The following is a 115,343-nucleotide window of genomic DNA, read 5'->3' as shown; positions in this document are numbered from 1 at the left end:
GAAAGGCGCGACTCTGATCGGCAACGGCCCGGACGTGCTTAACCGCGTCTCCATGATCGGCAACGACATGCGCCTCGATTCCGGCGTGGGCATCTGCGGCAAGGAAGGGCAGAGCGTGCCCGTGGGCGTGGGGCAGCCGACCTTGCGCCTCGATGGTATTACGGTTGGCGGGACTGCCTAATTTTTTGGGACACTGTGAGGCCAACGCGATTGCCGGATTACGCCCTCCCGGCTAATCCGACCTACTTTTTTCTGACATGGCGCTCGCGTAGGTCGGGTTAGCGCAAAGCGCGTAACCCGACACCACCATCACGCCAATACTACCGGCCGTGCCAACACGGCTGCTGGATTTCTCAGAACTTGTACTTCACCCCCGCACTGACAAAGCGTCCCGCCGCGCCCGCGTAGTCGAGCGGGTTGTAACCCGTGGCGCCATACGTCAGCGGGTCGAGCGGGGCGATCTTGTCGAACAGGTTTTGTATCGTCGCAAACACTTCCAGCTTGGGCGTGGCCAGCCAGCGGGCCGTCAGGTCCACCGTCGTGAACGAGGCGATGCGGCAGCCGCGTGGCGCGTCCGTGCCATCGGCGAAATGCGTGGCGCAGCCGTCCGGGTCATTCTTGAACAGTATGTTGTCGAGCGGCGCGCGGTAATTGACGTTGGCCGTGACCCGCCAGTTCTGGCGCTCCCAGGTGGCGCCCAGGTTGATGCGGTCGTCGGGTGTCCCCATGCAGTTGGACACGTCGCAATTGCCATGCGTGCCGGCAAAATCGCGCTGTGTGCCATCGCGTTCCGTGCGCAGCCATTTGTACAGATGCGTCCACTTCAGGTCGAAGGTCAGGTTGCCATAGTCGCCGCCCAGGTTGAAGCGCTGGCGGGCGTCGATATCGATGCCGCGCACCGTTGTTTGTGCCGAATTCACATAGTTGGCCAGCACGGCCGTGATGGCGCCCGGATCGCCGGCAATGCCGGTGGCCGTGGACGGATCGCGCGCCACGTTGCCGGCGGCAATGGCCGCATCCGTTTGCTCCTGGTTGATTTCATTCTTGCGGCGGATTTGCCACAGGTCCACGGAAATGCTGCTGCGCGGCAGCGGGTCCCACACGGCGCCCACGGAAAAGCTGCGCGAACGCTCCGGTGACAGGTTCGGATTGGGCGAGGTGATGACGGCGATCGGCGCGGGATCGCACGCCACTTCCACGCCCAGCGCGCAGCGCAGCGGATCGCTGGCGGTGGAGAACGCGGCCAGGCCGCCGACGCCGTTTTCCGCCGCGCTCGGCGCACGGAAGCCCTTGGCGAAGGTGCCGCGCAGGGCCAGTTCGCGCATGGGCGTCCATTTCACGCCCACTTTCGGCGTGTAGGAATTGCCCACGTCGGTGAAATGGTCGGCGCGCAGGGCGCCTGACAGCTCGACGGTTTTCAGCACGGGCGCCAGCACCTCGGCATAGATGGCCGAGGCGTTGCGGCTGCCCTTGTAGGCAGAATAGCCGAGGCCGATGATATTGCCCCGTTCCGTGCCTGTGGTGGGCTTGAGTTCCGTCGATTCGTGGCGGAATTCCGCGCCCACGGCCACGCCCAGGCCGCCGCCTTCCAGCTTGGCCACCTCGCGGCTGGCCTTGAAGTCGATCTGCGCAATATGCGTCTTGGCATCGTTCGAGATGCGCGGCGACAGGGCCGCGTACAGCTCGGGCGAATTGAGGCCCGCGTTTTCCGCGATGCGCCACAGGCTGCCGGCCGGCAGGGCCGCATACGCAGGGTTCAGGCTGGCCGCCGCCACGTTGGCGGCGGTCGGGTTGAGCAGGGCGAAGGCGACGTCGCGCTGCAGGTAGCCGTTCAAGTCGTTCGACACCTTGTTCTGCGAGTACAGCAGGGCGCTGTCGATATCCCAGCCCGCCACCGTGCCCTTGATGCCGGCGACAAAGCGCGTGAAGGTGGAATTGACTTCCGACAGGCGCGGCCCCACGTCGGCCGCCAGGTAGCGCAGCCGCGCCGCCGTGCCGAAATACGGATTGTCCGGGTGGGCCGCGCCGAGCGATACGCCCGCATTGCTGACGGGGCCGCCCGGGTAGCCGACCGAGCCGCTGATGCCCGATGGCGTGGTGGCGGAGTGCGATTCGCTGTGATACACGTTCAATTCGGCATACGTTTGCAACGCTGGCGTCAGTTGCCAGGCGGCGCGGCCAAAGAAATTGATGTTCTTCTGTTTCGGCTGGATCTGGCTGTATTGCTGCGCGGCATCTGTCAGGCAGCCGCCGCCCGGGTCGCCCTGCGGATGCGTGGTGAAGTTGCCGCAGGCGGCGCCGGGGAAGGTGCGCGTAAAACCCACGCCGGCCAGGTTGCCGCGGTTGTAGTAGTCGAGCGTGTCGGGATTGCGCACATTGCCGTTGACGGCGCTGCCGGCCGCGTTGTTGGTGGTGATGGCGCCCGCGCCGCTGAGCGACTCCTGCGCGCTGAAGCCCAGGTCGCGCAAGTCGCCGCGCCCCACGGCGCCCCGTCCGGCCCGGTCGCGGTTCCAGATGGCGGCTTTTTCGCTGTACTCGAGGTTCAGCAGCACGTTGTAGCGGTCGCTGTCGATGTCGCCGAAGCCGTGCGTGATGGCGGCGCGCGCGTCGCGCCCGTCCCACTCCTTCGTCTTGCCGTAATTGCCCTTGATGGCCGTGCCCTGGTAGTCGCGCCGCAGGATCACGTTGACGACGCCGGCGATGGCGTCCGAACCGTAGATGGCCGAGGCGCCATCCTTGAGGATTTCCACCCGTTCCACCGCTTCCAGGGGAATGATGTTCAGGTCGGCAAATACCTTCTGGCCATCGTCGGCCAAGCCATACGGCGCGACGCGGCGCCCGTTCAGCAGCACCAGGGTCGAGGCCGTGCCCAGGCCCCGCAGCGACACGCCGGAAGCGCCGGCGGCAAAGCCGTTGCCGAAGGTGGTGGGCACCGAGCCCTGGTTGTCGACGGCCAGGGTCTGCAGCAGTTCGGCTACGCTGGACTTGCCCGATTTTTCAATGTCGGCCGCGTTCAGGGTTTGTACGGCCGACGCCGTTTCCGCTTGCGCGCGGCGGATGTTCGAACCGGTGATTTCCACGCGGGCAACGGGGGCAGCTTCCTGCGCCAGGACGGGTAGACTCAGCAGCGCACTGGCCAGCGCCAGGCCCAGTCTGGGTGGTGAAAAAGTAGCGGATGGTAAGGATGGTGTAGGGATCATGCGGTTCTCCGGAAAGGTCAGGCAGTCAGGAATCGTCGATGCGTCCTTGAGTTTTGCCCGTGCGGCGATGCCGAGAGTAGATCTAGATCAAGTAGTGTCTTGCTTGTTGTCGATAGAATGGCTGGCGTGGCGTGGTTGCCACGACGGACACAGCGGTAGTGGCCCGCGAGTGGGTATCGGCAGCGCGCAACTTTTTATGCTTTTTGACGTATTTTGCAGTGTAAAACGGCAGCGACATGCGGCTTTGCCAATAAATATGCTTGCCAACCCTTGCAATTTAGGTTTATAGTCGATCATCACTTACGGATGACTCACATGTTCGCTCGCCACTTTTTTACCGCTTATTTTTACTTTAGCAATTCCAACCCAAAGGCGGTGGAGTAGCGGTCGGTTCACGTAGCAGCAAAACGAGATCCCAGCAAATTCTAAAAAACCGCCACCGATGGCGGTTTTTTTTTACCCAGATGTTTTACCCTTCCTTAAATTTTGGAGAAAATGATGCCCCGCACCGATGATTTGCGTATTCGCGAAATGAAGGAATTGACCCCGCCGTCCCACCTGATCCGCGAATTCGCCTGCTCGGAGCAAGCCGAACAGACCGCCGCCAGCGCCCGTATTGCCCTGCACCGTATCCTGCACGGCCAGGACGACCGCCTGATGGTGGTGATCGGGCCTTGCTCCATCCACGACACCAAGGCGGCGATGGAATATGCGCGCCTGCTGGTCAAGGAGCGTGCGCGTTTCGCGGGCGAACTGGAAATCGTCATGCGCGTCTACTTCGAGAAGCCGCGCACCACGGTGGGCTGGAAGGGCCTGATCAACGATCCGTACATGGACAACAGCTTCCGCATCAACGACGGCTTGCGCATGGCGCGCGAACTGTTACGCGATATCAATGAGCTGGGCTTGCCGGCCGGTACCGAGTTCCTCGACGTGATCAGCCCGCAATATGTCGCCGACCTGATCAGCTGGGGCGCCATCGGCGCGCGCACGACGGAGTCGCAGGTGCACCGCGAGCTGGCGTCGGGATTATCCTGTCCCGTCGGCTTCAAGAATGGCACGGACGGCAATGTGAAAATTGCCGTGGAAGCCATTAAGGCCGCCTCGCAGCCGCACCATTTTCTTTCCGTCACGAAGGGGGGCCACTCGGCCATCGTTTCGACCAACGGCAACGAGGATTGCCACATTATCTTGCGCGGCGGTAAGACGCCGAACTATGACGCGGCCAGCGTGGACGACGCTTGCAAGGCCATCGCGGCGCAGGGACTGGCGGCGCGCCTGATGATCGACGCCTCGCATGCGAACAGTTCGAAAAAGCCGGAAAACCAGATCCCCGTGTGCGCCGACATCGCCAGCCAGGTGGCAGGCGGCGATGGCCGCATCGTCGGCGTGATGGTGGAGTCGCACCTGGTGGCGGGGCGCCAGGATTTAATCCCGGGCAAGGAATTGATCTATGGCCAATCCGTCACGGACGGCTGCATCGACTGGAGCGCCAGCGTGGCCGTGCTGGAAAACCTGGCCCAAGCCGTGAAGCAGCGCCGCTTGCAGGGCGACGCGGAATGAAGTGACGTGGCGCGCAGCATGAAAAAAAGCCCGGAAAGCTAAGCTTTCCGGGCTTTTTCAGTTTTCAGCTGATGCAATCAGCTTAGAACTTGTAGGAACCGCTCAGGTAGAACTGGCGGCCCAGTGCGCTCGAGTACGATGGGTTGTAGCCCACTTGATGCGAACCCGTGTTACGCAGGGTGAACGGCGGATTGCGGTCGAACAGGTTCAGGATGCCGCCCGTGATTTCCACGTTCTTCATCGGACGGTAAGCCGTCTGGAAGTCGAAGGTGGTGTAGCTCGGCACTTCCAGCTGGATGCCATAGCATTCGCCAGGGCTGCCAGCCACGATCACGGCGCAATCGTCAACCGTCTGTTCCTTGTCCGTGTAGCCGTTGCGGTAGCTGGCGCTCAGCGTATGCGTAAACTTGGCCGTCTCATACGAAGTGGTGGCGCGGATGATATTGCGGAAGCTGACCTTGTCGTTCGAACCGTAGCGATTCAGGCTGGTTTCCCATTGATCATCGGTGCCTGGCGTCGTGTAGCGCGAACGCAGCAGGTAGGTACCCATCAGGCGGCTCGTCAGGCGGCCGTCCAGCAGCTTCATCTTGTGGGTGAAGTCGTAGTCGATACCGCGGTTTTCCACCTTGCCGATGTTAATCGGCAGCAGCTTGATGGCCAGCACGTCCTTGCCCGTCGAGCTGATGTGCTTGGTGGTGAACAGGTTGGCGTACTTGGCAGGATCGTTGAAGATCAGGCCTTCGGACACGGCCGTCACCTGGTCGCGGATTTCCACGTTCCACAGATCGAACGACATCGACAGGCTGTCGATCGGTTCGAACACGGTACCGATGCTCCATTGCTTCGACGTTTCCGGCTTCAGGTCCGGATTGCCGCCCTGGAAGGCTTCGAACTGCTGGCGTCCCACGCCACTGCAGTAGCTGGCCAGCGGATGACCGCCCATGCCGTTCGCTGCCGTCAATGGGCATTGGTAGTTGCCGCCCGTGACGCCCCAGTCTTCCAGTGGGCCAGCGATTTCCTGCATGCTGGCGGCGCGGAAGCCGGTACCGGCAGCGGCGCGGAACATCAGGCTCTTGGTGGCGGAATACTTGCCGCTGATTTTCCAGGTGGTGGCGTTTTCTTTCTTGCCTACCGTCTTGCCCGTCAGCTTGTCGTCGATGGCGCCGATCTGGTCATAACGCAGCGAGCCGGTCATTTCCAGTTTTTTCGAGATCGGCATCATCAGCTCGGCGTAGGCGCCGGCATTGTCGCGTGCGTATTCGCTGTCGACTTGTGCATTGTCAAACAGGATTTGCGCCTGTTTGGCAACGTTCGCCTGTTGCACCTTGTACGAGGTGTTGCGGAAGTCGGCGCCCACGCCCAGCATGGCCGTGCCGCCTGGCAGCGAGAACACAGGACGCGAAGCGCGGCCGTCGATGCCCTTCATTTCCACCGTTTGCGTGTTGTAGGTGCCGCTGAAGCCCGTGCCCAGCAGTGCCTGGCGCATGGCGTCCGGCATGGAACCCACCGGGTAGGCGAACGGGTCGATATTGCCGGCGGCCACTTGCGCGTCGAATTTGTCGGCCAGCGGGAAACCGCTGACGTATTCCTGCGTCTGCTTGTTTTTCGAGTACGTTACGGCGGAGTTGATGTCCCAGCCGAATGCATTGCCATCGATACCGGCGACGATATGGGTGGCCTTGGTGCCGTAGTCGTAGACGCGGTTACCCATTTCCGACAGGCGGTATTTGGCGACGGCGCCCGTGGCGTTGGCCAACTGCGCTGGCGTCAGGTTTGGCGCCAGATATTTGTTGAACAGCGGCGAGCCGACATCGACGGAGAAATCGGCCGGGTACGGCGCAATGCTGGCGACGACGCGCGCTTCCGTGTAGGCGAGGTCATAGAAACCCTGGAAGCCGGTTTTGCCCAGTTTGACGGTACCCGAGCTGAAGATGGCGTCGCGTTTCGATTCGGGATTGATTTCGATGGTCGATGGTGAATCGAAATAGCAGTTGCCGTCGCCATAGAAATCCATGTTGCTGGCGGCGCATTTGCCGCCATGGGCCAGCGCGTACGGGTTCAGGTTGACGTTGTCGACGAAGGGCTTGTTGGTCTCCGGATTGATGACTACGGCGCCCGTCACCGGATCGGTGCGGTTGTAATCGACAGTGGCGTTGCCAGGGGCCGAGCGCGAGGAACCGTTGATGAATTGCAGTGCCTTGCCGTTCTTCGGATCGTTGAAATTGATGATGCCGCTTTTCGCGAAGCTGCGCTGCGATGCTTTCAGCGATTTTTGTTCGTCATGGCTGGCCGACACGAAGATGCTGTAGCCGTCTTCGTCGATGTCGCCGAAGCCCTTGCTGATCGAAATCGAGTTGCTGGCGCCGCCTTTTTCTTCAGGACGCGAGTATTTGGCATTGATTTCCAGCGGCGATGCGCCTTTTTTCAGGATGAAGTTGACCACGCCGGCGATGGCGTCGGCGCCATACAGTGCCGAGGCGCCGTCCGTCAGCACTTCCACGCGCTCGATGGCCGACAGGGGGATCGAGTTCAGATCGATGGTGGTGCCCGAATTGGATGGGGCAATACGACGGCCGTTCAGCAGCACCAGCGTGTAGGCTGCGCCGATATCGTGGATCGAAGCCGTGGTGACGCCGCCGCCGCCGCCGCCCACCGAATCGGCGGCCACGGAGAAGCCCTGCATCGCAGGAATTTGCTGGATGAAATCGGTCACCGTGGTGACGCCGGTTTTCTTGATGTCTTTCTGGTTGAACGACTGCACCGGCAGCGACGCTTCGGAAGCGATGCGCTTGATGCTCGAACCCGTGACTTCCACGCGTTGCATGGTGCCATCTGTTGTTTCTTGTGCATACGCGGCGTGCATGCTCAGGGCCATGCCGCCTGCAAACATCAGGCGCAGCGACCGCGATATTACATTTTCTATCATCATCTGAAATTCCTTGTTATTGTGATAAAGGCGGCAATTATTTTGAAATAACTTGTTGCTTACTAACAATTTATTTGCCTTTTTACAAATCCACCAATGAAAATTCTGTAAATTTTCAGGGCCCTCATCAAAACATTCACGATTCAGATTGTCAATTTCGTGCGGATTTTTTGGACGAAATGCAACATTTTCCTGTTTTTTTTGTAATCCTTCAGCAATAAAGTATCGCGGACCCTTGTCAGTCCTGCTCAGATGCGTAAAATAAAACGGCGCACATCATCGCTGATGGCGCCGTCTTTGGCATGGCTGGCAAACGCTGACCAGCGTTGTCTGCTCTGTCTCTTTTCCGTCATCCCCCTTAGAACGTATAGCTGCCGCGCAAGTAGTAGGCGCGCCCGATCGGGTCCGTGTAGCGCGGGTCATAGCCTTTCTGGAACAAAGTGCCCTGGTTCGAGAACGGTGGTTCCTTGTCGAACAGGTTTTTCACGCCCGCCGTCAGCAGCAATCCTTTCCACACGTAGCTGCCCGACACGTTGAGCAGGCTGTAGGATGGCACATCGTGGCGGTATTGCGGGTCCACCTGATTCTGGTCCGTGTAGCCGGACTTGAACGATTGCGATACGGTGGCGCCCCAGTTGCCCAGGCGCCAGTTCAGCGCCGCCGTATGTTTCCAGCGGAACACGGGATTGTTGTCCGCGTAGCGGCCCACGTTGGCAATGAATTCGCCGCCGCGCTCGTTCTGGTAGTCATACTTGTGGGTCCAGGTGCCATCGACCGAGACGCTGAAATCGCCATACGCGCCACGGCCCAGGCGCGCATTCAGGCTGACGTCGATGCCGTCGGTTTTCACTTCGCCGAGGTTGTCGTTCAAGTCCAGGATGGCGTAGGGCGAACCATCGGGATTGCGCAGGAACAAGGCCTTGTACTTTTCGTAGTTGCCGAAGATCGATTGCTCGGGCAGGGAGGAAATCTTGTCCTTCAGGTGGATGTTCCAGTAATCGACGGCAAGCGTGACTTCCTTGATCGGTTCGAGCACGAGGCCGACGGCAAAGGTGGTGGATTTTTCCGGTTTCAGTTTTTCATTGCCCCCTTGTAGCTTGAATTGCTGCAAGTCGCAATCGCGCAGGGGATTGGCACCGGGCTGCGGCACGCCGCCCGGGCAGAGGATGGGGTCGTCGTAGGAATCGTTGGTATCGTTCTTCGACGGCGGCGCATTCTTTTCAAACAAGGTGGGAGCGCGGAAACCCGTGCTGGCCGAGCCGCGCAGGACCAGCGCGCTGCTGGCCTGGTAGCGCAGGGCCAGCTTCGGATTGGTGGTGCTGCCCACGTCGCTGTAATGGTCGAAGCGGGCTGCCAATTGCACTTCCAGGTCCTTGATCAGCGGCAAGTTGACTTCGCCGAAGACGGCCTGGATCGTGCGCGAGCCGCTCTTCGACAGCGAACCGGACAGACCGGAACTGCTGGCCTGGCCGGCGATATCGCGGTTGACATTGAAGTCGGCTTTTTCACGTCGCAGCTCACCGCCCAAAGCGATCGCCAGCGGGCCGCCGGCCAGCTGCATCAGTTCGCGGCTGCCCTTGATGTCGAAGCCCGTCGTGGTGACCTTGGCGTTCTGCACCTCGCCACGCAGGGCAGTGCTGTCGAGGTAAGCCTTGCCGGCCGCGTCCTGCACGCCGAACGGGTTCAGGATGCCGTTCAGCACGCCTGCGGCAAAGCCCGCATCCTGCACATAGCCACCCGTGAATTTTTCCGACGACTTGCTGATCGCGTGGCTCAAGCCCGTCTTGTAGTCCCAGCCGGATAGATCGCCTTCGAGCGCCAGCACCAGGCGGTCCGTCTTGCCGTCCGAATCGATCTGCCGCTGGCCCGCTTCCACGGGGCGCCAGTTGACGCTCAGCGGTTGGCCCGACAAGCCCGGCTGTGCCGGCACGCCGCCCGCATTGCCCGGATAGTATTTGCTGCTGATGGGCAGAATCAAGCCCGTTTGCGGCGGCGGCGCCGTGCGCGCCTTCACCTTGTTTTGCGAATGCAGGTATTCCACCGTGGCCAGGTGGCCGCCACCGAGCTTGAAGGCGCCCTTGCCGAAGAAGGCCAGCTGTTCCTGGGCGGGCAGGTTGTCGATCTGGCGCGTGTAATCCTGGCGGCAGGTACCGTTGGCGGCGGCCACCGACAGTGGCGGCAAACAGCCGCTGGCCGCGTAGGGATTGCCTGCCAGGCCGTCGCCGCCGTTGGCCGCCGCATCGAAGTAATTGCCGGGGAAAGTCGTGCCGCTGGTAATGGACAGGCCGCGCGAGGGGATGATGCCGGTCTTGGAAAAGTCACGGTCCTGCGACGTCAGCACTTTTTGCTTGTGGTAGTCGAGCACGCCGAAAATATTGTAGCCATCCGTGTCGAGCTTGCCGAAACCCGTCGACAGATTGATGCGGTGCTCGCCGCCGCCCTTGTGTTCGGGCGCGACGACCTCGGCGGTGATATTCGTGACGTTGACCGAGCGCTTGGTGATGAAGTTGATGACGCCGCCGATGGCGTCCGTGCCGTAGATGGCCGAGGCGCCGTCGCGCAGCACTTCTACACGCTCCAGGGCGGCAATCGGGATGATGTTCAGGTCGACGCTGGCGCCGTCATACGGATGGTTGGCGATGCGCCGGCCGTTGAGCAGCACCAGGGTCTTGTCGCCGCCCAAGCCGCGCAAGTCGGCGCTCGCCTGGCCGCCCGTGGGCAAGCCGCTGGTATTGCCGCCGACGGCATTGCCGCTGCCCATGCTGGAGGAGTTGGAGGGGATCTTGCTGAGTACTTCCTGAGCCGTCGTCAGGCCCTGCTTGGCGAAATCCTCGGCCTTGAAGATGGACAGGGGTGTCGCCGTTTCCGAGACGAGGCGCTTGATGGAGGAGCCGGTGACTTCGACGCGCTGCATGCTGCTCGTGTCGCTGACTTCTTGCGCCAGCACCTGCTGGCTGAGCAGGCCGGCGGCGAGTCCGCTGGCGCAGATCAAACGGATGGAGCGGGACAAGCGTGTTTCTCTGATCATGTTCAAGACTCCTGGAAAAGCGGTTGGCTAGAAGGGCAAGAACGGCCGCGCTGGTTGGCGCACCGAGAACATTGAAAAATATTTATATCTTTTCAAGCGATCCACTGTAATGATCTGCAAAAGTCCTTGTCAACATGGCACACAGGTTTGTGTGCCTAAACAACGTAGTGCACGATAGGCACTGATTTGGAACAAAGAAGGTGCATTTTGTGTCCCATTTCTGACGAGGCTGCCATCGTCCTCGTGCGCAAAATAAAAAACGCCCGCTGCAGTGCAACGGGCGTTGGTGTGGATGGCATGACGATAGTGACGCAGCCTTGCCGAGTGCCCAGGCTGCGCTTGGCAGCCTGGTCGGACGCTTAGAAGAACTTGTAGCTGGCGCCCAGTTTGAAGTAGCGGCCGATGGCGCCGCTGGCATCCATCGGGTTGTAGCTCATGCCGCCGTAGGTCAGCGGGTCGAGCGGCGCGATCTTGTCGGTCACGTTGTTGATCGAGGCAAACAACTGCAACTGTTTGTTGACGTTCCAGCGGCTCGACAGGTCGAGCGTGGTGAACGAGGCGATCTTGCAACCGTTTGGCGCCGGTGTACTGTCGGCCAGCTTGGAAGCGCAGGGCTTGCCTTCAAACAGGATGTTCTTCATGTCCGAACGGTAGTTCAGCACGCCGCTGACGTTCCAGTTGCCCAGGTCCCACGAGCCGGTGAGGTTGATCTTGTCCTTCGGCGTGCCGGCGCAGTTGGAGGTATCGCAATTGCCATGCGTACCGGCGAACTGGTAGCGCACGGTGGACGACTCGGCCCGTACCCACGAAGCGATGTGGGTCCAGGTCAGGCCGAACGTGGCGCGGCCGTAGTCGCCCAGGCGCACGCGCTGCTTGACGTCCAGGTCGATACCCTTGATCTCCGTGAAGCTGGAGTTGCGGTACGGCGCCTTGGTGATCAGCAAGGTGCCCGTGTTCGGCACCACCACGCCATTGATGGTCAGGTTGTTGTCGGCGCGGATGGCCGTCGGCAGGGCGGCCGCTTCGTTGTAGGGCAGCGGGTTGATCTCGTTTTCACGCTTGATCTTCCAGCCATCGAGCGACAGGCTGGTATCGTTGAACGGATCCCACACGAGGCCCAGGGTGTAGCCCTTGGATTTTTCCGGCTTGAGGCTGGGGTCGCCGATCTTGACGGCCGCCACTTGCAGTTCGCAGTCGCTGGCATTGGCGCCCGGCAGACGGGTGCCGCCCGGGCAGCGCACGGGATCGCTCACGGTCGACGTGCCCGTCGATTGCGAATTGGCATTGCTTTCGGCGGGGCCCGGTGCGCGGAAGCCTTCCGAATACGTGCCGCGCACGGCGAAGGTTTTCAGCGGCGTCCACTTGGCGCCCAGTTTCGGCGTGGTCGACGAGAAACGGTCATATTTGTCGTAACGCAAGGCGCCCGATAGTTCCACCGTCTTGATGACGGGCGCGAGCACTTCGAGGAACACGGCCGAGACCTTGCTGTCGCCCTTGGCTGCCACGTAGCTGGAGTTGATGGAACCGTTCTCCGTGCCCGACAGCGATGGATTGTCGAGCTTGTCGCGGCGGTGTTCCGCACCCACGGCCAGGCCCAGGGCGCCGCCAGGCAACTGCATCAGTTCGCGCGATGCCTTGAAGTCGATGATGTCGAGCTTGGTGGTGGAATCGGAGGTGGCGTTCGTCACCATGGCCGCGTACAGCGAGGCGGGATTCTTGCCCGCCTGGGCACCGATGTAGTAGGGGAAATGCTTGCTGGCCGGACTGGAGTCGCCCAGGGCCGCCTTGACGACGGCCATGTTCAGCATATTGCTGTAATCGAGGTGCAGCTTCGATTCCGAATGCGTATAGCCGGCATCGTAGTCCCAGCCCATGGCGTTGCCCTTGATGCCGAGCACGATGCGGTTGAACTCGTTGTTGGCCTGGCGCGTGCTGGCGCCCACGTCGAAGGCTTGGTAGCGCACGCGTACTGGCACGCCATACGGATTTTGCGGGTGATTGGCGGCCAGCACAATGGTGGTGCCGGCGCCGGAACCGTAGTTGACGACGCCAGTCGGGCTGGTGGCGTTGGGCGGGAAGGCGATGGTCGGCGTGATCGATGGCGGTATCAGGGTGAAGGCCGTATCGCGCTTCGAGTAGCCCGCTTCCGCGTACACCTGGGTGTCGGCATTGACTTGCCAGGTGCCGCGCGTATACAGGTTGATCGATTCGATCTTCGGCTGCATCGAGCGGAACTGGTCGTGGTGCCACAAACAGCCGCCCTTCGGATCCTGCGGCGAAGACACGGACAAGGTGGAACAGCCGGGCAGGGAAACATAGTTGTTGGTGACGGGGTCGCGGATCAGGCCCGCTGGCGAGGCATTCGCATCGTTGTTGCCATTGATGTAGCCGCCGGCGAACTGGGTGTTGATCGCATAGCCATACGGGCGCAGGTCGGCCTTGCCTATCCATTTGCGGCCGGCACGGTCATTGTTCATCAGCATGTCCGATTTGCTGTACTCGGCATTGACGACGACATTGAATTTATCCGTATCGAGGTTGCCCTTGCCGAAGGTCAGCGAGGCGCGGTGCTGCTTGGCGTCGCTGTCGCCCGAGATGCCCGTGTCGCCTTTCAGGGTCAGGCCTTCGAAGTCCTTGCGCAAGATGATGTTGACGACGCCGGCGATGGCGTCCGCGCCGTAGGTCGACGATGCGCCGTCTTTCAGGATTTCAATGCGCTCGACGATCTGCATCGGCACGGTGGACAGGTCGGTAAAGCTCTTCTGGCCGTCATCGGCGCGCGCGAACGGCGCGATGCGGCGGCCATTGAGCAAGACCAGGGTCGAGGTGGCGCCCAGGCCTCGCAGCGAGATGGCCGTGGAACCGGCGGCAAAGCCGTTGCCGAAGCCCGTCGGCAGGGAGCCGGCGCCATCGGCGGTCAGGGTTTGCAGGTACTCGGCGACGGTGGCCTTGCCCGATTTCATCAAGTCATCGCGGCTGATGACCTGTACCGGCGATGCGGTCTCGGCCGTGGCCCGTTTGATGCTCGAGCCTGTAATTTCCACACGTTGAACATTGGCGTCTTGCGCCATGGCCGGCGCAGCCATCATGCCCAGGCTGAGCGCTGCTACGCTACCCGAAAAAATCAGGCGTACGGAGCGGGATATCACTGTTTCCATCATCATTCTCAGAACTCCGAAAGTGTGCTCGGCTGGCCCTCGTGCGGCACAGCTTTGCCAGGGTGATAAAGATTGCTGCGTCGGCAATCGCTGTGGATCAAACGGCATATTGTGTGAGTTGCCGCCATTGATAAGACCACTTGCCGAGAAACCTTGTCAACGCGCACACATCTGCTTTCAGCATGGAAACAACAGTGTTTTTTATCATGTTGATGCTTTTCAATAATTGCAATTATTTTAATGTTGCAGTGCGATGCGTATTTTCCGTACTGCCATAAAAACAGCTGTCATTGGCAACCATAAGGGTTGCTGCCAGGCCGTTTTTTCATGGACGCCGCCTGTCTATGCTGCGCTGCGGAAGATTTCTCCCGTGAGGCAGGCGGTCGTGGCTGCGCGGCACGCCAGTGCTGCGGCTTTTCGCCCGGCGAACAGAATATGCGTTATCGTTACGCCTTTTTCCGGCTCGCCTGCATGCGGTGCGGCTGGGCCTGAACAAGGCATAGATCTTGCGAGGATGGACTGGTTTTGGCGGTGGATTCCTGTATCCCAGGGGGAAGCCAGTACAAGCGCACCAATACGGTGCGACAGATAATCGAGATGAAGGGTATTACATGAAGTCACCATGGATGCGGCGCGTGGCGCTGCTCGCCTGCCTGGCCACCCTGCCGCTGGCGGCCATTGCCGCCGCCGATGCTGCCCCTGCTGCCGCAGCCGCGCCGGTGAAAACCTTGCGCTATATCCTGCCGGCCGCCGAGACGGGCTTCGATCCGGCCACCGCGCGCGACCTGTATTCGAACCACATCACGCAGGCCGTCTTCGACACCCTGTACACCTATGATTACCTGGCGCGCCCCGTCAAGGTGGTGCCCGGTGCGGCGGCCGCCATGCCGGAAGTGTCCGCCGACGGCAAGACCTACACCATCCGCCTGAAGAAAGGCATGTATTACACGCCCGACCCCGCATTCGGCGGCAAGCGCCGCGAACTGACGATGGCCGACTACGTGTATTCGTGGAAGCGTTTGTTCGACCCGCGCCTGGCCTCGCCGCACAGCTGGCTGTTCGAAGGCAAGGTGGTGGGACTCGACGACCTGGCCAAGGACGCGGCCAAGTCGAACAAGCTCGACTACAGCAAGAAGGTGGCCGGCCTGGACATCCTCGACCCGTACACCCTGCGCGTGACCCTCACCAAGACCGATTTCAATTTCCCCATGATCCTCGCCTACGTGCCGACGTCCGCCGTGGCGCGCGAAGTGGTAGAAAAGTATGGCGACGTGAAGGGCGAAGTGGGTTCGAATCCCGTCGGCACCGGCTACTACACCTTGGGTGAATGGACGCGCGGCAACCGCATCGTTCTGAACCGCAACCCGCAGCACTTGCCGGAAACGTGGAATTTCCTGGCTGGCGACGACCCGGACGACCAGCGCATCGTGCGCCAGATGCAGGGCAAGCGCATTCCCGCCATCGACCGCATTGAAATTTCCGTGATGATCGAAGACCAGTCGCGCTGGCTGTCGTTCCAGAGTGGCGGAACGGACGTGTTCTGGCTCGATGGCCCGCTGGCGCCGAAAGCGCTGCTCAACGGCAAGCTGCGTCCCGAACTGGCGGAGAAGGGCGTGCAACTGTCGCGCCTGTTGGATCCGGAGATCAGCTATTACTACTGGAATATGGAAGACCCGACGTTAGGCGGCTTCAGCAAGGAAAAGATCGCGCTGCGCCGTGCCATTGCCATGGCGCACAATATTGACGAAGAAATCCGCATCATCTGGAATGGCCAGGCCAAGCGCCTCGACTATCCGATCCCGCCCGGCGTCGTCGGCTACGATCCCCACTACAAGAGCCTGCTGCAATACGATCCCGTGCTGGCGAACAAATTGCTCGATAAATTCGGCTACAAGAAGGGCGCCGACGGCTGGCGCACTTTGCCAGACGGCAAGCCGCTGCTGATCCGCTACGCTTCGCGCAACGAAGCCAATGGCGTGCTGCAGGCGGAAATGTGGCGCAAGACCTACAACTCGCTGGGCATCCGCATGGAAAACGACCGCATGATCTTTTCCGACATTTTAAAAACGGAAAAACAGTGCAAGATGCAGACGCGCACGGCGCCGTGGCTGGCCGACTATCCGGACGGCGACAACTTCATGCAGCTGTTCTATGGCCCGAACACGCATCAGAACAACAATGGCTGCTACCAGGATCCCGAATACGACAAGTGGTACGCGGCCAGCCAGGCCATGCCGGCCAGCCCCGAGCGCGACGAGCTGTTCCACAAGATGGCGCGCCGCCTGGAAGTGAATGCGGGCGCCCTGATCGGCTATGCGCGCTACCGCAACATGCTGGCGCAAAAGTCGGTGCTCGGCTACAAGAAACACCCGATCCTGTTCCAGGAGTGGGCCTACATGGATATCGACAGCACGGGCGCGCCGGTGGCGCCTGCTGCCGCGGCCTCGGCCAATAAATAAGCGCGGCTTATATAAACAAGGAATCATTATGTTCGCTTATATCCTGCGCCGCCTGTGGCAGATGCTGCCCACCATGCTGGGCGTCGTCCTGCTGGTGTTTATCCTGTTTAACTGGGTGGGCGGCGACCCCGCCTATATCCTGGCCGGCAAGATGTCTAGTGCGGAAAGCATCGCCAACATCCGCCGCCAGCTCGGCGTCGACCAGCCATACTATGTACAGCTGTGGATCTTCATCAAGCAGATCGTCACGTTCGACTTCGGCCAGAGCTGGGCCACGGGCGAAACCGTGTCGCACATCATCACGTCGCGCCTGGGCCCGTCGATGATGGTCCTGATTCCGCTGACCGTGCTGGAAACGTTCTTTGGCGTGGCGCTGGCGCTGGCCATCGCTTTCGTGCGCGGCTCGCTGACGGACCGCGCCGTTATGATCGCCTGCACGGTGGGCATGTCGATTTCCATCCTCGTCTACATCATCGTCTTCCAGTACGGTTTTGCCTACAAGCTGGGCCTGTTCCCCGTGCAGGGTTGGGGCGACAGCTTCTGGGAAAACCTGCTGCGCTATTCGACCTTGCCGATTTTGATCGGCCTGGCCGTGTCCATCGCGCCGACCCTGCGCCTGTTCCGCACCTTCGTGCTGGACGAGGCGAACCAGGATTACGTGCGCACGGCGCGCGCCAAGGGCCTCAAGGAAGGCCGCATCATGTGGGTCCACGTGCTGCGCAACGCCGGCATTCCCATCATTACCTATGTGATGTCGAACTTGCCGGCGCTCTTGATCGGCGCTTTCCTGCTCGAGCGCTTCTTCGGCATCCCCGGCATCGGGCGTGAAGTGATCCTGGCCGTCGAGCGCAGCGACTTTCCGGTGATCAAGGCGATCACCGTGTATGTCGCCGCCGCCACCATGCTCTTCAACCTGCTCACCGACCTGCTGTACCAGGCGGTCGATCCTCGCGTACAACTGAAGTAGAAAGAGACGATGTCGAAACCTCATACATCGCCCGGCCTGTGGGCCCTGGCGTGGCGCCGTTTGCGCGGCGACAAGATTGCAATGGTATCGCTGGCCGTGGTCGGCGCCTTTTTCCTGCTGGTGCTGGCGTCCGCCAGCGGCCTGGTCGCCTCGAACTGGGAAGACGAAGTGGCCGTCAGCTATGCGCCGCCCACGTTTGTCGGCGCCGACAAGGACGTGGCCGTCGATGGCGCCATTCCCCTGGCTGATGAGCGCAGCGCGCCCACCCCCGTCAACGTGCTCGATCCGCTGGCCGACGACATCGCCGAACTGCGCGCCCAGATGGGCAGTAACCCTTCCGCCGGCGTGGAGATGTACGGTGTCACCGACCCGCTGGCCGACGACTTGACAGCCTTGCGCGCCGGCATGGGCAAGGCCAAGAAACTCGTCACGCACAAGGCGGCGACACTGCCGTTCGGCGCCGACAAGTGGGGCCATGACATCATCCAGAAAACCATCAAGGGCGGTGAAACGTCGATCGTCGTGGGCCTGGTGGCAGCCTTGCTGGCCGTCGTGCTGGGCACCTTGTTTGGTGCCGTGTCCGGCTACTTCGGTGGCGTTGTCGATGATTTCTTCAACTGGTTCTACAGCATCTTTACGTCGATTCCGTCCATCCTGATGATCTTGACGGTGGCGGCCGTGCTGCAACAGAAGGGCGTGCTGACCATCGTGCTGATCCTCGGGCTGACTGGCTGGACGGGGCCGTACCGTTTGATCCGCGCCGAATACATCAAGCACAAGGCGCGCGAATACGTGATGGCGGCCGACGCGATAGGCGCCTCGCACTGGCGCAAGATGTTTTCCCACATCTTCCCGAACGTGAGCCACGTGGCACTGGTGCAAATGTCGATTCTCGTGGTGGGCTTCATCAAGGCGGAAGTGATTCTGAGCTTCCTCGGCTTTGGTGTGCCGGTGGGCACCGTCTCGTGGGGCAGCATGCTCAACGAGGCACAAAATGAACTGATCCTGGGCAAATGGTGGCAGCTGACAGCCGCCGCCACGGCGATGGCCGTGCTGGTGACGGCGTTCTCGCTGTTTACCGATGCCTTGCGCGATGCGCTCGACCCCAAAGTGAAATAGGAGTTGCTCATGGACCAGAATAACCTGTTGGAAGTGCGCGATCTGCGCGTCACCTTCCGCCTGGACAAGAAGACCACGTTCGAAGCCGTCAAGGGCATCTCGTTCAACGTGCCGCGCAACAGCATCGTCGCGCTGGTGGGCGAATCGGGCAGCGGCAAGTCCGTCAGCTCGCTGGCCGTGATGGGCTTGCTGCCGCCGGATAACACCATCATCGATCCCGCCTCGAGCATCCATTTTGGCGGGCGCAATCTGCTGGACCTGTCGATCGCCGAGCGGCGCACCATGTGCGGCAAGGATATCTCGATGATCTTCCAGGAACCGATGTCGTCGCTGAACCCCGTGTTTACCGTCGGTTTCCAGATCGCCGAAGTATTGCGCCAGCACATGGGCATGAACCGCAAGCAGGCGCGGGCGCGCACCCTGGCGCTGCTCGAGGAAGTGGGCATCCCCGACCCGGCCACCAAGATCGACGCCTACCCGAGCCAGATGTCGGGCGGCCAGCAGCAGCGTGTGATGATCGCCATGGCGATCGCCTGCGAACCGAAACTGCTGATCGCCGACGAACCGACGACGGCGCTGGACGTGACGATCCAGAAACAGATCATGGACTTGATCGCGGCCCTGCAAAAGAAGCACCAAATGTCCGTGCTCTTCATTACTCACGACCTGGGCCTGGTGGGAGAGATCGCCGACCACGTGATCGTCATGCGCCACGGCGAAGTACGCGAGACGGGCGAGGTGCGCCAGGTATTCGAAGCGCCGCAAGACAGTTATACCAAGGCCCTGCTGCATTGCCGCCCCTCGCTCGATGAGCGCCCGTGGCGCCTGCCCGTGATTGCCGATTACATGGAAGGCAAGGCCGGTCCCGGCGTCGAAGTGAAGCAGCGCACGCGCGGCTACACGCCCGGTGACGAGCCCGTGCTGGTGGTGAATAATCTGAGCAAAAGCTTTTATACGCGCGAGGGCCTGTTCGGCAAGCGCGAGTTCCAGGCCGTCAAGGACGTGTCCTTCACTTTGCCGCGCGGCAAGACGCTGGGCGTGGTGGGCGAATCCGGCTCCGGCAAGACGACGGTGGGCTTGACCCTGCTGCGCCTGCACCAGGCGACGGGCGGCACGGCCATGTTCCACGGCAAGGACCTGATTGCCATGCCGAACAAGGAGTATTTGCCGTATAAACGCCGCATCCAGATCATCTTCCAGAATCCGTATGCCTCGCTGAACCCGCGCTTTACGGTGGGACAGATTTTGCTCGAACCGATGCGCATCCACAACATCGGCGCCGATGACAAGGAACGCATCGCCAAGGCCTACTGGCTGCTCGATAAAGTCGGCTTGCCGGAACAGGCCTTCCACCGCTATCCGCACGAGTTCTCGGGCGGCCAGCGCCAGCGCATCGCCATTGCCCGCTGCCTGACCATGCAGCCGGAAATCCTCGTCTGCGACGAATCCGTGTCGGCGCTGGACGTGTCCGTGCAGGCGCAGGTGCTCAATCTGCTGCAGGACTTGCAGGATGAATTCGGACTGTCCTACATCTTCATTTCGCACGATTTGTCGGTGGTGAAATACATCGCCGACCAGGTGATGGTGATGCACAAGGGACAAGTGGTGGAACTGGCCGATTCGGATGAGCTGTACCGCAACCCCGTGCATCCGTACACGCGCACCCTGCTCAGCGCCATACCGAAGGGCGTGCAGTTGTAAGGGACTTTTTACGGTAAGATAGCGGCCATGCCCAACCTCATTTACCTTCTCGAACATTACGGTGTCCTGATAGTCTTTGGCATCGTGCTGGTGGAGCAGCTCGGCCTGCCGATTCCCGCCTTTCCCATCCTCGTGGTGGCGGGGGCGCTGGCCGTCGATGGCGACATGAATGGGGCGCTGGTGCTGGCCGCCGCCCTGGGCGCATGCCTGATCAGCGACTTTACGTGGTTCCGCGCGGGCCGCCATTTCGGCAAGCGCATCCTGCGGCTGCTGTGCCGTATCTCGCTGTCGCCCGATTACTGCGTCAGCCAGACGGAAGACAAATTCAAGCGCTGGGGCCCGAAAGCCCTCGTCGTCTCCAAGTTCGTGCCGGGGTTCAATACCGTGGCCGCACCGATGTCGGGCGCGCTGGGCACGCCGCCGGGCCTGTTCTTCCTGTACGCAGGCCTGGGCGCCTTGCTGTGGAGCGGCACGGGCATCGTCGTCGGCGTGATCTTCCATGCCAGCGTGCAACAAGTGCTCGACTTGCTCAGCACCATGGGCAGCACGGCCTTGCTGATGCTGGCCACCTTGCTGGGCTTGTTCCTGCTGTACAAATTCCTCGAACGCCGGCGTTTCCGCCAGGCCTTGCAGATCGAGCGCATCGGCATCGATGAATTGCTCGAACTCATAGAGCAGGGCGAAGAGCCGCTGATGGTCGACGCGCGCAGCGCCACGGCGCAGGCGCTGGAACCGGCCGTGCCGGGCGCCTTGTTCTTCAATGGCAAGGAGCCCGTGCCCGCCATGATCGCCATGGACAAGGACCGCCACATCATCGTGTATTGCAGCTGCCCCAACGACGTGACGGCCGCGCAAGTGGCCAAACTGCTGCACCAGCACGGCTTTCACCGCGCCAAGCCCCTGCATGGCGGCCTGGACGCGTGGAATGCCGCCTACCGCTCGGACCAGCCGGCACCCGCCAGCCTGCTGGGCGAAGGCTTGCCCACCTGATTTCCGCTCCTTCCTGCTCGCCAGGCTGGCAGTCAAAAACCGGTAGTAATAATACGAAAATCGCTTTGCGGCAGCGCCAGGACAGCGGCGCCACACCCGCGCCACCGCGTACAAAGCGGCTTTGCGCAAACTCCGGCATACTCTGTTTTCAAGGCGGCTCCTGCTGCTGTGCAGCATGCTTTTCGTGTGTTTAATGGGTGCAAGCACTTACTATAAATCATTGTTCCTAAGCAATTTTGGCGTTGCCTGTTGCATTTGGAGTGGAACTACCAATAAAGGCTTGTTTTGATGTACTTAAACTACAAACTTTGCTTGCCTCCGGGCGCATTCATCCTTTAAGCTTGGCGTCCCATGCGTCCCACTTCATCATTTAAAATCATGAGCGCTTCGTCTTCTCCCGTACTGCCGACTTCCGCCTTCGCCGATGGACCGCGCCTGCTGGCCGACGTGGGCGGCACCAATGCCCGCTTCGCCCTGGAAGTGGCCGCTGGCCACATCACCCTGGTGGAAGTGTTGCCCTGTGCCGATTACCCTAGCCTGTCCGCCGCGCTGCAAGCCTATCTGGCCTTGCCGCACATCGCTGCCGCCGGCGGGCAAGCCGTACGCCATGCCGTGATCGCCATCGCCAACCCGGTCGACGGCGATTTCCTCAGCATGACGAACCACCACTGGTCGTTCTCGATCCGCGCCATGCGCGAAGAGTGCGGTTTCACGACTTTGGACGTAGTCAACGATTTCACGGCGCTGGCGCGCTCCCTGCCGCAGCTGTCAAACGAGCAAAAGCACCAGGTGGGCGCGGGCACGGCCCGTCCGAATACGGCCATCGGCCTGATCGGCGCCGGCACGGGCCTGGGCGTGTCGGGCCTGATTCCGTCGCACGGCGGCTGGATCGCCCTGCAAAGCGAAGGCGGCCACGTCAGCTTTGCGCCGTTCAACGAAGTGGAAGTGAGCATCCTGCAATTCGCCTGGCGCGAATACGAACACGTCTCGGCCGAGCGCCTGATTTCCGGCGATGGCCTGGAACTGATCTACCGCGCCCTGGCCGACCGCGCCGGCGTGCCGGCGGAAGACTTGCCGGCAGCGGAAATCACGCGCCGCGCGCTGGCCGGCGAATCCCAGCTGTGCGACGACGTCATCGAAGCGTTCTGCTGCATGCTCGGTACCGTGGCGGGCAACGTCGCCGTCACGCTGGGCGCGCTGGGCGGCATTTATATCGGCGGCGGCATCGTGCCACGCCTGGGCGCACGTTTCGACCGCTCCGGTTTCCGCGCCCGCTTCGAGCGCAAGGGCCGCTTCGCCAATTATGTCTCGCAAGTACCGACCTTCGTCATCACGGCGCAATACCCAGCGTTCCTGGGCGCATCGGCCATTCTCTCGGAGAAACTCGCCTCCCAGTGATGTGCGAGTAGGGGGCGATATGTCGCGCCAGGGCCGGGTAAAACGCGTGTTTTGCCCGGTTTTGCGCTTTTCCGCTTTTTATCAGGTACAATTGGCATCGTTGGATGAAACGACGACTGTCGCTCTCCTGTCTGGCTGGTTCGCCGCCACGGGAAAAGCAGCTGCTCCGGAGTTCGTTTCATTGCTGGTTATTTAAGGCCAGCACCATGGATGGCAGGACTTTCACTGCATCCGCTTTAGTCCCGCTTTGCGCGCATCGGCCAAGGCGTCGGAAAAACAGCCTCAACTAGTAACCCAGCACGGCGTCATCATCGATGTCTGCCATCTGTTACGTTGAAATGAACGTTTTTGATTTCTTTCTCTGCATACGAATTGCAACACACATCCGCACAGAATTGCTATGAATACAATTGAGGCTAAAAAAGTCCTCGAAACCGCGTTGCTGTGCGCTCGTGAATCGCTGACGATCCACAGCTTGAAGAAGCTGTTCGTCGATGCGGACGAGAATGGTCGCGTGCGCGGTGTCGGCGTTGGCGCCGATACGATCAAGCAGTTGCTGGAAGAGTTGCGCGATGAATGGGAAGGGCGCGGCATCGAGATCGTCAGTCTGGCTTCCGGCTGGCGCTTTCAAAGCCGCCCGGAAATGAAGATGTATCTCGACCGTTTGACACCCGAGCGGCCGCCCAAGTATTCGCGGGCGACCCTGGAAACCCTGGCCATCATCGCCTACCGCCAGCCGGTGACGCGCGGCGATATCGAGGAAATTCGCGGCGTTGCCGTCAATTCGCAGACGATCAAGATGCTGGAAGACCGTGGCTGGGTCGATGCCATCGGCTACCGCGACGTGGTGGGGCGGCCGGCCTTGCTGGCCACCACCAAGCAATTTTTGGATGACCTGGGTTTGCAATCGCTGTCCCAGCTGCCGCCTTTGCAGCAAATCAGCGAGATGCAGGGCAATGGGCTCGAAGCCCTGGAAGCGGCCCTGCAGGAAAATTTTGACAAGGCAAGCAATGAGCTTGTCCCCCAGCTTGGTGCAGGTAGCAATACGGCTGTGACAGATGTAGATGTGACAGCAAGCCTTGATGCCGGCCCCGATGCTTCGCCCATGGACGAAGCCTACACTCACGACCCTGCGCCAGAACTAACGGTTGACGCTGCGCCAGGTCAGCACAGCCAAGAAACGAAGAATGAATAATCCGAACACACCCGAGACAGTTACCGCCAGCGACGAAGCCATCGTTGCCAAGCCCAAGCGCCGCACCAAGGCCCAGATTGAAGCTGATACGGCCGCTGCCGTTGCTGCCGGCGACACCGCCGCTGCCAAGCCGAAGCGCCGCACGAAAGCCGACGTGGCCGCCGCCGCGCCCGTCGCCGCTGCCGCTGAAACTGAAGCTGCCCCAGCCGCCAAGAAAACCCGCGCCAAGCCAGCCTTGAAGGCCGTGGCCGATGCCGCCGAAGCGGCTGCCGAAGCAGTCGCCGCCCCTGCGCCGCGTCCGCCGCGCGCCCGCGCTGCTGCCAAGGCCGCTGCCGCCGTCGCTGAAACGGCGCCCGAAGCCGTCGCTGACAAGCCGGCCGAAGCACGCCCGACCCGTGGTCCGCGCCAGATGCGTGGCGTGCAGGCGGAACGCGCACTGCGCCAGCCGCCGCGCGCCGAAGCGCCGCAGGCAGCCGAATCCGTTGCAGCAGCACCTGTCGTCGAGCAAGCCGCCGCGCCTGTCGCCGATGTGTTCGATGCCGAAGGCAACCTCGTGTCCGGTCCGCGCCTGCCGCGCGGTCCGCGCAACGACGTGCCGGGCGCTGGCAAGAATGCCGGCAAGAGCCGTAAAAAGGGCAAGGGCCGCCAGGCTGCGCCAGGCAAGCTCAGCGATGCTGATGCTGTCTTCTCGTTCGTCACCTCCGACGCGTTCGACAGCGAAGAGGGCGGCACGGGCCGTATGCAAAAAGTGGCCGTGCGCCGCGACCTGACGTCCGACGACGACGCGCCGAAGCTGCACAAGGTGCTGGCCGAAGCCGGTCTCGGTTCGCGCCGCGACATGGAAGACCTGATCATTTCGGGCCGCGTGTCCGTCAATGGCGAGCCGGCCCACATCGGCCAGCGTATCCTGCCGACCGATCACGTGCGCATCAACGGCAAGTTGATCCAGCGCCGCGTCAGCAAGAAGCCGCCGCGCGTGTTGGTCTACCACAAGCCGGCCGGCGAAATCGTCAGCCACAACGACCCGGACGGCCGTCCATCCGTGTTCGACCGCCTGCCGACCATGAAGGCGGGCAAGTGGCTGGCCGTTGGCCGCCTCGACTTCAACACGGAAGGCTTGCTGCTGTTTACCACCTCCGGTGACCTGGCCAACCGTTTGATGCACCCGCGCTACGGCATCGACCGCGAGTACGCCGTGCGTACCCTGGGCGAGCTGGAAGAGGGCATGCGCCAGAAACTGCTGGCCGGCGTCGAGCTGGAAGACGGCCTGGCGCAGTTCTCGAAGATCGCCGATGGCGGCGGCGAAGGCATCAACAAGTGGTACCGCGTGGTGATCGGCGAAGGCCGTAACCGCGAAGTGCGCCGCATGTTCGAAGCCATCGGCCTGACCGTGTCGCGCCTGATCCGTACCCGCTACGGCGCCATGACCCTGCCGAGCGGCCTGAAACGCGGCCGCTGGGAAGAGATGGATGAAAACACCGTGCGCGACCTGCTGGCCGCCTACGGCATCGAAAAGAAAATGCCGGCATCGGGCGATCCGCGTGCCGTTGGCGCCGCCAAGGGCCGCGAAGCGCGCAAGGCCAGCCGCGATGACGAGCCGAATGGCAACCGCATCGATGTAAGCAACCGCAACGCCGATCCTTTCCCGGTCGCGCCGCGCCGTGGCCAGCCGCAAGGCCAGTTTGCCCGTCCGCAAGGTCAGGGTCGTCCAGGCGGCGCCGGCCGTCCAGGCGAAGCGCGTGGTCCCGGCCGTGGCCAGCCGCAAGGTCCGTTCCAGGGCGGCCAGCCGCGTTCGTCGGCATCGTTTGAAGGCGCGTCGCAAGGCCAGGGTCGTCCGCCGCGTGCGGCAGGCCAGGGCCGTCCGGCCGGTGGCGGCGAAGGCCGCGCACCGCAGCGCGGTCCGCGCCAGCCCGATCCGCTGCAAACGGCATTCGGCTTCGCCAACACGGGTCCGCGCCGCAATACGGGCGGTGGCGCCGGTGGGCAAGCGCGTTCCGGTGGCCAGCCGCGTGGCGGCATGGATCGTGGCGGCATGGATGGCATGCCGCGCCGCCGCAGCAAAGGTTAATCGGGACGAGTTTCTTCTTGCGCGCCCGCTGATCTGCCGCGGGTGCGCGCTCTTGTAACTGTTGTAAGCCGGGCCGCTCCTCGTGTGCGGCATTGCGGCGAAGTTAATAAGAGGTTATAATCTGCAGCCTAATAAAAGTTCTCCGCAGGGTTGTTTGGTGGGGAGTGCTTTCATCTGGTTGGGGAAATACAAGAAGATGGGCAGATGCCCATTTTTTTTTTGTTGAACCGTTTGTAATGGCGCCAGCAAGGCGCCATATATGACTTGAATGCGTGTTTTTGCATGGTGTCGGCGCTCATTGCGGCGCCGTCATGCCGAAAACGGGCCTTATTTCTGGAGAATTTTTTGCAGCAGTTGGGATTAATTGAAAAGACAGTTACAGGTCTGGGCTATGAGCTCGTTGATGTCGAACGTGCCGAGCGCGGGCTGCTGCGCGTCTTTATTGATTTCAGCGCCGCCGATGCCGCTGAAAAAGGTCCGATCACGGTTGAAGACTGTGCCACGGTGAGTCACCAGTTATCGCATGTGTTGACGGTAGAGAACGTTCCTTACGAGCGTCTCGAGATTTCTTCCCCGGGTCTCGATCGTCCGGTGCGCAAGCTGGAAGACTTCGTCCGTTTCGCAGGCCAGGAAATCATCGTCAAGCTGACTGTGGCGATGCCGGGTACGAACAACCGGAAATCGTTCCAGGGGATTCTGCAAGAACCCGTGGGCGATAAATTGTCGTTGGAATTTGAAGGTAAGGATGGTCCGGCGATGTTGGAGTTTACGCTCGCCGATGTGGATAAGGCACGCTTGGTGCCGCAGGTGGTTTTTAAGGGACGCAAAGCATGAGCCGCGAAGTTTTATTATTGGTTGACGCGCTGGCGCGCGAAAAAAACGTCGATAAAGATGTCGTCTTCGGCGCCCTCGAATTCGCGTTGGCGCAAGCCACGAAGAAACGGTATGAGGGTGAGGTAGACATCCGCGTTTCGATCGACCGCGAAACGGGCGAATTCGAATCGTTCCGCCGCTGGCACGTCGTGCCCGATGAAGCGGGCCTGCAATTGCCGGATCAGGAGATCCTGCATTTCGAGGCAAAAGAACAGATCGCCGATATCGAAGTCGATGACCATATCGAAGAACCGATCGAATCCGTCGAATTCGGCCGCCGTTTCGCCCAGGATACCAAACAGGTTGTCCTGCAGCGCGTACGTGACGCCGAACGCGAACAGATCCTGGTCGACTTCCTGGAACGCGGCGATTCGCTCGTCACCGGCACCATCAAGCGCATGGAACGCGGCGACGCCATCGTCGAATCGGGCAAGATCGAAGCGCGTCTGCCACGCGACCAGATGATCCCGAAAGAGAATCTGCGTATCGGCGACCGTGTGCGTGCCTTCATCTTGCGTATCGACCGCAACATGCGCGGCCCGCAAGTGATTCTGTCGCGCACCGCGCCGGAATTCATCATGAAGCTGTTCGAACTGGAAGTGCCGGAAATCGAGCAAGGCATGCTGGAAATCAAATCCGCAGCCCGCGATGCCGGCGTCCGCGCCAAGATCGCCGTCTACACGGCCGACAAGCGCATCGACCCGATCGGTACTTGCGTCGGCATGCGCGGTTCGCGCGTGCAGGCTGTCACCGGCGAACTCGGCGGCGAACGTGTCGACATCGTGCTGTGGTCGGAAGATCCGGCGCAGTTCGTCATCGGCGCCTTGGCGCCGGCGAACGTGTCATCGATCATGGTCGATGAAGAAAAACACGCGATGGATGTCGTCGTGGACGAAGAAAACCTGGCAATCGCGATCGGCCGTTCCGGCCAGAACGTGCGCCTGGCCTCGGACCTGACCGGCTGGAAGATCAACATCATGACGGCCGAAGAATCGGCTGACAAAGCTGCCCAGGAAACGGCTGCCGTGCGCATCCTGTTCATGGAAAAGCTCGATGTCGACCAGGAAGTGGCCGATATTCTGGTGGAAGAAGGTTTCGCCAGTCTGGAAGAAATCGCTTACGTGCCAATTTCCGAAATGCTGGAAATCGAATCGTTTGACGAAGATACCGTCAATGAACTCCGTACCCGTGCGCGTGATGCGCTGGTTACCGAAGCGATTGCTTCGGAAGAGGGTCTGGAAGGCATGGACGAGGCGTTGGTGGGTCTGGAAGGCATGGACCGCATTACCGCCGGCAAGCTGGGTCTGGCTGGTATCAAGACCGTTGAAGCATTTGCAGCACTGGCATACGACGAATTTGGCGCAATCCTGGCCTTGTCTGCGGACCGTGCGCGTGAACTGATTACAAGTGAATTTAAAGATGTGACCGACGATGAGATGAAGTTGGTTGACTCGAAATACGACGATCGTGCCAAGGCGTTGCAAGCCAAGGCATGGAGTCTGGCCGAATCCGCAAAGGCTTAATTTGAGTATCTTTATCATCTCCGCGACACATAGAAAAGAGGACTGAATGGCGAGTAACAACGTAGCCCAATTTGCCACCGAACTGAAGATGCCTGCAGATTTGCTGCTGACGCAGCTGCGTTCTGCCGGCGTCGAGAAAAGTTCGACGTCAGATCCATTGTCGAAAGATGATAAGGACAAGCTTTTGGATCATCTGCGCCGCACACACGGCGCAGCGGCTGACACAGAAAAGAAAAAAATCACCGTGACCCGCAAGGAAACGACTGAAATCAAGCAAGCTGACGCCACCGGCAAATCGCGCACCATCCAGGTGGAAGTGCGCAAGAAACGCACTTTCGTCCAGCGTGACGAAGCTGCGCCGGTCGCGGCAGAACCGGTCGCGCCTGCCGCACCGGTGATCGATCCCGCCGACGTGGCGCGCCGTGAAGAAGAAGCCCGTAAACAGGCTGAGCTGATCGCCCGCCAGGAAGCCGATCTGCGCGAAAAGCAAGAACGTCTGGCCAAGCTCGACGCGGAAAAAGAAGCCCAGGCGAAAGCCACGCAACAGGCTGAATTGGCTGCGAAGAAAGAAGCTGAAGCGGAAGCGAAGAAAGCGGCCGCCAAGGCTGCTGCCGCGCCTGCCGCCAGCGCCGCTGCGCCTGTCGTTGACGACGCCGCCGCCGAAGCGAAGAAAGCTGCTGCCGCTGAAGAAGCGAAGAAGAAAGCCGCTGCCGCTGCTGTTGCCGCCAAGGAAGCCGCTGACAAAGCGGAAGCCACCGAGCGTGCACGCAAGGCCGTTGCCGACGAAGTTGCCCAGATCAAGGCCATGATGAACGCGCCACGCCGCGCCATCAAGGCACCGGAACCTGTACCGGTTCCCGTCAAGCCGAAAGCGCCGGAAGGCACCCTGCACAAGCCTGCTGACAAGAAACCTGGCGACAAGCCGGGCGACAAGAAGCCTGCTGTTGCAGACAAGAAATCCATCAAGTCGGCCAATGTGTCGTCCACCTGGTCCGATGACGCGAAAAAACGCGGCACCACCGGTGGTCCGAAACCGCGCGGCAATAGCGGTCCAGGCGGCCGTGACAGCTGGCGCGGTGGCGCGAAGGGCCGTCGCCCGACGCACCATGACGACCGTGAATCGAACTTCCAGGCTCCTACGGAAGCCGTCGTCAAAGACGTGCACGTACCGGAAACGATCACCGTGGCCGAACTGGCGCACAAAATGTCCGTCAAGGCATCCGAAGTCATCAAGCATTTGATGAAATTGGGCCAGATGTGCACGATCAACCAGGTGCTGGACCAGGAAACCGCCATGATTCTGGTGGAAGAAATGGGCCACAAGGCGTTCGCCGCCGAACTGGACGATCCGGAAGCGCTGCTGGCCGATGTGGGCGAACACGCGCACTTCGAAACCAAGCCACGCGCACCGGTGGTCACCGTCATGGGTCACGTCGACCATGGCAAGACCTCGCTGCTCGATTACATCCGTCGTGCCAAGGTTGCCTCCGGCGAAGCGGGCGGCATTACGCAGCATATCGGTGCTTACCACGTCGATACGCCACGCGGCATGATCACCTTCCTCGACACCCCGGGCCACGAAGCGTTTACCGCGATGCGTGCCCGTGGCGCCAAGGCAACCGACATCGTCATTCTGGTGGTAGCCGCCGACGATGGCGTGATGCCGCAAACGAAAGAAGCGATTGCCCATGCGAAAGCAGCCGGCGTACCGCTGGTGGTGGCGATCAACAAGGTCGACAAACCAGGCGGCAACGTTGACCGCGTGACGCAGGAACTGGTCGCCGAGCAAGTCGTGCCGGAAGAATACGGTGGCGAATCGCCATTCGTGCCGGTCTCGGCGAAAACGGGTCAAGGTATCGACGACCTGCTGGAACAAGTGCTGTTGCAAGCTGAAGTGCTGGAACTGACGGCACCGGTCGATGCGCCTGCGCGCGGCCTGGTCGTCGAGGCACGTCTGGACAAGGGCCGTGGTCCTGTCGCGACGATCCTGGTGCAGTCCGGTACCCTGAAGCGCGGCGACGTGATTCTGGCTGGCTCTTCGTATGGCCGTGTTCGCGCCATGTTGGACGAGAACGGCAAGTCGATCGCTGAGGCGGGTCCTTCGATTCCGGTCGAAATCCAGGGTCTGACGGAAGTGCCGGTTGCCGGTGAAGAAGTCGTCGTCATGGCTGACGAGCGCAAAGCGCGTGAAATCGGTCTGTTCCGTCAAGGTAAGTTCCGTGACGTGAAACTGGCGAAACAGCAAGCTGCGAAACTGGAAAACATGTTCGACCAGATGGCCGAAGGCGAAGTGAAAAACTTGCCATTGATCATTAAAACCGACGTGCAAGGTTCGCAAGAAGCGCTGGTTGGCTCGTTGCAGAAACTGTCGACCTCCGAAGTGCGCGTACAAGTTGTGCACGCAGCCGTCGGTGGCATCACGGAATCGGACGTCAACCTGGCAGTCGCCTCGAAAGCGGTCATCATCGGCTTTAACGCCCGTGCCGATGCCCAGGCACGCAAGCTGGCCGAGTCGAATGGCGTGGACATTCGCTACTACAACATCATTTACGATGCGATCGACGAGATCAAATCGGCGTTGTCGGGCATGTTGGCACCAGAGAAACGCGAAACCGTCATCGGCCAGGTCGAGATCCGCCAGGTTATCCTGGTCTCGAAAGTGGGCGCGATTGCCGGTTGCCTGGTCACCGATGGCGTGGTCAAGCGTGCTTCTTCCGTCCGCCTGTTGCGCAACAACATCGTGGTGTGGAGCGGCGAGATCGACTCCCTGAAACGCTTCAAGGACGATGCGAAAGAAGTTCGCGCCGGTCTCGAGTGCGGCCTGTCGCTGAAGAACTACAATGACATTCAGGTTGGCGACACGCTGGAAGTGTTCGAAGTCCAGGAAATCGCTCGTACCCTGTAATCACAGAAGTAATGGCGCGGACATAGTGATGTCCGCGCAAACACGTGGGGCGCATTGGTCAACGGGCAACCGTTTGACCCATGCGCCCTGCGGCACTTAGGACAGCATAAAATCATGGCTAAACATAGCAAAACCATGCCAGCGCGCGGCTTGCGCGTGGCTGACCAGATCCAGCGCGATCTGGCTGAAATCGTCGCCTACGAATTGAAGGATCCACGCGTCGGCACGATGATCACCATCACCGAAGTGCAGATCACGCCCGACTACGCACACGCCAAGGTGTTTTTCACGATGTTGAAAGACAGCAAGGAAGCCATCAAGAACACCACCGAAGGCTTGATGGCCGCGTCCGGCTTCATCCGTGGCTTGCTGGGCAAGCGCCTGCACATCCACACCTTGCCGATGCTGCATTTCGTGCACGACAGCTCGACTTCGCGCGGCATGGAAATGTCGCTGCTGATCGACAAGGCCAACGCCACGCGCGCGGCCGACGCCGAGCCGGATGTCAAACCCGAAGCGGACGAGCAATAACAGTGGCGGGTCCGAAGAAACCGCCCGGCATCAAGCGGGTGCGCGACCTGGTCGATGGCGTTTTGCTGTTGGATAAGCCTGTGGGCTGGTCCAGCAATGACGCCCTGATCAAGGCCAAGCGCGTCTTGAACGCAAAGAAGGCGGGCCATACGGGCACCCTGGATCCGTTCGCTACGGGTTTGCTGCCGCTGTGCTTTGGCGAGGCGACCAAGTTCTCGCAGGACTTGCTGGAAGCCGACAAAACCTACGAAACCCTGGTGCACCTGGGGCAGACGACGGATACGGGCGATACGGAAGGCGACGTGCTGGAAACGCGCGACGTCAGCGTCACCGAAGAGCAGATCGAAGCCGTGCTGGCGCAGTTCCGCGGGCCGATTTTGCAGACGCCGCCCATGTACTCGGCCTTGAAAAGGGACGGCAAGCCCTTATATGAGTATGCAAGGGCAGGCATCACCCTGGAGCGCGAAGCGCGCCCGGTGACCATCCACAAGCTCGAGTTCCTCGGCTATGAAGCTCCGTTCCTGAAATTGTCCGTGATGTGCAGCAAGGGCACGTATATCCGCGTACTGGGTGAAGACATCGGCCATGCCCTCGGTTGCGGCGGCCATCTGAACGCCTTGCGGCGCACGCAGGTAGGCAACCTGGCGCTTGACGGCGTCGTCACGCTCGATGAACTGACGGCGCATGCCGCGCCGTTGAGCCTGTTGGCTCCCGTCGATGCCTTGCTGTCGAGTTTCCCTGCCGTCCAGCTGACGGAAGAATTGGCCAAGCGCTTCCTGCATGGCCAGCGCATCGCGCTGGGCAAGGAAGACGTCGCCGTGCCAGCCGAGCCGGGCAGGGTGCGCGTGTATCACGACAGCAAGCTGCTGGGCACGGGCCAGTTGCAGGAATACAGCATCCTGGCGCCGGAGCGTCTCATTGCCATGGCGCACCAATAAGTCACGGCAACGTCACATTACCCAGCGACACTCTTGAACCAGTGTCGCTTTTTTAAACAAATCGTCCCCGACTGCAAGAGCCGCCAGCATTTTTAGATAGCGTTGCAGCGCAACATGCTATACTACGCGGTTCCGGAAATAGATTAGCATTCGGGTATCTCGTACAGCTTGTACGCACTCCGCAGTTTTTCAGTAACTACTACGACCATGTCAAATACAAAACGCGCAATTCGTAATATCGCCATTATCGCCCACGTTGACCACGGCAAAACCACGCTGGTGGATCAGCTGCTGCGCCAGTCCGGCACCTTCCGTGAAAACCAAGCGGTCGACACCCGAGTCATGGACTCGAACGACCTGGAAAAGGAGCGCGGCATTACGATTCTGTCGAAGAACTGCGCCGTTGAGTATGAAGGCACCCACATCAATATCGTCGACACCCCAGGCCACGCCGACTTCGGCGGCGAAGTGGAACGTGTTCTGTCGATGGTGGACTCGGTTCTGCTGCTGATCGATGCACAGGAAGGCCCGATGCCGCAAACCCGTTTCGTCACGCGCAAGGCGCTGGCACTGGGTCTGAAGCCTATCGTTATCGTCAACAAGATCGACCGTCCAGGCGCACGTCCGGACTGGGCCATCAACCAGACGTTCGAACTGTTCGACAAGCTGGGCGCTACCGATGAGCAACTGGATTTCCCTATCGTTTACGCTTCGGGCCTGAACGGCTATGCCGGCCTGACCGAAGACGTGCGCGGCGGCGACATGAAGCCGATGTTCGACGCCATCCTGGAACACGTTCCAGTGCGCGACGACAATCCTGAAGGCCCGCTGCAAATGCAGATCACCTCGCTGGACTACTCGTCGTACGTCGGCAAGATCGGCATTGGCCGCGTCAACCGCGGTACCGTCAAAGTCGGCCAGGACGTGCTGGTCATCAATGGTCCAGGCGCTACGCCTATCAAAGGCCGCATCAACCAGGTGTTGAACTTCAAGGGCCTGGAGCGCGTGCTGGTTGACGAAGCCGTCGCCGGCGACATCTGCCTGATCAACGGTATCGACGAAATCGGCATCGGTTCGACCCTGTGCGCACTGGATACCCCGGAAGCGCTGCCGATGCTGACCGTCGACGAGCCGACCCTGACCATGAACTTCATGGTCAACAACTCGCCGCTGGCTGGCCGCGAAGGCAAGTTCGTTACCTCGCGTCAACTGCGTGACCGTCTGGAAAAAGAATTGAAAGCCAACGTTGCTCTGCGCGTGGCGCCAACCGACGACGACACGATCTTCGAAGTATCGGGCCGCGGCGAGCTGCACCTGACGATTCTGATCGAAAACATGCGTCGCGAAGGCTTCGAGCTGGCCGTATCGCGTCCACGCGTGGTCTTCAAAATGGTCGATGGCGTGCGCCACGAGCCGTTTGAAAACCTGTCCGTCGACGTTGAAGAAGCCAACCAGGGCGGCGTCATGGAAGAACTGGGCCGTCGTCGCGGCGACCTGCAAAACATGGAATCGGATGGCAAGGGCCGCGTGCGTCTCGAGTACCTGATCCCGGCGCGTGGCCTGATCGGCTTCCAGGGCGAATTCATGACCCTGACCCGCGGCACCGGCCTGATGAGCCACGTATTCCACGAATACGCGCCAGTCGACAACACCCGTGGCGAAATGGCCGGCCGTCGTAACGGCGTGCTGATCTCGCAAGATGACGGCGCCGCTGTTGCCTACGCTATCTGGAAACTGCAAGACCGCGGCCGCATGTTCGTGTCGCACAATGACCCAGTCTACGAAGGCATGGTCATCGGTATCCACTCGCGCGACAACGACCTGGTCGTCAACCCGATCAAGGGCAAGCAGTTGACCAACGTGCGTTCGTCGGGTACCGACGAAGCGGTGCGCCTGGTACCGCCAATCCAGATGTCGCTGGAATACGCAGTCGAATTCATCGAGGACGACGAACTGGTGGAAATCACGCCTAAATCGATCCGTCTGCGCAAGCGCTTCCTGAAAGAGCACGAGCGTAAAAAAGCGTCGCGTGATTCGTAATCTGTTGTAGAGCATGGCCTGCGGGCCATGCCGCGCTCAAGCCCGTTGCTCCGCCTTTCCTTCACCGGTGAGGCGCGCAGCGGGTTTGTCATTTGCAGCTCCTGTTTTTTGTAGACACCATGACTTCCTCTTCTTTGCCTTCCCGCCGCCTGTCCGTCGCCCCGATGATGGACTGGACCGACCGCCATTGCCGCAAGTTCCACCGCGAAATTACGCGCCACACCTGGCTCTACACCGAGATGGTGACGACGGGCGCGCTCGTGTACGGCGACGTGGAGCGCCATTTGCGCTTCAACGAGGAAGAGCATCCGGTGGCGCTGCAGCTGGGCGGCAGCGATCCGAAGGACCTGGCCACCAGCGCCAAGCTGGGCCAGCAGTGGGGTTACGACGAAGTCAACCTGAACTGCGGTTGCCCGTCCGAGCGCGTGCAAAAGGGCGCATTTGGCGCCTGCCTGATGGCCGAGCCGCAACTGGTGGCCGACTGCGTGAAAGCCATGCGCGACGTGGTCGATATCGACGTCACGGTGAAACACCGCATCGGCATCGATGACAGCGAGTCGTACGACTTCGTGCGCGACTTCGTCGGCACCGTGGCCGACGCCGGCTGCAAGACGTTTATCGTGCATGCGCGCAACGCCATCCTGAAAGGCCTGAGCCCGAAGGAAAACCGCGAAGTGCCGCCCCTGAAATACGATTACGCGTATCGATTGAAACGCGACTTTCCCCAGTTCGAGTTCATCATCAATGGCGGCATCAAGACGCTCGATGAAATCGACCTGCACTTGCAGCATCTGGACGGCGTGATGCTGGGCCGCGAGGCGTATCACAACCCGTACGTGATGGCGCAGTTCGACCAGCGTTATTACGGCGACGAGTCGCCTGTCAAAACGCGCGAGCAAGTGCTCGAAGCGATGATTCCGTATATCAGCGCGCAGCTGGAAAAAGAAGCGGGAAGATTAAAGCTGAACAGCGTCACGCGCCACATGCTGGGCCTGATGCAAAACCTGCCCGGCGCGCGCGGTTTCCGCCAGACTCTGTCCGATTCCAAGAAGCTGGCTTCGGGCGATCCGCGTTTGCTGCTGGAAGCGGCAGCGCGCTTGTCGCTGCCTGCGTAATGGACGATTTCCACGGTCATGCGCGCCACATCGACGGCTATCTGCAAGCCGTCAGCGCGCTCAAGGATGATGGCAGCGACTTGCTCTGCACGTATCTGGGGCCATTGCCGCCGCAGGCATCGTTCGATGCCCTGTGCCGCGCGCTGGATGTGACGCCCGACGGCTTGCGTCTGCTGCCGCTCGAAACGGTCGTGTGCAGCGGCGCTTTGTGCACGCCGCGCCAGTGGCTGCTCGAGCGCCTGCATCCGACGAGCGAGGCGGACCGCCAGCCGCTCGACGCACGTTTATATGACGGTTTCAAGCGCGAACTGGCCGAACTGCTGGGCGCCGAGCCCCGCTGGTATCAACTGGTATTGTCTAGCCAACGCAGCCTGGCCGGTCAATTGGGCGCCATCTGGAGCGTCTTTGTCTTCGGCACAGAGTGCCACGCCTATGTGATGCATTGCAGCTGGGACAGCTGAGTCAACTTGTCTATACCGGTGCTACTTCGCACTGGTATTGTCCGCACTTCCCCTTCCTCTGAGTCCCTCTCCCAAAACGATGCAATATGGCTACGCCATGTGTTGTTAATGCGCTGTTTCGGCGCATGCCCGCACTGTCGTGGGGCATTTCTAAGAGGCAAGAAACGGCGTTGTTGCCATTTCCCCGAAGAAAGTTAATCAGCCATTTATTCGGGTACATATTGCTTGCTTTGAGGCAAAATTTACACCTATAATTGATTATAGACAAATATTTCTCATATGAATGTTTGATGTTGATCTCACATCAACGGTGTCAAAAATTCAGCGTGCGGAGCAAGTTTGCATTCGCAGTCACTGGCGTTTCCAGGGCTGCTGAAAGACCAGTAAGTACCCCGGGCTGCGTGCGGCCGGATACCGCCAGCATACCAATGGGTAAGGGCGGATGCCGGTGTTGCGCAGCCTTCGTCTTGTCGTGCCGGGCAAAAATCCTTATCAATAGTTTCATTTACGAAGAGCCGAAATGAATTTAGCAAAAATGAAGGTTGGTACCCGCCTGGGCCTGGGTTTCGCCCTGGTACTGGTTCTGCTGGTGGCCGTGACCGTCCTCGGCATCGCGCGCATGGCGCAAATCCAGGAGCGTCTTGATCACGTGATCAATGTCAACAACGTCGTCACCCGCCTGGTGATCGACATGCGTGGCAACGTCAGCGACCGCATCACCTCGCTGCGCATCCTGACCCTGATGACTGACGCGGGCGATATGGAGCCGGAAATGGCGCGTATCAAGACGCAGACGAGCACCTATCAGGAAACGCAGAAGAAGCTCGAAGAGAAATTCGCCGTCGAGTCCACTCCTGAAGAAAAAGCGCTGCTGACCTCGATCAAGGAATACGAAGCGGCCGCCATGCCGGCCATCGCCAAGGCATCCGCACTGTGGATGGCCAACGATGCAGAAGGCGCCACGCGCGTGATGATCAAGGAAATCCGTCCGGTACAGAAAAAATGGATGGAAGCGCTGGAACAGCTGGCCGTGCTGGAAGACAAGCTCAACGAGCAGATGCAATCGGACGCCCGCAAGGCCTTCGACAGCGCGCGCCTGTTCATGATCATTCTCGGCGTACTGGCCGTGGCGATGGGCGTGGCGGCAGCACTGGTGATTACCCGCGGCCTGCTGAAACAGCTGGGCGGCGAACCTGACTACACGGCATCGATCGCCGGCAGCATCGCCAATGGCGACCTGTCGATCGGCATCCACACGCAGCCTTCCGATACGTCCAGCCTGCTGGCGGAAATGAAGGAAATGCGCAACAGCCTGGTGGGCATCGTCGGCCAGGTGCGCGTCGGTACGGAAACTATCGGCACGGCGTCGCGCGAAATTGCCGACGGCAATATCGACTTGTCGTCGCGCACGGAAATGCAGGCCAGCGCGCTGGAAAAAACGGCGTCGGCCATGGAAGAGCTGACCTCGACCGTGAAACAGAATGCGGACAATGCGCGCGAAGCCAACAAGCTGGCCGCCACGGCATCGGATGTCGCCATCAAGGGCGGCTCCGTGGTGTCGCAAGTGGTTGACACCATGAGCTCGATCAATGAGTCGGCGAAGAAGATTGTCGACATCATTGGCGTGATCGATGGCATCGCCTTCCAGACCAACATCCTGGCGCTGAATGCTGCCGTGGAAGCGGCACGTGCCGGCGAGCAAGGCCGCGGCTTTGCCGTAGTGGCGTCGGAAGTGCGCAACCTGGCCCAGCGTTCCGCTGGCGCCGCGAAAGAAATCAAGATCCTCATCGACGATTCGGCCGAGAAGACGGAACGCGGCACGCGTCTGGTCGGCCAGGCCGGCGTGACGATGGGCGAAGTGGTCGACAGCGTACGCCGCGTGACCGACATCATGAGCGAGATCGCCAGTGCCAGCCAGGAACAAAGCGCCGGTATCGAACAGGTCAACCTGTCGATCATCGAGATGGATGGCATGACGCAGCAAAATGCGGCCCTGGTGGAGCAGGCAGCCGCCGCGGCGCAAAGCTTGCAGGACCAGGCGGCCGAACTGGCCCACGTGGTCAGCATCTTCAAACTGGTCGAAGGCGAAGAGAAGCCGGCGGCATATGTGCCGGTCCCCGTGGCCGCCGCACCGGTGGCCGTGCGCAAGCCGGCGCCGGCATTGCGCCCGGTGAAGTCGCTGACGCGCAAGACCGAAGCTGCCGCTCCCGTGGCTGCTGCGGCGCCACGCAAGGCGGCAGGCGCGGGCAGCAATGATGAGTGGGAAGAGTTTTAAGCGCGGCCAACAGCGCACAGGAAATGGTAACTGCCGTATTTGATAATAATCATGGGGAAGCACATGTTTGAGAATAAGCGTTTGATGAGTGTTGCAGCAGCCTTGCTGGTGTCCGTTTCTTCCGCCGCCTTCGCGGCCGAGGTGCCGGCGTCGTTCGATGCCAAGAACTGCAAGGCCGACTATCCGAAAGCCTCGCTGATGAACGAAGAGCAGGGCACCGTGTCGATGTCCTTCCTGGTCAATGCCGATGGTAGCGTTGCCGACTCGAAAGTCGACAAGAGCAGCGGCTTCAAGAACCTGGACAAGGCCGCCATCAAGGCCCTGTCCGCATGCAAGTTCAAGCCGGGCACCAAGGATGGCGCCGCGGCGCAAACCTGGACCAAAGTCGATTACGCCTGGAAGCTGGACTGATCCACGTATCGCCGGGAGCGATGCTCCCGGCATGGCCGTATCCGCTACGGGCGGCGCCTGCAAGGTGCCGCCCGTACTGTTATGTGCGTCAGCCAACGGCACTGTTGCCGCCGATTCTGTTACCCTCGAAACATATCTTCGGGATCTCCCACCACAAGAGGCCTATCATGCAGCGCATCCTGACACTTTCCTCCCTGGCCGCCACCGGTTTGCTGCTTTCCGCCTGCGCCTCGCTGGGCACGCCCGTGGGCTTGCAGGCGGGGCAGACCGTGGCCGTCGTCAATAGCCTGAGCTGGGACAATCCCCTGACGGGCAAGCGCGACGGCGTGCGCACGAGCTGGCCCATCAAGAATGGCAAGATTGCCCCTGAGTATTTCCCGCTGGCGCAACTGAAGCAATGCGAGGCCGGCGGCAAGCCTTGCGCCTGGGGCGTGATGCGGGCGCAGCGCGGCGCGCCCACGCTGAGCTATGCGGACGGCGGCGTGGACCTGACCGTGAATGTATCGATCGACGTGGCGCGGCGCCAGGATGCGCGCCAGGGCGAGACGCAAACGGCGATGGCGATTCCCCAGGATGTTGCCGCGCTGGAAGGGCGGCAACAGGTGCAGCCCAGCTGGAAATTGAAGTATGGCAAGGTCGAGCAGGTCGAGCTCGATTACGGCGTGCGCTACCAGGTGTGCGTGCAGCGCTACGATGCGGCTGGCAAGGCCATCGATACGTGCGCGATTCCATTTATTTGAGGAAACATGCCGCGTGGGCCGCTTGTGGCAACTTTGCCACATATCATGTTGCGGCGTGCGTCGGGGTGTAACAATCGGTAAAAGCGCAGCAAAGGCCCGCGTAATTTCTTATAGTGGTTAATTAAGGTAGTACACATTAGGAGAATTGCGATGAAAACCCTGTTGGCAGTAATTTCGCTGGCCGCCTTGGGTGGCTGCGCCGTGGCACCGCCCGGTCCCGCGTATTACGGTTCGCGCGCGCCGCAGGGGGCTTACAATCCCTACGAATGGCATACGGTCTCGTCCGAGCCGGTGCAGTCTGGCCGTGTGATGAGCGCGCCGCGCGTGGAATATACGAATGAACCCGTGTATGTGCAGCAACAGCCGGTATACGTGCAGCAGCCCGTGTACGTGCCGGCGCCCGTGTACGCGCCGCAACCGTATTATTACAATCCGCCCGTGACGATCGGGTTGGACTTCATGTTTGGCTTTGGGCGCTACGGTGGACACCGCGGCGGCTGGGGCGGGCATGGCCGCTACCACGGCCGCCGCTAATCTACCGCACTTGCATGCAGGACAAAGCCGGACAAGCATTGCTTGCCCGGCTATTTCATTTTATTAGTGGAAATACACGGCCGTCTGGTGCAGCACCACGTCCGCCGAGCACAGGATGTACATCGCCGCCGCTGCCAGACCTATTTGCAAGGCACCAAAGCTGATCGGGATGAGGCGGGACATGTCGTACTCCTGAGTAGAATGAGGTGTTGTCAGGCTTTCATCATAGGATGAGTTGATGCTTTTGGGCATCGGATGAATGTCCGCCACGATGTAGGACAACACCTCGTCCCTGGCGCCCCGCCTCGCTCTCCGGCTGCCTAGCGGTTTTTCCAGCGCACTACCGGCTCTTCCGGCGCCGTGTCCGGCACGTTCGAAATCGTCAGCCAGTGCGTCAGGCGTTCCGGGTGCTTGAGATTGATGCCCATGCCATCGATGATGCCCACCTGTTCCAGCATGCGCGCATCGATTTTCGCCTTCGACACCGTGGGCGCGCCCATGACCATGCGGTCATATGCCTTGCGCGCCTTGTGTTCCCATTTGTGCAGATTGCTTTCGTCGAAGCGGTTCGCTTCGAAATACACGGTCAGGGTGCCGTCGAGGTTGCCGAAGCCGACAATGCCCGCGCCCTTGCGGATGGTGGTGTTGTTGCTGATGTCGAATTCCGCCGTGGGCACGAAAATGCCGGCGCGGCCATCGATGTCGGGACGTCCCACGGGCGTTTCCTTGCCGTAGGAACTCGTTTCGGTAATGGTTTTTTCTGCAGACATGGTGCGTGTGCGGTGGCCGTGCCGGGAGCGCAATCGGGCCCGGTGGTGCCAGCCTTCCTGTTCAAAAAATGCGTGCTGATGATCAGGGCGGGGTAGGGGCCCTGGCGGAGCGATGCTTGGCATTGCTTGATACCCCGCTATTGTAGCGTCAATTTAATTCTTTATGGCAACATTTATTGATGCGGTGCACCTATTTTTTCATGAAAAATGCCGCCCGGCCATACGGCGGGGTGGCATTTGTACGTCCGCTGCGCTCCGACGGGCACAGCTGCGCACGGACATCAGAACGCCAGGCGGCCTTGCAGGTAAACCATGCGCGGTGCACCCACCAGCTTGCCCAGGTTGCCGTCCGAGGTGCGCGTGAAGTAGCGCTTGTCGGCGAGATTGTTGACGCCGGCAACCAGCTCCAGGCCATTCTGGCCCGGCACTTTCCATTTCACTTGCGTGTTCCAGGTACGGAAGCCGGGAATCACGCCCACGCTGCCGGCCGCGTTTTCCGCCACGGTGTTGGCTTCGTCGGCGAACTGGCGGCTCTGGTGGCTGCTCGACAGGTCGAAGCCCCAGGCGCCCAGCTGGTAGTGCGCGCCGATGGTGTCCGTGGCGCGCGAATAGAAGGGCACGTCGTTGCCCGCGTTCGCGCCATCCTGCAAGGTCGCCTTGGTGTAGGTGTAGGTGGCGTAGGCGTTCAAGCCGGCCAGCGGGCCGGACTTGCCGAAGTGGTAGTCGATGGCCGATTCCAGGCCCCGGTGGTGCGTGGCGCCGACGTTGTAGAAGACGACGTTCTCGCCGCTGCCGATGGACTGGATCTGGTTGTCGAACTTGATGTTGAAAAAGGTTGCTTCGGCCGACAGCTGGCCGCTCTTCCAGCGCGCGCCCAGCTCGGCCGTTTTCGCCAGTTCCGGCTGCAGCGGGTTCTTGCTTGACTGCGCATTGAGCTGCGTATTTTGCACGGCGCCAAACGAGCTGTTGTAGTTGCCGAACAGGGTCACGTTGTTGTTGAGCAAGTAGGCCACGTTCAGCGAGGGCAGGGCCTTGTTGTTGAGCAGATCGATCTTCTGGTCGGTCGGCAAGTGATTGAAGCGTTCCGTCTTGATGTGCTCGTAGCGCACGCCCGGCGTGATACGCCACGCGTCGATGGCGATCTTGTCATCGATATACACGGCTTGCGCATCGGTCGAGTTGTCGGCGAAGCGCGTCGGCTTTTGTTGCACGCCGGTGGCGATGACTACATTGTAGATACTTTCATCGGCCCGCTCGGCCAGGTAGCGGTAGCCGACGGTAACGTCTTGCGACACTTTGCCGGTCGTAAAACGCTGCGTGTAGCGCGGCTCGATGGCCGTCGTTTCATAGTTGCGCGGCTGGCGGCCCAGGCCGGTGCGGCTCGCATTGATCAGGGTGCTTTCGCGCGAGCTCTTGTTGTAGTAGGCGCGCACTTCGAATTCCTGCGTGTTCGACATGGCATTCAGGTAGCCGATGTCGAAGGCCTTGCGCTCGCCGCTCCAGAAGTCGGTCGGTCGCGTGTTCTGGAATGGGGCGGCCTTGTATTGCGCGGCGGTCAGGCCGCCCGGCGTGCGCGACGTCACGTCGTAGTAGGACAGCTTGGCGTACACCTCGGCCGTCGGGCTCAGGTCGTAGCGGAATTTCAGGGCGAAGTCGTTGACCTTTTCATCGCTGCCCACGCGCCAGTCGCTGCCGCGGATGCCCGAATACAGCACGGCCAGTCCCAGGCCGCTGTCGAGCTGGGTGCCGGCAAAGACGCTGGCCTGCGTGTTGTGGCCCACTTCGCTGTACGAGTTGTAGCGCACGGTGGCGTCGCCCGTGATGCCTGGCGTGGTGGGTACGCGGCGCGTCTTGAAATTGATGATGCCGCCCACGTTTTGCGGGCCGAAGCGCACGGCGCCGCCGCCGCGCACCACGTCGACCGTCTCGACATTGGCCAGGCTGACGGGCGCGAACGACAGTTGCGGCTGGCCATACGGGGCCACCGACATCGGGATGCCGTCCAGCAAGACCGTGCTGCGTGGCGAATAGCGCCCGGCAAGGCCGCGCACGCCGATATTCAGGGAGATGGCGCTGCCGGCGCTGCCCGAGTTGTCGCTGATCTGCACGCCGGGAATGCGGCGCATCACGTCGCTGAGGCTGGTCGCGCCCGAGTTCTCGATGTCGTCCTTTTGCACCACGGTGCGGGCGCCCGCGAAATTTTTCGTGCTGGCGGCCATGCTGGTGCCCAGCAGGTTGCTGCTGACCTGAATCGATTCCAGGATGGGACCGGCATTATCGGCCGTATTGGCTTGCTGTGCCTGCGCGGCGATGGGCGCGTTCAGGCAGGCGAGGGCGATGGCCAGCGCGCACGGGCGCAGCGAAAAGGGCAGTGTGAAAGGTGTGGCAGCCATGCATGGATCTCCGTAATGACAATGTTTGCGCGGCAATCGGGCGGCGCGACAACATCGTGGCGTGGACATCCGGCGCAAGGGGATAAGAATGATAATGATTCTCATTTTATCCGTCAATTGCGAATGTTGCGTAGTGGCTATGTGCCTGACTGTGTGATGGGGAAGTGTTGCTGGCGCGGTACGGTGGGCGGTTTGGATTGCCGCTTGGCACCATTGCTCGGGTGCGGCGGCATTGCGGGCGCTTCTTGTATACTCCCGCTTTTGCAGCCGTCAGACGTGAACGTACAATGAGCCAGACAACTGAAACGACACCAGGCATTTCCTCCGTGGAACGCCGCCAGGGCGACCAGCCGGCAAGTGCTGCGCGCAAATTGAATCTGCTGGTGGTCGACGACAACCAGGAAGTGGGTGAATCGCTGGCCATGCTGCTTGAAGCGCTGGGCCACCACGCCGTGGTGGTGCGCAACTGGCAGATGGCCGTCGAGCAAGTCAAGCTGTGCGTGCCCGACGCCGTCTACCTCGACATCGAAATGCCCGGCATCAGCGGCATCGAAATCGGCCGCCGCCTGCACCACAATCCCGAGACGGCCAACGCCGTGCTGATCGCCGTCACCGGCCACAGCCTGCCTATGTACATGGACGACGCGCTGGCTGTGGGCTTCCGCCACTTCCTCGTCAAGCCCGTGCGCCTGGAAGACCTTGCGACGACGGTGCAGTCGGTGCTGGCGGGGTAGTCACCTGTCCTACGGCCGGCTCAGCGACCACTGCTGGTTGTTCGCATTGGTCAGATTCCACTGGATGATCTGCGCATTTTCCGCCGTGCTCAGATTTAAGACGTCCAGGGTCAGGTTGCTGTAGCGGTTGCTGATTGTCTGGTAGCCGGCAACGGGGCTGGCGAAGCGCCATTGCTGGCCCAGTCCGCCCCAGTAGCTCCATTGCGCGATATTCGTGCCGGCCGTGGTCGAGTTGTTGTAGTCGTCCAGGCCCAGCAGGCTGTTCGCATTGATCAGGCTATAGTAGCCATCGCCGTGTCCCACCACATACCATTGCTGGTGTTTGGCTCCCGTATACGTTTGCTGCTGCACCAGTGCGCCATTCGCCGTGCCGGCGCCCGCCACGGCCAGCGCCTTGCCGCTCAGGCGCGAGCGCAGCACCGTGGGACCATCCGAGATGCCGCCGCAGCTGGCGACCGTGAAATTGCGCGTCAGGCTGGGCCAGCCGCTGTCATACGTCATTTTTAACATATCGAGCTTGGCCGCGCCATTGTCGTTGACGTCGTAGTAGTGGATCGACGTGTAGTTGCAGCCATCCTGCTTGAGTACGCCGATATGGCCCGGTCCCTTGTATTTGCCATCGAGGTTGGGCAGCAGCGTGCGCGTGCCGCTGTACGGCCCCGTCACGCTGCTGGCGCGCTGCACTTCCACGTAATACGTGCTGGCGGCGCCCTGGCAGCATGTGCCGCGGTTGGCGAACAGATAGTAGTACTCGCCATCGCGCGCGATGTAGGGCGCTTCGATATCCTTGCCGCCGCCACCGAGGATGGTGGTGACGTTGCCGCTCGTCTTGCCCGTGGCCTGGTTGATTTCCGTCACGCCGATGCCGCCGAAAAACGAGCCATACGACATGTAAACCTTGCCGTCATAATCGCGGAACAGGGCCGGGTCGATGGCATTGATTTCCCCGCTACCCCCATACGATTGCACGACGATGCCCAAGTCCGTCCAGCTCGGGTTTTTCAGCGAGGCGGAACGGGCCACGCCGATGGCCGACACGGACGTGCCGAAGGTGGACACCGAGTAATACAAATAGTAATAGCCGTTCATGTGGATCACGTCGGGCGCCCAGTACGAGCCGCTGAAATTGGGGATTTTATTGGCGATCCAGGCAGGCGGCGTGCTGAACACGGGCGCGGGGCCTGCTGACCATTTCAGCAAGTCCGTCGAGGTGGAATACCAGATGCCGTCGCCCGTCGTGAAATTGAAATACATGTCGCCGTCGCGCGTGAGGGTGCCGGGGTCGTGCGCGTTGGGCACGCCCGTCAGGTTGATCGCTTGCGCATGGGCGCAGAACATCAGGCACAGTGCTGCCAGGATTTGCTTCATCGTTGTCTCCGTACTGTTTTTATGGGGCGGTCCAGGCCGCACCCCAGAGTAGGGCGATGGTCAAATTTGCACTAATGAATTTTTTACAGGAAGCGATACCGGGGCGGGTATCGCTGAAGAAATAAAAGCGGCGCTGAAATAGAAAAAGCCCGGTTCGAAAACCGGGCTCTTCTTTATTCTGTGGGGTGGCTGATGGGGCTCGAACCCACGACAACAGGAATCACAATCCTGGACTCTACCAACTGAGCTACAGCCACCACTGTCTTACTTACCTGTTTAGCTGTTTTGCTGAACAGGTGCCGAATTATACAAAGAACTCGGCAAAGTGGCAAATCTAAATGCAGTCTTTTTTAAAGAATCGAAAGATTGCATGAAAACGCCTGTTTTCCTTCATACGGACAGGTGTTCGACAGGCGGGTGCAAGTCCAGCAAACCGGCGAAGGCTTGCGCCAGGGCTTCGACCTTGGCCGTCGTGTAGCCCTGCAGCTGTGGTGTGTCGTTGCTGGTGCGGCGCAGGCTGGCAGCGTCGAGCAAGCGGGTCAGCTGGCGCGCCACGGCTTCGCCGGTGTCGACCAGGGTGACGGGTTCCGACGTATGTGCGCGCACCGTGCGTTCGATGGCGTCCTGCACGAAAGGGTAGTGGGTGCAGCCGAGCACGAGGGTATCGACGCCTTGCGCCAGCAGGGGCGCGATATAGCGGTCGAGCATGGCGCTGGTGGCATCGTGCGGGTCGCTGCCCATGGCGGCCTGTTCGATGCGTTCAACCAGGCCGACGCAGGGCTGCAAGATGAACGTGGCTCCGGTCGCGCTGCTGACTTGTTCGCGCAAGGCCAGCAGTTTGTCGCCGCGCAAGGTGCGCTCGGTGGCCAGCACGCCGATCTTGCCGTTGCGGCTGATGGCGGCTGCCGGTTTCAGGCCCGGTTCGACGCCGACAATGGGCAGGTCCGGGTAGCGCGCGCGCAGCGCCTTGATGGCGGCAATCGTGGCCGTGTTGCAGGCGACGACCAGTGCTTTCGCGCCTTGCTGCAGCAGATAGCCGGCCACTGCCAGTGAACGGTCGATCACCTGCTGTTCCGTCTTGTCGCCATACGGCGCATGGCCGGAATCGGCAAAGTAAATCAGGTCTTCCTGCGGCAGCTGCGCGCGGATATGGCGCAGCACCGACAGGCCGCCCACGCCGGAGTCAAAAATGCCAATAGGCAGCTTGACTGCCGGAACAGCCGGGGTCAGACCCGCCGGGTCTGACCCCGGTTTTGCGCCATCACTTAGGATAAAAGTCATATAGGCCGATAAAATAAAAAACGCCGCGCTGATTGCCGCGCGGCGTTAATGGTAGAGCTTGTTTAAGCAACCGTCACGGGAATCTTGCTCACGCTATTGAGTTGCTCGATCTTCGCCTGCCACTCTTTTGGCCCCGTGTTATGCACCGACGTGCCTTTTGCATCCACGGCCACCGTGACCGGCATGTCGACCACGTCGAATTCGTAGATCGCTTCCATGCCCATGTCGGCAAAGCCCAGCACCTTGGCGTGCTTGATGGCTTTCGACACCAGGTAGGCGGCGCCGCCCACTGCCATCAAATAGGCCGACTGGTGCTTCTGGATCGATTCGATGGCGACTGGTCCCCGTTCGGCCTTGCCGATCATGGCGATCAAGCCCGTTTTTTCCAGCATCATGTCGGTGAACTTGTCCATGCGCGTGGCGGTCGTCGGACCGGCCGGGCCGACGGCTTCGTCGCGCACCGGGTCGACCGGGCCGACGTAGTAGATCACGCGGTTCTTGAAGTCGACCGGCAATTCCTCGCCCTTGGCCAGCATGTCCTGGATGCGCTTGTGCGCGGCGTCGCGGCCCGTCAGCATCTTGCCGTTCAACAGCAAGGTCTGGCCCGGCGTCCACGAAGCGACTTCTTCTTTTGTGAGGGTGTTGAGGTCGACGCGCTTGGATTTTTCCGTGTCCGGCGTCCAGTGCACTTCCGGCCACGACGACAGCGATGGCGGTTCCATATAGGCCGGGCCCGAACCGTCCAGCACAAAGTGGCCGTGGCGCGTGGCGGCGCAGTTCGGGATCATGGCGACAGGCTTCGAGGCGGCATGTGTCGGGTGCATCATGATTTTCACGTCAAGCACGGTCGTCAGGCCGCCCAGGCCCTGCGCGCCGATGCCCAGCGAGTTGATCTTGTCGCACAGCTCGATACGCAGTTCTTCCAGCTTGTTTTGCGGGCCGCGTTGTTTCAGCTCAAACATGTCGATGTCTTCCATCAACACTTCTTTTGCCATCAGCATGGCTTTTTCAGCCGTGCCGCCGATGCCGATGCCCAGCATGCCAGGCGGGCACCAGCCGGCGCCCATGGTCGGCACGGTTTTCATGACCCAGTCCACCAGCGAGTCGGACGGGTTCATCATGATCATCTTCGACTTGTTTTCCGAGCCGCCGCCCTTGGCAGCCACTTTCACGTCGACGGTATTGCCTTCGACCAGTTCCATGTGCACGACGGCTGGCGTGTTGTCCTTGGTGTTCTTGCGGTCGAAGTGCGGGTCGGCCACGATGGAAGCGCGCAGCTTGTTGTCGTCGAAGTTGTACGCGCGGCGCACGCCTTCGTTGACGGCGTCGGTGACGGTGCCGGAGAAGCCTTCGAAGCGCACGCCCATGCCGATTTTCAGGAAGACGTTGACGATACCCGTGTCCTGGCAGATAGGACGCTTGCCTTCCGCGCACATGCGCGAGTTGGTCAGGATTTGCGCGATCGCATCTTTTGCCGCCGGGCTTTGCTCGGCCGCGTAGGCGCGCGCCAGGTGCTCGATGTAATCAGCAGGGTGGTAGTAGCTAATGTACTGCAACGCTGCGGCGACGGATTCGATCAGGTCTTCTTGCTTTATGACAGTCATGGTGTTCTCGCGGTGGATAAGAAGGGTAAGACTTTGATGCTGTTTGCTGTTTGCTAATCGGTATAGAAGCGCCGGAGCTTAGTGAGGCGCTCTGGCTTGGTTCTGCGTCACCGTCATGATGCGGTCGGTGTAGGCAATCGCCATCGCCGACAGGATGAAGACCATGTGGATCACCGTTTGCGCGATGATCACTTCGATCTTGTACGAGTTGGCGTTGATGAAGGTCTTCAGCAGGTGGATGGACGAGATGCCGATGATGGCCATCGCCAATTTCGTCTTCAGCACGGAAGCATTGACGTGCGACAGCCACTCCGGCTGGTCTGGGTGGTCATCGAGGTGCATGCGCGAAACGAAGGTTTCATAGCCGCCGATAATGACCATGATCAGCAGGTTCGAAATCATCACCACATCGATCAGGCCTAATACCACCAGCATGATGGTCGCTTCGTTGAGCTTGGTCGGCAGGGTGCCGCCCGGTACGGCAACGGCCGTCAGGACATGCTGCAGGGCCGCATCATTGCCGAACACGGCGCCGATCAGGTCGGACAATTCCACCCAGAAATGGAAGACATATACGCATTGTGCAAGGATCAGGCCCAGGTACAGCGGCAACTGCAGCCAGCGCGACATGAAGATGAAGGCGGACAGGGGGCGCAGCTTGGTATTTTTGGCAGACGGTGGTAGGTGGTCGATCATGTGGGGGTTCCTGGGGGAGTAAATACCAATTTTTGGCATGCCCGACATTTTACACTTGCTGTTGATTACTGCGCATGGCCTTGCTCCTGATTATTAGGTTTGATGAAACACAAAGTGGTATTGAACCTTCGGTGTGCCATGCATTTTCCCAGCGAAAATACTGTACGGCGTCCCCTTGACTCCTATTGCTGAAGGCGCTTATGGTTAGTCTTGATAGGGGTAAAACGCTGCATAAACGCGACATGTAAGGCGTCCGTAAGACATGGGGCCTATCGTGTTAGCAAACAATTACTACACTGGAGACAAGCATGAGCGCTACAGAGAACCAAGGGCAGGGCACACAGCAGCAGGGGCCAGAAGAGTCACGCGTATTTGACCCGTCGGCAGCATTTGCCGCACAAGCAACGATTTCCGGCATGGACGCCTACCGCGCCATGGTGGCCGAGGCCGAACGCGACTACGAAGGCTTTTGGGCCAAGCTGGCGCGCGAGAACCTGAGCTGGAAAAAGCCGTTCACCCGCACCCTGAACGAAGACAACGCCCCATTCTACAAATGGTTCGAAGACGGCCAGCTGAACGTGTCGTACAACTGCCTGGACCGCAACATCGAAAATGGCCTGGGCGACAAGACGGCCATCATCTTCGAGGCGGACGACGGTACCGTCACCAAGGCAACGTATAAAGAACTGCACGAAAAAGTCTGCAAGTTCGCCAACGGCCTGAAATCCAAGGGCATCGCCAAGGGCGACCGCGTCATTATCTATATGTCGATGTCCGTCGAAGGCGTGGCCGCCATGCAAGCGTGCGCGCGCATCGGCGCCACCCACTCCGTCGTCTTCGGCGGCTTCTCGGCGAAATCGCTGCAGGAACGCATCATCGACGCGGGCGCCGTGGCCGTCATCACGGGTGACGAGCAATTGCGCGGCGGCAAAAAGCTGCCATTGAAATCCATCGTCGATGAAGCACTGGCGTTGGGCGGCTGCGACTCCGTCAAAAACGTCATTGTGTATAAGCGCACCGGCAGCGACCTGCCGATGGTAGCCGGCCGCGACACGTGGCTGCACGACCTGGTCGAAGGCCAGAGCGCGCAATGCGAACCGGAATGGGTCGATGCCGAGCATCCACTGTTTATTCTCTACACGTCCGGCTCGACGGGCACGCCGAAGGGCGTGCAGCACTCGAGCGGCGGCTACCTGTTGTGGGCCGCGCTGACGATGAAGTGGAGTTTCGACATCAAGCCCGACGACGTGTTCTGGTGCACGGCCGACATCGGCTGGGTGACGGGCCACAGCTACATCGCGTATGGCCCGATGGCCGTGGGCGCCACGCAAGTGGTGTTCGAAGGCATCCCGACCTATCCGAACGCGGGCCGTTTCTGGGAAACCATCAAGAAGCACAACGTCAGCATCTTCTACACGGCGCCAACGGCCATCCGTTCGCTGATCAAGGCGGCCGACGTGGATCCGAAAGTCCATCCAAGCAACTACGACCTGACGAGCTTGCGCCTGCTGGGCACGGTCGGCGAGCCGATCAATCCGGAAGCGTGGATGTGGTACTACAAAAACATCGGCGGCGAGAAATGCCCGATCGTCGATACTTTCTGGCAAACGGAAACGGGCGGCCACATGATCACCCCGCTGCCTGGCGCGACGCCGATGGTGCCCGGTTCCTGCACCCTGCCATTGCCGGGCATCATGGCCGCCATCGTCGACGAAGCGGGCCAGGACGTGCCGAACGGCCAGGGCGGCATCCTGGTCGTGAAGCGCCCGTGGCCGTCGATGATCCGCACGATCTGGAACAACCCCGAGCGTTTCAAGTCCAGCTACTTCCCCGAAGAGCTGGGCGGCAAGATGTACCTGGCAGGCGACGGCGCCATCCGCAACAAGGACACCGGCTACTTCACGATCACGGGTCGCATCGATGACGTCTTGAACGTGTCGGGCCACCGCATGGGCACGATGGAAATCGAATCGGCCCTGGTGGCCAACCCGCTGGTGGCAGAGGCCGCCGTGGTGGGCCGTCCGGACGATACGACAGGCGAATCGATCTGCGCCTTCGTGGTGCTCAAGCAAGCGCGTCCGACAGGCGAGGAAGCGAAGAAACTGGCCCTGGAGCTGCGCAACTGGGTCGGCAAGGAAATCGGTCCGATCGCGAAACCGAAGGAAATCCGTTTCGGCGACAACCTGCCCAAAACCCGCTCCGGCAAAATCATGCGCCGCTTGCTGCGCGTGCTGGCCAAGGGCGAGACGATTACGCAGGATGTGTCGACGCTGGAGAATCCCGCGATTCTGGAGCAACTCAAAGAAGCGTCCTGATGTTGCTTGGTAGCCAAAACCCAAACCAACATCCGGGGTCGGACCCGCCGGGCCCGACCCCAGCCTTTACTTGGTTACTGTAGAAGCGCTACTTTTACCCCACGGTAAATAACTTTGGCAGTCCGTAGATTCTTTGCTATAATCTGCGGCTTCGCGACAAGCGAGAAATAGTACGCAATGTAAGTAAGACACATTGCCTGCAGGAGAGGTGGATGAGTGGTTGAAGTCGCACGCCTGGAAAGCGTGTATAGGTTCATAGCCTATCGGGGGTTCGAATCCCCCTCTCTCCGCCACAGACGAAAAAAGAAAAAGCTACCCTCGGGTAGCTTTTTTTTCGTCTGTACGCGGAGAGAAGCACGCCCCTGCGGGGCGTGCGCGGGGGATTCCAAGGGTCGGGCCTACCGGCCCGGCCCTCTCCGAATCGACCAACTGCTGCCGCTGCGCGGCAGCCCCGCGCGCCTCCGGCGCGCGTTCGTGGTTTTAAATCAGGGTTTCGACTGAGCCGGCCTCTACGGCGCCCAATGCATCAGTCCGTGCCCGAATGGCGGACCCCGGCACTGTGAAATTGAAACGGTTAAGTGTGATTGTTAAGCTGGCGACGGCGCAAAAGAGACTCAAGGTTGCGGCTCGTATGGCAAACAATATGAACGATGAAAGTGTCCTGACTTTCCACACGTTCAAAAATAATACGATACTGCTCGTGAAGAATTTGGCGATACTGAGTCAGATTCAAATCTTCCAACTCTTTAATGTAAGTACCTTTTTGATGAGGCCAATTTTTCAGAGTCGCAACAGTAGCACGAATGCCTTTCGTGAGGACGGCGGAATAAGCTTTGGATTCAGCTTGCCAGTGTTCACGAATTTCCAACAGGTCATCAATTGCAACATCGGTCCAAGAAATCTTCATTTGTGATTAGCTTTCGTTATCATCAGCCTCAAGACGATCAAACAAAGCATCATGGTCAGTAACTTTACCTTCTACAATCTGTTGTTGACCGATTGCGAGAATGCGAAGCATAGTGAGTTGATCCTTTGTTTTCTGAAACGAAATCGGGTCTTGAATAACTGCCTGAACTCGGCCGTTGACAGTTATTCCAACCGGTTCAAAGGTTTCTTGAACTCGTTTGACCACATCGCTTGGATTCGTCTTGAGATAGCTGATTGGTTCAATATCAAAGTAGTTCATGCCTTACCTCCTCAGTGTTGATGAGGACATCATAGCATGCTGCCGCCAAATTTGGTACTTAATTAAGCGAGGCCCCGCCCCTCGGTTCGTTTGGTATTGAGGGACAAGGAAGAGCAGCATTCCTCCTAAGATAAGTACCGGTTTTAGCCTTCTCATCACTTCTGTGACTGAGGGCTACATTGGGTATAGGGCAGGAACGGGACCATGATGGTTCTGCAGATGGGGGAAGAAGAGCGACGGCCGGCGCCGCTGGATCATATTAACTATGAAGCCTTTCCTTCTCTCACTCACAACTCACAACATGCCAAACCGCATTTGACCTGGGCCCGCTCTGTCCATGTCCCCGAGCTCGGCCAATGGTTAGCCTGGCTCAGTCGGGCAACTTGTTGATGGCTTCGATGACCTTGTCCTTGGCAAATCGGACCTCTCTTCCAAGCGGCTCATAGGCGCGTTAATAGAATCAAATTCGGCAAATATTAAAATTGTTAATATTGATTAAGTTATAAATTTCGGGGTGTGGGGCGGGGATTCTAAAATGACCTCGCTGCGGGAAGCTATATTTGGCGGGATTCTTAGAACGATGCGAATCCCCCTCTCCGCCATAGACGAAAGAAGAAAAAGCTACCCTCGGTAGCTTTTTTTCGTCTGTATGTGGAGAGAGGCAAATCTCCTGCGGGGCTTGCGCGGGGGATTCGAAGGGCCGGGCCTACCGGCCCTCTCCGAATTCACTGAATGCTGCCGCTACGCGGCAGCCCCGCGCACCCGCGGCGCGCGTTTGTGGTTTTCTAATCAGGTTTTCGACTGAGTCGGCTTCCACGGCCCCTAATGCATCAGTCCGTGTCCAAGTGTCGGACCACTACACACGGCCTACCACCCTGAATACCCCAAGCTCCGCAAACCTTGTCCCTCCTCAGTCCCCTCACAGTTTCCCCCATGTATCGTAAGCCTCTCCCACAAATCCATGGAGAGAGTCTCATGTCCTACACTTACCCGAAAGTCGCCGACCTGGAAAAAACCACCATGGTCGGCGACCATCAATGCGTGGCGCTGGTCCGCCACTACGCGGGCGTTCCTGCCACGTTGGCCTGGAAGCAGGGGGAGGCCGTGCTGGGAAATCGCCTGTTGCGCAAGGGCACTGCCATTGCCACGTTCATCGATGGGAAGTATGCGAATCATCGGCAAAGCAATCACGCAGCTCTGTACATGGGGCAGACCTTGGACGGGATCATTGTCATGGACCAGTGGATGGCCAAGCGCCCAGGTATCGTGACTTCGCGCATCTTGCGCTCCAAAGGCCAGTACAAGAATGGCTTGCATATCGACCCCAGCAACAATGTCGATGCTTTTTTCGTCATCGAATAGCGGAGTATCCATGCAATATAGACGTTTATTGACCGGCGCCGCCTGCTGCATTTTCCCGGTGTTCGCGCAGGGTACGGCGACCGCTTCGCTCGCCTGCCCGGCGAGCGTGCCTGCTACATCGATCAGCTTGAATGCCGTACCGCCTGGCTGGACGTCGTATATCGACAGCCCGCTCTACCTGAGTGCCGCGGCGCCTATCGATGGCGCACCGGAGCGCAGGGGGCAGCTCGTGCCCAGCGGGGAGCGCAAGAAGAAAGGGCACGCGACGCTCAGCTACCGTCTGGAAGGCCGCTATCCGGACGGCAAGTGGTTGCAATGCAGCTACGGCGTGCACGGTGAAGTAACGCTGTCGAGGAGACTGGACGACAGTGTCAGCCTTTGCGAATTCACCTATAGGAAAGGCAGCAAGGCCGGGCAGAATGAGATCGCTATCGATTGCCGGTAAGTCATGTTGACATCGACGGTATTGCATGTTTCGTGCCGCGCCGTCGCATAGCGGTCGATCTTGCTCTGTGTGATTTCCAAGGGCCAGCCCCGCCCCGGCAGTGCCTCGATGTGGCAGGTGATCTCCCTGTGATTGAGCTGAGCGTGTATTTCAGCATGGCGCTGCAATACAAGAGTTCAACATACAAAAAAGATCGCGGAAGCGGGTTTTTGCATTCAACAAGCAATCCCATCAATTCGCGCCTGTGGCCGTGCATGTCGGCTTACGCGTTCCGCTAACCCGACCTGTGAAACGCATTTTGGCGTCGACAGTATTTCCGTTTCGTGCCGCGCCGCGCCACACCCGGCCCACGAAGCTGCCGTCCGCCCGCAGCGCAGACGCAAAAAAGCCCGCCGAAGCGGGCTTTCTCACTCTACAGTCAAACCAAAAGCTCAGAACTGGTTCATCGTATTGTCTTTACCAGCCGCCTTCAGCGCCGCTTCGCCGCTGAAGTAATCCTTGTGATCGTCGCCGATGTCCGAGCCGGACATGTTTTGATGTTTCACGCAGGCGATGCCCTGGCGGATTTCCTTGCGCTGCACGCCGGCCACGTAGCCCAGCATGCCTTGGTCGCCGAAGTATTCCTTGGCCAGGTTGTCTGTCGACAAGGCTGCCGTGTGGTAGGTCGGCAAGGTGATCAGGTGGTGGAAGATGCCGGCTTCGCGGGCCGAGTCGGCCTGGAAGGTGCGGATTTTCTCGTCGGCGGCGATCGCCAGTTCCGTCTGGTCGTATTCCACGCTCATCAGCTGGGCACGGTCGTAGGCGGACACGTCCTTGCCTGCAGCTTTCATGCCGTCGAAGATTTGCTGGCGGAAGTTCAGGGTCCAGTTGAACGACGGGCTGTTGTTGTACACCAGCTTGGCGTTCGGGATGACCTTGCGGATTTCGCTGACCATGCCGCCGATTTGCGCGATATGCGGTTTTTCCGTTTCGATCCACAGCAGGTCGGCGCCGTTTTGCAGCGAGGTGATGCAGTCGAGCACGCAACGCTCTTCGCCGGAACCGGCGCGAAACTGGAACAGGTTGCTTGGCAGGCGCTTAGGACGCAGCAGCTTGCCTTCGCGCTTGATGATGACGTCGCCATTGCCCAGCGCGTCGGCCGACACTTCTTCGCAGTCGAGGAAGGAGTTGTATTGGTCGCCCAGGTCGCCTGGTTCATTGGTGACGGCGATCTGCTTGGTCAGGCCGGCGCCCAGCGAGTCGGTGCGGGCGACGATGATGCCGTCGTCCACGCCCAGTTCCAGGAAGGCGTAGCGGATGGCGCGGATCTTGGCCAGGAAGTCTTCGTGCGGCACCGTGACCTTGCCGTCCTGGTGGCCGCATTGTTTCTCGTCGGACACTTGGTTTTCGATCTGAATGCAGCAGGCGCCCGCTTCGATGAACTGTTTCGCCAGCAAATAGGTGGCTTCTGCATTGCCGAAGCCGGCGTCGATGTCGGCGATGATGGGCACGACGTGGGTGACGTGGCCGTCGATCTTGGCCTGGATGGCTTGCTTCTCAGCACCTTGGGCCGCGTCCAACTGGCGGAACAGGCCGCCCAGTTCGCGGGCATCGGCCTGGCGCAGGAAGGTGTACAGCTCTTTAATCAAGGCCGAGACGGCGGTTTTTTCATGCATCGACTGGTCAGGCAACGGGCCGAACTCGGAGCGCAGGGCGGCCACCATCCAGCCGGACAGGTAGAGGTAGCGGCGGTCGGTGCTGTTGAAGTGCTTCTTGATCGAGATCATCTTCTGTTGACCGATGAAGCCGTGCCAGCAGCCGAGCGACTGGGTGTACTTGGATGGGTCCGCATCGTAGGCGGCCATGTCGTTGCGCATGATCTTCGCCGTGTACTTGGCGATGTCCAGGCCCGTCTTGAACTTGTTCTGGGCGCGCATGCGGGCGGCGGACTCGGGATTGATGGCGTTCCAGGCACTACCTTGTTGGTCTTTCAAACCGGCAACAGCCTTGATGTCGTCTTGATATTGGGACATGTGTATCTCCTAAAGAAAAACTAAGTTTGAGAAAATGCTTCAGTACGTCGCCGAGTGCGCCGCCCCGTTTGTCGACGCGAACTGCATGACTAAATAGTAGGCTGATTGCGGTCAATGTTCAAGTCTTATATAAGACATATAACTTAAATTTATTCCTTGTTTTTCAATGGTTTAATTTGTATTTTTTGCGATGTGAAATGAATTTTCAAAAAGTGAGAGCATTCATTGCTGAGTTTGTCTGCTGCGATTTCGCGATGTGAAACGCTTTTTCAGATTTTGGTGCAGCGCGACAAAACGAGGCAACAAACCATACGAAGGTGGCGCTTTCCAGCGTGAGGCGCGTGTAGTGCGGTGCAGGCTGCCAACGGGGTGGGTGCCAGCATGCAAGGCATCCACTGCGGCCGGGGGAAAAGCAGATTTGTTTTACTATCTGGGTCCGATTATCAAAGGCAAAGTCAGCGATGCAGATTAACGGTTTGGATGTACCCAGCGAGTATGTTGCTTTTGCAGCAAGGTACCGGGATGCGCAAGGATTTTGCAATTTGCGACTGAAGCCAGAGCGCGATTCTTTCGCGAGCGTCTTGCAGACGGAACTGGCGCAAATCTATACGGATGCCCCCGAATTGACGGTCCGAACAGCGAAGCTGGGGGTGTGTTTCGTAGCGGACGGCTGCTATGGGCAGCCTGGAAGTGTCAGTGCCGAGCCGGGAGCCATGGCGGACATCGTTGATTTTACAGAAATCATTTGTTTCGGCATGGCCGGCGACGGGAGCCCATTCTGTTTCGATTACAGGGGAGCGCGGGGAGCGCCCTCTGTCATCTTATGGGACGATGATTACTGGCGAAAGATTTCAAATTCCTTTGAAGACTTCCTGCTGCTATTTTCTTGATATGTTTTGGGGAGTTGCTGCAGCGCGCGGGGCAAGTCCGGGCGCTGCCTGCATCGACGTTAAATATCCTTAGTCTGGCCCTTCACAAACAGGGCCGTCAGCATGCCGATCACGCACACGCCGATCACATAATAGGCGGGGCCCAGCACGTTGTTCTTCAGCATCAGGGTCACGACCACGGGCGTCAGGCCGCCGAAAATCGCATACGACAAGTTGTAGGAGAACGACAGCCCGGAGAAGCGCACCTGCGCCGGAAACGCCTGCACCAGCACATAGGGCACGGCGCCGACGACGCCGACGAACAGGCCCGTCATCGCGTACAGGGGCAGCAGCAGGTCGGGACGGCTACCGACGGTGGTGTAGAAGATATATGTGGAAATGGCCAGCAGCACGGAGCCGACGAAGATCACGCGCTTGCCGCCCAGGCGGTCGGCAAGCATGCCGGCGATGATGCAGCCGAAAGCCAGGCACAGTGTCGCCACGGTATTGGCGACCAGTGTGGTGCGCGGTGCGATGTGGTGGATTTTTTGCAGCAGGGCAGGCGTCATCAGGATCACGACGACGATGCCGGCCGACAGCATCCACGTCAGCAGCATCGAGACGACGACGGCGCCGCGGTGGCTGCGCAGCACGGATTTCAAGGGCATTTCCGTGGCCAGGGCTTTGCGCTGCTGCATTTCCGCGAACACCGGCGTTTCATGCAACCAGCGGCGCAGATACATGGCGCCGAAACCGAAGATGCCACCCAGCAGGAATGGATAGCGCCAGGCGCCATCGGTGATTTCTGCCGGCGTGTAGACGGTGTTCAAGCCCGTCGCGACGAGCGAACCGAGCAGTATGCCGACCGTCAGGCCGGCCGTCAGCACGCCGCAGGCAAAGCCCGTGAAACGGCTCGGTACGTGTTCGGACACAAACACCCAGGCGCCCGGTACTTCGCCACCCACGGCCGCGCCCTGGAAGATGCGCATCAAGAGCAGCAGCAGCGGGGCGGCCAGGCCGATGGTGGCGTACGTTGGCAGCAGGCCGATCAGCAAAGTCGGCACGGCCATCATCAGAATGGACAGCGTGAACATGCGCTTGCGGCCGAGCAAGTCGCCGAAGTGGGCCATGACGATGCCGCCCAGTGGGCGCACGACGTAACCGGCGGCGAAGATGCCGAAGGTTTGCAGCAAGCGCAGCCATTCCGGCATTTCCGGTGGGAAGAACAACTGGCCGATGGCGTTGGCAAAGAAGACGAAGATGATGAAATCGTAGAATTCCAGCGCGCCGCCGAGGGCGGCCAGCGACAGGGTTTTGTAGTCTTGTTGCGTGAGGGGACGGCTTGCGGCGTTGATTGCGGCGGTGTTGGAAGTAGGCATGTGTCTCGTTCTTGTGTGTTATCGGAGATTGCCAGATCTAGCATACGCATTTCCGCCGCGTGAGTAAATGCGGCGCGTAGGGGGAGCAGCCTCAGCTGTGCTTAATACAACGCCGCTATCATCAGCGTTGACTTCATTGGAAAGGATACTGCATGAACATCATGATCGTGGGCGCCAGCCGGGGCCTGGGACGCGCACTGGTCGACGGTTTGCTCGCGGACGGGCATGCCGTCATCGGCGTATCGCGCCAGCAACCCGCCGACTTGCCTGTCGGCCAGGGTACGCAGCTGCAATGGATCGGCGCGGACCTGGCGGCACCCGCCGAGGCCGTCGAATGCATCGCGCGCGAAGCGCCTGCCGCACTGGACGCCGTGATCTACAACCTGGGCGTGTGGGAAGAAAAGGCGTTCAGCGATGACTACGCTTTTCTCGGCGATGCGGACGACGCCATCGTCGATATGGTCAATACCAACATCACGGCGACGATATTGCTGCTCAAGCGCCTGGTGCCCCGCTTGCTGGCCAGCGGCAAGCCGCAGCTGATACTCACGGGCTCCACGTCTGGCCTGCGCCAGAGCGGTCGCCCGGAAGTGACGTTCAGCGCGTCGAAATTCGCCCTGAACGGCATCGCCGACGCCTTGCGCGAAGGTTTCCGCGAACAGGGACTGGCCGTGACGGCGTTGCAGCTGGGCTACCTGAATACCTACGATGGCTTGGCCGTGCCGCTGGCGGACGCTGCCGCGCGGGGAGAGGGCGAACTGATCCCCGTGCATGACGTCGTCGCCGTCGTGCGCATGCTGTTGAGCCTGTCGAATGCCTCGTTCGTGCGCGAACTGGTGATGCCGGCGCTGCGCGACGAGCGCTTCTGACTGTTAAGCGTCTTCGCCGTAGACTTCAGGCAAACATTCTGCGCACGCAGCGCGCGTAGCCGTCAAACTCGCACGCATTCTGATAGCTGACGCCCGTGTCAAAATCCTTGCACCACGCTTCGTTTTCGATGTCACCCGGCTCGCACGACCAGTACCAGTTGGGCCGGAACGCATCTTTCAATGTCGCGTACAGCAAGGTTTGCTCGCGCCGATCCGGCAGGCTGTGGCCGAGGCTGGCGGCCCAGTCCGATGCGGCTTGCCACGTCTGACACTCCAGTTCGAACTCGCCCGGCTGCAGCAGCAAGTGGTAATCGGGCGCGCCATCCGTGTCGAGGATCAGGCCGGCGTAGCGTTCGCCCTGCCGCAGGGGAACGGGCGCGGCAGCCGCTGGCGCCAAGTCGAGCCGTCGCACGGCGCAGGCGCGGCCTGAGTAAGTCTTGCGAAAGTTGTACTGGGTGCCGTTATCGAAATCGTGGCTCCAGGCCATGCGGGACAGGATGGCGTCCCCTTCCGACGACCAGTACCATGCCTCCGGGAAGGCGTGTCCGAGGTTGGCGTGCAGCAAGGCCAGTTCGCTGCGCGTCGGCAGGCAGGCGCTGCGCGCCGCAGCCCAGTCGAGCGCTGCTTGCCAGGGCAGGGCACCGGCTTCGCCGGGCAGCAGGAACAACTGGTAGCTGGCGGCGCCGTCCTGGCCAGGCATGACGCCCGCGTAGCGCTCGCCGGCGATGGCGCCCTCGTGGTTATGCCGGGCGTGCATAGGAAAACATATGCTGTACATACTCGGCCTTGCCAAGCGGCACGCCGTTATGGCGCAGGATGTTGTAGGCCGTCACCAGATGAAAATAGAATTGCGGCGTGGCCCAGTTGACCGCATATTCTTGGCCCGTCATGTCGAAGGTCAAGCCGCCGGCAAGTGTGATCGACACTTGCCGGTCTGCGCCAGCATCGATCGCTGCGCGGTCCGCCGCAGCGAGCAGCGCCAATGTGTCCTCGATCAGTGCCTTGGCTTGCCGCATGCTGGCGGGCGTGGCGAGCTGGGGCAACGCTTGCTGCGTCAGCCGGCACACTGCTTCCTGCGCCTGGGTGCACGTGAATTCCACCTGGCGCGCCAGGGTGTGCATGTCGGGCGCCAGCCGCGCGTCGAGCAGATTTTGCGGATCGAAACCCAGGGCCTGGGCGCGTTCTTCACCTTTATTTAACAGCGTCGTCAGGGAGCGCAGCATCTGCGCAAAGCAGGGGATGGTGATGGCATAGATCGACATGGACTTCCTCAAGTATGGATGTGGATAGGCAGTGGCGCCCACATGTAATAGTTCCGCTTTCCAGAGTGCAAAGGCGGCCGGCATACACAGATAAAGGGGCGAAAGCGATGCCGGCATTATGCCCGCGCCAGCCGTGTTTCAGCGTGCCGGTTGAACATGCTACAGTCCGCCATTGCCGCCAAGCTGGAGCGGCGCCCTCTGGATCATGCCCGATGCCCACCTGGACTTCCCCGTCACAACTCGTCGCCTTGGCCGCCTTTTATGCGCAGGCGCAAGCCCATCCGGAAAGGCTCAGTGATGCTGTCTTCTTGGAAAATGTGAAAAACGCCCACTGGCCCACCAATTGCTGGAATTATGTGGAAGCGTCGTTCGCCATCATCGCGCCCGCCTGCCTGCTGCGTCCGCACCTGACGCCAGTCCTGATCGCATTCCCCATCGACGCCATGATCGCAGGTGGCCTCGAAGATGGGGGGCAAGTCATCTCGATCGGCCTGGCCTGCGCCACGCGCAGCGCGCCGTATGTGGCGGTGAGCGAGGACGGCAAGCGCTGGCTGACGCAGGTGTGGCCGGGCCTGGGCGAGATGGCCGAGGCGGTGTTCCGTTCCAGGCTGCAAGCGGCGCTGGCCGATGAAGATTGATGTAACTATACACTCACAGGAATACACATGATTGCAGGAAATTTCTTCCCTCCCGACTATAAAACTTTTCCTTTCAAGCAAGGAGATCTGCTGCTTTCCCAGGATGAGGACGGCAAGTTTTCTGTTTCCAAGGTGTTGAAGATAGATACAGTTGAGGTCGGCCGCGGCGAGGCGATTTACATGGGCGGCAAGGATATCGTGGCAACGGAGGACGACTATCTGCTGATCATCGGCTGTGCATACGGCGAATACGAGTTCGACACGGCCGAGGAGGCGCAGGCCGCTGCGCTGGACGGCAACTGGACGGTCAGGATAGGCCACGCTCCGAATCGCAGTCCGGGCGCGGCGGAGGGGCAGTCATTGATTGGCCATGAATCTGTCCATGAAAGCGAACTGGAAGGCTACCATCTGTGGAAGGAAGCCTTTGAGGCGGGCGAGGCTGGCGTGTTCTGACACCGACGTGGCCTGTTGCAAGGCGGTCGTTGGCCCCTTGACCTGGAAAGCCGGTTTACGTTAGGGTATACGTAACTACTTACATATATCTGCCGAACATGTCTTCCACCCTGCAAACCTACGGCTCGCTGATGCTGGCCAGCCGACTGCGCCGTCTTTCCGATCAACTGTATGCCGGTGTCGATACCAGTTATGTGGCGGCTGGCGTCGAGCTGACGTCGCGCTGTTTCCCTTTGTTATTGCTGCTGCGCGACAACGGCCCCACAGCGATCACGGCCCTGGCCGCGCAGATCGGGCAGACGCATCCGGTGGTGGTGCAGCTGGGACGCAAGCTGCTCGATGCAGGTATGGTGGTGGAGATGCCGGACGCCAAGGATGAGCGCCGCCGCCTGCTGGCGCTGTCCGACGCCGGGCAAGCCTTGCTGCGTGACATGGCGCCCTTGTGGGACGACGTGCGCGCGGCCGTCGATAGCGTGTTCGAGCAGGGCACGCCCCAGCTGATGGCCAGCCTGGACCGGGCCGAAGCGCGCCTGCAGGCGCGAGGTTTCAGCGAGACGATCGCCGCCTGCCGGCGCCAGCGCGAGCGGGCCGCCGTGGAGATCATCGATTACGCCGCCCACTATGCGCCCGACTTCAAGCGTTTGAATATCGCCTGGCTGGAACGCTATTTCTATGTCGAGGCGCTCGATGACAAGGTGTTGTCCGATCCGCAAAGCTCCATCCTCGACGCTGGCGGGCAGATTTTCCTCGCGCGCCTCGATGGCAAGATTGTCGGTACCTGCGCCCTGATCCGCGCCGATGACGCCAGCATTGAGCTGTCGAAGATGGCCGTCACGCCCGAATGCCAGGGCCTGGGCATCGCGCGCAGGCTGATTGAACGGGCCTTCGACGCCTTCGAGGCCAGCGGTGCGCAACTGCTGTTTTTGGAGTCGAACAGCAAGCTGGCGCCCGCCATCCGCCTGTATGAAAGCAGCGGTTTTGTCCACGTGGCGCGGCCGGCCGGCGACGCCCATTACCAGCGCGCCGACGTCTACATGGAGTGGCAGGGCAGGTAGCACATTTGAACGCACCCATCGGCCGTCTCCCGCGTTACAATACGCGCACCCATAACGGAACCATGGTTCCACTATCGAGAGACGCCGACGCCGCATGCCTTCCTTTCCGATGCCCTTCCCGCAAATGATCGTTCCCCCCGAGCCCACCCAGGCGCGCAGCAAGCAGGCGTTCGAGCGCCTGCTGCAGGTCGGTGAACAGTTGCTGGCGGAAAACCGTTTCGATGAAATTGGCGTGGCCGACCTGGCCAGGCTGGCGGAAACCTCGGTGGGCACGTTTTACCGTTTATTGGGCGACAAGGACACCCTGAGCCGTTTGCTGCTGCAGCGCTTTTTTTCCGATATGGTGGAAAAGGTCGAGACCCTGACGGAGTTGCGCCAGTGGGAAGGGCGCAGCCTGGAAGACTTCATTCGCGCCATGGTGGCCATGTTCGTGGCCGTGAATGGCGGACGCAGCGGCGTGTTGCGAGCCTTGATCACGCGCGCGTCGCAGGATGCGCAATTTCGCGACAGGGTGCACCAGATCAATCATTTGATCTCGCAACGCACTGTCGCCGTGCTGGCCAGCAAGTCATCGAGCATCCGCCACCCGAACCCCACGCAGGCGATGATGGTGGTGCCGCCCGTGCTGCTGGGCATCCTGAACCAGCACACCCTGACGGGCTCGCTGTCCTTTTTGTCGGGCGCGGCGCTCGAGGATGAACTGGTGCGTGTTGCTTTAAATTACCTGACTTGAACTATTTAGCGATTTAACTTGAAATCGGAATTCGGATTCCGTATTATGTTTTCCAACAGCAGGAAAACATATTCCTGCACCTGAACACAAAGCATGTTCAACAGCAAGGAGACAGAATGCGGCGTCACACGACATCCGATGTTCCATTGCATTACCTCGGCACGGGGCAGGGCGAGCCTGCGCAGTCAGAGCCCGTTTTCCTGTTGCATGGCCTCGGTTCCTGCGCCGAAGACTGGCGCCCGCAGATCGACGCCCTCGGCAGCACCTTTCGTTTGATCGTGCCCGACCTGCGCGGCCATGGCGCCAGTCCCGCGCCCAACGGCGACTGGCAGATCGGCGACTTCGCCAACGACCTTTTCAATTTGATGGACCAGCTCGATGTGCCGCGCGCGCACATCGTTGGCTTTTCCCTGGGCGGCATGGTGGGCCTGGAAATGGCCAACCGCGCCCCCGGACGAGTGGCGAGTTTGTGCCTGATCAATTCCCAACCGTTCCAGGGCAGCAAGCCGGCTTCCCTGCTGTTTGCGTACTGGCTGCGCCGCACCGTGATCGCCACGTTCGGCCTGAAAGCCATGGGTAAGATCATCGGCAAGAAACTGTTTCCCGATGCTGCCCAGCACGCCCTCGTCGAGCGCTTCGCCACGCAGATGGCGGGCATGGACAAGCGCGCCTACCTGGCCGCGCTGGACGCCATTTTTCACTGGGATATCGATCCTCACTTCCAGGCCCTGGCGATGCCCGTCTTCATCATGGCGGCCGACCAGGATTACACGCCCGTCGCCAGCAAGCGGGTCTTTGCCGCACAGTTTCAGCATTGCGAGTTCGAGGTCATTGCGAATTCGCGCCACGCCACGCCCCTGGACCAGGCGCAGCGTGTGAATACCTTGTTGCAGTCCTTCCTTACCATAAATTCAAAATAAACAGGCCACTCGCCGCACGGGCCGAGGGCCGGGAAACAGTTATCGCAGGGCAGGTGCTCGCATTGCGCGCGCGGGTACCGTTACGTCTTGCGATTATGGAGTCCGGCCGTCTTCCCTGGTGGCAAGCAAGCCTGACATTGGAGACGCTATGAAACTTGCTTTGAAATTGATGCCCGCCGCCCTCGCCGTTGCCGGCGCTTTTGCCACCCAGGCCCAGGCGCAGGAAACCATCCCGTCCACCGCCGCCAGTGCCCAGGAAGCCAGCGATGCGAAAGAGCGTATGGAAACCGTGACGGTCTCTGCCCGCCGCCGCGAAGAGCGCCTGCAGGACGTGCCGCTGGCCGTCACGGCGTTTTCCGCCAAGGCCCTGGAACGGGCGAATATCCAGAACCTGGCCGACTTGCAGGAGCGCGTGCCGAACCTGACCGTGTACGCGTCGCGCGGCACGAACACCACCCTGACGGCCTTCATTCGCGGCGTGGGCCAGGCCGACCCCGTCTGGGGCGTGGATCCGGGTGTGGGCATTTATTTCGACGATGTCTACATGGCCCGTCCGCAAGGCGCGCTGCTCGACGTGTTCGACGTGCAGCGCATCGAAGTGCTGCGCGGCCCGCAAGGCACCCTGTACGGCAAGAACACCATCGGCGGCGCCATCAAGTACATCTCGCGCCCATTGGCGAAGGAAAATGGCGCTTCGGCGGAAGTGGGCATCGGCAACTACAACCAGCGCAACTTCAAGGCTGCCTTCAACCTGGCCAACGAGAGCGGCACCTGGCGCGCGCGCCTGGCGGCCGCCAAGCTGGACCGTGACGGTTTCGGCCGCAACACCTTCAATGGCGAACAGGTCAGCGACCAGGACAGCACGGCCGCGCGCCTGTCCATCGGTTACTTTCCGCAGGACATCCCTTTGACGGTCGTGCTGAGCCTGGACGCCACGGATGACAAATCCGGCGTGCGCGGCTTTCAGCGCATGGGCGTGAGCGCGTTCGACCCGCTCAAGCGGCCGGCCAGCACGGATGCGTACGATATCCAGAGCGGCATGCCGGGTCATAACTTCACGCACAACCGGGGCGGCTCGCTGGTGGCCAACTACACCTTGTCGAATGACTGGTCCGTCAAAGTGATCGGCGCCAAGCGGCGCAGCACGTCCGAGCAAACCATCGACTTCGACGGCTTGCCGCAGCCCATCGCCGACGTGTTCGGCGACTCGCGCGACGAGCAGAAGAGCCTGGAATTGCAGGCGTCGTACAGCGGCGACTATGGCGCCGGCGTGATCGGCCTGTACCGCTTCGAAGGCACGGCCGGCGGCGGCATCTACAACAATTTCCTGGGACGCCAGTTCACGGCCGCCGTCAGCACGGTCGAGACGGACAGCACGGCGCTGTACACGGACTGGACCTGGCCGCTGGGCAAGGTCTGGAGCATCAATGCGGGCTTGCGCCACACGCGCGAGGAAAAGCGCGCCATCGTGCTCAACCGCGCCTTTGCCGACGTGGGTTTTACGCGGCCCATCCAGACGGCGGCCGACTTCGACAAATCTTTGTCAGTCAGCAATACCTCGCCGAAATTGTCCGTGCGCTACGAAGCGTCGAAGACGACGAATTTCTACAGCAACCTGTCGCGTGGTTTCAAGTCAGGCGGCTATAACGTGCGCGCCAACAATCTGGTGGTGCCCGATTCGGCGCGGCCGTACAAGGATGAAAAACTCGACGCGCTGGAAGTGGGCATGAAATACGCGGCGCCGGACGACACATTCGACGCCAACGTGGCCCTATTCTACAACCGCTACAAGGATATCCAGTTGTCGGTGTTTACCAGCTACGTGCAGCCGGGCGGCGTGCCGGGCTTCTATGGCGACTTCACGAATGCGGGCAAGGCCACCGTGAAAGGCGCCGAGTTCGAATTTTCGTGGCGGCCGAACCGCCAGTGGGAAGTCAACGGTTTCCTCGCCCTGCTCAATGCTAACTATGACGAGTTCATGAGCGGCGGCAAGAACATCGCGGATACGCAAAAATTCAGCAATACGCCAGCCCGGCAAGTGGGCTTGAATCTGACGCGCACGGACCGCGACGTCTTCGGCGGCGCCTTGCGCAGCATGGTCGGCTATGGCTACCGCAGCAAGGTCTACCCGACCACGGACTTGAGCGAAACGCTGGCGCAGGGCGGCTACAGCATCTGGACGGCCGGCGTCGTGTGGGAGGCGCCGAAGAACTGGACCTTCAGCCTGCACGGCAGCAACCTGGGTAACAAACGCTACCGCACGGATGGTTACAACATTCCGGCCGTGTTCATCCTCGACGGTTTCTACGGTCCGCCGCGCCAGATCATCGCCAAGGCCGGCTACAAATTTTAAAGTTCTTCACTGCCGGGGCCGGACCCGTTGGGTCGGGCCTCGCCGGTCAGAAGTGCCGGCTTGACGGGCGTCAAGCCGGTTTGTTGTCGCTGTTTTCGTCCTTAATAATAATCAGGAGACTGGCATGGCACATCTGCATCACCAACTGCGTTACTACTTATCCGCACTCATCGCCGCCTGCGGCTTGCTGACCGCGTTGCCGGCTGCCGCCGGGCAGTGGGATTTCGGCCTGTACGCGAGCCTGTGGGGTTCGCGCGAATACCAGGTCTGGCTACCGAGCAATTACAATCCGAACAGGCCGCTGCCCGTCGTGCTGATGCTGCACGGCTGCGGTTCCGAACCGAACAGCATGGCCGCCGTCAGCCGCTATAACCAGCTGGCCGACAGCGAAAACTTCATCGTTGTCTATCCGCGCCAGAACGTCACGGCCAACCCCATGCGCTGCTGGAATTTCATGTTGCCGCTGAACCAGGAGCGGGGCACGGGCGAGCCCGCCGTGCTGATGGGCATCTTGAACAAGGTCAAGAATAATTACGCGGTGGAGGATAGCCGTGTGTATGTGACGGGTATCTCGGCGGGCGGCGCCATGGCTTCCATCATGGCCGCCTGTTATTCGGATGTGTTCGCCGCAGTGATGGTGCATTCGGGCGGCATGTACAAGGGCGCCACCGGCCTGGTCACGGCCGCCGACTCGCTGTTCAACGGCAGCTCGTTCGATCCGAAAGTACGGGGCAAGGATGCGTGGCGCTGCTCCGGTTCGCCGCGCCGGCTGATGCCGACGATGGTGTTCCACGGCACGTCCGACATCGTCGTCAATCCCGTCAACGGCGAGCAAACCATCGAGCAATTCCTGCAGACCAGCGACTATGGCGACGATGGCCTCGACAATGACAGCGTGCGTTACCGTGCCGACAGCATCGTGCGCCAGACGGTGCCGTACGGCCGCAGCTACTCCATCGACACGTACCTGCGCAACGGCGCCGTCATCGCGCAAAAATACACGGTCGAGGGTATGAATCACGCGTGGAGCGGCGGCCCTCCCGGCTGGCCCTTCAGCGATGAACTGGGCCCGGACGCCACTGTGATCAGCTGGAATTTCTTCAAGAATTACCAGCGCTGATGGCGTGAGGCATGCAGCTTGGAGCATGGGGCGCAGCGATGGCGCCCCATTGTGCTGCTCAAGGCCGGCCCTGCTGGCCAAGCGGAAAAGGTTGATGGAAGTATTGGGCACCTTGACGGATTCTTACTAAATATCAAGTATTTCCCTGTCATCCCATGGCATTGTCGGTTCTCCAGCTTGATTAGAGGCAAGTGCGAACGAGGAGAACGCCATGGACGGTGACGAGTTGATATCGGGTGCCCAGCGTCCCTTGCGCCTGCGCCTGGGCGTTTCGCCCAAGGTGCCCGACGGTGTGCTGATACCGCAGCGTATCGCCGGCAGAGAGTCCATCTGTGGTGGCCTCGAATACCGCGTGCTGTGTGTCTCGACGCATGCCGACTTGCCGCTCAGTAGTTTGATTGCCTTGCCCGCCGCTATCGATATCGTCACCGACCAGGGTCTGCTGCGCAGCATCTGCGGCCTTGTCACGCAAGCGAGTGCCGGCGACAGCGACGGCGCGCTGGCCAGCTACCAGCTGGTGCTGACGGATGCCTTCGCCATCATGGAAAAGCGCTGCAATACGCGCGTCTTCCGGCGTCTGACGGATATCGAGATCGTCAAGACTTTGCTCGACGAATGGATACGCAGCAATACCGTGCTGGCGCATGCGTTTCAGTATGCGTTTGCCGATTTCTTCGAAGCGCAGACATATCCGCAGCGCGAGTTTGTCATGCAGCACAATGAGTCGGATGCAGCCTTTGTGCGGCGCTTGCTCAAACGCAGCGGCGTCGCCTGGTTTTTCCGTGCGGAGGGCAATACGGATGCACATGCCGAGCCGGCGCATACCCTGGTGCTGTTCAACCATGCCGACGGCTTGCGAAAAAACATGGCGGACACCGTGCGCTATCACGCGGACCGGGCAACGGAAGAACGCGACACGCTCACCTCGTGGAGCGAAGTGCGCAAGCTGCAGGCGGGCAAGGTAACGCGCCATAGCTGGAATGAAGAACACCCGCGTGCGCGGCCGTTCATGGCTGCCGATGCCTTGGGACGGGGGCAGCAGGGCATGCATGGCAATGCCATTGCCGCCACGCTTGATGATTACCGGCTGCTGCCACCGCGCGCGGGCGTGGACCATGAGGCGTTGTGTCAGCTGGGCATGCTGGCCATGCAGCAGCACGATTACGAGAGCCATTGCTTTCACGCCGAAGGCAGCGTACGCGACCTGTGTCCGGGTGAATACTTTACTCTGGCCGAGCACCCCGACATCGATGCCTTGCCTGCGGCCGAGCGCGATTTTGTCGTCACGTCGCTGCAGGTGGCGGCGCAAAATAATTTACCCAGGGAGCTAGCCGCCAGGGTGGCACGCCTGTTTGCGCGCAACCGTTGGCTGGACGATGAGGGCGTGCAGAAGCAGCGCGATCTGGCGGCCGAAGTGGACGGCGGCCCCTTGCGCATGCGTATTGAAGTGTCTGTCGTGCGGCGCGGCGTGCCCATCGTTCCGGCCTACGATACACGCATCGACCTGCCGCCAGTTAGCATGCAAAGCGCCGTGGTGGTGGGGCCGGCCAATGAGGAAGTTCATTGCGATGCAATGGGCCGTGTCAAGGTGCGCTTCCCCGCCACGCGCAAGGTGGACCACGAGCATGCCGGCGGCACGGGCGCTTCCGACACCGATGCCGATTCGGCCTGGGTAAGAGTCGCGTCCAGCTGGGCGGGAAGCGGACCCGGCAGCATGCTGCAATGCGGCTATCTGGGTTTGCCCCGCGTGGGCAGCGAAGTCTTGCTGGCCTTTCTCGGTGGCGACCCGGACCGACCCATCATCGTGGGACAGTTGTACAACCACAGCGCGCAGCCGGTTGCCTTGAGCAAGGCAGGCGACCTGCCCGGCAACCGTTATTTGTCCGGCATCAAGAGCCGCGAGATCAAGGGCACGCGTGGCAATCAGCTGCGCTTTGATGATGTCCATGGGCAAATCAATGCCCAGCTTGCCAGCGATCATGGTTCCACCCAGCTCAACCTGGGCTGGCTGACGCAGGACCGGCGCAACGGCCAGGGCACAGCGCGGGGCGAAGGCGCCGAACTGCGCACCGACGAGCAGTTGGCGATGCGGGCGGGCAAGGGCATGCTGATCTCGGCCTGGAAGCGCCTGAACGGCGACGGAGGGCACATGGCGCGCAGCGAATATCTGGGCCTGATGGAAAACTGCCTGGAATTGTTTCACTCGCTGGGCAGCTATGCCGCCACGCATCAGGCACTGGAGCAGGAAGAGCAGGCGCAGCAGGAATTGCAGCACAGCTTGAAAGGCTGGGAAGGCGGCAGCAATACGGAACCCCGTGCCGAACTGGGCGGTGCGCCGGTGATCGCCGTCACGGCGCCTGCCGGCATCAGCTTTGCCAGCTCGAAAGCCATCGTCAGCTATGCCGTCAGCAATATCGATACGGTGGCGCAGCAGCACCTGCAAGCGGTGGCAGGCCAGCGCTACAGCGTGAACGCAGGCAAGGGCATCTCGCTGTTTTCCCACGCGGACGGCATCCGCGCCATCGCGCACCATGGCAAGTTCCTGCTGCAAAGCCAGCATGACGACATGGAACTCAATGCGGGGAAAAACCTGAAGCTGACGGCCGGCGACGGCAAGCTGACGGGTATGGCCGATGAAATCGTGTTGATTTCCAAGCACGGCGCTTTCATCCGCATCGCCGATGGCATTACCTTTGGCAGCAAGTCGCCGCTGAACTTCAATGCGCCCAACTTCGTCTTCAACGACCCGCAAAGCATGGAGGTGCAATTGCCAAGTTTTTCCGAGGGCAAGGCCGATCAGCAGTTCATCTTTCAATATGAGGGCGATGACCATCCCGCCGATGGCGTGCCGCCAGCACCGCAACTGGCGCCGCAGGCGCACTTTGCCGTGAAGCTGGGCGATGGCTCGTCCGCCGATGGACGCAGCGACGGGGGCGGCAAGACGGACGTGCTGGAGCGTGCAGCGATGCACCTGGCCGCCATCGAAGTGTTCAACAACAAGGATTGACGACGCCAGGAGAGTGCGATGGGCAGCTATCCGAAAATACCGTACGTCGTGGGCGAGGACGTGGCGATCCTGCATTGCGAACGCAGCGTGTGCAAGAAGGTCAAGATACGCCGCAATTTGCCGGGCAATATCATCGTCATCCATGGCGTCAATGACGTGGGCGTCAGCTACAAGGCGGTGGAAGATGGCTTGTGCGAAGGATTGACGCAAAGGCTGGGACGCGGCTTTACCCCTGCCACTTACCGCATGCCTGTCGCGGCGGACAAGGACAAGCTGGAAGACGATCCAGATGCCGTTTTCTTCAAGCGTACGATCGCCAAGGACACCAACAGCCCCGTGATTCCGTTTTACTGGGGCTACCGTGAAGTGGCAGTGAAATGCAAAACCATCAACGGCCAGTCCGTCGACCGCTACGGCAATCGCCTCGACAAGGACCTGTCCAAGGAAGGAGGTCCTTTCGGTAACGCCACCAGCAGCTTGCCCGACATGTGGCGTCCGGGTATCTATGCGCCTGGCGATCCCATGGGAGATGCTTTGCGGCCACTGAAGACAGCGCCCGGGCGCATGTACATGGTATTGGCGGCCCAGCGGCTGGCTGCGCTCATTTCCATGATTCGCGATTACGATGCGAATGATACCGTCAGCATCGTTGCGCACAGCCAGGGCTGTCTGCTGTCGCTGCTGGCGCAAGCGATGCTGATGGAAAAGGGGCTGGCACCGGCCGATAATCTGGTACTCACGCATCCGCCGTACAGCCTGGTGGACAGCCTGCCTCTGTTGATGCGAGGGGCTGCCTGGTTCGATGGCGGCGAGGATGCGGCGATGAAGCCCTATTACCATTTGCTCAGTGGTGCGCAGACCATGGGCGCGCGCCTGAATACCTTGGTGAACATTGTGGCCGGGGTGACGAAGGGCAATGGACAGGCTTGCAAGCCACCGTTTGCCGAACTGAAAAAAGATGAACATCGTGGCATGGTCGGCAACCGCTGGCAGAGTGCTGACGACCGCGACAACCGTCGCAAGGTTTATCTATATTTTTGCCCTGAAGACATGACGGTGGCCCTCGATAACATCCAGGGCATAGGCTGGGATGGCGTGCCCGATTATGCATCGGGAAGCGAATTGGTGGAAGAGGAGGAGACTCTCAGTCTTGATGGGGTTAGCGTTTCATCAGGACATACCAGGATGGTGGAGCGCGAGCAGGTACGCAATGCGCTGACGGAACTGGGTGGCAGATTTTATCAACGGATATTCAGCAACAAGACCAGGCTGGATCCGGCCACTGGAAAGACCACGCTGTCGTTGGTAGGCAAGCCGCCGCCATTTGATTTTCCACTGCGCCTCATGACAGAAAGCGAACAGGCACACGTCGATGTTTCATTACGAAAATACCGTGCGCAACATAAAGCAGTGGCCTGGCCTATCAATACCAGGTTGAGCAAGACGGAACAGCGTAATGGCATACGCACCATCAATGGCGAGGCGTTGAAACAGCCGGTGCCGGCCGATTTGCGGGGCACTTCGCAAATCGATCCGCTCAATATTCCAAAAACCTCGATGATGCGAAACCGCAAACCTGAAGATCAGGGACCTGCGGAAGAAGTCGATCCCTGCGATGCATCAGTGGCGCTGACCAGCGGAAGCGGCCTGCACACAACCGCCGAGGACCGTCCGGATCCGGCCGGCTATCGTCGCTTCCCAGAGCGCGACGAAGCCATACGCGGGGCCGAACTGGCCTTGATGACGACAGCCTATAACAAGGAAAAGAAACTCGATGGCAAAGGGCCGCTCGATCAACGCAAGGTCATTGCCGCCACCCGTTATACGGAAGGAAATGTCTTGGCAACCATCCAGGAAAGCCCGAATGAGGCGCGGTTGCGCTGGCAACGTGAAGTCAGCGCCAAGTCCTTCCACAGTTCGATTATCGGGAGCGCCAAAAATCACAGCCAGGTAACTGCATATGACGTGGCGATTGGCAGCGGCAAGGCTAGTTCTGATCCGCAGTTCTATGCGTATTTATGTGCGGTGGCGGATTGGCGGGTGAAGGACCTAAAGAGCAACGAAAAAGGGCGCAATGGAATACGGATAAAAGAAAAATTCGTATTGGAGTTTGCGCCATATTTATCCGTCGAACCCGCCTGGAGAAGTGCCGTGATCAATGGCGCCATTGACTATTACAACACTGGAGTTTTGCCTGCAGGATTGCCCTTGCTCTCAGGGCCATTGTGGAAAATTGTAGTATCGCAGACAAAAAACATAAAAATAGTGAACGAAAAAAAAGCAAAATAAATCGGTTGTTTTAGCCCCGTCGGTAATAACTTGCTTCGGGTTATTGTTTCTCCGAAACTGCAGGCCAAAAGGTGATAACTATGATGACGCTTCGTTGGTTGGGAATATCAATAGTTGTTGTAATTTTATTTTTTGGTTTGTTGTGGCTCAGTGCCCTATCGAAGAGCCATGCGCGTGAAATTGCGTCACAATTGCAGGCACAACAGCCAAAGAAACCTATGGACGCAGGGCAAGAGTATGTGCTGGAAGTGATCGGATTGGGTGTGACGCTGGATAAATACCGTCAGGGAAAATTGTGGGAGGCTTTGCAAAAAGGAAGTGCTTACACCAGCATACGCGAACAAGATCCCAAGAAATACCCATGGACGGGCGATGACAAGGACGGGGAAGGCGGCAGCAGGGCCTATGACGCGCTGGAAAATGGTGTCAATTTTACCCCCTTATACTGGGGGCTGCCGTCGTTCTATGCAGGTACTCCCATCCTTGACCCGGCGGCACAACCGAGCTTGACTGAGCCGATGGCGGGACTCGTGGCTGGCGCTGGCACGTCGGGTATGGCTTGGCACTTGTTTTCGATTGCTTCCTGGAAGCTGGATGAACATCCTGACCAATTGCTTATTGAAGTATTTGACTTTTTCGATAAGCATCCTGACGTACCCTACATCGTTTTGCATTCCGAGGATAGCGTTGGCACGCGGGACGGCAATCGGAAGCCAGGCACTGCAAGGAAATTGGTAAACGGATATTTCATTCCAGATATGCCTGATGCTACGGCAGTCTTTATCCTGGCGCGCCGCGAGCGAATAGAAGCGTTGCGTCCTTTTGTATGGGATGACCCGGAGAATAAGTTCGTCCAGGAAAAATTGCGTGGCATGTATTACGACGTCATGCAGTCGCTGCCCTCGCGCGCGAAACAGCAGCGACCTGAAGCCTTCAGCGAACGTCAACCCACCGTCGCCGAATGGCTTGCCGCTGCCGCCGCCTTCGCCCAGCGCCCCGATATCCGCGGCGTGGGCTTGCACACCTTCGATAAACTCAATCCCTGGGAAAATCGCCCCCCGCGTGACTGGAAGCCGACGCCTTGGTTTCCCATTCCGTGGAACCGGGAACAGATGGAAACTTTCGACCGCTTGCCCTCGTTCGGTTTCGTGCACCGGCCCGTCTTTGTCAAATTTACGGATGAAGAGGGCAAGCCTGTCACGCGGCGTGACCAGCGCCAGAAGATGTTCAATGCGGGCTGGCAGCAGGCACTGCAGACTTTGCCGGAAGCCGAACGCGGCAAGGGACCGGCGCGCATCGTGGCCGGCACAGGCAAGCAGTCCGAGCAGCTGTTGATGCTCGAAGGCATGTTGCATGACTATGCGGCACAGGGTGGCCCGGAAATCGACAGCAGCAAGAGCGCGCAGTTCATCAATACCGACCATCGTCTGGGCAATACCGGCGCAGCCACCTGGTTCATGCAGATGGCTATCGGTGTGATGGGCAGCTATCGCGATGGCGGCGCCAGTGCGGCGATTAATTTGCGCGACGGTAATGAGGCCAGCATCATCTTCATTACGCCGCCATCGGATGCCAAACGCCAGCAGCAGGATGCCAATGGCGATATCTTCCGCAGCCGCGTCACGCCGTCTATCGATCCGGCCAATTATGCGGCGCCATCGGTGGAAGCCATCCTGGAAAGCCAGGCGGGACAATAATTCGGGAGGCAGCATGCGCAAAGCCATCCGTTTGGGAGACGCCACGTCGCACGGCGGCAAGGTGCTCAGTTGTGCCGCCACGCATTTTACGGTCAATGGCATTGCCGTCGCCTGCGTCGGGGACTTGTGCAGCTGCCCCATCAAGGGTCATCAGGGCTGCAAGATTGCCAGCGGCTCGTCCCGGCACAGCATCAACGGTATCGCCATCGCCTTCGAAGGCGACACTACCACTTGCGGCGCCAGGTTGCTCGCTGGCGGCGTCAACTTCCGCACGTCCTGAGGCCGTACGCTCCCGGTATTTCCTGGTAACTATATAATCTGCGCTTGGGCGATACCCGCCCTTGAACGTCGATTGAAGGAATGCCATGCCAGGATACATGCCAGCTTATTTCGCGCGCCCCTTGGCGCTGTGCGTCGTGTCGGCTCTGTGCCTCTCTGCCAGTGCCGCCGAGGCGGTGGCGGTCGATGCGCAGCAGCGCGCGTCTTTGCTGGAATTTTATGCGCAGCAATATCCGGGCGAGCCGGCTGCGCGCACCGTGTTCGAGAGCGTGCCCGTAGTGGGCGGACGCGGCAGCGAAGTGGTGGGCAGCGTGGAAACGTCGCCGTATCGCGGCCATGGCGCGCTGTGCCGGACGCAGCGCACCAAGTTCGTGCTGCACGGCGAGGGCAAGCAGGCGCGCTGGCAGGAGGCGGGGATGGAGTATTACGCCTGGCTCGACCGTGGCACCTGCCGGCCTGTGGCTGAACCCGTGCGCATGCTGCAGCGCGTGCCCGATGGGGAACTGGAAGGCGTGTTGCTGTATCAAAAGTCGCTGCTGGAACGGGCGCGCTTGCTGATGGCTGGCAATACGGCCTGCGCCCCGTTGCGGGCGCTGAAGTTTTCGCTGGCGGCCGTCGACGTGGGCGCCGCCGCACCGCGTGCCGAAGAGCGTTATGCGCTCGTGTTCAAGAGCGACCGCGACAGCTACGCCCGTGTCTGGCTGCGCAAGAGTGGTGCCCAGTATGACGCGTGGAATGTGACTTGCCCGCCGGTGCTGTAAGCTGCACACCCTCGAATTATTTTTTTGACTGTTGCAACCATGAACGAAAATTCCACTTCCGCCCGCAGCTGGGGCACCATCGTCACGCATAGCGACGAGATGGCCATCATCTACCGCTATGTCGATACGTTCCATGACGACTGGGACCTGTCGTCGCAGCCGGACCGCATCATCATCGCCTGGCGTTACGAGGACGAGACGGGCATGCCCGCGCCGAACGAGCGCGAGCACATGGAGGAACTGGAAGCGGCGCTGGCGCCCGTGGTGGAAGAAGACGGCTTCGCCACGCTGGCGCTCGTATCGACGGGCGAAAATTTGCGCGAATGGATTTATTACACGCAGTCGGGTGAAGAGTTTTTCAATCGCCTGAACACGGCGCTGGCGCCGCGTCCAAAGTTCCCGATCGAAATCCGCAGCGCGGCCGACCCCGCCTGGTCCACGTATGCGGGGTTTATGGCGGCGTTACCGAAGTAATTACACCAATGCGGCCGTCACGATGCGCGTGGCGGCCGTGATGATGTCCTGATTCGTGTCCGCTTTTTTCTGTTCGCGCGTGTAGTACACGGCGATCACCAGCGGCGCGCCGCTGGCCGGGTAGGCGACGCCGATGTCGTTGACGCTGCCATACGCGCCCGAGCCCGTTTTATCGGCCACTTGCCAGCCGGCAGGCACGCCGGCGCGGATGCGCTTGTCGCCCGTCGTGTTGCCGCGCATCCAGGTGTCCAGTTGCTGGCGCTGCGGTGCCGGCAAGCTATTTCCCAACAACAATTGCTGCAAGCTGTGCGCCATCGACGCGGGGCTGGCCGTGTCGCGCACTTCGCCGGGGATGGCGCTATTCAATTCCGTTTCCCAGCGTTCCAGCTGGAACACCGTATTGCCGATGCTGCGCGCAAATGCCGTCACGGCTTGCGGCCCGCCCAAGAGTGTCATCAAGAAATTGGCTGCGCTATTGTCGCTGTACTGCAAGGTGGCGGCGCACAGATCGGCCACGCTCATGCCGTCGGCCAGATGCTTTTCCGTGATGGGCGAGTAGGTCACCAGTTCTTTTTTCTCGTAACGCACATGCTGATCCAGCAAGCCCGGCTGGCTGACGCTGCGGGCCAGTACGGCACCCGCCAGCATGGCCTTGAAGGTGCTGGCCAGGGGAAAGCGTTCGTCGGCGCGATAGGCAACGCGCAGCTCGCTGCCCTGGCGCCACGCGGCAACGCCAAGGCGTCCGCCTGCGGCTTGTTCCAGCGCGGCCAGTTGCGTCTGGGCGGTGGCGATGCTGGTGGTGGGCGCGGCAAACAGCAGCGGTGCCGGGCACAGCAGGGTAGCGCCGCCGGCCAGCAGGAGGTTGCGGCGGACGTGGTTCAGGGATTCAGTCATGGTCTGTCAGGGTTTTTGGAGTGGAAAGGGTGGCCAGCAGTTCGCCGATGGCGAGCAGGTTGGCCGGTTTGGTCAGATGGTGGTCGAAGCCGGCCGCGCTCGATTGGCTGCGGTCGTTTTCTGCTCCCCAGCCCGTCAATGCGACGAGCACGACGTTGGCGCCGGCCGGTATCCTGCGCAGCGCGCGCGCCACTTCATAGCCGTTCATGCCGGGCAAGCCGATGTCGAGGAAGATGACGTCCGGTAAAAACTGCGGCGCCACGACCAGGGCCTGTGCGCCATCATGGGCCACTTGCGTGGCATGGCCCATCATGTCGAGCACGGCGGCGAGGGTAACGGCCGCGTCGACATTGTCGTCGACCACCAGCACGCGGAACTGCGGTCCGCTGGTAGTGACGGCGGGCACGGCAGGCGCGGTGGAGGCGGCTGGCTGCGCCGCCAGCAGGGGCAGGCGTACGCTGAAGGTACTGCCCAGGCCGGCGCCGGGACTGGTCACCGCGGCGCTGCCGCCATGCAACTCGGCCAGGCGACGCACGAGCGACAGGCCGATGCCCAGGCCGCCCTGAGCCCTGCCCATGTTTTGCCCCACCTGTGTGAACATGTCAAACACGGTCGTGATCGATTCAGCGGGTATGCCCACGCCGCTGTCCTGGACTTCAATCAATGCCTCGTGGCCATCGCGTAATGCGCGCAAGCTGATGTGGCCGCCGGCCGGCGTGTACTTGGCGGCGTTGTTGAGCAAATTGCCCAGCACTTGCGCCAGGCGCGTGGGATCGGCCTCGAGCGGCAGCGCCTGCTCATCGAGTTCTACATGCAACTGGTGGCGGCCCGCTTCGATCAGCGGCATGCTCGTCTCCACGGCGCAAGCGATGATGGCTTTCAAGTCCGTGCGTTCGAGCTTGAGTTCGATCTGGCCCCGCGTGATGCGGGCCACGTCGAGTAAATCATTGACCAGATGCACCATCTGATTGACTTGCCGCTCCATCACGTCGCGCACTCGCGCCACGGTGGCGGGCTTGTCGGCGGCCAGGCGCATGATCTGCAAGCCGTTGCGGATGGGCGCGAGCGGGTTGCGCAGTTCGTGCGCCAGGGTAGCGAGGAATTCCGTCTTGCGCCTGTCCATTTCGGACAGGTTGTCGGCCAGCTGGCGCAATTGCTGCTCCGAGCGCTTGCGCTCGCTGATGTCGCTGAACAGCACCGTCAGCAGGCGGCTGCCGGGGCCGCCCAGGCGGGCGGCGAAGACTTCGAACCAGCGCTCCATGGCCACGGCTTCGTTTTCATAGCGCACGGGCTCGCCCGTCTTGACAACCTGGTCGTACAGGTCGAACCAGTGCTGGTCGTGGTCGGGCACGAAGCTGCGGATGGTCTTGCCGATGGCATTTTCCAGCCCCGACTGCTTGTCGAAGGTGGGGTTGCCTTCGAGGTAGCGGAAATCGACGGGACGGCCTTGCTCGTCGTACAGCATTTCGATGACGCAAAAGGCCTGGTCCATCAGTTCGATCAGGGTGCGGTAGCGTTCTTCGCTGCGGCGCAGCGCATCTTCCACCTGTTTCTGGCGCGTGATGTCGAGCAGGACGCCGGGCAATTGCAGGGGCGTGCCATCGGGCGCGTATTCCGCGCGGCCCCGCGCGATGACCGAGCGGTACTTGCCATCGCCGGCGCCGACGCGGTAGCTGGCCTCGAACGGCGTGTGCGCGTGCAGCGCCTCGGTAATCTGCGCGCTGACTTGTTCTCGGTCATCGGGATGGATGATGTCCAGGTAGCGCGCCAGTGGCGCCGCAGTGGCCGTATCGGCATTGACGGGGAACAAACGCGCCATATTGCTGTCGGCTGTGACCCGGTCGGCAACGATGTCCCAGTTCCAGGTGGCCACTTCGCCGGCCGCCAGGGTCAGGCGCAGGGTTTCCTCATTCTGCTTGCTGGCCGTCAGGTCGAGCGAGATACCGGACAGGGCGATCACGTTGCCGGCGCCATCGCTGGCGCAGGTGCCACGCATGTGCGCCCAGTGCAGCGAGCCATCGGGCCAGCGCACGCGGATGTCGATTTCGAAATCGCCGGCGCTGGCGATGGCCGCGTGCACTACCGCTTGCCAGTGCTGCAGGTCGCCGTCGAGCATGGTGCCCGTCAGCTGCGCGTAATCGATGTGGCTGTCAGGCGGCAGGCCCAGATTTGCCTTGAACGCATCGGAGCCGGCCATGCTGCCGCTGCCCAGGTCGATTTCCCACGTACCCATGCGGCCACCTTGCATGGCCAGGCGCAGCCGTTGTTCCGTCTGCCGTTGCTGCGTCACGTCGCAATGCGAACCGAGCCATTCAACGATGCTGCCATCGGGCGCCAGCACCGGCAGCATGCGCACGAGCATATTACGGTAGGCGCCGCTGACGTGGCGCAGCCGGTATTCCGCTTCGAACACGCTGGTCAGATGCGACGGCACGACGTAAGGCAATTTGCGGTCATCCGGATGCAGGGCGTTGAGCCAGCCGCGGCCCAGCAGTTCGGCCTCGGTCTGACCCGTGAAGGCGCGCCAGGTGGGCTGGTCGGCATCGAACTGGCCGAAGGTTTTTGTGCTCCAGACGATGTCGCAATGGGCGCTCAGCAGTAAATGCGCCGCCTGGGCGGCGACGGTGGAGGACGGGACGGCATTGCTGGGCAGGCTGGGTTCTGGCATGGCGGCGATCAACGATGGTGCAGGGGGCCGCCGCCGCACTGGAATGGGGCGGCATGGCAGCGCAAGTCTGGCGATATTACAACTATTTTTACCGTCGGGGCTGTCTTGCAGGATGCCAATTCCGCTTTCGTCTGGCCGGGCGAAAAAGGCGTGCCATGCGGCAAGTCATCAGCGGAAATAGCAAGGCGAAGGCGTTATTGTGGCTGAATAACCACTAGTCGGCCCTTTATGTTGATGAATGAATATTTTACATAACAATATTCTTGCAGCGCATAAGGCGCTTGAATTAAATTGGCGCCTTACTCAAAAGTTGGTGTTCATCAGACATCCCGGAGATGCGGCCGCTACCGCTGTCAGCCAGCACGACAGCCAGGGCAGAGCCAGTGACGCCAGGAGCGGAGAGACATCTGCTTGCGCTGCTGCACCGTGATGGTGCACACGATCATCCAGCGCCGTACATAAGCCGGAGACAGGTTTCGCAATTCTTTTTTTAAACTTCTGGGAAACAACATGATCAAGATGTCCAAGATGCACAAGCGGTTGTGCGCCAAAAGCGCCGCCATGCTGGCACTGTCCGCAGCCCTGCCTATCGGTTCGGCGTATGCAGATGAAGTCGCTTCTGATACGGCGCCTGCCGCCAGCCAGCTGGAAACCGTGACCGTGACGGCGCAGCGCCGCAAGGAAAATATCCGCGACGTGCCCGTCTCTGTCTCGCTGCTGCGCGACGAGAAGCTCGACGTGCTGGTCTCCGGCGGTCAGGATATCCGCGTGCTGGCTGGCAAAGTGCCGAGCCTGAACGTGGAATCGTCGAATGGCCGTACCTTCCCCCGCTTCTACATCCGCGGCTACGGCAACACCGATTTCAACATCTTTGCATCGCAACCTGTTTCCCTGATTTACGACGATGTCGTGCAAGAAAATCCGATCCTCAAGGGCTATCCGATTTTCGACGTGGCTGGCGTGGAAGTGCTGCGCGGCCCGCAAGGTACCTTGTTCGGCCGCAATACGCCTGCCGGCGTGGTCAAGTTCGAATCCGTCAAGCCGAACCTGGACAAGATTGAAGGCTATTACAACGTTTCCGCCGCCACGCACAACACGACCAACTTCGACGGCGCCGTCAACGTGCCGTTGAGCAAAGAATGGGCGCTGCGCTTCTCGACCCTGCGCCAGCACCGCGACGATTACGTCGACAACACGTTTACGGGCCAGAAAAACGCGCTGGACGGCTACGATGAACACGCCGAACGCGTGCAACTGCTGTACGCACCGAACACCATGTTCAACGCCCTGTTCAATGTGCACCAGCGCAGCACCACGGGCAGCGCGCGCATCTTCTACGCCAACATGATCAAGCAGGGCACGAACGATATCGTCGACGGTTTCGACCCGAACAAGTCGTTCACGAATGCACCGAATTTCCAGCGCCTGCGCACCAACGGCGCCAGCGCCCGCCTGAGCTGGGACCTGGACGGTATTAAACTGTACTCGATCACCGGCTTTGAACAGGTCGGCAATTACGTGTCGCATGGCGACATCGATGGCGGCACGCCGAACGGACTTGGCCCGACCAGCCCCAATTTCATTCCTTTCCAGGTTGAGACGGCTGGCGGCATCACCAGTGTGAAGCAGTACTCGCAAGAATTCCGCGCCGAATCGAAAAATGCCGGTCCGCTCAACTGGCAGGCTGGCGTCTACTACTTCAATGAAGATGCCAACGGTTTCACCGACAACTTCGATACCAACACGCATGTGCTGACCACGCACCTGGCCAGCCGCCAGAAGAACTCGGCCTGGGCAACGTTTGGTTCCGTCAACTACGCCGTCAACGATGACTTCATGCTGCGTGCCGGTCTGCGCTACACCAAGGACAAGAAGGATTTCAACACGGTGGAAGCGACCAACATCGTGCAGGTCAGCCCGACCAGCGCCGATGTCAGCAAAGCCAAGGTCAACTGGGACTTGAGCGGCACCTATAAATACAACAAGGACGTGAACTTCTACGGCCGTGTCGCCACCGGTTTCCGCGCGCCAAGTATCGCCCCGGCCAGCACCAGCGTGCCTGTCACCGTGGCCGATGCCGAAACGATCACCTCGTTCGAAGCCGGCATCAAGGCCGATTTGTTCGAGCGCCGCGCCCGCGTGGCCTTCAGCCTGTACAATTATCAGGTGAAGAACCAGCAGTTGACGGTTGTTGGCGGCACCTCGAACGTGACGCGTTTGATCAATGCAGCCAAGACGAACGGCCGCGGCGCGGAACTGGAACTGGAAGGTTTTGTCACGCCGAGCCTGAAGATGTCCCTGGGCGGCAGCTACAACTTCACGGAAATCAAGGATCCAAGCCTGTCGATCGCTACCTGCGCCCAAACGCGTTGCACCGTGACCGATTCGCTGACCACTGGCAACCGTGCCATCATCGACGGCAATCCATTACCGCAAGCACCGAAGTGGACGATCACCGCCACGGGCCGTTATTCGATCCCGATGGAAAACGGCGAATTCTTCGTCTTCACGGACTGGGCTTACCGCAGCAAGATCAACTTCTTCCTGTATGAAGCGACCGAGTTCACCGGCAAGGCAATGGTCGAAGGCGGCTTGCGCGTAGGCTACACCTGGGATGCCGGCAAGTATGAAATGGCCGTTTTTGGCCGCAACATCACCGACACCCAGCGCATCACGGGCGCCATCGACTTCAACAACCGCACGGGCTTCATCAATGAGCCACGCCAGTTTGGGGTGCAGTTCAAGGGCAACTTCTAAGAACACATAAGCAAACCTACTGCGCGCCGTGATTTGCGGCTTGCGATGCTCGCTGTGCTAAAGCACAGCTGCGCTTCTCAGCCGCAACTCACTGCCGCTCGCTACGGTTTTCTTCAGTGTTCGGTTCCAGGGCCGGCCCTAGCGGCTGGCGCCTGCATTGCTACCCGCCGACGATTCGCCGCGGCGGGTTTTTTTATGTGCGCTCGGGAAGTTGCGCCAGCCGCTGCGCCCAAGTGGGAATGGCTTGCCGCCAGAAATCTTCCACGTTGTCGGCACGCACGTCGAGGCCGAGGAAGCGGGCGGCCGGCAGCAGCGCCGACGTCAGCAGTTCGGCTTGTGTTCCTGTATCGAAGGCGAGGGCACCCGTCTGCTTGGACAGCTTTTCGCCGCTGTCGTTCGTGACGACAGGCACGTGCAGGAAGCCGGGATACGGCAAGCCCAGCACATCTTGCAGATACAGCTGGCGCGGCGTGGAGTCAAGCAAGTCCGCGCCGCGCACCACCTGCGTGATGCCCTGCGCGCCATCGTCGACCACGACGGCCAGCTGATACGCCCAGTAGCCATCGCCGCGCAGCACGATGAAGTCGCCCACCTCGCTGGCCAGGTCCTGCCGCTGCGGACCCGCCCAGCGGTCGGTAAAAGCGTACACCGCATCGGCCCCCTGCGGCACCCGCAACCGCAAGGCCCGTGCCGCCTTGCCCGGCGCCAAGCCGTGACGGCAGGTGCCCGGATACACGGCAGCCCCATTTTTCGGCGTTCCCGCCTGCAAGTTCGAATCCTGAATCTCCTTGCGCGAACAGCCGCACGCATACACGAGCCCATCGTCCTGCAACTGCTTGAGTGCCGCCTCGTACAGCGGCAACCGCCGGCTCTGCCACGTCGGCTCGCCATCCCAATGCATGCCGCAGCGCTGCAGGCTGGCCAGGATGCCAAGATCGGCACCCTCGACATTGCGGTCATAGTCCAGATCCTCGATACGCAACAGCCACGTGCCCCGATGCACCTTCGCATCAAGATAACTGGCCATGGCGGCAACGAGCGAGCCCATGTGCAGGGGACCGGAGGGGGAGGGGGCGAAGCGGCCGATGTAGGGGGCGGAGGGAGTGGGCATGCGGTGAGTATGGATGGCGGTGACAGGTGCAGACGGTTTATTGCTCAGGGTAGGGAGCTTTGGCGACAGCGGCAAGTATCATGCAGGGCGATGGGCAAGTCAAATCCCGGGCGGTTCTTGATATTTCTTAATTGATAATTAAATGCGTAACGTTATCTTCTATATATGAAATTTCTTCGTTGCAATAATGCGGGTCATTCAGCTCTCTGAAATGTAAATCTTTGTCGAATTCCTTCGTGCTGAACCTGTTACTGAGCAGTGCTACAACGTTCCCCTCGTCTGGCCAGTCTGACGAATTCAATGCTATCAATGAATTTACAAAAGAAATTTCATTGAGGAGACAGATTTTTAATTTTCGAGGTAGCTTCTTCAATAAATTTAGCCATCATATTTCACTTGCTTTTGGAAAAAAATATTGCTACTTCTTATGAATTATATTATTTTTTCTGCACTTCTACAGATTTATCTATATTGATATACGATTCACAATGATCATTCATTTTCAATCTGATGGGTGATTTTCTGGATATTTTGTACTGTAAGATTATGCATGAGGAGGATATTTTTATGTCATGCTGTACGATAACGCTTCCCCACGAAAATTGAAATGCTATTTCTGATAGTCCTTTCATTTGGCCGGGAATGCCAGACTTTCTTTGAATTTGTTTGACTAGCGATGATTCACTTACGCCGTTGCCTACAGAATTATTTTCAAAGTAATGCATTATTATGTAATCAATTTCGGGGAAATTTTCTTTTGCAATAATTAAATCGACAACGTATTCGCCTATCCACCCATTGATATCAAAAATATACATTTCCGTCTCTGTTGTTGTGGGTTTGGTATGAAATGTATTGATAATACTATTTATGAAATCGGTTGCTGGAGTTTTTTTTAGATAATACAACCTTCCCATTGAGAAGCAGTAAGCCATCAATGAAATCAAAAGCATAGCCCGGGATTTTAAATTTTTTCACTCTGTTGTTATGAAAATTTTTTCTTGAATTCGTGCATCATCGTCGATATTTTCCAAGACATTCCGATTGATGTCATAGCTGATTGATTAGATGCTGAAGCCGAGATGTTGCCACATGGGAAATTAAATGCGGAAAACGTTTTTTTTGTTTCATTAGGATATTTGTCCAAGACTTTAGCAAGTAATCTGGTCAGGCTGTTTTTGTCGGCTATTAATTGCTTTTCTGTTGTGCTATATCCATATTTTTTTGTATTTCCTCCATCCCACGATAGCCAAACACCTGTCATGCAATAATTTTCAAAAGTGAAATTTATTCCAAATTCAAATTCATTCAAGCTTCCGCACGTAGATAAATTGTGCACATAAGTGTTTGTTCTATTTTTTTCTATTTCAATGTTATTTTCTTTTGCAATTTTAATAAATTCATATTCATTAAGTGGTGCAATCATGATATTGTCTAGTAGGAGATGGCCATTTTTTGTATCAAAGGATATTTTTTTCATTTTTAATGAAGTTATTTTTTGAGGCGCTGGCCCTGCATGTCGCCCGTTAATGCCATCCATGCCGCTGTCGTATCGGGGAACTGGCTCATCGCGCGTCGCTTTACGGTGGGAATCGTTGGCCGACTGTAAGCAATAGCGAACACAAGCGTGTTGCGCGGCCGCAAGTATTAATCGTTGAATGAGGGCATCAATTGCATTTCGTAATGTTTGTCATCGCGGTGGCGCGGCGTTGCCGCATTACCAAGGAAACTGTTGCAGCCGAGTCCGCTTTGTGGCGCGGCCGCCAATGTTGTCCCCCGCACATCGCCGGCGCGCAGCACCAGCACGATGTCGTAGCGTACGAGCGGCTGGCCGAACAGCATCAGCATGCGCCGCAGCGCTTGGTTGCCAGGGGCGCGCGGCAGGAAGCTGGCGTGCTGCTTGGCAGTGAGCGGCCCCAGGCGCAGGCGCACGGCCAGGTCGGGGCGGCGGCAGCGCTCGCCGACGAGGGCGCGCTGGCCCAGCATGGCATTGTCCGCGCCCAGCGCCGTTTGTTCGCGCGGCGCCAGCGCGTCCATGGCGCCCGTCGCCTCGTCGATGTGGCAGGGCACACTGAAGTGGTCGGCGAGGATGCGCGCAATGACGACGGACGAGATGTTGCGCTGCTGTAGCAAGCCGCTGTACAGGCCGGCGGCCGCCTCATCCTGGCCCGGGCGGCATGCGGCCAGGGCAAGCAGGCGCGACAGGAAGTCCCCGCTGTGGCCGGCCTGTTCGATGCGGTATTTTTGCCAGGCCTGGTAAAACAAGGCCACGGCGCGGCTGGAAAACAGGTCGAGGAAAGCGCGCGGGCCGGTGTCGCGTTCGCTGTGCTGATGCGCGGCGATGCGCTCCGAATAGTGGCTGGGCAAGCTGCCCTGGCAACCCAGCAGGCCCATGAAGGCGGGCGTGAGGTGGATGTGCTGGTCGTGGCCGGACAGCAGCGCTTGCAGCAGGGAATCCGCATCGTCGACGCCGCCGGTCGTGAGCGTCTCGATCTGGCTGGCGGGAAAACGCAGCGAGACGCTATTGTCGAAGCGTATGAGCTTTGCCAGCGCCGTGTGCTCGTCGATGCCGTGTTCGGCCAGCCAGGCCAGCAGCAGGCGCAGGGCCTGGAAGCACTCGAAGCGCTGCGGCGCGTCGAGCAATTGCTGGATCACGCTGGCGTGGCGTCGGCGCTGCGTTCTGGGCATCGGATGAGTTCCTCGCCGCTGCGGTGCGACAGCAGCGTCAGTTGGCTAAAGCAGTTGAGCTGGCTGTTCAGGGCGAAATAGCGCTGCAGCACTTGGGCAAAAATATAGATGCTGTTGCCGACGAAGGCTTGCTCGTCGATGCCCACACGGATGGCGATGCCGGGCATCAGGGTGGGAAACGGCACGGTGGGCATCCACGCGCGCGTGCTGCCGTGTTCGAGCGTGACGATGCCCTGGATCAGGCGTTGCGTGGTGGGCGAGCGGGGTAGGTCGTACAGGCCCAGCATTTTCTGGAATTCGCCCAGGCCCGCTTGTGTCAGGCTGGAATAGTTGAGCGACAGGTGCGCAATCAGGCGCCAGTGCGCGTCATTATCGGCCAGGAAACGCAAGCTGGACGTGGGCTTGCGCAGGAAGCGCGCGGGGATGCCGTCGGGCACGTCTTCGGCCAGCAGGTCGCCGCCAGGCAAGCCGTAGTGCAACTGCGTGGGCAAGTCGCGGTTGCTGCACAGCAGCTGCGTCGAGACGGTGGCGCAGGCCGCGCTGCTTGGTGAAAACTGCGGGTCGATCAGGCTCAACCGCGTTTCATGACCGGGACTGATGGCCGCCACGGCTTCGTCGCGGCGCGCCAGCCAGTACTGTCCATGCTCTTGGCCATGCTCTGCCTGTGCACCTTGCAGCGAGGCATACAGCGGCAAGAAGGTGCTCAGGCACTCGCCGGTCTCGTCCTTGCGCACCACGGTGACGGCCTCGATGCTGTGGATGTCGTAGGCAAACGCATGCGTGGCATCGGCCACCAGGGCGTAGTCGGGCTCGGTATGCGTGAGGCGGATCGGCACGCCGGACTTGGCAAACAGGTTGACGACGGGCGTGCAGCCGGGCAGCAGGTTGTCGCGGCTGACGCCGGACAAGAGCCGCGCTTCGTGGCTGTCGCTGCGCACACCCTTGAGCGGCAGATGCAAGGTGAACTGGCGGCACTGTTTCGACAGCAAGGGGACCAGCAACGACCAGGCGATATCGATGAAATGGAATTTTTCCGGAAACGCGAAATACTCGGTCAGCAAGCGCAGGGCCGGGTGCGAGCGGGCGGAAATGGGGATCAGCGCGTCGTCGTCCGCATAGCCGGCCGGCGCCAGCAAGGCGCCATCGACGGCTTGCCATGGGCCGTGTTCGTCCAGCGCCACGTAAGCGCCCGCGCCGTGCAGGAACAGGGCGTCGAGCAGGGCCGCGCGCACCGATGATTCGCCATCGGCAAACAGGCGCAGGCTGGAAAAGCCGGCCTGGTCCAGGTAGTAGTTGTCGCTGCCGCTGGTGAACTGGATGCTGAGCAAGGCGCTGGCGCCGGCGGGCAGGCCCAGGCCGGGCGGGGTGTCGATGATCGGTGAGAAATGTACGCGAGAAATGGCCAGCGGCGCCAGGGTCACGTCGTATGCACTCGTGAATTTGCAAGCCACGCCCTGCACCGGCTGCGAGCGCAGCACCGTGCCGCGCGCAATATGCACCACCTGGGCCAGCTGGCTGCCGCCCGGTGCTTCGTCGGCGGCGATGCGCACGATGGAGCACGAGGGAACGGGTCGCAGGTAGTGCGGGTACAGGGTTTCAAGCAGGGAATGGGTAAATTGCGGATAGGCGTCGTCGAGGCGCTTGGCGACCCTGGCAGTGAGCAGGGCAACGGACTGGATCAGGCGCTCGACGTGCGGGTCTTCGCACGTCTCGCCGGCGATCAGCAGGCGCCCGGCCGCCTTTGGATAGCGGCTGGAAAACTCGCGCGTGTACTGGCGGAACAGGCCCAGCTCGCGCTCGTAATACGGTAATAGTTGTTCCACGGTCGCGCTCTCCGCCAGCAGGAAAGCTTTATGCTGGCATCAGGCGCGACCGTGAGTGTTGATGCGAAACAATGAATTTTAGAAATGGTACTCCGCGCGTATCATCGGCGTCTTCGCCGTCTGGCCCACGTTGCCCGTGGTGGCGGGCGAGTTGCCGAACTTGTTCTTCCAGTACTGGTATTCCAGGCCCACGCGGAAGGTGTTCTTGGCGCTGCCCAGGGCCGCACCCACGTCGAACATCACTTGCATGTCGATGTTCGTTTCCACCGCCGTATCACGGCCCACTTCATCCTTGCCTTTCGAATCGATGAGGTTGAAGAAGCCTTCGAACGAGAACAGCGGCGACAGGGGGACGGCCCAGGCGCCCGTCAGCATGGCGTGCGTTTTATACGTGTAGCGGCCCGTCACTTGCGAGATGGGCGGGAAGGCGCCGCTGGGGGCGTTGCTTTCGCGCAGTAACAGCAGGCTGGTGTTGAAGAAGCCGGGCACGTCCCACATCAGGGTGGGGCCGGCCACCAGCATACGCTTGCGCGAGTTGTAGCCGACGTCGTTCTTGGTGTTGACGTCGAAGCCCAGGGTGACACCGACGCCGCGCACGGGGCCGAACTTGATGTCGCTGCCGCGCACCTTGCCGATGTCGATGGTATTGCGGTAGACCAGATATGCCTCTTGCGCGCCGGATGTTTTACCCAGCGCGCCGGGATCCTTGCTGTCGGACATGAGGAAATCGAGATTGACGAAATTGCTGCCGTATTTGTAGCCGCTGGCGTGCGTGATGGCGAAGATGTTTTTCTTGATGTCGTCCGGATTGAACGGCTCGCGGTAGTCATTGCCGGCGCGCCAGCTCAGCGCGGTATCGCTCCATTCGGCAGCCTGGGCGGTTGCGCCCACGCCGAGGGTGGTAGTGAAGCAGAGCAACAGACACGGTAGAGTTTTTGGCACTTTCGGCTCCTGATGATGTGAGAAAACGGGAACGGGGATAGCGGGGCGCGTAGTGCGCACGAAGCGCTGCGATGAGGAAAATTGCGCACCGTTCAATCCATGATGCGAGAAGTGCCGCGCTGGGCGATATGTGTTGTCTGCATACTTACTATCAGTTCCTGCATATAATCATCGCACCTTCCCGCCCTTGCGGGGCAAGGCAGCCGCTGCAAAGCTGATAATTTTTTTCAAAATTGTATACAGGTGTTGTTTTTTTGCGGAAATAGAAATGCGCGCCGCCGCGCTCGCCCCCCAAGCGCCGCGGATGCCGATACGATAGAGACAGAGTGTTGATTTTTTCCACCGTTCGACATCCCGCATACCACGCAGCGAGGCACGAAAAAAACAATGACGGCACGCCTGGAACTCCTCGATATCAGCAAGCGCTATCCGGCCGTGGTGGCCAATGACGGCATCCATTTGACCGTCGCGCCCGGACAGATCCATGCCGTGCTCGGCGAAAACGGCGCCGGCAAATCGACCCTGATGAAAATCATCTACGGCGCCGTGCAGCCCGATGGCGGCCGCATCCTGTGGAATGGCCGCGAAGTCGAGATCGCCAACCCGTCGGCCGCGCGGGCGCTCGGCATCGCCATGGTGTTCCAGCATTTTTCCCTGTTCGACACCTTGACCGTGTCAGAAAACATCGCCCTCGGTTTGCCCACCGGCACCAACATGGCGGAACTGGCGCAGCGCATCGAAGCGACGGCGCGCCAGTACGGCCTGGACCTGGAGCCGCAGCGCCACGTCCACACCTTGTCCGTCGGCGAATGCCAGCGCGTGGAAATCGTGCGCGCCTTGCTGGCCAAGCCGCAATTGTTGATCCTTGACGAGCCGACGTCCGTGCTGACGCCGGGCGCCGTGGAAAAACTGTTTACGACCTTGCGCCAGTTGGCGGCCGAAGGCTGCAGTATCCTCTACATCAGCCACAAGCTCGACGAGATCCGCGCCCTGTGCCATACGTGCACGGTGGTGCGCGCCGGCAAGAACGCGGGGGTATGCGACCCGTCGCAAGAGTCGGCGGCCAGCCTGTCGCGCATGATGATCGGCGCCGAACCGCCCGCCGTCACGCGCGTGGCGCGCACGCCCGGTGCGGCCATGCTGAGCGTGCGCCAATTGAACTTGCCGAAGAGCCACCCGTTTGCCACGCAATTAATCGATATCAATTTCGACGTGCGTGCGGGCGAGATCGTCGGCATCGCGGGCGTGTCCGGCAATGGCCAGCAGGAATTGCTGGCGGCCCTGTCGGGCGAGGACATGCGCGCGGCTGCCGACAGCATCGTGCTGAACGGTACGCCGGCCGGACGCTTGCCGCCGGGCCGCCGGCGCGCCCTCGGTTTCGGCTTCGTGCCGGAGGAAAGGCTGGGCCGGGGCGCCGTGCCCGACATGGCGCTGGCGGACAACGTTTTATTGAGCTTGCAGACACCGGCCACCATCCGCCACGGCTTCGTGCGTCATACCGTCATCGCGCAGCGGGCGGCCGCCATCATCGCCCGTTTCCAGGTGAAGGCAGGCGGGCCGCAGGCGCTGGCGCGCAGCTTGTCGGGCGGCAACTTGCAGAAATACATAGTCGGGCGCGAAGTCATGCGCGAACCCACGGTGCTGGTGGTGGCGCAGCCGACCTGGGGCGTGGACGTGGGCGCGGCCGCGCAAATCCGCGCCGAATTGTTGGCCTTGCGCGATGCTGGTTGCGCGCTGCTCGTCGTATCGGAAGAGCTCGATGAATTGTTCGACATCAGCGACCGCTTGCTGGTGATGGCGAAGGGAAAGATATCACCATCCCTGGACGTGGGCGAGGCCAGCGTGGCGCAAGTGGGGCAATGGATGAGTGGGCTGTGGCCGCAGGAGGCAGTCCATGGCTAAGTTTGCCTTGCGCCTGGAAGCCCGGCCCGCGCCATCGCGTCTTATGTCGTGGCTGTCACCGGTGCTGGCCGTCTTGCTTACCGTGCTGTGCGGCGCTTTGCTGTTTCTTGCGCTGGGACACGATCCGCTGGCCGGTCTCGCCGTCTTCTTTGTCGAACCCTTGCGCGACGCGCACGGCTGGTCCGAACTGGGCCTCAAGGTTGCGCCTTTGCTGCTGATCGCCGTCGGCCTGGCCATCTGCTTTCGCGCCAACATCTATAACATCGGCGCCGAAGGGCAGCTGACCCTGGGCGCCATCTGCGGTGGCGCGGCCGCGCTGTACCTCGACGATGGCGTCGGCGGCGCGGCCATCATAGGCGTGTCTCTGGTGGCCGGCATGGCGGGCGGCATGGTGTGGGCGGGCCTGGTGGCGTGGCTGCGCGACCGCTACAACGCCAGCGAAATCCTCGTTTCGCTGATGCTCGTCTACATCGCGCAATTGCTGCTCAGCTATCTTGTGTATGGCGTGCTGCGCGACCCGGAAGGATTCAACTTCCCCCAATCGAAACTGCTGTCGGACGGCTTGCTGCTGCCGATGGTGATCAGCGACACACGCTTGCACGTGGGCATCGTCTTCGCCTTGCTGGCCTCGCTGGGCGGCTGGCTGTATTTATCCCGCAGCATTGCCGGCTTCCGCTTGCGCGTGGGCGGCATGGCGCCTGCCGCCGCCCGCTATGCGGGATTTTCCTCGCGCAAGACCTTGTGGTCGTCCTTGCTGATTTGCGGCGCCTTGTCCGGCCTGGCGGGCGCCTGCGAAGTGCTGGGACCGATGGGGCAGTTGACGCCCACCGTCTCGCCCGGCTATGGCTTTGCCGCCATCATCGTTGCCTTCGTGGGGCGGCTGCATCCCGTGGGCGTGATTTTTTCCAGCTTCGTCATGGCCCTGTTTTATATCGGCGGCGAACTGGCGCAATCGCGCCTCGGTTTGCCCAGTGCGATTACCGGCGTGTTCCAGGGCATCTTGCTGTTCGCCTTGCTCGCCTGCGACGTGCTGATCCAATACAAATTGCGCTGGAGAAAACATGGATAACCTGGCTCTGACGATCGCGCCATTGATTGCCGCCAGCATCAATGCGGGCACGCCACTGATGCTGGCCGCGCTCGGTTTATTGGTGAACGAAAAAGCGGGCGTGGTGAACCTGGGCGCGGAAGGCATGATGCTGGTCTCCGCCATCACGGGCTTTGCCGTAGCCGTCAACACGGGCAGTCCCACCCTGGGCTTCCTGGCAGGGGCGGGCGCCAGCATGCTGCTGTCCGGCTTCTTTGCCTGGCTGACGGTGTGGCTGGGCACGAACCAGTATGCGACGGGCCTGGCCTTGTCGCTGTTCGGCGCGGGCGCGTCCACGTATATCGGCTTGAAGTATGTGGGCAACAGCTTGCAGAACGGCCGCTTCGGCATCCCTTTCCTGGAAGACATTCCCGTGCTGGGGCCGGCCCTGTTCCGCCAGCATCCGATGGTGTATTTGTCCTTGCTGCTGTGCGTGGTCATCGCCTGGTTTTTGTACCGCACGCGGGCAGGATTGGTGCTGCGCGCCGTGGGCGAGTCGCCCGCTTCGGCGCATGCGCTCGGCTACCCCGTGCGCCGCATCCGCCTGGCGGCCGTGCTGTTCGGCGGCGCCTGCTGCGGCTTGGCTGGCGCCTTCTTGTCGCTCGTCTACACGCCGCTGTGGGTTGAAGGCATGGTGGCGGGACGGGGCTGGATCGCGCTGGCGCTGACCACGTTTGCCACCTGGCGCCCGGCGCGCGTGGTGGGCGGCGCCTATTTGTTCGGCGGCATCACGATTCTGACGTTCCACGCGCAGGCGCTGGGTGTACCGATCGCGTCGCAACTGCTGTCGATGCTGCCGTACGTGGCGGCCATCGTCGTGCTCGTGCTCATTTCCAGCAATGCCAATTACATCAAGCTCAACATGCCCGCTTCGCTGGGGAAAAATTTCAATCCCGGAAATTAATCACTGACCACAAGGAAAACCATGTCTAAGAAACTGTTGTGCGCCGCCGTTTGCAGTGCTGCGCTGATGTCTTCCATGCCCGCCATGGCCGCGGCGCCCGCGACTGCTCCGCTGAATGTCGGCTTCGTGTATATCAGCCCCATCGGCGACGCGGGCTGGACCACGCAGCATGATCTGGCCCGCAAGGAAATGGAAAAGGCGCTGGGCAGCAAGATCACCACCAAGTATGTGGAAAACGTGCCGGAGAGCGCCGATGCGGAACGGGTGATCCGCGACCTGGCGCAGACGGGGAGCAAGCTGGTCATTACGACCTCGTTCGGCTACATGAATCCCACCTTGAAAGTGGCGAAACAATTTCCTAATGTGAAGTTCATTCATTTGACGGGCTACAAGACGGCCGTCAATGTGGCCAACACGAATGCCCGTTTCTACGAGGGCCGCTACCTGGCCGGCGTATTGGCGGGAAAGATGAGCAAGACCCACGTGGCCGGTTATGTGGCGGCATTTCCCATCCCGGAAGTGTTGCAGGGAGTTAACGCTTTTACGCGCGGCATGCGCAGCGTCGACCCGAAGGCGGAAGTGAAAGTGGTGTGGGTCAATAGCTGGTTCGACCCGGGCAAGGAACGCGACGCGGCCATCACCCTGATCGGCCAGGGCGCCGACGTGGTCACCCATCACACGGACTCGACCGCCGTGGTGCAGGCGGCCGAAGAGAAGGGCAAGTATGCGATCGCCTACCACTCGGACATGAAAAAGTATGGACCGAAAGCGCAGCTGGCCGCCGTCACCCACCACTGGGGCGATTACTATACGAAGCAGGCGCAAGCCGTACTCGACGGTACGTGGAAGTCCAGCAGCACCTGGGGCGGCATCAAGGATGGCATGGTCAAGCTGGAAGGCATTAACGCCGCCGTGCCGACCGACGTGAAACAGTTTGTATTGGCGCGTGAGAAAGAGTTGGTAGCTGGTAAGCTCAATCCGTTCAGCGCGCCGATCAAGGATAACGATGGCAAGGTGCGCCTGGACAAAGGCGTGCTGGACGATGCGGCGCTGACGAAGATGGACTATTTTGTCGAAGGCGTGGCCGGGAAAGTTTCCGGAAAGTAATAGGTTTGAGTATAAACTTGCTGTAATATTGCCGGAAACGGGAGCCGGGCCGGGGAGCGCATTCCCGGCCCGTCCAACACAGCAGCGCCTGAACAGGCCCGTACCGGAGATTGACCCATGGACAGACTGGAAGTATTCAAGATTATCGCGTTGCAAGCGAGCAAGGGCGAGCTGACGTTCCCCGCCAACGTCAAGGCCACCTTGAAGCTGCAGGAAGCGCTGGACGACCCCGATTGCCATATCGAAGCGGCCGCCCGCATGGTCATGGCCGAGCCGCTGCTGTCGGCCCGGGTCGTGGCATTGGCCAACTCGGCCGCCTACAACCGTTCCGGCAATGAAATCGCCAATGTGCGCGCGGCCGTCTCGCGCCTGGGCTTTGCCACCTTGAAATCGATGGTGGCGTCCGTCATCGTGCGCCAGCTGGGCAGCCAGATCACGGACCCGCAATTGCGCGCCAAGGCGGCCCGGCTGTGGGAACACACGGCCCATGTGGCCGCGCTGAGCCAGGTGATCGCCAAGAAAGTCACGCACGTGGACGTGGAAACGGCCATGTTCGCCGCCATCGTGCACGAAGTGGGCGGCTTTTATCTGCTGTCGCGCGCCGAGGAATATCCTGGTTTGCTGGACGATAATACCGAAGACTGGATCGAATACGGCGAAAAGCTGATCGGCCGCGGCGTGCTGCGCCAGCTGCAAGTGCCGGACCTGGTCTTGCAAGCCGTGGAAGGCATGTGGCACGGCGGCAGCACGTTCCCGCCCCGCACCTTGGGCGCGACCCTGGTGCTGGCCAACGATCTGTCGCCCGTCGGCTCGCCTTTGCACCCGCCGGAAAGCGCCGCGCGGCGCCAGGCAGCGGCGAAGATCGATTTCGGCATCGGCGGCAGCACCTTGCACACCATCCTCGAGGAATCGGCGGAAGAGATCGAATCCCTGGCGGCCGCCCTGCTGGTCTGAGCGTTCTTCCTGAAACATCCCCGCCCTTGCCGCGGGGATTTTTTTCGTCCGCATTTTGATGCGCCTTTCCCCATGGCATACAATCGCCGGCTCGGCTATCCGCCGTACCGCTTTCCTCCTCTTACCCAAAGGATCTTATGCAGAAGCTGTTTTCTTCCCTGACCTTGACCGCGCTGGCGTTTTCCGCCCACGCCGCGACCGGTTTGCCCGTGGTGCAGGAAGTGCCCTTGCGCGCCCACCTGGCCTTCCTGTCCAACGATTTACTGGAAGGCCGCGGCACGGGCCAGCGCGGCGCCGACCTGACGGTGGCGTACCTGGAAACCCAGGCGCAGATGGCCGGCTTGAAACCCGTGCGCGGCAACAGCTACCGCCAGAGCGTGCAAATCGCCGGTGTGAAATCCTTGCCACAAGATAGCAGCCTGCAGGCGGTGGCGGACGGCAAGGCCGTGCCGCTGGCGTTTGGTCCGGACTGGGTCTGGGCCACGGGCGACTCCGTTGCCGCGCACACGTTCGACGCGCCACTGGTATTTGTCGGTTACGGCATCACGGCGCCGGAAGAGGGCTGGAACGATTTCAAGGGTGTCGATGTCAAAAACAAGATCGTCGTCATGATGGTCAACGACCCCCAGCCGACCATTGCTGAGCCGAATCGTTTCGCCGGCAAGGCGCTCACGTATTACGGCCGCTGGACCTACAAATTCGAGGAAGCCAAACGCCAGGGCGCGGCTGGCGTCTTGCTGATCCACACGAAACCGTCGGCCTCGTACGACTGGAGCGTGGTGCAGAACAGCTGGAGCGGCAGCGAGCGTTTTCAATTGGCGGACCGCACGGCCGGCACGCCGCTGCAAGGCTGGATCGCGGAAGACGCGGCACGCCGCCTGTTTGCGGCCGGCGGTCAGGACCTGGACGCCTTGCGCGCCCAGGCGGAAGGCAAGGATTTCAAGGCCGTCGCATTGAACGCCAAGCTCAGCGGCGAAATGAAGTCCGCCGTGCGCAAGGTGGAGCAATTCAACATCGCCGGCATGGTGCCGGGCACCGACCCGGCATTGAAGGATGAAGCCGTCATCTACAGCGGCCATTGGGACCACCTGGGCAAGCAAGGTAAGGATGACGAAAAAGCGGGAGATACGATCTACAACGGCGCCGTCGACAATGCCTCGGGCACGGCCGGCTTGCTGGCCATGGCGCAGGAAGCCGTGAAAAAGCCTGCGAAGCGCACGCAGATATTCCTGTGGGTGGCGGCCGAGGAACAAGGCTTGCTGGGCAGCGCAGCGTATGCGGCCGATCCGCTGTGGCCGTTGAACAAGACGGCGGCCGCGCTGAATCTGGACAGCCTGAACTTTGTTGGCGCTACGCACGACATCGGCGCGCAAGGCAGCGAGCGCACGGAACTGGGGGCCATGGCCGCCACGGTGGCGAAATCCATGGGCATGCATATCGCGCAAGCGCGTCCCGACTTGGCCGGCGGCTACTTCCGCAGCGACCATTTCAGCTTCGCCAAGGCGGGCGTACCCGCGTTTTCCATCAATGGCGGACGCGAATACATCAAGGACTTGGAAAAGTCGAAAGCCAAGGCGGCCGCCTACGGCCCCCGCTACCATCAAGTCACAGATGAGTACGACGCCAGCTGGGATCTGTCGGGCATGACGCAGCAGGCGCAATTTACCTTGAACCTGGGGCAAGCCGTGGCCAACGCGGCGAAGATGCCGGCCTGGAAGGTGGGCGATGCGTTCGGCAAGGCCCGCGAGCAGGCTGCAAAGTAAGGCGTGGTTTGTGCCAACAATGTTGTCGGCTTACGCGCTGGCGCGCTAACCCGACCTACGTGTCTTGTTTCATCAGCATCAGGCGTAGGTCGGATTAGCGCGGCGATGCCGTGCGTAATCCGACAGTATTGTTGGCCCCATAGTGTTGGCGCCGCAGCATCGGATCAAGCCGCACGCTCCAGCCGCCGCTGGGTGTGCCGGTACTTGCTCCACACGATCAGCATCAGCAGCGGCATGGCGCCGCCCACCATGCACAGGGCGGGCCAGCCGCCGGCGGCAAAGCTGGCGCTGGCCAGGGCCGAGCCTGCCGACGCGCCGATGAAGCCGCCCGCGATGAACACGGTGGTCACCCTTGCGCGTGCATGTGGCGCCAGTTTATAAATGATGGACTGGTGCGTCACTTGCAAGCCCATCACGCCCATGTCCAGCAGGACGATACCGATCAGCAATAGTACGAGCGAATGGGCGCCAAAGCCGATCAAGGCCCAGCCCGCGATCGAGGCGACGGCCAGCAGCCACGTGGCCTGGCGCGCGTAACCGCGGTCGGCCATGCGGCCCGCCGTGTTGGCGGCAAACGCGCCCGTGGCGCCGGCCAGGCCGAACAGGCCGATCTGCATTTCCGAGTAGTGATAGGGTTCGCCGCTGAGCAGGAAAGTCAGACCCGTCCAGAATACGCTGAAGGTGCCCAGGCCCAGGCCCGAGAACAGGGCGCGCTGGCGCAGCAACGGTTCTTGGCGGATGATGTCGGCCAGGGAGGCCATTAATTTTCCGTATTGCAGCTTGCCCCGTGGCGCCTCGTTCGGCAGGATGCGGCGCAGCATGACGAGCAGGGCGGCCACGACGATGGCGGCCAGCACGTAGACAGTGCGCCAGCCGCCGCTGATCTGCGACACCGTGCCGGAGACGGTGCGCGCCAGCAAGATTCCCAGCAACAAGCCCGTCATGACGGTGCCCACCATGCGGCCCCGGCTGTGATCGGGCGCGTACGAGGCCACCATGGCCGTCACCACCATCAAGGCGCTGGACGTGATGCCCATCAGCACGCTGGCGATGGCAAAGACGATGATGTTCTGGCTGGTGGCGGCCAGCAGCAGGGCGCCGATCTTGGCGATCAGCATCCACGTCAGTAGCTGGCGGCGGTTCAGTACGTCACTGAGGGGGACCAGGAAGACGATGCCCAGCACATAGCCGATCTGCGTGGCCGTGACCAGATAACCGGCTTGCGGCACGCTGACGCCAAACGAGGCGGCCAGCATGGAGGTGAGCGGCTGCACATAGTAGAGGCTGGCGACGAGCACGCCGGCGGACAGGGCGAACAGCAGGATGCGGGTCGACGTCAGCAGGGCGCTGGCATCGACATTCGATGGTGCGGATTTCATGCGATACAACTTTCTTTAGTGATGCTTTTGGATAAGCATGATAGCGGGGCTGCGCATTTCTTGCCGGACAGGCAAAAAAATCCCGGCGATCGTTGCCGACGGCCGGGAAAAGGGTATATGGGGATATACCGAGGGAGGAAAATTTACTGCTGCGCAAGCTCCGCATGCACCTGCGCCGTGATTTCATACGAACGCAGCCGGTGCTGGTGGTCGAAGATCTGCGAAGTGATCATCAGCTCGTCGGCGCCCGTTTCGGCAATGAAGGCGGCCATCTTCGCCTTGACGGTCTCCGGCGCGCCGATGGCCGTGCAGGACAGGACGGAATCGAGCATGGCGCGTTCCTGCGGACCCAATTGCTCCAGGTAGCCGGGCACGGGCGGCTGCAGACGCGACGGGCGGCCCGTGCGCAGGTTGACGAAGGCCTGCTGCATCGACGTGGCGCGCAGGTGCGCCTCGGCATCCGTATCGGCGGCAAAGACGTTAAAGCCCAGCATTACGTACGGTTTCGCCAATTGTTTTGACGGCTTGAAATGTTCGCGGTAATAGGCCACGGCTTGCATCATCATCTGCGGCGCGAAGTGCGAGGCGAATGCATACGGCAAGCCCAGGTGGGCGGCCAGCTGGGCGCCGAACAGGCTCGAGCCGAGTATCCACACGGGCACTTTCGCGCCCTTGCCGGGCACGGCCAGCACGCGCTGGCGCGGCTCGTCGGACATATAGTCGATCAATTCCAGCACGTCCTGCGGAAATTGTTCCGCATCGGACTGCAAGTCGCGGCGCAGCGCGCGCGCCGTCGTCTGGTCGGAGCCGGGCGCGCGGCCCAGGCCCAGGTCGATGCGGCCCGGATGCAGCGCTTCCAGGGTGCCGAACTGTTCCGCGATGACGAGCGGCGAGTGGTTCGGCAGCATCACACCGCCCGCGCCCACGCGGATGGTTGTCGTGCCGGCCGCCACATGGGCGATGACGACGGCCGTGGCGGCGCTGGCGATGCCGGGCATGCCGTGGTGTTCGGCCAGCCAGTAGCGGTTGTAGCCCCAGCGTTCGCCGTGCTGCGCCAGGTCGAGCGTGTTCTTGAACGACTGGCTGGCGTCGCTGCCTTCGGCGATGGGGGCCAGGTCGAGTATGGAAAATGGAATCATGGTAGCGATATCGGGACGTGGTGGAAAATCACAATGGACGATTTGTCTATCCCCTGACGACAATAGGGTCGGCCTTGAAAGCGGCAGGGATGACAGGCTGTGCACATGATAATGCGAATCGGGAATTTGCGTACTGATCGGTAAAAAACTCGTGCCGGTCGGGATCTGTGCTGCTTGAACTGGCGGAGTCGCCGCAAACTCTGGAACTTTCCTTGCCAGCCCCAGTCTTAAGAATTCGTACCTTAGATTGTGAAACATCATGTATTGCGAGCAACTCGTCAAAGCCGACGGGCGCCAGCTGACCCTTTACAGTAGGCGTCCCATCGTCGTCGCTGGCGTTGCACCGAGCCCTTTCCCCTTACCGCAGGAAGCCAATCCGCACTTGCGCTGGCATCCTTTGCGCGGCGAGTGGGTGGCGTACGCGGCCTATCGCCAGGGTCGCACCTTTCTTCCTCCGGCAGAGTACAACCCGCTGGCGCCCACGTGCGATCCCGCACATCCGACGGAGTTGCCTGCAGGCGACTACGATATCGCCGTCTTCGACAACCGCTTTCCCACCCTGGCGTTGAGCGCCCACGACCCGCCCGACCTGACGGTCGCCACGGCGCCCGCCAGCGGCCAGTGCGAAGTGGTGGTGTTCGCCCAAGATGCCGGCGCCGCGCTGGGCACCTTGCCAGTCAGTCACATCGTCTTGCTGCTGCAAGCGTGGGCCGGGCGCACGCAAGCGTTGGCCAGGCGGCCCGGCATCGCTTATGTGCTGCCGTTCGAAAACCGTGGCGCGGAAGTGGGCGTGACCCTGCACCATCCGCATGGCCAGATCTACGCCTATCCCTTTGTTCCACCGGTGCCGGCGCGCATGCTGGAGCAGGAGCGTGCGTACTTCGCCGAGCATGGCCAGGCCCTGCTGGTGGACATGGCGCGGCGCGAAGCCGATGGCGGCACGCGCCTGCTGTACCTGGGGACGGAGGCCATCGCTTTTGTTCCCGCCTGCGCTCGCTACCCGTATGAAGCGTGGGTGATGCCGCTGCGGCAGACGGACAGTTTTGCGGCCTTGTCGGTGGAGCAGCGCGAGGACCTGGCGCGCGCCCTGAAAACCGTTCTGCTGAAATACGACGGCCTGTGGCAACGCGAGATGCCTTACCTGATGGCCTGGTACCAGGCGCCGACAGACGGCCGCGCGCATCCGGAAACGCAGCTGCACGCACAGTTTTATCCGCCGTACCGCACGCGCGAACGGCTCAAATACCTGGCCGGTACCGAGTTGGGCGCCGGTATGTACGCCATGGATGCCCTGCCCGAGGAGTCGGCGCGGCAACTGCAGGAAGTGCGCGTGGCATGGAATATGGCAGAGGAAATCGCATGAACTGGAATGTCGAACTGGAAATTGCACATAAGCTGGCGCAGATGCGCGGCTGGCTGGAGCAGGAGCGGGCTGGCGCGGTGCGCCTGCGCGGCGTGGACTGGTTCGCCTGGGCCACGGCAGGCGGGTCGGGCAGCCCCTGCCAGACGGCCGAGTACGGCTGTGCCGAAGTGTTCGTCACGCGCGACGCGGCCTACATCCTGACGGATGCGGCCGAGGCGCAGCGGCTGCGCCAGGAAGAAGTGCGCGGCTGCTGGACCTGGCAAGTGACGCCGTGGATGCAGCCGCGGCTGGCGGAATTGCGCGAGCATTTCGTGCAGCATGCGGCGGGAGGGCGGCCCGTGCTGTGCGACCGGCCCGGCGTGCAAGAACGCTGCCTGCCCGCCGCCCTGCGCGAGGAGCGCCTGCCACTGCTGGCGCCGGAACAGGCGCGCTACCGCGAAGTGGGCCGCCTGGCCGCCGCGGCCGCCAGCGAAGCACTGCGCGCCGCGCGTCCCGACTGGAGCGAGCAGGACCTGGCCGGCGCTTGCGCCCGCGCCCTGTGGTCGCGCGGCCTGCACGCCGTGTACGTGCTGGCGGCCGGTGCCGAGCGCTTCGAGCGCTACCGGCGCGCGCCACCGGCCGCGTCGCCGCTGGGCGAGCGGGCCGTGCTGGCACTGTGCGCGCAAGCTTACGGCCTGTGCGCCAGCCTGAGCCGCCAGCGCCGTTTCCGCACCGCGCGCGACGGCATCGGCGAAGCGGACGCGGCCATCCTGGCGCTGGAAGCGGTGGCGCTCGACGCCTGCATGGCGGGGCATGCGCTGAGCATGGTGTATCACGCGCTCGACAGCGCCTATGCGTATGCGGGCCAGCCCGACACGGTGCAGGAATTCCGGCAGGGCGGCATCGCCGGCTACCGCGCGCCCGAGGTGGCCGCCGGTGCGCACACGGAAATCGCCCTGAAGGACGGCATGGCCCTGGCCTTCCATCCCAGCTTGCCCGGCAGCATGGTGGAAGACACTTTCCTGCTCAGTGGCGGGCGCCTGCACAACCTGACTTGCGACCCGGACTGGCCAGTTACCTCGGTGCAGGGACGGCGGCGTCCGCTGACCCTGGAGTTGCCATGATCACCCCCGACGCGTATTTCGGCACCGTCCCCGTGGTGGCGGCCTCGGCCCCCGGCAGGGTCAACCTGCTGGGCGAGCATACGGATTACAACGATGGCTACATGCTGCCGTGCGCCACGCCGCAACGCACGCGGGTGATGCTGGCGCTGGCCGCGGACGACCACCATCAGTTCTATTCGGCAACCCTTGACGAACTCGTGCGTTTCGAGCACCAGTGCGCCGCGCCACCGGGTTTCGGCCGCTACCTGGAAGGCTGCATCCGCCTGCTCGAGGAGCGCGGCGTGGCCGTGCCGGCTGTGCGCGCCCATATCGATTCGGACGTGCCGCCGGGTGCCGGCCTGTCGAGCAGCGCGGCGCTGGAAATCGCCATGCTGCGCGCGCTGCGCCAGTTGCTGGGGCTGCAGATTGACGACGTGTCGCTGGCGCTGATGGGGCAGCAGGCGGAAATCCGCTACGCGCAAGTCAATTGCGGCGTGATGGACCAGATGGCGTCCAGCCTGGCCGACGAGCGCCACATGCTGCTGCTCGATGCGCGTACCTTGCGCCATGAACTGCTGGCGCTACCCCACGACAGCGAGGTGCTGGTCATCGACAGCGGCGTGGCGCGCACCCTGGCTGGCAGCGCGTACAACGTGCGGCGCGCCGAGTGCGAACAGGCGGCGCGCCTGCTGGGCGTGGCGGCGCTGCGCGACGTGCGCGAGCCGTCCGTGGTGGAAGGCTTGCCCGAGCCGTACCGCCGCCGCGCGCGCCACGTGGTCAGCGAAAACCTGCGCGTGCTGCAAGCGTGCGGCCAGCATGGTCCCGTGCTCTTCGGCCAACTGATGGCGCAGTCGCACGCCAGCTTGCGCGACGATTACGAAGTGTCGCTGCCGGTGCTCGATGCGCTGGTGGCGCTGATGTCGGCGCAGTCGGCCGTGTACGGCGCGCGCCTGACGGGGGCCGGTTTTGGCGGCGCCTGCGTGGCCCTGTGCCGCAAGCAGTGCGCGGCCAGCGCGGGGCGCACGGTGGTGCAGCGCTTTAACGCCGATGGACACAGCGCACGCATGGTGGTTCCCTTGAATTGAGCGTGGTTTGATCTTGCTCATGCGTGACAAAGCAAGCCTCTTTCTTCGGAACTTGGCCCGTGCCGCATGCCTCCAACACACATGCTCAATGACCATCTCCCCCCATCCGATACCGATGACGGCCAGGCCGGGACCGCCCTGCCTGGCGCGGTCACCTTCGCGTATCCGCGCCCGCAGATGGTGCGCGAAAACTGGCAACCGTTGAACGGCGCCTGGCGTTTTACCTTTGACAATGAACGGCGCTACCGGCTGCCCGATGACGGCATCGACTGGACGCACGACATCATCGTGCCGTTCCCACCGGAATCGCAGGCCAGCGGCGTGGGCGACCGGGGTTTTCACCGCGTTTGCTGGTACCAGCGCGAATTTTTGCTGCAGCCGGGTGGTCCTTGCGTGCTGCTGCATTTCGGCGCCGTCGACTACCATGCGAAGGTATGGCTGAACGGACACGTGGTGGCCGACCACGAGGGCGGCCACACGCCATTTGTCGCCAACATCAGCCATGCGCTGCTGCCCGACGGGCCGCAGGTGCTGACGGTGCGCGTCGAGGACGATCCGCACGACCTGGCCAAGCCGCGCGGCAAGCAGGACTGGCAGCTGCTGCCCCATTCCATCTGGTATCCGCGCACCACGGGCATCTGGCAAAGCGTGTGGATCGAGCGCGTGGCGGCCACCTATATCGGCAAGCTGCGCTGGACGCCCGTGTTCGAGGGCTACGAGATCGGCTGCGACGTGTTCGCCATGGGCGACTTGCAGAACGACCTCACCGTGGCCGTGCGCATCTGGCATGGCGACAACCTGCTGGCCGACGACCAGTACAAGCTGATCGAAAACGAAGCGAGCCGCAAGATCGCTCTGTCCGACCCCGGCATCGACGATTCGCGCAACGAACTGCTGTGGAGTCCGGAACGGCCCATCCTGCTCGATGCCGAAGTGACCTTGTGGCATGGCGACGCGCTGCTCGATACCGTCAAGTCGTACACGGCGCTGCGTTCGGTGGCCATCAACCGCGACCGTTTCATGCTCAATGGCCGGCCGTATCCGCTGCGCCTCGTGCTCGACCAGGGCTACTGGCCCGACACCCTGCTGGCCGCTCCTTCCGACGACGCCCTGCGGCGCGACGTGGAGCTGGCCAAGGCCCTGGGTTTCAACGGCGTGCGCAAGCACCAGAAGATCGAAGACCCGCGTTACCTGTACTGGGCCGACCGCCTGGGCTTGCTGGTATGGGAAGAAATGCCATCGACGTACCGCTTTTCCAGCAAGGCCATCACGCGCATGGTGCGCGAATGGACGGATGTGATCGAACGCGACTACAGCCATCCTTGCATCCTCGTCTGGGTGCCGTTCAACGAATCGTGGGGCGTGCCCAACCTGACGGCCATCCAGGCCCACCGCAACGCCGTCGAGGCGCTTTACCACCTGACGCGCACGCTCGATCCCACGCGCCCTGTGATCGGCAACGACGGCTGGGAAGCGTCGGCCACCGACATCCTCGGCATCCACGATTACGACTGCGATCCGGAACGGCTGCAGGCGCGCTATGCGATCAGCGATTCGGCCCGCACCACCTTGTTCGACCAGCGCCGGCCGGGCGGACGCATCCTCACGCTCGACGGCTTTCCGCACCGGGGCCAGCCCATCGTCCTCACGGAATTTGGCGGCATCGCCTTTGACCGGGAACAGAGCGAATCGGCGGAAACCTGGGGCTATGCGCGGGTGGGCAACGAGGCGGCCCTCCTTGATATTTACCGGCGCCTGATGAACGTCGTCAACACGGCGCAGATGTTCAGCGGTTTTTGCTACACGCAGTTTGCCGACACGTTCCAGGAAACCAATGGTCTGCTGACGGCGGACCGAACGCCGAAGGCCGCGCTGGAGCTGCTCAGCGCGGCCACCCGCAATATCCGGCTCAATTGAACGCAAGCCGGGCCCGGCACGTTTCATCTGGTTCATCACATCAAGAGGAGCAGGCATGGCCGATACCGATGGCGCGGCAGCGCCGTTCCTGACTTATTGGCAGGCGGGCTACGAGGGCGCCGACCACGTCACCCATGGCGGCCAGGCGCTGGACATGAACCGCGCCACGGGCCACCTGGACCGGGTGCGCGAAGACTACCTGCTGCTGCGCCAGTTCGGCATCCGCAGCGTGCGCGAAAGCATAGGCTGGCGTCTGGCCGAGCGCGATGGCCAGTTCGATTTTTCCTTCATTGAAGAACGCGCGACTGTGGCGCAGGAGCTGGGGCTGCAGATCAACTGGACCTTCTGCCACTACGGCTGGCCGCCCGAGCTCGACCTGTTCTCGCCGGACTTCGTGCCGCGCTTTGCCCGCTATTGCCGGGCCGCAGCGCAGTTTCTCGCGCCGTATGCGGGTCGCGCGCCCGTGTATTCGCCCATCAATGAAATCTCGTTTACCAGCTGGGGCTTGTCGGTGCACATGTTCCAGTGCCTGAATATGTACCGGCCCGATGCGGGCGAGGAAGGCAAGCGGCAGCTGGTGCGCGCCACCGTGGCCGGTTGCGACGCCATCCGTGCCGTCAGCTCGCAGGCGCGCTTCCTGCAATGCGATCCCCTGATCCACGTGACCGCGCCGCCCGGACGCACGGACTGGGTTGCGCAGGCGGCCGCCTGGCGCGCTTCGCAGTTCGAGGCGTGGGACATGTTGTGCGGCCGGCAAGCGCCGGAACTGGGCGGCGCGCCGCGCTATCTGGACTTGATCGGCCTGAACTATTACCACAGCAACCAGTGGGAAAGCGGCAGCAACCTGCGCCTGTGGTGGCACCTGGGCGAACCGCGCCGCATGCCCCTGCACCAGTTGCTGCTGGAAGTGCAGGCGCGCTACCAGCGGCCGCTGCTGCTGGCGGAAACGAGCCACGTGGGCAGCGGGCGCGGTGCGTGGATACGCGACGTGGCCGCCGAGGCGGCGCTGGCCGTCCAGCATGGCGCCGCGCTGCGCGGCATCTGCATCTATCCCGTCATCGACCGGCCCGACTGGGACGATGCCAACCACTGGCACCACAGCGGCCTGTGGGATGTCGGCCTGGAAGGCGAGGCGGGAGAGCGGCTGCGGCGCATCCTCGTGCCCCCTTACGCGGCGGCACTACGGCAGGCACAGCGCCTGACCGGACAACTTTGTTCAACGTTTGCCCTGGCGGGGCAGAAAGGAACTGGCATGCGAACCATTATCGTTTTTTCCCACTTACGCTGGAATTTCGTGTATCAGCGTCCGCAACAGCTGCTGTCGCGCCTGGCGCAGTTCTACCGCGTGGTCTTCGTCGAGGAACCCGTCTGGCACGACGGGCCAGGCACCTTGGAACTGTCCACGCCGGCACCGAACGTGACCGTGTGCCAGCCCCGCACGGCCGTGCAGGCGCCCGGTTTTCATGACGACCAGCTGGCCGTGCTGCAACCCTTGCTGAGCCAGATCACGCCAGCCGACGATCCCATCGTGTGGTTCTATACGCCGATGGCGCTGCCGCTGCTGCCGGCCCTGCACGCGGATCTGGTCGTGTATGACTGCATGGATGAACTGGCCGCATTCAAGAATGCACCTCGGCAACTGCTGCAGCGCGAAACGGCCTTGCTGGCGCGCGCCGACCTCGTGTTTGCCGGCGGCCCCAGCCTGTTCGAGGCGAAGCGCACGCGCCACGCGAACGTCCATTGCTTCGCCAGCAGCGTCGATACCGTGCACTTCGAACAGGCGCTGGACCGCCACAATGGCCATCCCGCGCAAGCGGAGATCGGCCGGCCCAGGCTCGGCTATTACGGCGTGATCGACGAGCGTTTCGAGCCGGCCCTGGTGGCGGCGCTGGCCGATGCCCATCCCGAGTGGCAAATCGTGCTGGTCGGCCCCATCCTCAAGATCGACCCAGCCAGCTTGCCGCAGCGGCAGAATCTCCATTACCTGGGCCAGCAGCCGTACCAGGCGCTGCCGCACTTCCTGGCCGGCTGGGACGTGTGCCTGCTGCCCTTCGCCAGAAATGAAGCGACCCGCTTCATCAGTCCGACCAAGGTGCTCGAATACATGGCGGCGCAGCTGCCCATCGTCAGCACGTCGATCACCGATGTGGCCGTGCCGTATGGCGACATCGTGGCCATTGCCGATACGCCGGAAGCCTTTGTTGCCGCTTGCGAGGCGGCGCTGGCGGCAACGCCGGAACAGCGCGCGGCGATGGCCGCCAGCATGCGCGCCATCGCCGAGGCTACCTCCTGGGATGCCACGGTGGAGCAGATGCGCACCTTGCTCGATACGACGCCGCCGGGGCAGGGCGCACGCCAGGCGGTGCCCGCCGTCGGCACTGCACAGGCCGCCACACCGGGCGCCGGCGTCAACCTCCTGCACCCCCCCGGTGCGCCGCAAGCCGTGGCCTGCGCCATCATCGGCGCCGGCCCGACGGGCCTGAGCGCCGCCTATCACCTGGGCGCCGATACCTTGCTGCTGGATAAAAATGCCGCCGTGGGCGGCTGGTGCCGCTCCATCCAGGACCGGGGTTTTACCTTCGATCACGCGGGCCACATCATGTTTTCCAACGATGACTATGTGCTCGAGATGTACCGCACCTTGCTGGGCGCCAACCTGCATTGGCAAAACCGCGAAGCCTGGGTCTACAGCAAGCAGGTCTATACGCGCTATCCTTTTCAGGGAGCGCTGTACGGCCTGCCGCCGGCCGTCATCAAGGAATGTGTCGTCGGCGCCGTCGAGGCGCGCTACGGCAAGGCACCGGCCGCCCCGGGCCAGGCAGCGGCTGCGGCTTGCGCCGTTGAAGATTGCTGCGCCGACGGCGGCACGGGGCTGGAACAGGTGCACGATGCCGTGGCGGCACCGGCCCAAGCCCAAGCCCAGACCGCGCCCAATTTCGAGCAATTCATCCATCAAGTGTGGGGCAGCGGCATCGCCCGCCATTTCGCCATTCCCTACAACAAGAAATTGTGGACTGTCCCCCTGGCCGAGATGGAAACGTCGTGGCTGGGCGGGCGGGTGCCCTTGCCTAACCTGGAAGAAATCATCGAGGGCGCGCTGGAACCGGTGGCCAAGCCGATGGGCCCGAATGCGCGCTTCGGTTATCCCTTGCGCGGTGGCTTCCAGGCATTGATGTCGGGTTTCCTGCCGCACCTGCAAGGCAAGCTGGAACTCAATGCCGATGTGGTGCAGGTCTTGCCGCGCCAGCACGTGGTCGTGCTGGGTGATGGCCGCCGCTTCCGCTACCAGCACTTGCTCAGCACCATGCCCTTGCCGCAGCTGGTGCGCCTGATCGGCGAGCAGGCGCCGCCGCAGGTACAGGCGGCGGCGCGCGCCTTGCGGCATATTTCCGTGCTCTGCGTCAACCTGGGTGTAGCGCGCGAAAACATCAGCGAGAAACACTGGATTTACTATCCGGAAGAGACGATATTCCACCGTATCTTCCTGCAAGGTAATGCCAGCCCTCATTGCAATGCGCCGGGCGGTTTCGGCCTCACGTGCGAGATCAGCTATTCGCCCTGGAAACCGCTGCCGCTCGATGGACAGGCCCTGATTGACCGCTGCGTGGCCGATTGCATCGCGGTGGGCTTGCTGCGCGACGACGACCGCCTGCTGGCCGCCAACCAGGTGGACATGCCGTACGCCTATGTGGTGTACGACCACGCGCGGGCCGCCAACGTGGCGCTGGTGAAGGCATGGCTTTCCACGCAGGACATCGTGCTGGCGGGACGCTACAGCGAGTGGGAATACTACAATTCCGACCACGCCTTCCTGGCCGGGAAAAAAGCGGCGGAACTGATCAGCGGGCTGGCGGCAAGCCAGCGCAAGATGGGCATGGTGGAGTAGGTGCTCACGCCGGGAGCACGGGAATGGCGCTCCCGGCGCGGATTCTGCAAGGAAGTCGGCAAAAGGCAAAAGGCAAAAGGCAAAAGGCAAAAGGCAAAAGGCAAAAGGCAAAAGGCAAAAGGCAAGAGGCAAGAGGCGAGAGGCAAGGAACTGCCGAAGATCATGGCACGTGAAGGCATGGCCAGGCAGAAGGCATAGCAAGCTGCAGGGCTCAGCTAGCAGGATACATGGCAAGGCTAAGGCATGGAAAAGGCAAGACAAAACAAAGCAGGCAAGATGCCTGTCTTGTCTTGCCATACCTCGCAGCATACCTCGCAGACCTGACTGCAGTGAATGTACCTGGCCACTGGCGTTCAGTACCCCGAACGCCAGTGGCCAGGCGTAATCAGTGCATGCCGCGCTGATCCCCTGCGCTGATCCCCCATAACGACAATAGCGCGTCAATAGCGCTGCAGCAAGCCGTTGACTACCTTGACCCTATCGCCGATCTGGTAGCCGGGCTGGGAGTTTTGCATGATGGCCCGCGTGCTGCCGTCGTCCAGGCGCAGGGTGACCCGGTACTGCGTGTTGCCCGAGGTGGTGCCCGCCGTGCCGGAACTGCCCGATTGCATGTCGCTGCTGCCCTGATCCATGCCGCGCGGCACCGGCTCGATCGATTGCACCGTGGCGGAGGCGATGCTCACACCGGTCTGGCTGCCGTCCATGTTCATGGCGTTGTTGGCCGTGGAGGTGCGCGCGTCGGCGCTGCCGGTGCCTGCGGTGCCGCTGCTACCCGTGCTGGTGTCGCTCATGGTGCTGCTGGTCCCGGTGCCGGCCGACGTGCTGCCAGTGCTGCCTGTCCCGGCCGTATTGCTGTAGCTTTCACCGCTGCGGCCGTTCGTGCTGCTCATGCTGGTGCGGTTCGGATCCGAACTGCAGGCGGCCAGCGTACACAGCAGGCCAGCCAGCGCCATGGTTTTTTTTACTCTCATCTTGTTCTCCTCTTGGTCTGACAAAGTGTTAACCCGGTTTCCAGGGTGTGGCGGAGGTCAGCGTCAATGGCGCATGCCAGGCATGGCCGCAACTGCTGCTAGTAAGAGAGCAGGAGGACTGAGATGTTCGGTACTTGTTATTTCACATTGAGGTACATCAAGTGCTTCAATTGTCGAGCTTGGTATAAAAGACATTCTTGCGCAGGGCGGGCACGGCCGTTCGCGCATTCCCTTGTTTCCCCTTTGCCTTGTTCCCCGTTGCTTATCTCAGGAGAATAAATGTCTGCCGATTCCCATAGCGTCAAGCTGATCAATGAGTTGGTGATTGCCGTGTACGGCGCCCCGGGCGCAGCGAACGGGGCGCGCGCCCGCTATGCGCTGACCCAGGCCCTGCATGCCTTGATGAGGCTGTCACGGTCGGAACAGTTGATGGAGATGCAGCGCGATGCGGCGCGTGCGGCGGGAGCGGCCAGCCGGCGCGAGATGCGCACGGTCCTGCGCCGCATCGCCGGGCGGGCGGCAGCGGGCCAGGGCCAGTTGCCGCTGGCGCTCGGCGCCGGCGATGACGCCGCGCCGTGATCAGCCCTGCTGTTTTTTCAGCGCGGCGGCGGCCATGCCGGGCCAGATGAAAGCCAGTGGCAGCACCACAGCCACGGCGGCCGTGATATCGACCACCCAGTCGCTGACGGCGCCACGGCGGTACGGCAGGAAACTCTGGATGAACTCGTCCAGCGCGCCCATGGCCGCCACCATCAGTACCGACAGCAGCGCCCGGCGCGCCATGCCGCCGGCCGTGCCGCTGAACAGGATCAGTGCCAGCACGCCATAGCCGAAGGAATGCAGCACGCCGCCCGACGCATATTGGCCCACGTCCGCGCGCACGCCGGGGATGTCGCCGATCAGGATCACCAGGGCATACAGCACTAGCGCGGTGCGGTAGCGCAGGCGTTCATAGCGGTCGGAAAAACAGAGTTCGAGCAATGGTGCGGCCATGATGCGTGAGGACGGTTGGAAATGCAGTCACAATATCATGTGCGTGGCGGGCTACCGTGCTTTTGCGCAAGAGCTTGCCGTGCGGGCAAAAAAAGGCCCGCGGGGGCGCGGGCCTAAAACCCAAATGAAATGGGTCAAGAGTTGAGAGTTGCTCGGTGCTCAGCATGTCGCGCGCCTTGCCGGCGCCCGCCATGGTCATGAAAGGGGAGTGGTGTGCCATCGCGGCACACCTGTCTGTAGTCAGGCATATCGGTTGCCTGTACAGCAGATGAAGCAAGTATAGGTGGCGAAAATGACGGGCTGATGACACGCCGCAACATTTTTTTGCGGCAGGCAGAATGACCGGGAAGATTGTTCGTCATGGCAAGAAAGGCCATGTTTCAGGACTGATAGCAAAAAAAAAGCCCGCTGGTGAAAGCGGGCTTAAAACTATTTTCTTGGAGGAGAATAGTGGAGACAGGTGCATTATGCTGCGTCGCACGATATGTGTCTAATGGTCTTTTTAGATAACCATTATCGTTTTTTGATATAACTGCTTCGTCTTGCCCTCATTCCTTCACGGCCACCGTGTAGTTGAGCGCCATGCGCCCGCCATCGACATAGATGGTCTGGCCCGTCATATAGGTGGCGTCGTCGCTGGCCAGGAAGGCGGCGATGCCGGCCACTTCCTCCGGCTCGCCGCAGCGGCCCAGTGGCGTGCGCGACAATATCGTGTGGCGCGCCTGCGGGCTCGACAGCACCGCCTGCTTGGCCAGCTCCGTCAGGATGGTGCCCGGGCCGATGCCGTTGACGCGTACGCCGTGCGGGGCCAGGTTCAGGGCCATGACCTTGGTCAGCTGGTTGATGGCGCCTTTCGACACCACGTATGGCACCTGGTTCGGGATCGCCAGTTCCGCATTCACGCTGGACATATTGATGATGCAGCCGCTATTGCGCTTGACCATCTCGCGCGCCACGGCCTGGCCGCACAGGAACATCGATTTCAGGTTGATGCGCATGACCCGGTCGAAATCGTCTTCGCACACATCGAGGAAATCGGCCGCGTGCGTGACGCCCGCATTGTTGACGAGGATATCGATGTGGCCGAACTGGGCCAACGTTTCTTTCAGCATGGCATCGACGTCCGCCTTCTGACTGACGTCGGCGCAAAAGAAGCGTGCCTGCGGTCCGAGGGCGGTGGCCGCCTGCGCGCCTTCTTCCTTGATGTCGACCAGCATCACTTGCGCCCCTTCGGCGATCAGGCGGGTGGCGCAAGCCAGGCCGATGCCTTGCGTGGCGCCCGTGACGATGGCGGTTTTATTGATCAGTTTCATGTGTGCTCCTCGGCGAGTAATAGGGGCGCTGCCCAGGCCACGGGCTTGCGCGGCAATGGGCAGATTTTAATCCCTGGACAGGAATCAGAGGAGGATGGGTTCGTTGGGCAACTGGTTGCCGCGCGTACCGTCAGCGGGGAAATGGCTTTGCAGCAAGGTATTCAACTGTTGCAAGGCATCGAGCGTGCTGTCGTGGTAATTGCCGTCCTTGAAACCCTTGGTCATGGTGCGGCACACGGTTTGCCACTGTTCCGGCGTGATGCGGCGGCCCACGTTGCGGTCGGCAACGATATCGACCTGGTGTTCGGCCAGGTTGATGTAGATGAGCACGCCAACGTTGTCTTCCGTATCCCACACACCATACTGGGCGAACAGTTCGCGCGCCCGCTCGCGGTTGCTCACGCCGTGGTAAGCCATGCCTGGCGTCAGGGCCGCTTCGACGATCAGGCGCACTTCCGCCCGGTGCATCGTTTCACCGTCGGCGATGGCCGTCTCGATGGCTTTCAGGGTGCGTTCCGGAAACGCCTGGCGCGCCGTTGCCGGCGTGCCCCGCAAATGTTTCAAGGCGCGTCCGCAGCGCTGTCCGAATGTCAGTTGTTTCGTCATTACCAATCTCCCGAGGCGCCGCCGCCGTCAAATCCGCCGCCGCCGCCACCGAAACCACCGCCGCCACCGCCACCGCCAAAACCACCTCCGCCGCCGAAGCCGCCACCGCCGCCCCGGTTGTTCAGGGCCTGGCTGAGGATGCTGCCCAGCACGACGCCGGTGGCGCCGCTGGACCAGTTGCTGCCGCGCTGCAGGCGGTTAGGCCCGCCGCGCGAACGGAACAGGGTCAGCACGACGAGGAAGCCGAAGAACAGTAGCGGCAGCCAGAAGGTCATGCCGCCCGCGTCCACCGTGGCCGGCGCTTTCTGCTGGGCCGGGGCGGGGAATTGCTCCTGGTTCAGCAGAGTGGCAATCGACCCCACGCCGGCGACCAGGCCGCCGTAATAGTCGTTTTGCTTGAAATGCGGGGCGATCACGTCCTGCAGGATGCGTTTCGATTGCGCATCCGTCAGCACGCCCTGCACGCCGCGGCCCGCCTCGATGCGCAGGCGGCGCAAGGACGATGGATTGTCCTTCGCCACCATCAGCAGCACGCCGTCATCGACGCCCTTGCGGCCCAGCTTCCAGGCATCCGTCACGCGGATGCTGTATTGCTCGATGGCTTCGGGTTCCGTGCTCTTGACCAGCAGCACGGCAATCTGGCTGCCCGTCTTGGCTTCGTAATCGGCCAGCACGCCTTCCAGCGCCGCCTTTTGCTTGGCGTCCAGCATGCCGGCGTTGTCCGTCACGCGCGCCGCCAGCGGCGGCACGGGCACAAGACCCTGCGCGCTGGCGGACAGGCTGGTGCACAGCAGCAGCGCCGTCGCCAGCGCCGCCAGATAAGACCAGGCTTTCATCTTATTTGCCAAAGTTGACGGTCGGCGCGGTCGAGATGGCTTTTTCGTTTTCCACCGTGAACGATGGCTTGACCTTGTAGCCGAAGACCATGGCCGTCAGGTTGTTCGGGAAGCTGCGCGCATGCACGTTGTAATCCTGCACGGCGGTGATGTAACGCTGGCGCGCCACGGTGATGCGGTTTTCCGTGCCTTCGAGCTGCGACTGCAAATCGCGGAAGCTGGTATCAGCCTTCAGGTCAGGGTATTTCTCGGACACCACCATCAGGCGCGACAGGGCCGACGACAGCTGGCCTTGTACTTGCTGGAATTTCTCGAACGCGGCCGGATCGTTCAGCACTTCGGGCGTGATCTGGAAACTGGTGGCGGCTGCGCGCGCCTTGGTCACCGCTTCCAGGGTTTCGCGTTCGTGCGTGGCATAGCCCTTGACGGTGTTGACCAGGTTGGGAATCAGGTCGGCGCGCCGCTGGTATTGGTTGACCACTTCGCCCCAGGCGGCCTTGGTGGCTTCGTCCTTGCTCTGGAATTCGTTGTAGCCGCAGCCCGTCAGGATGCCGGCCAGGACGGTGACGCTCAAGGCCAGGCGCAGCCATTTGGTGAATTGATTGATGATTTGCATGATGGGTTCCGTGCAGAGTAAAGGAGGTGAGGCAAATATACCTGAAACGGCCCGCAATGTCGGTTTAATAAGCGCCGGCCGCCGCCCCTGGCTGCCTTCCCACGTCCATGCCGCGTTACAATACGGGGTTTGCAACTGAATATAGAGAAGGTGTGCCGTGAATTTCATCGATAAATTATCCGCCGCGTGGACGGCCAATAATTCCCTGCTGTGCGTGGGCCTGGACCCCGACCTGGCGAAACTGCCGGCCGAACTGCGCGACTTGCCTGATGGAATCACCACCTTTTGCACGCGCATCATCGACGCCACGGCCGACCTGGCCTGCGCCTTCAAGCCGCAGATCGCGTATTTTGCCGCACTGGGTGCGGAAAAGCAGCTGGAAGACATCTGCCGCTACGTGCGCGAGAATTACCCGCACATCCCGCTGATCCTCGACGCGAAACGGGGCGACATCGGCGCGACAGCCACGCAATACGCGCGCGAAGCGTTCGAGCGCTACGGTGCCGACGCCGTCACCGTGAACCCCTACATGGGCGAGGATTCGCTCGATCCCTACCTGGCGTGGAAAGACCGCGGCGTGATCATCCTGTGCCGCACTTCGAACCCGGGCGGCTCGGACCTGCAATTCCTGAATACGGACGGCGAACCGCTGTACCAGCGCGTGGCGCGCCTGGTGGCCGATAAGTGGAACAAGAACGGCCAGTGCGCGCTCGTCGTCGGCGCCACCTTCCCTGAAGAATTGGCGCAAGTGCGCGCCATCGTCGGCGACATGCCGCTGCTGGTGCCCGGCATCGGCGCCCAGGGCGGCGACATCGCCGCCACCGTCGGCGCAGGCCAGACGGCCAAGGGCATGGGCATGATGATCAGCTCGTCGCGCGCCATCATCTACGCCAAGCCGCAGGACGGTGAAGACTGGGCCGACGCAGCGCGCCGCGTGGCCATTGAAACGCGCGATGCGATCAATGCGCATCGTTCGGTTTAAGCACCATCCATAAAAAATGTAGATACTGTTATCCCCGTCAAGCAGCGTGCAAGGTCGGATCAAATATTTTGCCCGACCTGAGTACGCCGAATGCTACATGCACCAGCTTGCGCATCATGGCGCCGATGATCAG

General features: G+C 61.2%; 89 protein-coding genes and 2 tRNA genes (1 of these 91 running past the window's edge). 57 read left to right on the top strand and 34 right to left on the bottom strand.

Annotation, left to right across the window (positions count from 1 at the left end; all coding sequences use genetic code 11):
* Window positions 1-181, top strand: the end of a protein-coding gene (gene tldD, locus ACQ4WO_RS23330) for a metalloprotease TldD (protein WP_436483430.1). 1,280 nt of this gene lie to the left of the window's left edge; the window shows 181 of its 1,461 coding nt (coding positions 1,281-1,461); its start codon lies beyond the left edge, outside the window; its stop codon occupies window positions 179-181.
* A 172-nt stretch (window positions 182-353) separates the two neighbouring features.
* Here the strand turns inward: tldD and ACQ4WO_RS23325 are convergent, their stop codons facing one another.
* Window positions 354-3,200 (bottom strand): TonB-dependent receptor, encoded by a 2,847-nt coding sequence (locus ACQ4WO_RS23325; RefSeq protein WP_436483429.1) that lies wholly within the window; start codon window positions 3,198-3,200, stop codon window positions 354-356.
* A 498-nt stretch (window positions 3,201-3,698) separates the two neighbouring features.
* Here ACQ4WO_RS23325 and aroG point away from each other — a divergent pair, with 498 nt between their 5' ends.
* Entirely contained in the window at window positions 3,699-4,763 is a 1,065-nt protein-coding gene (gene aroG, locus ACQ4WO_RS23320) for a 3-deoxy-7-phosphoheptulonate synthase AroG (RefSeq protein WP_436483524.1), read from the top strand.
* Between the two features lie 82 nt (window positions 4,764-4,845).
* Here aroG and ACQ4WO_RS23315 read toward each other — a convergent pair whose 3' ends face one another.
* The 3 genes from ACQ4WO_RS23315 to ACQ4WO_RS23305 form a co-directional block, all read right to left on the bottom strand.
* On the bottom strand, window positions 4,846-7,692 hold the full coding sequence (locus tag ACQ4WO_RS23315; RefSeq protein ID WP_436483428.1) for a TonB-dependent receptor: 2,847 nt from the start codon (window positions 7,690-7,692) through the stop codon (window positions 4,846-4,848).
* 355 nt (window positions 7,693-8,047) lie between these two features.
* Complete coding sequence (locus tag ACQ4WO_RS23310) at window positions 8,048-10,717, bottom strand: TonB-dependent receptor (protein WP_436483427.1); 2,670 nt, start codon at window positions 10,715-10,717, stop codon at window positions 8,048-8,050.
* A 359-nt stretch (window positions 10,718-11,076) separates the two neighbouring features.
* On the bottom strand, window positions 11,077-13,881 hold the full coding sequence (locus tag ACQ4WO_RS23305) for a TonB-dependent receptor (protein WP_436483426.1): 2,805 nt from the start codon (window positions 13,879-13,881) through the stop codon (window positions 11,077-11,079).
* Window positions 13,882-14,486: 605 nt separating this feature from the next.
* Here ACQ4WO_RS23305 and ACQ4WO_RS23300 point away from each other — a divergent pair.
* The 21 genes from ACQ4WO_RS23300 to ACQ4WO_RS23200 all read left to right on the top strand — a co-directional run bounded on the left by ACQ4WO_RS23300 (window position 14,487) and on the right by ACQ4WO_RS23200 (window position 40,118).
* Window positions 14,487-16,334: an ABC transporter substrate-binding protein gene (locus tag ACQ4WO_RS23300; RefSeq protein WP_436483425.1), complete on the top strand. Its 1,848-nt coding sequence runs from the start codon at window positions 14,487-14,489 to the stop codon at window positions 16,332-16,334.
* Window positions 16,335-16,362: 28 nt separating this feature from the next.
* A complete protein-coding gene (locus ACQ4WO_RS23295) occupies window positions 16,363-17,301 on the top strand; it encodes an ABC transporter permease (protein WP_071079183.1) in 939 nt (312 codons plus the stop codon).
* Window positions 17,302-17,310: 9 nt separating this feature from the next.
* The gene (locus ACQ4WO_RS23290) at window positions 17,311-18,420 is read left to right on the top strand and encodes an ABC transporter permease (RefSeq protein ID WP_436483424.1); all 1,110 of its coding nucleotides are present in this window, start codon (window positions 17,311-17,313) and stop codon (window positions 18,418-18,420) included.
* Window positions 18,421-18,429: 9 nt separating this feature from the next.
* Window positions 18,430-20,121: an ABC transporter ATP-binding protein gene (locus tag ACQ4WO_RS23285; RefSeq protein WP_436483423.1), complete on the top strand. Its 1,692-nt coding sequence runs from the start codon at window positions 18,430-18,432 to the stop codon at window positions 20,119-20,121.
* A 27-nt stretch (window positions 20,122-20,148) separates the two neighbouring features.
* Entirely contained in the window at window positions 20,149-21,111 is a 963-nt protein-coding gene (locus ACQ4WO_RS23280) for a VTT domain-containing protein (protein WP_436483422.1), read from the top strand.
* A gap of 378 nt (window positions 21,112-21,489) precedes the next feature.
* Window positions 21,490-22,509: a glucokinase gene (locus ACQ4WO_RS23275; protein ID WP_139090176.1), complete on the top strand. Its 1,020-nt coding sequence runs from the start codon at window positions 21,490-21,492 to the stop codon at window positions 22,507-22,509.
* A gap of 19 nt (window positions 22,510-22,528) precedes the next feature.
* On the top strand, window positions 22,529-22,705 hold the full coding sequence (locus ACQ4WO_RS23270) for a hypothetical protein (RefSeq protein WP_160309317.1): 177 nt from the start codon (window positions 22,529-22,531) through the stop codon (window positions 22,703-22,705).
* Between the two features lie 204 nt (window positions 22,706-22,909).
* A complete protein-coding gene (gene scpB / locus ACQ4WO_RS23265; RefSeq protein WP_070219235.1) occupies window positions 22,910-23,704 on the top strand; it encodes an SMC-Scp complex subunit ScpB in 795 nt (264 codons plus the stop codon).
* Entirely contained in the window at window positions 23,697-25,772 is a 2,076-nt protein-coding gene (rluB, locus tag ACQ4WO_RS23260) for a 23S rRNA pseudouridine(2605) synthase RluB (protein WP_436483421.1), read from the top strand. Before scpB ends, rluB begins: the two co-directional genes overlap by 8 nt.
* Before the next feature lie 345 nt (window positions 25,773-26,117).
* Window positions 26,118-26,606: a ribosome maturation factor RimP gene (gene rimP / locus ACQ4WO_RS23255; RefSeq protein ID WP_034760462.1), complete on the top strand. Its 489-nt coding sequence runs from the start codon at window positions 26,118-26,120 to the stop codon at window positions 26,604-26,606.
* Window positions 26,603-28,168: a transcription termination factor NusA gene (nusA, locus tag ACQ4WO_RS23250; protein WP_034760148.1), complete on the top strand. Its 1,566-nt coding sequence runs from the start codon at window positions 26,603-26,605 to the stop codon at window positions 28,166-28,168. Before rimP ends, nusA begins: the two co-directional genes overlap by 4 nt.
* 46 nt (window positions 28,169-28,214) lie before the next feature.
* Window positions 28,215-31,073 (top strand): translation initiation factor IF-2, encoded by a 2,859-nt coding sequence (infB, locus tag ACQ4WO_RS23245; RefSeq protein WP_034760145.1) that lies wholly within the window; start codon window positions 28,215-28,217, stop codon window positions 31,071-31,073.
* 114 nt (window positions 31,074-31,187) lie between these two features.
* Window positions 31,188-31,604, top strand: coding sequence for a 30S ribosome-binding factor RbfA (gene rbfA / locus ACQ4WO_RS23240; RefSeq protein ID WP_035825200.1), 417 nt, complete (start codon window positions 31,188-31,190; stop codon window positions 31,602-31,604).
* Window positions 31,605-31,606: 2 nt separating this feature from the next.
* Complete coding sequence (gene truB, locus ACQ4WO_RS23235; RefSeq protein WP_436483420.1) at window positions 31,607-32,542, top strand: tRNA pseudouridine(55) synthase TruB; 936 nt, start codon at window positions 31,607-31,609, stop codon at window positions 32,540-32,542.
* 207 nt (window positions 32,543-32,749) lie between these two features.
* Window positions 32,750-34,582, top strand: coding sequence for a translational GTPase TypA (gene typA, locus ACQ4WO_RS23230; protein ID WP_092716010.1), 1,833 nt, complete (start codon window positions 32,750-32,752; stop codon window positions 34,580-34,582).
* Window positions 34,583-34,701: 119 nt separating this feature from the next.
* Entirely contained in the window at window positions 34,702-35,697 is a 996-nt protein-coding gene (dusA, locus tag ACQ4WO_RS23225) for a tRNA dihydrouridine(20/20a) synthase DusA (RefSeq protein ID WP_034760136.1), read from the top strand.
* Window positions 35,697-36,158 carry a hypothetical protein gene (locus tag ACQ4WO_RS23220; RefSeq protein WP_436483419.1) on the top strand — a complete coding sequence of 154 codons (462 nt, stop codon included), beginning with the start codon at window positions 35,697-35,699 and terminating at the stop codon, window positions 36,156-36,158. Before dusA ends, ACQ4WO_RS23220 begins: the two co-directional genes overlap by 1 nt.
* 535 nt (window positions 36,159-36,693) lie before the next feature.
* The gene (locus ACQ4WO_RS23215) at window positions 36,694-38,433 is read left to right on the top strand and encodes a methyl-accepting chemotaxis protein (RefSeq protein ID WP_436483523.1); all 1,740 of its coding nucleotides are present in this window, start codon (window positions 36,694-36,696) and stop codon (window positions 38,431-38,433) included.
* Window positions 38,434-38,496: 63 nt separating this feature from the next.
* Window positions 38,497-38,844 (top strand): energy transducer TonB, encoded by a 348-nt coding sequence (locus tag ACQ4WO_RS23210; RefSeq protein ID WP_233516259.1) that lies wholly within the window; start codon window positions 38,497-38,499, stop codon window positions 38,842-38,844.
* Between the two features lie 167 nt (window positions 38,845-39,011).
* Window positions 39,012-39,584 (top strand): hypothetical protein, encoded by a 573-nt coding sequence (locus tag ACQ4WO_RS23205; protein WP_436483418.1) that lies wholly within the window; start codon window positions 39,012-39,014, stop codon window positions 39,582-39,584.
* 150 nt (window positions 39,585-39,734) lie between these two features.
* Window positions 39,735-40,118, top strand: a complete 384-nt coding sequence (locus ACQ4WO_RS23200; protein ID WP_034782540.1) for a hypothetical protein — start codon at window positions 39,735-39,737, stop codon at window positions 40,116-40,118.
* Between the two features lie 320 nt (window positions 40,119-40,438).
* Here ACQ4WO_RS23200 and ACQ4WO_RS23195 read toward each other — a convergent pair whose 3' ends face one another.
* Window positions 40,439-40,888 carry a hypothetical protein gene (locus tag ACQ4WO_RS23195; RefSeq protein ID WP_034760117.1) on the bottom strand — a complete coding sequence of 150 codons (450 nt, stop codon included), beginning with the start codon at window positions 40,886-40,888 and terminating at the stop codon, window positions 40,439-40,441.
* Between the two features lie 281 nt (window positions 40,889-41,169).
* Window positions 41,170-43,281 carry a TonB-dependent receptor family protein gene (locus ACQ4WO_RS23190; protein WP_436483417.1) on the bottom strand — a complete coding sequence of 704 codons (2,112 nt, stop codon included), beginning with the start codon at window positions 43,279-43,281 and terminating at the stop codon, window positions 41,170-41,172.
* Between the two features lie 287 nt (window positions 43,282-43,568).
* Here ACQ4WO_RS23190 and ACQ4WO_RS23185 point away from each other — a divergent pair, with 287 nt between their 5' ends.
* The gene (locus ACQ4WO_RS23185; protein ID WP_081368151.1) at window positions 43,569-44,015 is read left to right on the top strand and encodes a response regulator; all 447 of its coding nucleotides are present in this window, start codon (window positions 43,569-43,571) and stop codon (window positions 44,013-44,015) included.
* A 9-nt stretch (window positions 44,016-44,024) separates the two neighbouring features.
* On the opposite strand, the gene ACQ4WO_RS23180 is transcribed toward ACQ4WO_RS23185, so the two are convergent.
* The 5 genes from ACQ4WO_RS23180 to ACQ4WO_RS23160 form a co-directional block, all read right to left on the bottom strand.
* Complete coding sequence (locus tag ACQ4WO_RS23180) at window positions 44,025-45,383, bottom strand: family 43 glycosylhydrolase (RefSeq protein ID WP_436483416.1); 1,359 nt, start codon at window positions 45,381-45,383, stop codon at window positions 44,025-44,027.
* 181 nt (window positions 45,384-45,564) lie between these two features.
* Window positions 45,565-45,640: transfer RNA gene (locus ACQ4WO_RS23175), tRNA-His, on the bottom strand.
* Between the two features lie 133 nt (window positions 45,641-45,773).
* Window positions 45,774-46,613, bottom strand: a complete 840-nt coding sequence (gene murI / locus ACQ4WO_RS23170) for a glutamate racemase (protein ID WP_436483522.1) — start codon at window positions 46,611-46,613, stop codon at window positions 45,774-45,776.
* 113 nt (window positions 46,614-46,726) lie between these two features.
* Window positions 46,727-48,268 carry a fumarate hydratase gene (locus ACQ4WO_RS23165; protein WP_034784516.1) on the bottom strand — a complete coding sequence of 514 codons (1,542 nt, stop codon included), beginning with the start codon at window positions 48,266-48,268 and terminating at the stop codon, window positions 46,727-46,729.
* A gap of 78 nt (window positions 48,269-48,346) precedes the next feature.
* Entirely contained in the window at window positions 48,347-48,964 is a 618-nt protein-coding gene (locus tag ACQ4WO_RS23160) for a YqhA family protein (protein ID WP_139090187.1), read from the bottom strand.
* A 308-nt stretch (window positions 48,965-49,272) separates the two neighbouring features.
* Here ACQ4WO_RS23160 and acs point away from each other — a divergent pair, with 308 nt between their 5' ends.
* Entirely contained in the window at window positions 49,273-51,279 is a 2,007-nt protein-coding gene (acs, locus tag ACQ4WO_RS23155; RefSeq protein WP_436483415.1) for an acetate--CoA ligase, read from the top strand.
* 202 nt (window positions 51,280-51,481) lie between these two features.
* Window positions 51,482-51,572, top strand: a tRNA-Ser gene (locus ACQ4WO_RS23150).
* Window positions 51,573-51,853: 281 nt separating this feature from the next.
* On the opposite strand, the gene ACQ4WO_RS23145 is transcribed toward ACQ4WO_RS23150, so the two are convergent.
* Together ACQ4WO_RS23145 and ACQ4WO_RS23140 are read right to left on the bottom strand one after the other, a co-directional pair.
* Window positions 51,854-52,186: a type II toxin-antitoxin system RelE/ParE family toxin gene (locus ACQ4WO_RS23145; RefSeq protein WP_436483414.1), complete on the bottom strand. Its 333-nt coding sequence runs from the start codon at window positions 52,184-52,186 to the stop codon at window positions 51,854-51,856.
* A gap of 6 nt (window positions 52,187-52,192) precedes the next feature.
* Window positions 52,193-52,465: a type II toxin-antitoxin system Phd/YefM family antitoxin gene (locus ACQ4WO_RS23140; protein WP_436483413.1), complete on the bottom strand. Its 273-nt coding sequence runs from the start codon at window positions 52,463-52,465 to the stop codon at window positions 52,193-52,195.
* Window positions 52,466-53,440: 975 nt separating this feature from the next.
* Between ACQ4WO_RS23140 and ACQ4WO_RS23135 the strand changes: the two genes are divergently transcribed.
* Both ACQ4WO_RS23135 and ACQ4WO_RS23130 read left to right on the top strand, forming a co-directional pair.
* Window positions 53,441-53,827 carry a BPSL0067 family protein gene (locus tag ACQ4WO_RS23135; RefSeq protein WP_436483412.1) on the top strand — a complete coding sequence of 129 codons (387 nt, stop codon included), beginning with the start codon at window positions 53,441-53,443 and terminating at the stop codon, window positions 53,825-53,827.
* Window positions 53,828-53,837: 10 nt separating this feature from the next.
* On the top strand, window positions 53,838-54,272 hold the full coding sequence (locus tag ACQ4WO_RS23130; protein WP_436483411.1) for an STY0301 family protein: 435 nt from the start codon (window positions 53,838-53,840) through the stop codon (window positions 54,270-54,272).
* A gap of 431 nt (window positions 54,273-54,703) precedes the next feature.
* Here the strand turns inward: ACQ4WO_RS23130 and ACQ4WO_RS23125 are convergent, their stop codons facing one another.
* Window positions 54,704-56,284 carry an isocitrate lyase gene (locus ACQ4WO_RS23125; RefSeq protein WP_072454323.1) on the bottom strand — a complete coding sequence of 527 codons (1,581 nt, stop codon included), beginning with the start codon at window positions 56,282-56,284 and terminating at the stop codon, window positions 54,704-54,706.
* A gap of 461 nt (window positions 56,285-56,745) precedes the next feature.
* Here ACQ4WO_RS23125 and ACQ4WO_RS23120 point away from each other — a divergent pair, with 461 nt between their 5' ends.
* On the top strand, window positions 56,746-57,174 hold the full coding sequence (locus ACQ4WO_RS23120) for an SMI1/KNR4 family protein (RefSeq protein WP_436483410.1): 429 nt from the start codon (window positions 56,746-56,748) through the stop codon (window positions 57,172-57,174).
* A 59-nt stretch (window positions 57,175-57,233) separates the two neighbouring features.
* On the opposite strand, the gene ACQ4WO_RS23115 is transcribed toward ACQ4WO_RS23120, so the two are convergent.
* Window positions 57,234-58,532 (bottom strand): MFS transporter, encoded by a 1,299-nt coding sequence (locus ACQ4WO_RS23115; RefSeq protein WP_436483409.1) that lies wholly within the window; start codon window positions 58,530-58,532, stop codon window positions 57,234-57,236.
* Window positions 58,533-58,684: 152 nt separating this feature from the next.
* On the opposite strand from ACQ4WO_RS23115, the gene ACQ4WO_RS23110 reads away from it, so the two are divergent.
* Window positions 58,685-59,401, top strand: a complete 717-nt coding sequence (locus ACQ4WO_RS23110) for an SDR family oxidoreductase (protein ID WP_436483408.1) — start codon at window positions 58,685-58,687, stop codon at window positions 59,399-59,401.
* 25 nt (window positions 59,402-59,426) lie between these two features.
* Here ACQ4WO_RS23110 and ACQ4WO_RS23105 read toward each other — a convergent pair whose 3' ends face one another.
* Complete coding sequence (locus ACQ4WO_RS23105; RefSeq protein ID WP_436483407.1) at window positions 59,427-60,158, bottom strand: Lcl C-terminal domain-containing protein; 732 nt, start codon at window positions 60,156-60,158, stop codon at window positions 59,427-59,429.
* Window positions 60,142-60,663, bottom strand: coding sequence for a DUF1993 domain-containing protein (locus ACQ4WO_RS23100; protein ID WP_436483406.1), 522 nt, complete (start codon window positions 60,661-60,663; stop codon window positions 60,142-60,144). The genes ACQ4WO_RS23105 and ACQ4WO_RS23100 overlap by 17 nt, the downstream gene beginning before the upstream one ends.
* A gap of 212 nt (window positions 60,664-60,875) precedes the next feature.
* On the opposite strand from ACQ4WO_RS23100, the gene ACQ4WO_RS23095 reads away from it, so the two are divergent.
* The 13 genes from ACQ4WO_RS23095 to ACQ4WO_RS23035 all read left to right on the top strand — a co-directional run bounded on the left by ACQ4WO_RS23095 (window position 60,876) and on the right by ACQ4WO_RS23035 (window position 76,442).
* Window positions 60,876-61,301 (top strand): hypothetical protein, encoded by a 426-nt coding sequence (locus tag ACQ4WO_RS23095; protein WP_436483405.1) that lies wholly within the window; start codon window positions 60,876-60,878, stop codon window positions 61,299-61,301.
* Window positions 61,302-61,328: 27 nt separating this feature from the next.
* Window positions 61,329-61,754, top strand: a complete 426-nt coding sequence (locus ACQ4WO_RS23090; RefSeq protein WP_436483404.1) for a hypothetical protein — start codon at window positions 61,329-61,331, stop codon at window positions 61,752-61,754.
* A 98-nt stretch (window positions 61,755-61,852) separates the two neighbouring features.
* Window positions 61,853-62,809, top strand: a complete 957-nt coding sequence (locus ACQ4WO_RS23085) for a bifunctional helix-turn-helix transcriptional regulator/GNAT family N-acetyltransferase (protein WP_436483403.1) — start codon at window positions 61,853-61,855, stop codon at window positions 62,807-62,809.
* Window positions 62,810-62,903: 94 nt separating this feature from the next.
* A complete protein-coding gene (locus tag ACQ4WO_RS23080) occupies window positions 62,904-63,542 on the top strand; it encodes a TetR/AcrR family transcriptional regulator (protein ID WP_230503576.1) in 639 nt (212 codons plus the stop codon).
* Window positions 63,543-63,658: 116 nt separating this feature from the next.
* Window positions 63,659-64,462, top strand: a complete 804-nt coding sequence (locus ACQ4WO_RS23075) for an alpha/beta fold hydrolase (protein ID WP_436483402.1) — start codon at window positions 63,659-63,661, stop codon at window positions 64,460-64,462.
* A gap of 148 nt (window positions 64,463-64,610) precedes the next feature.
* Entirely contained in the window at window positions 64,611-66,815 is a 2,205-nt protein-coding gene (locus tag ACQ4WO_RS23070) for a TonB-dependent receptor (RefSeq protein ID WP_436483401.1), read from the top strand.
* Window positions 66,816-66,939: 124 nt separating this feature from the next.
* Window positions 66,940-67,935: an extracellular catalytic domain type 1 short-chain-length polyhydroxyalkanoate depolymerase gene (locus tag ACQ4WO_RS23065; RefSeq protein WP_436483400.1), complete on the top strand. Its 996-nt coding sequence runs from the start codon at window positions 66,940-66,942 to the stop codon at window positions 67,933-67,935.
* Window positions 67,936-68,146: 211 nt separating this feature from the next.
* Window positions 68,147-70,942 (top strand): type VI secretion system Vgr family protein, encoded by a 2,796-nt coding sequence (locus tag ACQ4WO_RS23060; RefSeq protein ID WP_436483399.1) that lies wholly within the window; start codon window positions 68,147-68,149, stop codon window positions 70,940-70,942.
* 18 nt (window positions 70,943-70,960) lie between these two features.
* Window positions 70,961-73,231, top strand: a complete 2,271-nt coding sequence (locus ACQ4WO_RS23055; protein WP_436483398.1) for a Tle3 family T6SS lipase effector — start codon at window positions 70,961-70,963, stop codon at window positions 73,229-73,231.
* 80 nt (window positions 73,232-73,311) lie between these two features.
* Window positions 73,312-74,928, top strand: a complete 1,617-nt coding sequence (locus ACQ4WO_RS23050) for a type VI lipase adapter Tla3 domain-containing protein (RefSeq protein ID WP_436483397.1) — start codon at window positions 73,312-73,314, stop codon at window positions 74,926-74,928.
* 13 nt (window positions 74,929-74,941) lie between these two features.
* Window positions 74,942-75,208 carry a PAAR domain-containing protein gene (locus tag ACQ4WO_RS23045; protein WP_436483396.1) on the top strand — a complete coding sequence of 89 codons (267 nt, stop codon included), beginning with the start codon at window positions 74,942-74,944 and terminating at the stop codon, window positions 75,206-75,208.
* Between the two features lie 97 nt (window positions 75,209-75,305).
* Entirely contained in the window at window positions 75,306-75,968 is a 663-nt protein-coding gene (locus ACQ4WO_RS23040) for a hypothetical protein (RefSeq protein ID WP_436483395.1), read from the top strand.
* A gap of 39 nt (window positions 75,969-76,007) precedes the next feature.
* Complete coding sequence (locus ACQ4WO_RS23035) at window positions 76,008-76,442, top strand: DUF695 domain-containing protein (RefSeq protein ID WP_052755885.1); 435 nt, start codon at window positions 76,008-76,010, stop codon at window positions 76,440-76,442.
* Here ACQ4WO_RS23035 and bla read toward each other — a convergent pair whose 3' ends face one another.
* Both bla and ACQ4WO_RS23025 read right to left on the bottom strand, forming a co-directional pair.
* Entirely contained in the window at window positions 76,443-77,336 is an 894-nt protein-coding gene (gene bla, locus ACQ4WO_RS23030) for a class A beta-lactamase (protein WP_436483394.1), read from the bottom strand.
* Entirely contained in the window at window positions 77,329-80,004 is a 2,676-nt protein-coding gene (locus ACQ4WO_RS23025; RefSeq protein WP_436483393.1) for a hybrid sensor histidine kinase/response regulator, read from the bottom strand. Before ACQ4WO_RS23025 ends, bla begins: the two co-directional genes overlap by 8 nt.
* Window positions 80,005-80,514: 510 nt before the next feature.
* Here ACQ4WO_RS23025 and ACQ4WO_RS23020 point away from each other — a divergent pair.
* The gene (locus tag ACQ4WO_RS23020; RefSeq protein WP_436483392.1) at window positions 80,515-82,761 is read left to right on the top strand and encodes a TonB-dependent receptor; all 2,247 of its coding nucleotides are present in this window, start codon (window positions 80,515-80,517) and stop codon (window positions 82,759-82,761) included.
* A 193-nt stretch (window positions 82,762-82,954) separates the two neighbouring features.
* Here ACQ4WO_RS23020 and gluQRS read toward each other — a convergent pair whose 3' ends face one another.
* The 7 genes from gluQRS to ACQ4WO_RS22985 all read right to left on the bottom strand — a co-directional run bounded on the left by gluQRS (window position 82,955) and on the right by ACQ4WO_RS22985 (window position 89,685).
* A complete protein-coding gene (gene gluQRS, locus ACQ4WO_RS23015; RefSeq protein ID WP_436483391.1) occupies window positions 82,955-83,872 on the bottom strand; it encodes a tRNA glutamyl-Q(34) synthetase GluQRS in 918 nt (305 codons plus the stop codon).
* Between the two features lie 437 nt (window positions 83,873-84,309).
* Complete coding sequence (locus tag ACQ4WO_RS23010; RefSeq protein WP_436483390.1) at window positions 84,310-84,807, bottom strand: hypothetical protein; 498 nt, start codon at window positions 84,805-84,807, stop codon at window positions 84,310-84,312.
* A 50-nt stretch (window positions 84,808-84,857) separates the two neighbouring features.
* Window positions 84,858-85,412, bottom strand: coding sequence for a hypothetical protein (locus tag ACQ4WO_RS23005; protein ID WP_436483389.1), 555 nt, complete (start codon window positions 85,410-85,412; stop codon window positions 84,858-84,860).
* 107 nt (window positions 85,413-85,519) lie between these two features.
* Window positions 85,520-86,560, bottom strand: coding sequence for a type VI secretion system baseplate subunit TssG (gene tssG / locus ACQ4WO_RS23000; RefSeq protein WP_436483388.1), 1,041 nt, complete (start codon window positions 86,558-86,560; stop codon window positions 85,520-85,522).
* Window positions 86,524-88,383, bottom strand: a complete 1,860-nt coding sequence (gene tssF / locus ACQ4WO_RS22995; RefSeq protein ID WP_436483387.1) for a type VI secretion system baseplate subunit TssF — start codon at window positions 88,381-88,383, stop codon at window positions 86,524-86,526. Before tssF ends, tssG begins: the two co-directional genes overlap by 37 nt.
* A 78-nt stretch (window positions 88,384-88,461) precedes the next feature.
* Window positions 88,462-89,274 (bottom strand): outer envelope protein, encoded by an 813-nt coding sequence (locus tag ACQ4WO_RS22990; RefSeq protein WP_436483521.1) that lies wholly within the window; start codon window positions 89,272-89,274, stop codon window positions 88,462-88,464.
* 219 nt (window positions 89,275-89,493) lie between these two features.
* Window positions 89,494-89,685, bottom strand: coding sequence for a hypothetical protein (locus tag ACQ4WO_RS22985; RefSeq protein WP_436483386.1), 192 nt, complete (start codon window positions 89,683-89,685; stop codon window positions 89,494-89,496).
* Between the two features lie 27 nt (window positions 89,686-89,712).
* On the opposite strand from ACQ4WO_RS22985, the gene ACQ4WO_RS22980 reads away from it, so the two are divergent.
* From ACQ4WO_RS22980 to ACQ4WO_RS22955, 6 genes are all read left to right on the top strand, one after another.
* On the top strand, window positions 89,713-91,227 hold the full coding sequence (locus ACQ4WO_RS22980; protein ID WP_436483385.1) for an ABC transporter ATP-binding protein: 1,515 nt from the start codon (window positions 89,713-89,715) through the stop codon (window positions 91,225-91,227).
* Window positions 91,220-92,296 carry an ABC transporter permease gene (locus ACQ4WO_RS22975; RefSeq protein ID WP_436483384.1) on the top strand — a complete coding sequence of 359 codons (1,077 nt, stop codon included), beginning with the start codon at window positions 91,220-91,222 and terminating at the stop codon, window positions 92,294-92,296. The genes ACQ4WO_RS22980 and ACQ4WO_RS22975 overlap by 8 nt, the downstream gene beginning before the upstream one ends.
* Window positions 92,289-93,218, top strand: coding sequence for an ABC transporter permease (locus ACQ4WO_RS22970; RefSeq protein WP_436483383.1), 930 nt, complete (start codon window positions 92,289-92,291; stop codon window positions 93,216-93,218). The genes ACQ4WO_RS22975 and ACQ4WO_RS22970 overlap by 8 nt, the downstream gene beginning before the upstream one ends.
* Window positions 93,219-93,239: 21 nt before the next feature.
* Window positions 93,240-94,325, top strand: coding sequence for a BMP family ABC transporter substrate-binding protein (locus ACQ4WO_RS22965; RefSeq protein ID WP_436483382.1), 1,086 nt, complete (start codon window positions 93,240-93,242; stop codon window positions 94,323-94,325).
* A gap of 117 nt (window positions 94,326-94,442) precedes the next feature.
* Entirely contained in the window at window positions 94,443-95,279 is an 837-nt protein-coding gene (locus tag ACQ4WO_RS22960) for an HDOD domain-containing protein (RefSeq protein ID WP_128140386.1), read from the top strand.
* 137 nt (window positions 95,280-95,416) lie between these two features.
* Window positions 95,417-97,042, top strand: coding sequence for a M28 family peptidase (locus ACQ4WO_RS22955; RefSeq protein ID WP_436483381.1), 1,626 nt, complete (start codon window positions 95,417-95,419; stop codon window positions 97,040-97,042).
* A 164-nt stretch (window positions 97,043-97,206) separates the two neighbouring features.
* Here ACQ4WO_RS22955 and ACQ4WO_RS22950 read toward each other — a convergent pair whose 3' ends face one another.
* Together ACQ4WO_RS22950 and ACQ4WO_RS22945 are read right to left on the bottom strand one after the other, a co-directional pair.
* Window positions 97,207-98,421 carry an MFS transporter gene (locus ACQ4WO_RS22950; protein WP_436483380.1) on the bottom strand — a complete coding sequence of 405 codons (1,215 nt, stop codon included), beginning with the start codon at window positions 98,419-98,421 and terminating at the stop codon, window positions 97,207-97,209.
* A gap of 143 nt (window positions 98,422-98,564) precedes the next feature.
* Window positions 98,565-99,560: an LLM class flavin-dependent oxidoreductase gene (locus ACQ4WO_RS22945; protein ID WP_436483379.1), complete on the bottom strand. Its 996-nt coding sequence runs from the start codon at window positions 99,558-99,560 to the stop codon at window positions 98,565-98,567.
* A 259-nt stretch (window positions 99,561-99,819) separates the two neighbouring features.
* Here ACQ4WO_RS22945 and galT point away from each other — a divergent pair, with 259 nt between their 5' ends.
* From galT to ACQ4WO_RS22920, 5 genes are all read left to right on the top strand, one after another.
* The gene (gene galT, locus ACQ4WO_RS22940) at window positions 99,820-100,923 is read left to right on the top strand and encodes a galactose-1-phosphate uridylyltransferase (RefSeq protein WP_436483378.1); all 1,104 of its coding nucleotides are present in this window, start codon (window positions 99,820-99,822) and stop codon (window positions 100,921-100,923) included.
* The gene (locus ACQ4WO_RS22935; RefSeq protein WP_436483377.1) at window positions 100,920-102,026 is read left to right on the top strand and encodes a M24 family metallopeptidase; all 1,107 of its coding nucleotides are present in this window, start codon (window positions 100,920-100,922) and stop codon (window positions 102,024-102,026) included. Before galT ends, ACQ4WO_RS22935 begins: the two co-directional genes overlap by 4 nt.
* Complete coding sequence (gene galK / locus ACQ4WO_RS22930; protein WP_436483376.1) at window positions 102,023-103,090, top strand: galactokinase; 1,068 nt, start codon at window positions 102,023-102,025, stop codon at window positions 103,088-103,090. Before ACQ4WO_RS22935 ends, galK begins: the two co-directional genes overlap by 4 nt.
* Window positions 103,091-103,267: 177 nt before the next feature.
* Window positions 103,268-105,007 carry a glycoside hydrolase family 2 protein gene (locus tag ACQ4WO_RS22925; RefSeq protein WP_436483520.1) on the top strand — a complete coding sequence of 580 codons (1,740 nt, stop codon included), beginning with the start codon at window positions 103,268-103,270 and terminating at the stop codon, window positions 105,005-105,007.
* A 55-nt stretch (window positions 105,008-105,062) separates the two neighbouring features.
* Window positions 105,063-108,893, top strand: a complete 3,831-nt coding sequence (locus tag ACQ4WO_RS22920; RefSeq protein WP_436483375.1) for an NAD(P)-binding protein — start codon at window positions 105,063-105,065, stop codon at window positions 108,891-108,893.
* Window positions 108,894-109,333: 440 nt separating this feature from the next.
* On the opposite strand, the gene ACQ4WO_RS22915 is transcribed toward ACQ4WO_RS22920, so the two are convergent.
* On the bottom strand, window positions 109,334-109,864 hold the full coding sequence (locus ACQ4WO_RS22915; RefSeq protein ID WP_436483374.1) for a hypothetical protein: 531 nt from the start codon (window positions 109,862-109,864) through the stop codon (window positions 109,334-109,336).
* Between the two features lie 279 nt (window positions 109,865-110,143).
* Between ACQ4WO_RS22915 and ACQ4WO_RS22910 the strand changes: the two genes are divergently transcribed.
* Complete coding sequence (locus ACQ4WO_RS22910; protein ID WP_436483373.1) at window positions 110,144-110,443, top strand: hypothetical protein; 300 nt, start codon at window positions 110,144-110,146, stop codon at window positions 110,441-110,443.
* On the opposite strand, the gene ACQ4WO_RS22905 is transcribed toward ACQ4WO_RS22910, so the two are convergent.
* The 5 genes from ACQ4WO_RS22905 to ACQ4WO_RS22885 all read right to left on the bottom strand — a co-directional run bounded on the left by ACQ4WO_RS22905 (window position 110,444) and on the right by ACQ4WO_RS22885 (window position 114,228).
* Window positions 110,444-110,857, bottom strand: a complete 414-nt coding sequence (locus tag ACQ4WO_RS22905; protein ID WP_230515605.1) for a VanZ family protein — start codon at window positions 110,855-110,857, stop codon at window positions 110,444-110,446.
* A gap of 548 nt (window positions 110,858-111,405) precedes the next feature.
* Window positions 111,406-112,170, bottom strand: coding sequence for an SDR family NAD(P)-dependent oxidoreductase (locus ACQ4WO_RS22900; RefSeq protein WP_436483372.1), 765 nt, complete (start codon window positions 112,168-112,170; stop codon window positions 111,406-111,408).
* Between the two features lie 84 nt (window positions 112,171-112,254).
* A complete protein-coding gene (locus ACQ4WO_RS22895) occupies window positions 112,255-112,776 on the bottom strand; it encodes a TPM domain-containing protein (RefSeq protein WP_436483371.1) in 522 nt (173 codons plus the stop codon).
* On the bottom strand, window positions 112,776-113,612 hold the full coding sequence (locus ACQ4WO_RS22890; protein WP_436483370.1) for a TPM domain-containing protein: 837 nt from the start codon (window positions 113,610-113,612) through the stop codon (window positions 112,776-112,778). The genes ACQ4WO_RS22895 and ACQ4WO_RS22890 overlap by 1 nt, the downstream gene beginning before the upstream one ends.
* Before the next feature lies 1 nt (window position 113,613).
* The gene (locus ACQ4WO_RS22885; RefSeq protein WP_128140371.1) at window positions 113,614-114,228 is read right to left on the bottom strand and encodes a LemA family protein; all 615 of its coding nucleotides are present in this window, start codon (window positions 114,226-114,228) and stop codon (window positions 113,614-113,616) included.
* 157 nt (window positions 114,229-114,385) lie between these two features.
* Between ACQ4WO_RS22885 and pyrF the strand changes: the two genes are divergently transcribed.
* Window positions 114,386-115,210, top strand: a complete 825-nt coding sequence (pyrF, locus tag ACQ4WO_RS22880; protein ID WP_436483369.1) for an orotidine-5'-phosphate decarboxylase — start codon at window positions 114,386-114,388, stop codon at window positions 115,208-115,210.
* Window positions 115,211-115,343 lie beyond the last annotated feature (133 nt).

Origin of the sequence: Janthinobacterium aestuarii (genome assembly GCF_051380835.1) — a bacterium.
In the GTDB taxonomy this organism is placed as follows: Bacteria; Pseudomonadota; Gammaproteobacteria; order Burkholderiales; family Burkholderiaceae_D; genus Janthinobacterium; species Janthinobacterium aestuarii.
This window is presented reverse-complemented; position numbering and strand designations above follow the sequence as displayed.

What these genes read in the sequence shown, in the direction of transcription:
- ACQ4WO_RS22955 (WP_436483381.1), top strand. Translation starts at nt 95,417, where the DNA reads ATGCAGAAGCTGTTTTCTTCCCTGACCTTGACCGCGCTGGCGTTTTCC.
- ACQ4WO_RS23040 (WP_436483395.1), top strand. Translation starts at nt 75,306, where the DNA reads ATGCCAGCTTATTTCGCGCGCCCCTTGGCGCTGTGCGTCGTGTCGGCT.
- ACQ4WO_RS22980 (WP_436483385.1), top strand. Translation starts at nt 89,713, where the DNA reads ATGACGGCACGCCTGGAACTCCTCGATATCAGCAAGCGCTATCCGGCC.
- ACQ4WO_RS23105 (WP_436483407.1), bottom strand. Translation starts at nt 60,158, where the DNA reads ATGCACGCCCGGCATAACCACGAGGGCGCCATCGCCGGCGAGCGCTAC.
- ACQ4WO_RS23050 (WP_436483397.1), top strand. Translation starts at nt 73,312, where the DNA reads ATGATGACGCTTCGTTGGTTGGGAATATCAATAGTTGTTGTAATTTTA.
- ACQ4WO_RS23275 (WP_139090176.1), top strand. Translation starts at nt 21,490, where the DNA reads ATGAGCGCTTCGTCTTCTCCCGTACTGCCGACTTCCGCCTTCGCCGAT.
- ACQ4WO_RS22975 (WP_436483384.1), top strand. Translation starts at nt 91,220, where the DNA reads ATGGCTAAGTTTGCCTTGCGCCTGGAAGCCCGGCCCGCGCCATCGCGT.
- ACQ4WO_RS22945 (WP_436483379.1), bottom strand. Translation starts at nt 99,560, where the DNA reads ATGATTCCATTTTCCATACTCGACCTGGCCCCCATCGCCGAAGGCAGC.
- ACQ4WO_RS22905 (WP_230515605.1), bottom strand. Translation starts at nt 110,857, where the DNA reads ATGGCCGCACCATTGCTCGAACTCTGTTTTTCCGACCGCTATGAACGC.
- ACQ4WO_RS23180 (WP_436483416.1), bottom strand. Translation starts at nt 45,383, where the DNA reads ATGAAGCAAATCCTGGCAGCACTGTGCCTGATGTTCTGCGCCCATGCG.
- ACQ4WO_RS23315 (WP_436483428.1), bottom strand. Translation starts at nt 7,692, where the DNA reads ATGATGATAGAAAATGTAATATCGCGGTCGCTGCGCCTGATGTTTGCA.
- ACQ4WO_RS23210 (WP_233516259.1), top strand. Translation starts at nt 38,497, where the DNA reads ATGTTTGAGAATAAGCGTTTGATGAGTGTTGCAGCAGCCTTGCTGGTG.
- ACQ4WO_RS23095 (WP_436483405.1), top strand. Translation starts at nt 60,876, where the DNA reads ATGCCCACCTGGACTTCCCCGTCACAACTCGTCGCCTTGGCCGCCTTT.
- galT (WP_436483378.1), top strand. Translation starts at nt 99,820, where the DNA reads ATGTATTGCGAGCAACTCGTCAAAGCCGACGGGCGCCAGCTGACCCTT.
- ACQ4WO_RS23025 (WP_436483393.1), bottom strand. Translation starts at nt 80,004, where the DNA reads ATGCCAGAACCCAGCCTGCCCAGCAATGCCGTCCCGTCCTCCACCGTC.
- ACQ4WO_RS22920 (WP_436483375.1), top strand. Translation starts at nt 105,063, where the DNA reads ATGGCCGATACCGATGGCGCGGCAGCGCCGTTCCTGACTTATTGGCAG.
- ACQ4WO_RS23295 (WP_071079183.1), top strand. Translation starts at nt 16,363, where the DNA reads ATGTTCGCTTATATCCTGCGCCGCCTGTGGCAGATGCTGCCCACCATG.
- ACQ4WO_RS23215 (WP_436483523.1), top strand. Translation starts at nt 36,694, where the DNA reads ATGAAGGTTGGTACCCGCCTGGGCCTGGGTTTCGCCCTGGTACTGGTT.
- ACQ4WO_RS23185 (WP_081368151.1), top strand. Translation starts at nt 43,569, where the DNA reads ATGAGCCAGACAACTGAAACGACACCAGGCATTTCCTCCGTGGAACGC.
- ACQ4WO_RS22985 (WP_436483386.1), bottom strand. Translation starts at nt 89,685, where the DNA reads ATGCGGGATGTCGAACGGTGGAAAAAATCAACACTCTGTCTCTATCGT.
- ACQ4WO_RS22935 (WP_436483377.1), top strand. Translation starts at nt 100,920, where the DNA reads ATGAACTGGAATGTCGAACTGGAAATTGCACATAAGCTGGCGCAGATG.
- ACQ4WO_RS23070 (WP_436483401.1), top strand. Translation starts at nt 64,611, where the DNA reads ATGAAACTTGCTTTGAAATTGATGCCCGCCGCCCTCGCCGTTGCCGGC.
- nusA (WP_034760148.1), top strand. Translation starts at nt 26,603, where the DNA reads ATGAGCCGCGAAGTTTTATTATTGGTTGACGCGCTGGCGCGCGAAAAA.
- ACQ4WO_RS23060 (WP_436483399.1), top strand. Translation starts at nt 68,147, where the DNA reads ATGGACGGTGACGAGTTGATATCGGGTGCCCAGCGTCCCTTGCGCCTG.
- ACQ4WO_RS23020 (WP_436483392.1), top strand. Translation starts at nt 80,515, where the DNA reads ATGATCAAGATGTCCAAGATGCACAAGCGGTTGTGCGCCAAAAGCGCC.
- bla (WP_436483394.1), bottom strand. Translation starts at nt 77,336, where the DNA reads ATGACTGAATCCCTGAACCACGTCCGCCGCAACCTCCTGCTGGCCGGC.
- tssG (WP_436483388.1), bottom strand. Translation starts at nt 86,560, where the DNA reads ATGCCCAGAACGCAGCGCCGACGCCACGCCAGCGTGATCCAGCAATTG.
- ACQ4WO_RS23035 (WP_052755885.1), top strand. Translation starts at nt 76,008, where the DNA reads ATGAACGAAAATTCCACTTCCGCCCGCAGCTGGGGCACCATCGTCACG.
- ACQ4WO_RS23115 (WP_436483409.1), bottom strand. Translation starts at nt 58,532, where the DNA reads ATGCCTACTTCCAACACCGCCGCAATCAACGCCGCAAGCCGTCCCCTC.
- ACQ4WO_RS23310 (WP_436483427.1), bottom strand. Translation starts at nt 10,717, where the DNA reads ATGATCAGAGAAACACGCTTGTCCCGCTCCATCCGTTTGATCTGCGCC.
- rbfA (WP_035825200.1), top strand. Translation starts at nt 31,188, where the DNA reads ATGGCTAAACATAGCAAAACCATGCCAGCGCGCGGCTTGCGCGTGGCT.
- ACQ4WO_RS23270 (WP_160309317.1), top strand. Translation starts at nt 22,529, where the DNA reads ATGTCGCGCCAGGGCCGGGTAAAACGCGTGTTTTGCCCGGTTTTGCGC.
- ACQ4WO_RS23135 (WP_436483412.1), top strand. Translation starts at nt 53,441, where the DNA reads ATGTCCTACACTTACCCGAAAGTCGCCGACCTGGAAAAAACCACCATG.
- ACQ4WO_RS22885 (WP_128140371.1), bottom strand. Translation starts at nt 114,228, where the DNA reads ATGCAAATCATCAATCAATTCACCAAATGGCTGCGCCTGGCCTTGAGC.
- ACQ4WO_RS22915 (WP_436483374.1), bottom strand. Translation starts at nt 109,864, where the DNA reads ATGAGAGTAAAAAAAACCATGGCGCTGGCTGGCCTGCTGTGTACGCTG.
- infB (WP_034760145.1), top strand. Translation starts at nt 28,215, where the DNA reads ATGGCGAGTAACAACGTAGCCCAATTTGCCACCGAACTGAAGATGCCT.
- ACQ4WO_RS23065 (WP_436483400.1), top strand. Translation starts at nt 66,940, where the DNA reads ATGGCACATCTGCATCACCAACTGCGTTACTACTTATCCGCACTCATC.
- ACQ4WO_RS22890 (WP_436483370.1), bottom strand. Translation starts at nt 113,612, where the DNA reads ATGAAAGCCTGGTCTTATCTGGCGGCGCTGGCGACGGCGCTGCTGCTG.
- ACQ4WO_RS22910 (WP_436483373.1), top strand. Translation starts at nt 110,144, where the DNA reads ATGTCTGCCGATTCCCATAGCGTCAAGCTGATCAATGAGTTGGTGATT.
- ACQ4WO_RS23100 (WP_436483406.1), bottom strand. Translation starts at nt 60,663, where the DNA reads ATGTCGATCTATGCCATCACCATCCCCTGCTTTGCGCAGATGCTGCGC.
- ACQ4WO_RS23220 (WP_436483419.1), top strand. Translation starts at nt 35,697, where the DNA reads ATGGACGATTTCCACGGTCATGCGCGCCACATCGACGGCTATCTGCAA.
- ACQ4WO_RS23055 (WP_436483398.1), top strand. Translation starts at nt 70,961, where the DNA reads ATGGGCAGCTATCCGAAAATACCGTACGTCGTGGGCGAGGACGTGGCG.
- acs (WP_436483415.1), top strand. Translation starts at nt 49,273, where the DNA reads ATGAGCGCTACAGAGAACCAAGGGCAGGGCACACAGCAGCAGGGGCCA.
- gluQRS (WP_436483391.1), bottom strand. Translation starts at nt 83,872, where the DNA reads ATGCCCACTCCCTCCGCCCCCTACATCGGCCGCTTCGCCCCCTCCCCC.
- ACQ4WO_RS23140 (WP_436483413.1), bottom strand. Translation starts at nt 52,465, where the DNA reads ATGAACTACTTTGATATTGAACCAATCAGCTATCTCAAGACGAATCCA.
- aroG (WP_436483524.1), top strand. Translation starts at nt 3,699, where the DNA reads ATGCCCCGCACCGATGATTTGCGTATTCGCGAAATGAAGGAATTGACC.
- rluB (WP_436483421.1), top strand. Translation starts at nt 23,697, where the DNA reads ATGAATAATCCGAACACACCCGAGACAGTTACCGCCAGCGACGAAGCC.
- ACQ4WO_RS23160 (WP_139090187.1), bottom strand. Translation starts at nt 48,964, where the DNA reads ATGATCGACCACCTACCACCGTCTGCCAAAAATACCAAGCTGCGCCCC.
- ACQ4WO_RS23080 (WP_230503576.1), top strand. Translation starts at nt 62,904, where the DNA reads ATGCCTTCCTTTCCGATGCCCTTCCCGCAAATGATCGTTCCCCCCGAG.
- dusA (WP_034760136.1), top strand. Translation starts at nt 34,702, where the DNA reads ATGACTTCCTCTTCTTTGCCTTCCCGCCGCCTGTCCGTCGCCCCGATG.
- ACQ4WO_RS22925 (WP_436483520.1), top strand. Translation starts at nt 103,268, where the DNA reads ATGGTGCGCGAAAACTGGCAACCGTTGAACGGCGCCTGGCGTTTTACC.
- ACQ4WO_RS23300 (WP_436483425.1), top strand. Translation starts at nt 14,487, where the DNA reads ATGAAGTCACCATGGATGCGGCGCGTGGCGCTGCTCGCCTGCCTGGCC.
- ACQ4WO_RS22895 (WP_436483371.1), bottom strand. Translation starts at nt 112,776, where the DNA reads ATGACGAAACAACTGACATTCGGACAGCGCTGCGGACGCGCCTTGAAA.
- galK (WP_436483376.1), top strand. Translation starts at nt 102,023, where the DNA reads ATGATCACCCCCGACGCGTATTTCGGCACCGTCCCCGTGGTGGCGGCC.
- ACQ4WO_RS23075 (WP_436483402.1), top strand. Translation starts at nt 63,659, where the DNA reads ATGCGGCGTCACACGACATCCGATGTTCCATTGCATTACCTCGGCACG.
- ACQ4WO_RS23195 (WP_034760117.1), bottom strand. Translation starts at nt 40,888, where the DNA reads ATGTCTGCAGAAAAAACCATTACCGAAACGAGTTCCTACGGCAAGGAA.
- typA (WP_092716010.1), top strand. Translation starts at nt 32,750, where the DNA reads ATGTCAAATACAAAACGCGCAATTCGTAATATCGCCATTATCGCCCAC.
- ACQ4WO_RS23325 (WP_436483429.1), bottom strand. Translation starts at nt 3,200, where the DNA reads ATGATCCCTACACCATCCTTACCATCCGCTACTTTTTCACCACCCAGA.
- ACQ4WO_RS23290 (WP_436483424.1), top strand. Translation starts at nt 17,311, where the DNA reads ATGTCGAAACCTCATACATCGCCCGGCCTGTGGGCCCTGGCGTGGCGC.
- ACQ4WO_RS23005 (WP_436483389.1), bottom strand. Translation starts at nt 85,412, where the DNA reads ATGGATGGCATTAACGGGCGACATGCAGGGCCAGCGCCTCAAAAAATA.
- ACQ4WO_RS23120 (WP_436483410.1), top strand. Translation starts at nt 56,746, where the DNA reads ATGCAGATTAACGGTTTGGATGTACCCAGCGAGTATGTTGCTTTTGCA.
- ACQ4WO_RS23130 (WP_436483411.1), top strand. Translation starts at nt 53,838, where the DNA reads ATGCAATATAGACGTTTATTGACCGGCGCCGCCTGCTGCATTTTCCCG.
- ACQ4WO_RS23145 (WP_436483414.1), bottom strand. Translation starts at nt 52,186, where the DNA reads ATGAAGATTTCTTGGACCGATGTTGCAATTGATGACCTGTTGGAAATT.
- ACQ4WO_RS23280 (WP_436483422.1), top strand. Translation starts at nt 20,149, where the DNA reads ATGCCCAACCTCATTTACCTTCTCGAACATTACGGTGTCCTGATAGTC.
- ACQ4WO_RS22960 (WP_128140386.1), top strand. Translation starts at nt 94,443, where the DNA reads ATGGACAGACTGGAAGTATTCAAGATTATCGCGTTGCAAGCGAGCAAG.
- ACQ4WO_RS23285 (WP_436483423.1), top strand. Translation starts at nt 18,430, where the DNA reads ATGGACCAGAATAACCTGTTGGAAGTGCGCGATCTGCGCGTCACCTTC.
- ACQ4WO_RS23045 (WP_436483396.1), top strand. Translation starts at nt 74,942, where the DNA reads ATGCGCAAAGCCATCCGTTTGGGAGACGCCACGTCGCACGGCGGCAAG.
- ACQ4WO_RS23010 (WP_436483390.1), bottom strand. Translation starts at nt 84,807, where the DNA reads ATGGCTTACTGCTTCTCAATGGGAAGGTTGTATTATCTAAAAAAAACT.
- ACQ4WO_RS23305 (WP_436483426.1), bottom strand. Translation starts at nt 13,881, where the DNA reads ATGATGATGGAAACAGTGATATCCCGCTCCGTACGCCTGATTTTTTCG.
- ACQ4WO_RS23200 (WP_034782540.1), top strand. Translation starts at nt 39,735, where the DNA reads ATGAAAACCCTGTTGGCAGTAATTTCGCTGGCCGCCTTGGGTGGCTGC.
- ACQ4WO_RS22950 (WP_436483380.1), bottom strand. Translation starts at nt 98,421, where the DNA reads ATGAAATCCGCACCATCGAATGTCGATGCCAGCGCCCTGCTGACGTCG.
- ACQ4WO_RS23205 (WP_436483418.1), top strand. Translation starts at nt 39,012, where the DNA reads ATGCAGCGCATCCTGACACTTTCCTCCCTGGCCGCCACCGGTTTGCTG.
- ACQ4WO_RS23085 (WP_436483403.1), top strand. Translation starts at nt 61,853, where the DNA reads ATGTCTTCCACCCTGCAAACCTACGGCTCGCTGATGCTGGCCAGCCGA.
- ACQ4WO_RS22965 (WP_436483382.1), top strand. Translation starts at nt 93,240, where the DNA reads ATGTCTAAGAAACTGTTGTGCGCCGCCGTTTGCAGTGCTGCGCTGATG.
- ACQ4WO_RS22970 (WP_436483383.1), top strand. Translation starts at nt 92,289, where the DNA reads ATGGATAACCTGGCTCTGACGATCGCGCCATTGATTGCCGCCAGCATC.
- ACQ4WO_RS23190 (WP_436483417.1), bottom strand. Translation starts at nt 43,281, where the DNA reads ATGGCTGCCACACCTTTCACACTGCCCTTTTCGCTGCGCCCGTGCGCG.
- ACQ4WO_RS23125 (WP_072454323.1), bottom strand. Translation starts at nt 56,284, where the DNA reads ATGTCCCAATATCAAGACGACATCAAGGCTGTTGCCGGTTTGAAAGAC.
- scpB (WP_070219235.1), top strand. Translation starts at nt 22,910, where the DNA reads ATGAATACAATTGAGGCTAAAAAAGTCCTCGAAACCGCGTTGCTGTGC.
- ACQ4WO_RS23090 (WP_436483404.1), top strand. Translation starts at nt 61,329, where the DNA reads ATGATTGCAGGAAATTTCTTCCCTCCCGACTATAAAACTTTTCCTTTC.
- ACQ4WO_RS22900 (WP_436483372.1), bottom strand. Translation starts at nt 112,170, where the DNA reads ATGAAACTGATCAATAAAACCGCCATCGTCACGGGCGCCACGCAAGGC.
- ACQ4WO_RS23165 (WP_034784516.1), bottom strand. Translation starts at nt 48,268, where the DNA reads ATGACTGTCATAAAGCAAGAAGACCTGATCGAATCCGTCGCCGCAGCG.
- ACQ4WO_RS23110 (WP_436483408.1), top strand. Translation starts at nt 58,685, where the DNA reads ATGAACATCATGATCGTGGGCGCCAGCCGGGGCCTGGGACGCGCACTG.